116 protein-coding genes, 1 riboswitch and 2 other annotated features are annotated in these 115343 nt (G+C 36.5%); of the genes, 15 read left to right on the top strand and 101 right to left on the bottom strand.

Going from position 1 to position 115343, the window contains the following annotated elements; genetic code table 11:
- Nucleotides 1-20: 20 nt before the first annotated feature.
- The 4 genes from frr to rpsB all read right to left on the bottom strand — a co-directional run bounded on the left by frr (nucleotide 21) and on the right by rpsB (nucleotide 3246).
- A complete protein-coding gene (gene frr / locus JZO76_RS13750) occupies nucleotides 21-578 on the bottom strand; it encodes a ribosome recycling factor (RefSeq protein WP_206905748.1) in 558 nt (185 codons plus the stop codon).
- A 1-nt stretch (nucleotide 579) separates the two neighbouring features.
- Nucleotides 580-1302 (bottom strand): UMP kinase, encoded by a 723-nt coding sequence (gene pyrH / locus JZO76_RS13745; RefSeq protein ID WP_206905747.1) that lies wholly within the window; start codon nucleotides 1300-1302, stop codon nucleotides 580-582.
- A gap of 147 nt (nucleotides 1303-1449) precedes the next feature.
- Nucleotides 1450-2331: a translation elongation factor Ts gene (tsf, locus tag JZO76_RS13740; protein WP_206905746.1), complete on the bottom strand. Its 882-nt coding sequence runs from the start codon at nucleotides 2329-2331 to the stop codon at nucleotides 1450-1452.
- Between the two features lie 129 nt (nucleotides 2332-2460).
- Complete coding sequence (rpsB, locus tag JZO76_RS13735; RefSeq protein WP_206905744.1) at nucleotides 2461-3246, bottom strand: 30S ribosomal protein S2; 786 nt, start codon at nucleotides 3244-3246, stop codon at nucleotides 2461-2463.
- A 456-nt stretch (nucleotides 3247-3702) separates the two neighbouring features.
- Between rpsB and JZO76_RS13730 the strand changes: the two genes are divergently transcribed.
- The 3 genes from JZO76_RS13730 (at nucleotide 3703) to JZO76_RS13720 (ending at nucleotide 6225) form a co-directional block, all read left to right on the top strand.
- Entirely contained in the window at nucleotides 3703-4173 is a 471-nt protein-coding gene (locus JZO76_RS13730; protein ID WP_206905742.1) for an arginine repressor, read from the top strand.
- A 202-nt stretch (nucleotides 4174-4375) separates the two neighbouring features.
- Complete coding sequence (gene lysS, locus JZO76_RS13725) at nucleotides 4376-5950, top strand: lysine--tRNA ligase (RefSeq protein WP_206905741.1); 1575 nt, start codon at nucleotides 4376-4378, stop codon at nucleotides 5948-5950.
- Nucleotides 5950-6225, top strand: coding sequence for a hypothetical protein (locus JZO76_RS13720; RefSeq protein WP_206905739.1), 276 nt, complete (start codon nucleotides 5950-5952; stop codon nucleotides 6223-6225). Before lysS ends, JZO76_RS13720 begins: the two co-directional genes overlap by 1 nt.
- A gap of 149 nt (nucleotides 6226-6374) precedes the next feature.
- On the opposite strand, the gene argS is transcribed toward JZO76_RS13720, so the two are convergent.
- The 4 genes from argS to arcA all read right to left on the bottom strand — a co-directional run bounded on the left by argS (nucleotide 6375) and on the right by arcA (nucleotide 11992).
- Nucleotides 6375-8066, bottom strand: coding sequence for an arginine--tRNA ligase (gene argS / locus JZO76_RS13715; protein ID WP_206905736.1), 1692 nt, complete (start codon nucleotides 8064-8066; stop codon nucleotides 6375-6377).
- A 135-nt stretch (nucleotides 8067-8201) separates the two neighbouring features.
- Nucleotides 8202-8397 (bottom strand) — a binding site (T-box leader).
- 195 nt (nucleotides 8398-8592) lie between these two features.
- Nucleotides 8593-9537 (bottom strand): carbamate kinase, encoded by a 945-nt coding sequence (gene arcC, locus JZO76_RS13710; RefSeq protein WP_206905734.1) that lies wholly within the window; start codon nucleotides 9535-9537, stop codon nucleotides 8593-8595.
- A 127-nt stretch (nucleotides 9538-9664) separates the two neighbouring features.
- Complete coding sequence (argF, locus tag JZO76_RS13705; protein ID WP_206905732.1) at nucleotides 9665-10684, bottom strand: ornithine carbamoyltransferase; 1020 nt, start codon at nucleotides 10682-10684, stop codon at nucleotides 9665-9667.
- Nucleotides 10685-10762: 78 nt separating this feature from the next.
- Nucleotides 10763-11992 carry an arginine deiminase gene (arcA, locus tag JZO76_RS13700; RefSeq protein ID WP_206905730.1) on the bottom strand — a complete coding sequence of 410 codons (1230 nt, stop codon included), beginning with the start codon at nucleotides 11990-11992 and terminating at the stop codon, nucleotides 10763-10765.
- 477 nt (nucleotides 11993-12469) lie between these two features.
- On the opposite strand from arcA, the gene JZO76_RS13695 reads away from it, so the two are divergent.
- Nucleotides 12470-13156 (top strand): Crp/Fnr family transcriptional regulator, encoded by a 687-nt coding sequence (locus tag JZO76_RS13695; protein WP_206905728.1) that lies wholly within the window; start codon nucleotides 12470-12472, stop codon nucleotides 13154-13156.
- A gap of 228 nt (nucleotides 13157-13384) precedes the next feature.
- On the opposite strand, the gene tsaD is transcribed toward JZO76_RS13695, so the two are convergent.
- The 8 genes from tsaD to JZO76_RS13655 all read right to left on the bottom strand — a co-directional run bounded on the left by tsaD (nucleotide 13385) and on the right by JZO76_RS13655 (nucleotide 20954).
- Nucleotides 13385-14398: a tRNA (adenosine(37)-N6)-threonylcarbamoyltransferase complex transferase subunit TsaD gene (gene tsaD, locus JZO76_RS13690; RefSeq protein WP_206905727.1), complete on the bottom strand. Its 1014-nt coding sequence runs from the start codon at nucleotides 14396-14398 to the stop codon at nucleotides 13385-13387.
- Entirely contained in the window at nucleotides 14388-14864 is a 477-nt protein-coding gene (rimI, locus tag JZO76_RS13685; RefSeq protein ID WP_206905716.1) for a ribosomal protein S18-alanine N-acetyltransferase, read from the bottom strand. Before rimI (JZO76_RS13685) ends, tsaD begins: the two co-directional genes overlap by 11 nt.
- A complete protein-coding gene (gene rimI, locus JZO76_RS13680; RefSeq protein WP_206905713.1) occupies nucleotides 14857-15387 on the bottom strand; it encodes a ribosomal protein S18-alanine N-acetyltransferase in 531 nt (176 codons plus the stop codon). The genes rimI (JZO76_RS13685) and rimI (JZO76_RS13680) overlap by 8 nt, the downstream gene beginning before the upstream one ends.
- A complete protein-coding gene (gene tsaB / locus JZO76_RS13675) occupies nucleotides 15371-16096 on the bottom strand; it encodes a tRNA (adenosine(37)-N6)-threonylcarbamoyltransferase complex dimerization subunit type 1 TsaB (RefSeq protein ID WP_206905710.1) in 726 nt (241 codons plus the stop codon). The genes rimI (JZO76_RS13680) and tsaB overlap by 17 nt, the downstream gene beginning before the upstream one ends.
- Nucleotides 16097-16221: 125 nt before the next feature.
- Entirely contained in the window at nucleotides 16222-17214 is a 993-nt protein-coding gene (locus JZO76_RS13670) for a LacI family DNA-binding transcriptional regulator (protein WP_206905706.1), read from the bottom strand.
- A 76-nt stretch (nucleotides 17215-17290) separates the two neighbouring features.
- Nucleotides 17291-18772, bottom strand: a complete 1482-nt coding sequence (gene galT / locus JZO76_RS13665; RefSeq protein ID WP_206905704.1) for a UDP-glucose--hexose-1-phosphate uridylyltransferase — start codon at nucleotides 18770-18772, stop codon at nucleotides 17291-17293.
- An 11-nt stretch (nucleotides 18773-18783) separates the two neighbouring features.
- Nucleotides 18784-19773 (bottom strand): UDP-glucose 4-epimerase GalE, encoded by a 990-nt coding sequence (gene galE, locus JZO76_RS13660; protein WP_206905703.1) that lies wholly within the window; start codon nucleotides 19771-19773, stop codon nucleotides 18784-18786.
- Between the two features lie 17 nt (nucleotides 19774-19790).
- Entirely contained in the window at nucleotides 19791-20954 is a 1164-nt protein-coding gene (locus JZO76_RS13655; protein WP_206905702.1) for a galactokinase, read from the bottom strand.
- Between the two features lie 176 nt (nucleotides 20955-21130).
- On the opposite strand from JZO76_RS13655, the gene JZO76_RS13650 reads away from it, so the two are divergent.
- On the top strand, nucleotides 21131-21298 hold the full coding sequence (locus JZO76_RS13650) for a DUF3042 family protein (RefSeq protein ID WP_206905701.1): 168 nt from the start codon (nucleotides 21131-21133) through the stop codon (nucleotides 21296-21298).
- Nucleotides 21299-21403: 105 nt separating this feature from the next.
- Here the strand turns inward: JZO76_RS13650 and JZO76_RS13645 are convergent, their stop codons facing one another.
- The 9 genes from JZO76_RS13645 to JZO76_RS13605 form a co-directional block, all read right to left on the bottom strand.
- Nucleotides 21404-21760, bottom strand: a complete 357-nt coding sequence (locus tag JZO76_RS13645) for a DUF488 domain-containing protein (RefSeq protein ID WP_206905700.1) — start codon at nucleotides 21758-21760, stop codon at nucleotides 21404-21406.
- 105 nt (nucleotides 21761-21865) lie between these two features.
- The gene (locus JZO76_RS13640) at nucleotides 21866-22264 is read right to left on the bottom strand and encodes a rhodanese-like domain-containing protein (RefSeq protein WP_206905699.1); all 399 of its coding nucleotides are present in this window, start codon (nucleotides 22262-22264) and stop codon (nucleotides 21866-21868) included.
- A gap of 15 nt (nucleotides 22265-22279) precedes the next feature.
- The gene (locus tag JZO76_RS13635; protein ID WP_206905698.1) at nucleotides 22280-23245 is read right to left on the bottom strand and encodes an ROK family glucokinase; all 966 of its coding nucleotides are present in this window, start codon (nucleotides 23243-23245) and stop codon (nucleotides 22280-22282) included.
- 6 nt (nucleotides 23246-23251) lie between these two features.
- Nucleotides 23252-23458 (bottom strand): YqgQ family protein, encoded by a 207-nt coding sequence (locus tag JZO76_RS13630; RefSeq protein WP_173102792.1) that lies wholly within the window; start codon nucleotides 23456-23458, stop codon nucleotides 23252-23254.
- Between the two features lie 20 nt (nucleotides 23459-23478).
- Nucleotides 23479-24174, bottom strand: coding sequence for a rhomboid family intramembrane serine protease (locus JZO76_RS13625; RefSeq protein WP_206905686.1), 696 nt, complete (start codon nucleotides 24172-24174; stop codon nucleotides 23479-23481).
- A complete protein-coding gene (locus JZO76_RS13620; RefSeq protein ID WP_206905684.1) occupies nucleotides 24167-24730 on the bottom strand; it encodes a 5-formyltetrahydrofolate cyclo-ligase in 564 nt (187 codons plus the stop codon). Before JZO76_RS13620 ends, JZO76_RS13625 begins: the two co-directional genes overlap by 8 nt.
- A 245-nt stretch (nucleotides 24731-24975) precedes the next feature.
- Entirely contained in the window at nucleotides 24976-25962 is a 987-nt protein-coding gene (locus tag JZO76_RS13615) for an iron chelate uptake ABC transporter family permease subunit (RefSeq protein ID WP_206905682.1), read from the bottom strand.
- Nucleotides 25959-26948, bottom strand: coding sequence for a FecCD family ABC transporter permease (locus JZO76_RS13610; RefSeq protein WP_206905679.1), 990 nt, complete (start codon nucleotides 26946-26948; stop codon nucleotides 25959-25961). Before JZO76_RS13610 ends, JZO76_RS13615 begins: the two co-directional genes overlap by 4 nt.
- Nucleotides 26938-27738: an ABC transporter ATP-binding protein gene (locus tag JZO76_RS13605; protein ID WP_206905677.1), complete on the bottom strand. Its 801-nt coding sequence runs from the start codon at nucleotides 27736-27738 to the stop codon at nucleotides 26938-26940. Before JZO76_RS13605 ends, JZO76_RS13610 begins: the two co-directional genes overlap by 11 nt.
- 205 nt (nucleotides 27739-27943) lie before the next feature.
- Here JZO76_RS13605 and JZO76_RS13600 point away from each other — a divergent pair, with 205 nt between their 5' ends.
- Nucleotides 27944-28873: an ABC transporter substrate-binding protein gene (locus tag JZO76_RS13600; protein ID WP_206905674.1), complete on the top strand. Its 930-nt coding sequence runs from the start codon at nucleotides 27944-27946 to the stop codon at nucleotides 28871-28873.
- Between the two features lie 95 nt (nucleotides 28874-28968).
- Here the strand turns inward: JZO76_RS13600 and JZO76_RS13595 are convergent, their stop codons facing one another.
- Nucleotides 28969-29973 (bottom strand): zinc-dependent alcohol dehydrogenase family protein, encoded by a 1005-nt coding sequence (locus JZO76_RS13595; protein ID WP_242595905.1) that lies wholly within the window; start codon nucleotides 29971-29973, stop codon nucleotides 28969-28971.
- A 326-nt stretch (nucleotides 29974-30299) separates the two neighbouring features.
- Here JZO76_RS13595 and JZO76_RS13590 point away from each other — a divergent pair, with 326 nt between their 5' ends.
- Nucleotides 30300-31319, top strand: coding sequence for an AI-2E family transporter (locus tag JZO76_RS13590; RefSeq protein ID WP_206905671.1), 1020 nt, complete (start codon nucleotides 30300-30302; stop codon nucleotides 31317-31319).
- Between the two features lie 514 nt (nucleotides 31320-31833).
- On the opposite strand, the gene rpmG is transcribed toward JZO76_RS13590, so the two are convergent.
- From rpmG to JZO76_RS13565, 5 genes are all read right to left on the bottom strand, one after another.
- Nucleotides 31834-31983 carry a 50S ribosomal protein L33 gene (rpmG, locus tag JZO76_RS13585; RefSeq protein WP_016172256.1) on the bottom strand — a complete coding sequence of 50 codons (150 nt, stop codon included), beginning with the start codon at nucleotides 31981-31983 and terminating at the stop codon, nucleotides 31834-31836.
- A 259-nt stretch (nucleotides 31984-32242) separates the two neighbouring features.
- Entirely contained in the window at nucleotides 32243-32698 is a 456-nt protein-coding gene (locus JZO76_RS13580) for a hypothetical protein (RefSeq protein WP_206905669.1), read from the bottom strand.
- 124 nt (nucleotides 32699-32822) lie between these two features.
- Nucleotides 32823-33176, bottom strand: a complete 354-nt coding sequence (locus JZO76_RS13575) for a thioesterase family protein (protein ID WP_206905667.1) — start codon at nucleotides 33174-33176, stop codon at nucleotides 32823-32825.
- Nucleotides 33176-34393 carry a CCA tRNA nucleotidyltransferase gene (locus JZO76_RS13570; protein WP_206905665.1) on the bottom strand — a complete coding sequence of 406 codons (1218 nt, stop codon included), beginning with the start codon at nucleotides 34391-34393 and terminating at the stop codon, nucleotides 33176-33178. The genes JZO76_RS13575 and JZO76_RS13570 overlap by 1 nt, the downstream gene beginning before the upstream one ends.
- Nucleotides 34380-34742: a nucleotide pyrophosphohydrolase gene (locus tag JZO76_RS13565; RefSeq protein WP_206905664.1), complete on the bottom strand. Its 363-nt coding sequence runs from the start codon at nucleotides 34740-34742 to the stop codon at nucleotides 34380-34382. Before JZO76_RS13565 ends, JZO76_RS13570 begins: the two co-directional genes overlap by 14 nt.
- Before the next feature lie 152 nt (nucleotides 34743-34894).
- Here JZO76_RS13565 and JZO76_RS13560 point away from each other — a divergent pair, with 152 nt between their 5' ends.
- Nucleotides 34895-35791, top strand: a complete 897-nt coding sequence (locus tag JZO76_RS13560; RefSeq protein ID WP_206905663.1) for a YitT family protein — start codon at nucleotides 34895-34897, stop codon at nucleotides 35789-35791.
- A gap of 65 nt (nucleotides 35792-35856) precedes the next feature.
- Here JZO76_RS13560 and JZO76_RS13555 read toward each other — a convergent pair whose 3' ends face one another.
- From JZO76_RS13555 to JZO76_RS13440, 24 genes are all read right to left on the bottom strand, one after another.
- Nucleotides 35857-36420 carry a ReoY family proteolytic degradation factor gene (locus JZO76_RS13555; protein ID WP_206905662.1) on the bottom strand — a complete coding sequence of 188 codons (564 nt, stop codon included), beginning with the start codon at nucleotides 36418-36420 and terminating at the stop codon, nucleotides 35857-35859.
- Nucleotides 36421-36439: 19 nt separating this feature from the next.
- Complete coding sequence (locus JZO76_RS13550) at nucleotides 36440-37696, bottom strand: tetratricopeptide repeat protein (protein ID WP_206905661.1); 1257 nt, start codon at nucleotides 37694-37696, stop codon at nucleotides 36440-36442.
- Nucleotides 37696-38745 (bottom strand): hypothetical protein, encoded by a 1050-nt coding sequence (locus tag JZO76_RS13545; protein WP_206905660.1) that lies wholly within the window; start codon nucleotides 38743-38745, stop codon nucleotides 37696-37698. Before JZO76_RS13545 ends, JZO76_RS13550 begins: the two co-directional genes overlap by 1 nt.
- Nucleotides 38746-38872: 127 nt before the next feature.
- The gene (gene rpsN / locus JZO76_RS13540) at nucleotides 38873-39142 is read right to left on the bottom strand and encodes a 30S ribosomal protein S14 (RefSeq protein ID WP_206905659.1); all 270 of its coding nucleotides are present in this window, start codon (nucleotides 39140-39142) and stop codon (nucleotides 38873-38875) included.
- A gap of 285 nt (nucleotides 39143-39427) precedes the next feature.
- Complete coding sequence (ilvA, locus tag JZO76_RS13535) at nucleotides 39428-40684, bottom strand: threonine ammonia-lyase IlvA (RefSeq protein WP_206905651.1); 1257 nt, start codon at nucleotides 40682-40684, stop codon at nucleotides 39428-39430.
- A 17-nt stretch (nucleotides 40685-40701) separates the two neighbouring features.
- Nucleotides 40702-41697: a ketol-acid reductoisomerase gene (ilvC, locus tag JZO76_RS13530; protein ID WP_206905649.1), complete on the bottom strand. Its 996-nt coding sequence runs from the start codon at nucleotides 41695-41697 to the stop codon at nucleotides 40702-40704.
- Nucleotides 41698-41748: 51 nt separating this feature from the next.
- Entirely contained in the window at nucleotides 41749-42225 is a 477-nt protein-coding gene (ilvN, locus tag JZO76_RS13525) for an acetolactate synthase small subunit (RefSeq protein WP_206905647.1), read from the bottom strand.
- A gap of 1 nt (nucleotide 42226) precedes the next feature.
- The gene (gene ilvB, locus JZO76_RS13520; RefSeq protein ID WP_206905642.1) at nucleotides 42227-43936 is read right to left on the bottom strand and encodes a biosynthetic-type acetolactate synthase large subunit; all 1710 of its coding nucleotides are present in this window, start codon (nucleotides 43934-43936) and stop codon (nucleotides 42227-42229) included.
- A 5-nt stretch (nucleotides 43937-43941) separates the two neighbouring features.
- On the bottom strand, nucleotides 43942-45630 hold the full coding sequence (gene ilvD / locus JZO76_RS13515; protein ID WP_206905639.1) for a dihydroxy-acid dehydratase: 1689 nt from the start codon (nucleotides 45628-45630) through the stop codon (nucleotides 43942-43944).
- Between the two features lie 428 nt (nucleotides 45631-46058).
- Nucleotides 46059-46823 carry a tryptophan synthase subunit alpha gene (gene trpA, locus JZO76_RS13510; RefSeq protein WP_206905637.1) on the bottom strand — a complete coding sequence of 255 codons (765 nt, stop codon included), beginning with the start codon at nucleotides 46821-46823 and terminating at the stop codon, nucleotides 46059-46061.
- Between the two features lies 1 nt (nucleotide 46824).
- Nucleotides 46825-48012: a tryptophan synthase subunit beta gene (gene trpB, locus JZO76_RS13505; protein WP_206905635.1), complete on the bottom strand. Its 1188-nt coding sequence runs from the start codon at nucleotides 48010-48012 to the stop codon at nucleotides 46825-46827.
- A gap of 20 nt (nucleotides 48013-48032) precedes the next feature.
- Nucleotides 48033-48617 (bottom strand): phosphoribosylanthranilate isomerase, encoded by a 585-nt coding sequence (locus JZO76_RS13500; protein ID WP_206905633.1) that lies wholly within the window; start codon nucleotides 48615-48617, stop codon nucleotides 48033-48035.
- Nucleotides 48614-49369 carry an indole-3-glycerol phosphate synthase TrpC gene (gene trpC / locus JZO76_RS13495; RefSeq protein ID WP_206905631.1) on the bottom strand — a complete coding sequence of 252 codons (756 nt, stop codon included), beginning with the start codon at nucleotides 49367-49369 and terminating at the stop codon, nucleotides 48614-48616. The genes JZO76_RS13500 and trpC overlap by 4 nt, the downstream gene beginning before the upstream one ends.
- Entirely contained in the window at nucleotides 49369-50379 is a 1011-nt protein-coding gene (gene trpD / locus JZO76_RS13490) for an anthranilate phosphoribosyltransferase (RefSeq protein WP_206905628.1), read from the bottom strand. Before trpD ends, trpC begins: the two co-directional genes overlap by 1 nt.
- Nucleotides 50376-50936 (bottom strand): anthranilate synthase component II, encoded by a 561-nt coding sequence (locus tag JZO76_RS13485; protein ID WP_206905624.1) that lies wholly within the window; start codon nucleotides 50934-50936, stop codon nucleotides 50376-50378. The genes trpD and JZO76_RS13485 overlap by 4 nt, the downstream gene beginning before the upstream one ends.
- The gene (gene trpE / locus JZO76_RS13480) at nucleotides 50933-52297 is read right to left on the bottom strand and encodes an anthranilate synthase component I (RefSeq protein ID WP_206905621.1); all 1365 of its coding nucleotides are present in this window, start codon (nucleotides 52295-52297) and stop codon (nucleotides 50933-50935) included. The genes JZO76_RS13485 and trpE overlap by 4 nt, the downstream gene beginning before the upstream one ends.
- Before the next feature lie 51 nt (nucleotides 52298-52348).
- Nucleotides 52349-52601: a binding site (T-box leader), on the bottom strand.
- Between the two features lie 87 nt (nucleotides 52602-52688).
- Nucleotides 52689-53438: a C39 family peptidase gene (locus JZO76_RS13475; protein ID WP_206905619.1), complete on the bottom strand. Its 750-nt coding sequence runs from the start codon at nucleotides 53436-53438 to the stop codon at nucleotides 52689-52691.
- A gap of 233 nt (nucleotides 53439-53671) precedes the next feature.
- A complete protein-coding gene (locus JZO76_RS13470) occupies nucleotides 53672-53947 on the bottom strand; it encodes an HU family DNA-binding protein (RefSeq protein ID WP_016172327.1) in 276 nt (91 codons plus the stop codon).
- 238 nt (nucleotides 53948-54185) lie between these two features.
- A complete protein-coding gene (der, locus tag JZO76_RS13465) occupies nucleotides 54186-55496 on the bottom strand; it encodes a ribosome biogenesis GTPase Der (protein WP_206905617.1) in 1311 nt (436 codons plus the stop codon).
- Between the two features lie 213 nt (nucleotides 55497-55709).
- Nucleotides 55710-56972 carry a 30S ribosomal protein S1 gene (gene rpsA / locus JZO76_RS13460; RefSeq protein WP_206905616.1) on the bottom strand — a complete coding sequence of 421 codons (1263 nt, stop codon included), beginning with the start codon at nucleotides 56970-56972 and terminating at the stop codon, nucleotides 55710-55712.
- Between the two features lie 280 nt (nucleotides 56973-57252).
- A complete protein-coding gene (gene cmk, locus JZO76_RS13455; protein ID WP_206905613.1) occupies nucleotides 57253-57927 on the bottom strand; it encodes a (d)CMP kinase in 675 nt (224 codons plus the stop codon).
- A 173-nt stretch (nucleotides 57928-58100) separates the two neighbouring features.
- Nucleotides 58101-58718, bottom strand: a complete 618-nt coding sequence (locus tag JZO76_RS13450) for an SAG1386/EF1546 family surface-associated protein (RefSeq protein WP_206905612.1) — start codon at nucleotides 58716-58718, stop codon at nucleotides 58101-58103.
- A gap of 74 nt (nucleotides 58719-58792) precedes the next feature.
- Nucleotides 58793-60178 carry a RecQ family ATP-dependent DNA helicase gene (locus JZO76_RS13445; RefSeq protein ID WP_206905611.1) on the bottom strand — a complete coding sequence of 462 codons (1386 nt, stop codon included), beginning with the start codon at nucleotides 60176-60178 and terminating at the stop codon, nucleotides 58793-58795.
- Nucleotides 60162-61190: a helix-turn-helix domain-containing protein gene (locus JZO76_RS13440; protein WP_206905610.1), complete on the bottom strand. Its 1029-nt coding sequence runs from the start codon at nucleotides 61188-61190 to the stop codon at nucleotides 60162-60164. The genes JZO76_RS13445 and JZO76_RS13440 overlap by 17 nt, the downstream gene beginning before the upstream one ends.
- A 30-nt stretch (nucleotides 61191-61220) precedes the next feature.
- On the opposite strand from JZO76_RS13440, the gene JZO76_RS13435 reads away from it, so the two are divergent.
- Nucleotides 61221-61448: a ferredoxin gene (locus JZO76_RS13435; protein WP_206905609.1), complete on the top strand. Its 228-nt coding sequence runs from the start codon at nucleotides 61221-61223 to the stop codon at nucleotides 61446-61448.
- Nucleotides 61449-61641: 193 nt separating this feature from the next.
- On the opposite strand, the gene JZO76_RS13430 is transcribed toward JZO76_RS13435, so the two are convergent.
- From JZO76_RS13430 to JZO76_RS13355, 16 genes are all read right to left on the bottom strand, one after another.
- Nucleotides 61642-62982, bottom strand: coding sequence for a M20 family metallopeptidase (locus tag JZO76_RS13430; RefSeq protein WP_206905608.1), 1341 nt, complete (start codon nucleotides 62980-62982; stop codon nucleotides 61642-61644).
- A gap of 180 nt (nucleotides 62983-63162) precedes the next feature.
- Complete coding sequence (locus JZO76_RS13425; protein ID WP_206905607.1) at nucleotides 63163-64665, bottom strand: YfcC family protein; 1503 nt, start codon at nucleotides 64663-64665, stop codon at nucleotides 63163-63165.
- Nucleotides 64666-65291: 626 nt separating this feature from the next.
- Nucleotides 65292-65897: an ECF transporter S component gene (locus JZO76_RS13420; RefSeq protein ID WP_206905606.1), complete on the bottom strand. Its 606-nt coding sequence runs from the start codon at nucleotides 65895-65897 to the stop codon at nucleotides 65292-65294.
- A 129-nt stretch (nucleotides 65898-66026) separates the two neighbouring features.
- Nucleotides 66027-66149: riboswitch (FMN riboswitch) on the bottom strand.
- Between the two features lie 52 nt (nucleotides 66150-66201).
- Nucleotides 66202-66921 (bottom strand): pseudouridine synthase, encoded by a 720-nt coding sequence (locus JZO76_RS13415; protein WP_206905779.1) that lies wholly within the window; start codon nucleotides 66919-66921, stop codon nucleotides 66202-66204.
- Between the two features lie 5 nt (nucleotides 66922-66926).
- Entirely contained in the window at nucleotides 66927-67505 is a 579-nt protein-coding gene (gene scpB / locus JZO76_RS13410; protein WP_206905601.1) for an SMC-Scp complex subunit ScpB, read from the bottom strand.
- On the bottom strand, nucleotides 67492-68247 hold the full coding sequence (locus tag JZO76_RS13405; RefSeq protein WP_206905595.1) for a segregation/condensation protein A: 756 nt from the start codon (nucleotides 68245-68247) through the stop codon (nucleotides 67492-67494). The genes scpB and JZO76_RS13405 overlap by 14 nt, the downstream gene beginning before the upstream one ends.
- Before the next feature lie 13 nt (nucleotides 68248-68260).
- A complete protein-coding gene (gene xerD, locus JZO76_RS13400) occupies nucleotides 68261-69151 on the bottom strand; it encodes a site-specific tyrosine recombinase XerD (RefSeq protein ID WP_206905592.1) in 891 nt (296 codons plus the stop codon).
- Between the two features lie 113 nt (nucleotides 69152-69264).
- On the bottom strand, nucleotides 69265-69711 hold the full coding sequence (locus tag JZO76_RS13395; protein WP_206905589.1) for a Fur family transcriptional regulator: 447 nt from the start codon (nucleotides 69709-69711) through the stop codon (nucleotides 69265-69267).
- Between the two features lie 89 nt (nucleotides 69712-69800).
- Nucleotides 69801-70670 carry a CvfB family protein gene (locus JZO76_RS13390; protein WP_206905586.1) on the bottom strand — a complete coding sequence of 290 codons (870 nt, stop codon included), beginning with the start codon at nucleotides 70668-70670 and terminating at the stop codon, nucleotides 69801-69803.
- Between the two features lie 33 nt (nucleotides 70671-70703).
- Nucleotides 70704-71027 carry an AzlD domain-containing protein gene (locus JZO76_RS13385; RefSeq protein WP_206905777.1) on the bottom strand — a complete coding sequence of 108 codons (324 nt, stop codon included), beginning with the start codon at nucleotides 71025-71027 and terminating at the stop codon, nucleotides 70704-70706.
- On the bottom strand, nucleotides 71020-71763 hold the full coding sequence (locus tag JZO76_RS13380) for an AzlC family ABC transporter permease (RefSeq protein WP_268990956.1): 744 nt from the start codon (nucleotides 71761-71763) through the stop codon (nucleotides 71020-71022). Before JZO76_RS13380 ends, JZO76_RS13385 begins: the two co-directional genes overlap by 8 nt.
- 60 nt (nucleotides 71764-71823) lie before the next feature.
- Nucleotides 71824-73740 (bottom strand): cell division site-positioning protein MapZ family protein, encoded by a 1917-nt coding sequence (locus tag JZO76_RS13375; protein ID WP_242595904.1) that lies wholly within the window; start codon nucleotides 73738-73740, stop codon nucleotides 71824-71826.
- A 252-nt stretch (nucleotides 73741-73992) separates the two neighbouring features.
- A complete protein-coding gene (gene rpoD / locus JZO76_RS13370; RefSeq protein ID WP_206905576.1) occupies nucleotides 73993-75099 on the bottom strand; it encodes an RNA polymerase sigma factor RpoD in 1107 nt (368 codons plus the stop codon).
- A gap of 24 nt (nucleotides 75100-75123) precedes the next feature.
- On the bottom strand, nucleotides 75124-76995 hold the full coding sequence (dnaG, locus tag JZO76_RS13365) for a DNA primase (RefSeq protein WP_206905573.1): 1872 nt from the start codon (nucleotides 76993-76995) through the stop codon (nucleotides 75124-75126).
- 233 nt (nucleotides 76996-77228) lie between these two features.
- Nucleotides 77229-78071 carry a DUF368 domain-containing protein gene (locus JZO76_RS13360; protein WP_206905570.1) on the bottom strand — a complete coding sequence of 281 codons (843 nt, stop codon included), beginning with the start codon at nucleotides 78069-78071 and terminating at the stop codon, nucleotides 77229-77231.
- A 95-nt stretch (nucleotides 78072-78166) separates the two neighbouring features.
- The gene (locus JZO76_RS13355) at nucleotides 78167-78787 is read right to left on the bottom strand and encodes a lysozyme family protein (protein ID WP_206905568.1); all 621 of its coding nucleotides are present in this window, start codon (nucleotides 78785-78787) and stop codon (nucleotides 78167-78169) included.
- A gap of 162 nt (nucleotides 78788-78949) precedes the next feature.
- Here JZO76_RS13355 and JZO76_RS13350 point away from each other — a divergent pair, with 162 nt between their 5' ends.
- Nucleotides 78950-79702 (top strand): alpha/beta fold hydrolase, encoded by a 753-nt coding sequence (locus tag JZO76_RS13350; RefSeq protein WP_230708737.1) that lies wholly within the window; start codon nucleotides 78950-78952, stop codon nucleotides 79700-79702.
- Nucleotides 79703-79710: 8 nt separating this feature from the next.
- Nucleotides 79711-82287: a bifunctional lysylphosphatidylglycerol flippase/synthetase MprF gene (mprF, locus tag JZO76_RS13345; protein ID WP_206905567.1), complete on the top strand. Its 2577-nt coding sequence runs from the start codon at nucleotides 79711-79713 to the stop codon at nucleotides 82285-82287.
- Between the two features lie 74 nt (nucleotides 82288-82361).
- On the opposite strand, the gene lepB is transcribed toward mprF, so the two are convergent.
- The 7 genes from lepB to JZO76_RS13310 form a co-directional block, all read right to left on the bottom strand.
- Entirely contained in the window at nucleotides 82362-82901 is a 540-nt protein-coding gene (gene lepB, locus JZO76_RS13340; RefSeq protein ID WP_206905566.1) for a signal peptidase I, read from the bottom strand.
- A gap of 15 nt (nucleotides 82902-82916) precedes the next feature.
- Nucleotides 82917-84347, bottom strand: coding sequence for a S41 family peptidase (locus JZO76_RS13335; protein ID WP_206905565.1), 1431 nt, complete (start codon nucleotides 84345-84347; stop codon nucleotides 82917-82919).
- Nucleotides 84348-84362: 15 nt separating this feature from the next.
- The gene (locus tag JZO76_RS13330; RefSeq protein ID WP_206905564.1) at nucleotides 84363-84584 is read right to left on the bottom strand and encodes a YozE family protein; all 222 of its coding nucleotides are present in this window, start codon (nucleotides 84582-84584) and stop codon (nucleotides 84363-84365) included.
- Nucleotides 84577-85098, bottom strand: coding sequence for a peptide-methionine (S)-S-oxide reductase MsrA (gene msrA / locus JZO76_RS13325; protein WP_206905559.1), 522 nt, complete (start codon nucleotides 85096-85098; stop codon nucleotides 84577-84579). The genes JZO76_RS13330 and msrA overlap by 8 nt, the downstream gene beginning before the upstream one ends.
- Nucleotides 85099-85102: 4 nt before the next feature.
- Nucleotides 85103-85756 carry a YpmS family protein gene (locus tag JZO76_RS13320; protein ID WP_206905556.1) on the bottom strand — a complete coding sequence of 218 codons (654 nt, stop codon included), beginning with the start codon at nucleotides 85754-85756 and terminating at the stop codon, nucleotides 85103-85105.
- 31 nt (nucleotides 85757-85787) lie between these two features.
- Nucleotides 85788-86687 (bottom strand): SGNH/GDSL hydrolase family protein, encoded by a 900-nt coding sequence (locus tag JZO76_RS13315; protein ID WP_206905553.1) that lies wholly within the window; start codon nucleotides 86685-86687, stop codon nucleotides 85788-85790.
- 448 nt (nucleotides 86688-87135) lie between these two features.
- Nucleotides 87136-87981, bottom strand: coding sequence for a DegV family protein (locus tag JZO76_RS13310; RefSeq protein ID WP_206905550.1), 846 nt, complete (start codon nucleotides 87979-87981; stop codon nucleotides 87136-87138).
- Between the two features lie 137 nt (nucleotides 87982-88118).
- Between JZO76_RS13310 and trhA the strand changes: the two genes are divergently transcribed.
- On the top strand, nucleotides 88119-88772 hold the full coding sequence (gene trhA / locus JZO76_RS13305; protein ID WP_206905546.1) for a PAQR family membrane homeostasis protein TrhA: 654 nt from the start codon (nucleotides 88119-88121) through the stop codon (nucleotides 88770-88772).
- Between the two features lie 77 nt (nucleotides 88773-88849).
- On the opposite strand, the gene JZO76_RS13300 is transcribed toward trhA, so the two are convergent.
- The 14 genes from JZO76_RS13300 to JZO76_RS13235 all read right to left on the bottom strand — a co-directional run bounded on the left by JZO76_RS13300 (nucleotide 88850) and on the right by JZO76_RS13235 (nucleotide 103082).
- A complete protein-coding gene (locus JZO76_RS13300) occupies nucleotides 88850-89350 on the bottom strand; it encodes a dihydrofolate reductase (RefSeq protein ID WP_206905534.1) in 501 nt (166 codons plus the stop codon).
- A 32-nt stretch (nucleotides 89351-89382) separates the two neighbouring features.
- Nucleotides 89383-90330, bottom strand: a complete 948-nt coding sequence (locus JZO76_RS13295) for a thymidylate synthase (RefSeq protein ID WP_206905532.1) — start codon at nucleotides 90328-90330, stop codon at nucleotides 89383-89385.
- A 33-nt stretch (nucleotides 90331-90363) separates the two neighbouring features.
- Nucleotides 90364-92259 carry an ABC-F family ATP-binding cassette domain-containing protein gene (locus JZO76_RS13290; RefSeq protein WP_206905531.1) on the bottom strand — a complete coding sequence of 632 codons (1896 nt, stop codon included), beginning with the start codon at nucleotides 92257-92259 and terminating at the stop codon, nucleotides 90364-90366.
- Nucleotides 92260-92344: 85 nt separating this feature from the next.
- Entirely contained in the window at nucleotides 92345-94384 is a 2040-nt protein-coding gene (locus JZO76_RS13285; RefSeq protein WP_206905530.1) for a cation:proton antiporter, read from the bottom strand.
- 3 nt (nucleotides 94385-94387) lie between these two features.
- Nucleotides 94388-94669 carry an AAA family ATPase gene (locus tag JZO76_RS13280; RefSeq protein WP_206905529.1) on the bottom strand — a complete coding sequence of 94 codons (282 nt, stop codon included), beginning with the start codon at nucleotides 94667-94669 and terminating at the stop codon, nucleotides 94388-94390.
- Nucleotides 94670-94795: 126 nt separating this feature from the next.
- Entirely contained in the window at nucleotides 94796-96931 is a 2136-nt protein-coding gene (locus JZO76_RS13275; protein ID WP_206905527.1) for a penicillin-binding transpeptidase domain-containing protein, read from the bottom strand.
- A gap of 372 nt (nucleotides 96932-97303) precedes the next feature.
- On the bottom strand, nucleotides 97304-98419 hold the full coding sequence (locus JZO76_RS13270; protein ID WP_206905524.1) for an LCP family protein: 1116 nt from the start codon (nucleotides 98417-98419) through the stop codon (nucleotides 97304-97306).
- A gap of 156 nt (nucleotides 98420-98575) precedes the next feature.
- Nucleotides 98576-99385: an ABC transporter permease gene (locus tag JZO76_RS13265; RefSeq protein ID WP_206905521.1), complete on the bottom strand. Its 810-nt coding sequence runs from the start codon at nucleotides 99383-99385 to the stop codon at nucleotides 98576-98578.
- Between the two features lie 42 nt (nucleotides 99386-99427).
- Nucleotides 99428-100483: an ABC transporter ATP-binding protein gene (locus tag JZO76_RS13260; RefSeq protein WP_206905518.1), complete on the bottom strand. Its 1056-nt coding sequence runs from the start codon at nucleotides 100481-100483 to the stop codon at nucleotides 99428-99430.
- A 128-nt stretch (nucleotides 100484-100611) separates the two neighbouring features.
- The gene (gene tagD, locus JZO76_RS13255) at nucleotides 100612-101010 is read right to left on the bottom strand and encodes a glycerol-3-phosphate cytidylyltransferase (protein ID WP_206905516.1); all 399 of its coding nucleotides are present in this window, start codon (nucleotides 101008-101010) and stop codon (nucleotides 100612-100614) included.
- Nucleotides 101011-101110: 100 nt separating this feature from the next.
- On the bottom strand, nucleotides 101111-101311 hold the full coding sequence (locus JZO76_RS13250) for a cold-shock protein (RefSeq protein ID WP_206905513.1): 201 nt from the start codon (nucleotides 101309-101311) through the stop codon (nucleotides 101111-101113).
- An 81-nt stretch (nucleotides 101312-101392) separates the two neighbouring features.
- On the bottom strand, nucleotides 101393-101872 hold the full coding sequence (locus JZO76_RS13245) for a GNAT family N-acetyltransferase (protein ID WP_206905510.1): 480 nt from the start codon (nucleotides 101870-101872) through the stop codon (nucleotides 101393-101395).
- 64 nt (nucleotides 101873-101936) lie between these two features.
- Entirely contained in the window at nucleotides 101937-102542 is a 606-nt protein-coding gene (locus JZO76_RS13240) for a superoxide dismutase (RefSeq protein WP_206905499.1), read from the bottom strand.
- Nucleotides 102543-102641: 99 nt separating this feature from the next.
- Nucleotides 102642-103082, bottom strand: a complete 441-nt coding sequence (locus JZO76_RS13235; protein WP_206905498.1) for a GtrA family protein — start codon at nucleotides 103080-103082, stop codon at nucleotides 102642-102644.
- A gap of 155 nt (nucleotides 103083-103237) precedes the next feature.
- Here JZO76_RS13235 and JZO76_RS13230 point away from each other — a divergent pair, with 155 nt between their 5' ends.
- The 3 genes from JZO76_RS13230 to JZO76_RS13220 all read left to right on the top strand — a co-directional run bounded on the left by JZO76_RS13230 (nucleotide 103238) and on the right by JZO76_RS13220 (nucleotide 106404).
- On the top strand, nucleotides 103238-104047 hold the full coding sequence (locus JZO76_RS13230; RefSeq protein ID WP_206905496.1) for a DUF1189 domain-containing protein: 810 nt from the start codon (nucleotides 103238-103240) through the stop codon (nucleotides 104045-104047).
- 137 nt (nucleotides 104048-104184) lie between these two features.
- Nucleotides 104185-105129 carry a phosphoglycerate dehydrogenase gene (locus JZO76_RS13225; protein ID WP_206905494.1) on the top strand — a complete coding sequence of 315 codons (945 nt, stop codon included), beginning with the start codon at nucleotides 104185-104187 and terminating at the stop codon, nucleotides 105127-105129.
- A 150-nt stretch (nucleotides 105130-105279) separates the two neighbouring features.
- Nucleotides 105280-106404, top strand: coding sequence for a hypothetical protein (locus JZO76_RS13220; RefSeq protein ID WP_206905491.1), 1125 nt, complete (start codon nucleotides 105280-105282; stop codon nucleotides 106402-106404).
- Between the two features lie 139 nt (nucleotides 106405-106543).
- On the opposite strand, the gene JZO76_RS13215 is transcribed toward JZO76_RS13220, so the two are convergent.
- From JZO76_RS13215 to JZO76_RS13175, 9 genes are all read right to left on the bottom strand, one after another.
- Nucleotides 106544-107479: a glycosyltransferase family 2 protein gene (locus JZO76_RS13215; protein ID WP_206905488.1), complete on the bottom strand. Its 936-nt coding sequence runs from the start codon at nucleotides 107477-107479 to the stop codon at nucleotides 106544-106546.
- A gap of 22 nt (nucleotides 107480-107501) precedes the next feature.
- A complete protein-coding gene (locus JZO76_RS13210; protein ID WP_206905484.1) occupies nucleotides 107502-107795 on the bottom strand; it encodes a HesB/YadR/YfhF family protein in 294 nt (97 codons plus the stop codon).
- 12 nt (nucleotides 107796-107807) lie between these two features.
- Nucleotides 107808-108473, bottom strand: coding sequence for a potassium channel family protein (locus JZO76_RS13205; RefSeq protein WP_206905481.1), 666 nt, complete (start codon nucleotides 108471-108473; stop codon nucleotides 107808-107810).
- A 102-nt stretch (nucleotides 108474-108575) separates the two neighbouring features.
- Nucleotides 108576-109205 carry a response regulator transcription factor gene (locus JZO76_RS13200; protein WP_206905479.1) on the bottom strand — a complete coding sequence of 210 codons (630 nt, stop codon included), beginning with the start codon at nucleotides 109203-109205 and terminating at the stop codon, nucleotides 108576-108578.
- A gap of 40 nt (nucleotides 109206-109245) precedes the next feature.
- Nucleotides 109246-110304 (bottom strand): sensor histidine kinase, encoded by a 1059-nt coding sequence (locus JZO76_RS13195; protein ID WP_206905477.1) that lies wholly within the window; start codon nucleotides 110302-110304, stop codon nucleotides 109246-109248.
- Nucleotides 110301-111032: a cell wall-active antibiotics response protein LiaF gene (liaF, locus tag JZO76_RS13190; RefSeq protein WP_206905475.1), complete on the bottom strand. Its 732-nt coding sequence runs from the start codon at nucleotides 111030-111032 to the stop codon at nucleotides 110301-110303. The genes JZO76_RS13195 and liaF overlap by 4 nt, the downstream gene beginning before the upstream one ends.
- Before the next feature lie 176 nt (nucleotides 111033-111208).
- Nucleotides 111209-111688, bottom strand: coding sequence for a transcription elongation factor GreA (greA, locus tag JZO76_RS13185; RefSeq protein WP_206905472.1), 480 nt, complete (start codon nucleotides 111686-111688; stop codon nucleotides 111209-111211).
- A 106-nt stretch (nucleotides 111689-111794) separates the two neighbouring features.
- Nucleotides 111795-113234, bottom strand: a complete 1440-nt coding sequence (gene mltG, locus JZO76_RS13180; protein WP_206905470.1) for an endolytic transglycosylase MltG — start codon at nucleotides 113232-113234, stop codon at nucleotides 111795-111797.
- Nucleotides 113235-113333: 99 nt separating this feature from the next.
- Nucleotides 113334-115304, bottom strand: a complete 1971-nt coding sequence (locus JZO76_RS13175) for a GH25 family lysozyme (RefSeq protein WP_206905458.1) — start codon at nucleotides 115302-115304, stop codon at nucleotides 113334-113336.
- Between the last annotated feature and the right edge of the window lie 39 nt (nucleotides 115305-115343).

Here is a 115343-nt window from a genome sequence, read left to right as displayed (position 1 = left end):
GTGCGGCTTTCATCAAAGGTTTAAACTTCTAAAAGTTCTTTTTCTTTATCAGCAGCGATTTGATCTAACTGCTTAATACTATCGTCGGTTAACTGTTGCACATCTTTTTCTAAGTTGCGCAAGTCGTCTTCAGTGATATCGCTACTTTTTTCTTGTTTTTTATAAGCATCCATCGCATCACGGCGCACATTACGAACAGCAACTTTAGCGTTTTCTGCTTCTTTTTTTACTTCTTTAGCTAATTCTTTCCGACGTTCTTCGGTTAATTGCGGAAAGACAAGACGAATTACTGTACCATCACTTTGTGGTGTAATTCCAATATCACTTGTCAATAGTGATTTTTCCACTTCTTTAATCATTGATTTATCAAAAGGCGTAATTAAAAGCACCCGTGCTTCTGGAGTTTGAATTGAAGCCATTTGATTAAGTGGTGTTGGTGCGCCGTAATACGGTACTAAGATACGGTCAAGTAAGCCTGCGTTGGCACGACCAGCTCGAATTTGTCCCAATGTACGTCGTAAATTATCAGCAACCTTTTGCATTTTTTCTTTTGCTTCTGTCATTGTTGCATCTGCCATTTTATTTCCCCCTCACTGTAGTTCCAATATGCTCACCTAAAATAACGCGGCGAATGTTTCCTGGTTCATTTAAATTGAAGACAACTAAAGGAATATCATTGTCCATACTTAGTGAGCTTGCGGTTGAATCCATTACTTGAAGACCTTTTGCAATCACATCTAAATGTGTTAATTCTTCATATTTAACAGCAGTATCATCTAATTTTGGATCTGCAGAGTAAACACCATCAACATTATTTTTTGCCATTAAAATTACGTCAGCATTAATTTCTGCTGCGCGCAATGCAGCTGTAGTATCCGTTGAAAAGTAAGGATTGCCTGTTCCACCAGCAAAAATGACAATCCGGCCTTTTTCAAGGTGACGTTCTGCTCGTCTGCGAATATATGGTTCTGCAATTTGACGCATTTCAATTGAAGTTTGCACACGGGTTGGTACCCCTTCGTTTTCCAAGGTATCTTGGAGTGCTAGAGCATTCATGACGGTTGCTAACATTCCCATGTAATCCGCTTGTGCTCTTTCCATTCCCATTTGGGCACCAATTTGTCCCCGCCAAATATTGCCGCCACCGACAACAATCGCCATTTCGACACCAAGTTCATGGACATCTCTAATTTCTTTGACAATTTCTTTAATAGTTGGTGGTTTAATGCCGAAGCCTTCATCGCCTGCTAATGCTTCCCCACTTAATTTTAGGACTACTCGTTGATATTTTGGTTTAACCATTTTGCTTCCTCCGTATCTTCTACTGACTATTGTAGCATAGATCAGAATAATCTTTGCACCTTTGTCAGTCTTTGCCGTTATTTTTATAACTGGCTTTAAAAAAAGGGAGCGCATAAAATGCGTTCCCTACTATTCAATTGAATAGAATTATTTTTTAACTTGGCTCATAACTTCTTCAACAAAGTTATCTTCGCGTTTTTCGATACCTTCGCCAACTTCAAAGCGAACAAATGATTTCACTGTCGCGCCTTTTGAAGCAACGTATTTGGAAACAGTCATATCTGGATCTTTAACAAATGGTTGGTCAACTAAAGAAATTTCAGCTTTGAATTTCTTCAAGCGGCCTTCAACCATTTTTTCAACGATATTAGCTGGTTTGCCTTCGTTTAAAGCTTGTTCAGTTAAAACATTTTTTTCATGTTCTAACTCTTCAGCTGGAATTTGTGATTCGTCAACGTAACGTGGGTTGATAGCTGCAACGTGCATTGCAACATCTTTTGCAACTGCTTCGTCAGTTGTACCATCTAAAACAGTTAATACAGCGATACGTCCACCCATGTGTAAGTAGCCGCCAAATGCTGCATTATCATCTTTTTCAACAACTTCAAAACGACGGAAGCTGATTTTTTCGCCGATAACTTGAGTTGCTTCGATTAATGAAGATTCAACTGTACCTTTAGCAGTTTCTAATTTCATAGCAGCTTCCATGTCAGATGGTTTGTTTGCTGCTACTAATTCAGCGATTTCTTTAACTAGATCTTGGAACATTTCGTTTTTAGAAACAAAGTCAGTCTCTGAGTTTACTTCTACAACTGCTGCAACGTTACCGTTTACAGCAACAGAAGCCAATCCTTCCGCTGCGATACGGTCATTTTTCTTAGCAGCTTTGGCCATACCTTTTTCTCTTAATAAATCTACGGCTTTTTCAATGTCGCCTTCAACTTCTACTAATGCACGTTTTGCATCCATCATACCGACACCTGTCATGTCGCGTAATTCTTTAACCATTTTAGCTGTAACGTCTGCCATTTTGTGGTTCCTCCTCGAAATTTGTTGCAGATAGTCTGCATTTTCTTTAAAAAAAGCTGTTTCAAAGGAGAGTGAGGCTTGCCGCCTAGCCTTTGAAACAGCTCCGTGTCAAAAATTATTTAACTAAAATTATTCAGCTTGGTTGTCGCCTTCAACAACGTCAACGATTTCTTCGATTGAAGTTGTGCCTTCAGCATCTTCTGATACGAAAGTTTCTTCAACAACTTGGTCTTCACCTTGGTTGCCTTCGATTAAAGCGTCAGCCATTTTAGCTGTGATTAATTTAACGGCGCGAATCGCATCATCATTTGATGGGATTACAACATCGATTTCATCTGGATCACAGTTTGTATCAACCATCGCTACGATTGGAATATTCAATTTACGAGCTTCTTGAACAGCAATACGTTCTTTACGAGGATCAACGATGTACATTACATCTGGAATACGTGGCATATCTGCGATACCACCTAAGAATTTTTCAAGACGTTCGCGTTCTTTGTTTAAGCCCACAACTTCTTTTTTAGGTAGTACTTCAAAAGTACCGTCTTCTTCCATTTTGTTGATTTGTTTCAAACGAGCTACACGTTTTTGGATTGTTTCCCAGTTAGTCAACGTACCACCTAACCAACGATGGTTAACGTAGAATTGACCAGCACGCGTTGCTTCTTCTTTGATAGCTTCTTGTGCTTGTTTTTTAGTACCAACAAACAATGCAACGCCGCCTTCTTCAGCAACGTTTTTCATGTAGTCGTATGCTACATCTACTAACTTAACTGTTTTTTGTAAGTCGATAATGTAGATACCATTACGTTCTGTGAAGATATATTTCTTCATTTTTGGGTTCCAGCGACGAGTTTGGTGACCAAAGTGTACGCCGGCTTCTAGCAATTGTTTCATTGAGATTACTGCCATGTTTTTGTTTCCTCCAATTTGGTTTTTCCCTTTCAAAAACGTCAAGCTCTTTGGCAGACTTTACTATTTGTAAAGCACCCTGTCTCAGATCCGTTTTTGATGTGGATTTTTTAGCTGTAGAGTCTTCACCCCACAACATTTGCTATTATACCGATAAAGGTCTTTAGTTTCAAGCATGAAATCACCATTTTTAAATTTTATCTTGATAAAGGTGAAAAAGTGTAACGTATTCGCAGCTAGAATAAGATATATTTCTCTTTTTAAATGTTATTATTTTCGTTAATTTAGTATTTTGAAAAAGACAGATAATTCAAACATATCTTAATAAATCGCATTAATTCGCATAAAGTTAAATTAACAATTCCTTTGATGTATAAAAAATCATTAATACTACTATCTTAAAAGTACTTATTTTGTTATGATGAGATTGCAAATTTTTATTAAAGGAGCAAACCGATGCGTAAAGCTGATCGTCATTTATTAATTAAACAAATTGTTAGCAATCAAACCGTTCGTACACAAGAAGAGCTTTTAAATATTTTGGAAAGTCATGGTGTGACAGCTACACAAGCAACAATTTCGCGAGATATCCGCGATTTAAAAATTATCAAGGTACCTGATGAAAATGGTGTCGCCCGTTTTGAAATTTTTCAAGGAGACCGCTTTGAAGGAGATGGCCGTGAAGAAGAACGCCGCCTCATTCATATGGTCGAAGATGTCGTTGTTAAAGTGGAACGCGTTCAATTTTTAACGATTATCGTCACTATCCCGGATAACGCCCAAGTCTTATGTGCTTTAATTGACGATATCGATGTACCTGAAAAAGTCACCACTATTGCTGGTTTTGACACTGTCATTGTTATCTCGCGAACAGAAGAAGACGCACTCAAAATTGAAGAATATTTTAAATCTCATATTATCGCTTAAAACTAACTAAAAAATCCCAATAGCATAAATAAAGATATACTCCTGAAATTTAGCTTATACTAAATTTGCCACTGTATTTCTTTATTAACTATTGGGATTTTTTTATTAACTTAGAACCTTTTGCAAGCTAACTTTGTACATTTCAATGCTACAATTAATCTATAATAAAAATTTAAATACAAGAATAAAGGAGGAATTTTTTATGCACTGGGCTTTTCAAATTGCACAAGCACTAATAAGAAAATACCCTGACAAAAAGACACCCATTACTTGTGCTTCTGGGGTTAGTCCTTCTGGCTACATTCATGTCGGTAATTTTCGCGAAATTGTCACCACCTATTTTGTCACGCAGGCACTACACTTTTTAGGTGCTACTCCCCGTTATATTTTATCATGGGATGATTATGATCGTTTACGAAAGATTCCTAAAAATGTTACCGGGGTCACAGCAGAAAAAATTGGAATGCCCTACACTAAAATAGCCCCTCCTAGTCAGGCATCTGAATCCGTTTATTCCTATGGTGATTATTTTGAAAATTTGTTTATCCATGATTTAAAACAAATGCATATCACACCAGAATTTATCTTTGAAACAACGGCTTATGAAAGCGGCGCTTATGATGCAGATATCGCCTTAGCCTTAAGCAAACGTAAAGAAATATATGATATTTTAAGCCGTTTCCGTACCGAAAAAGCCGACAATTTAGAAAGAGAAAGCTATTATCCAATCTCTTTATACTGCGACAACTGCTATCACGACACGACAACAATTACCCACTATGATGAAAAAACACAACGTATTTCTTATACTTGTCACAATTGCGGTCACGTTGCCAAACAACAAATTGGACAAAAACAACGGATTAAACTTCACTGGAAAATCGACTGGCCAATGCGATGGCGTTATGAAAAAGTTGCTTTTGAACCCGGAGGTAAAGATCATTCTTCAAAAAATGGGAGTTTTGATGTTGCTAAAGCAATTGCTGCTGAAATTTTTGAATGGCACGCCCCCATGTACCAGCCTTATGATTTTGTAAACATTAAAGGTCAAACCAAAAAGATGTCTAGCTCTGCTGGCAATATTTTGACATTACCAGACTTATTATCTATTTATACACCAGAGCTGGTTTTCTATTTATACGGAAAATATCAGCCAAAAGCGCAATTTGATCTAGGTCTTGATGATGATGTTTTGCGCAACTACAAAGAATTTGAACAACTGGTTACAAAAGCTAAAAATAATCAACTAGATGAAACCCGCCACCAATTATTACAATTAACTGGTGTGAATTTAAAAGAAAATTATCCTGAATTTGGCCATGTAGTTAGCATCTTAGCCCTTACCGCCAATAACGATTCATTAGCTAAGGAATTATTGCAAAAAGAAGCTGCTTATTCAGAAGCCGCAATTGATTACATCTTGCCTCGTGCACAGTATTGGATTGAAAATGATGCCCAAAACCGTCTGATTACAATCAATGACACCAAAAATTTTGCAGCCTATCAAAAACTTTCGGATGAAGTAAAAGAAGAAATAGAAAAATTTCGTCAAATACTTCCGCAAGCAAATGATTTAGCAGCTGCAGATTTCATGCAAAAAATTTACGATTTATCCGATACCAGCGATAAAAAAACGAAACGCAGCAAACAAAAAGAACTCTTTACCGCCCTTTATCAATTGACTTTAAATCAAGATCACGGACCGCGAATACCATTATTGATAAAAGTAATTGGGATTAAAAAAATGCAACAATTGCTTCAATTTGAGCAATCGTGATGAATAATACACTAACCGGACTTGATCATTTGACAGTACTTTTGTTTGTGGGTTTAGCCATCACTGGCTTTTTACTTTTGCTGGCCATTTTATTACAAATTACCAGCGGCCTTTTTTGGGCCCGATCACCCCAAAAATTCAAAGAAGACGTAACAAAGTCTGCCTATAAAAAAGAAAGGGAAATTGGCCTGAGAATTAGCCACCTAATCTTTGTTGTGGTTCCGCCGTTTTTTGTCGCTTTTTTGCTAATATTATGCTGGCTACTACTTAAATAGTCACAACAATTTTTATTAAAATCCACGCTTATAAGTAAATGACATCTTTACGTATAAGCTAGCTTTTTATTATATTGAAACCTACGGGAAATAAAACAGCGGGAAAAGTCATTAGAAACGACTTTTCCCGCTGTTTTTACGGTAATTTATTACATTTTCTCAGGCGCATGTAATCCTAATAGACGTAAATCTTCTTTTAGTAAAACGGTAACTGCATAAACTAAAGCTAAACGAGCATCCTTTTGATCATCGTCTGCTAAAATCTTCACATTCGCATAGTATTTGTTAAACGCTTGTGCCAATTTAATTGCATGTTTGGCAATGACAGATGGTTCATAATTAGCAGCTGCTTTTAAGATTGTTTCTGGGTATTGTTGAATTAATTTTACAACTTCCCAAGATGCTTCATCATTTAGTTTGTAATCAGCTGCTTCATTTGGTGTAAAGCCAGCTTTAGCCAAAATGCTCATTGCACGAGCGTGTGTGTATTGTACGTATGGTCCTGTTTCACCTTCAAAACGAACAACTTCTTCTAACGTGAAGTCAAAGGTATTTAAACGATCATTTTTAAGATCGTGGAAAATAACTGCCCCCACACCAACTTGTTTTGCTACTTCATCTTTATTTTCCAAGTCAGGATTTTTTTCAGAGATTTGTTCTTTGGCTGAATCAATCGCTTGATTTAACACTTCTTCTAGTAAGACAATTTTACCTTTACGGGTAGACAATTTCTTACCACCTTGAGTAATTAAACCAAAGGCAATGTGATGCATATCATCAGACCAGTCAAAGCCCATTTCTTTTAAGACTGCTTTTAATTGTTTAAAGTGATAACTTTGTTCATTTCCGACAACATAAATGGATTGCGCAAAGTCATACGTGCGCTTGCGGTATAACGCTGCCGCTAAGTCACGGGTAATATAAAGTGTAGCGCCATCTGACTTACGAATTAACGCTGGATTTAAATCATAAGCAGATAAGTCAACGATTTCAGCCCCACGGTCTTCTTTTAACAAATGTTTTTCTTCTAATAATTCAATGATTTCATCCATCTTGTCATTGTAGAAAGCTTCACCGTTTAATGAGTCAAACTTCACTTCCAACATGTCATAAATCTTATTGAATTCTTTCATTGACTCATCACGGAACCATTGCCATAAAGAAACCGCTTCTTTATCGCCGTCTTCTAATTTTTTGAACCATGCCCGCGCTTCATCGTCTAATTCAGGTTGTGTTTCTACTTCTTCGTGGAATTGCACGTATAAACGTAATAACTCGTTGATTGGTTCAGATTTTACAGCTTCTTCAGAACCCCATTTTTTATAAGCAACAATTAATTTACCAAATTGCGTACCCCAGTCACCTAAGTGGTTAATACGAATTGGGTTGTAGCCGATTTTTTCCATAATAAAACCAATTGAATTTCCGATAACCGTTGAACGTAAATGTCCCATTGAAATCGGCTTGGCAATGTTGGGTGAAGACAAATCGATTGGTACATTACGATTTTCACCTATATTGGCATCCCCATAATGTTCTTTTTCTTTGACAACAGTCGCTAAAACTTTTTCAGAAATAGCACCTTTATTCATAAAGAAGTTTAAGTATGGACCTACTACTTCGATTTTTTCAAAGTTTTTGCCATCAATTTTTTCCGCTAATTCTGGTGCAATTTGTTGTGGCGCTTTTTTATACGCTTTAGCTAAAGCAAAGGCTGGAAAAGCAACATCCCCATGATCAGCTGATTTTGGATTTTCCAATAATTTTTCGATTTGCTCCATGGTTAAATCATCTTTTAATACATTATAAAGCGCTTTTGCTACGACATCTTTGTTGTTCATCTGATATCCTCCTTAGATTAAAATGAGTTAAAAACTCATCAGTTACCCTTATTTTACAATTTAATGATCACCAAAGCCACTTAGAGCTTTAGTTATTCTTGATTTTGTCAATAAAAAAAGCCCCTAACGATAATCGTTAGAGACGAGACTTCCCGCGGTACCACTCTTGTTGTTTGAATACTCAAACCAGCTTCTTCTATAACGGTAGATCGCCGTCTGCTACATGCAGATTTTCCCAAGTGCGTTTCTTATTTGTCTTCTTGCTTGGCTCACACCCGCCCAAACTCGCTAAATTTCCAACAAACAATACTCTCTTGTTCACAAAATCAATTATTAAACTGACACTGATTATAACAAATACTTTTTTTTCTGGCTAGTCTTTTTATCATTATTTTAAATGAAAAAGTATTTTCTTTCATTTCTTTGTTTAAAATTGTATTTTTACTAATTAGATTTCAAAAAATATCCCCACTGTACCCTAAAGGAGAAAAATGTACAGCAGAGATATTTTTTAGCAAATTAACTATTAGTCGGCAACTACAATCGTGCCATCTTCATTAGCCAATAAGTTTTCAATATTTTCCAATGAAGTGATGATTGCTTTACCTTCAGGACGAGCTTCAACAAATTCAATACATGCTTGTACTTTAGGCAACATACTGCCTGGAGCAAATTGATTTTCTTGAATGTATTGTTTCATTTCTGAAACTGTCACGCGTTCTAATTTCTTTTGATCTGGTTTTTGATAATTTACATACACATTGTCAACACCAGTCAAGACGATTAGAAGGTCTGCTTTAATGATTTCAGCTAATTTTTCAGAAGCGAAATCTTTGTCAATTACAGCTTCGCGACCTTCCAAACCTTTTGCAGTTTCCACAACAGGAATACCGCCACCACCAACAGAAATTGTCACCACACCTTGATCTACTAAGCTTTCGATCACGCGTGCTTCTTTAATTGAAAGTGGTTTTGGTGATGCAACAACTTTACGCCAGCCTCGCCCTGCATCTTCTTTAAAAGTAGCATTGCCCGCTTGCATTTGTTGTTTGGCTTCTTCTTCAGTGAAGAATGGACCAACTGGTTTACTTGGATTATTAAAAGATGGATCGTCTTCTGCCACAATAACTTGGGTCACTAAAGAAACAACATCTTTATCAATACCTTTTTCTTTTAAGATAGCGCCCATTTCATTTTGCAACCAGTAACCAATTGAACCTTCTGTCATAGCAACACAAGTATCTAAAGGCATAGCTGGTGTTTTTTCAGAGTCCGCTGCCGCTTGTTGGATTAATAAGTTCCCAACTTGGGGACCATTACCATGGGAGATGATTAATTCATCCCCTTGTTCGATAAATTGAACTAAATATTTTGCAGTTTCTTTTAATGCATTTTGTTGTGCTTGTGCAGTTGCGTCATCAGATAAGATTGCATTACCACCTAAAGCTACAACGACTTTACGTTTTGCCATAATTATCGCTCCTCGTAAGAAATTTTGACAGTTTTTAGAAACACCAAAACAAGCCAGCTCTTTTGACAGGCAAAAGGCTCAAAGAACTGACTCGTCTTAGTTAAAGTAGGTTTTAATTTAGTAGCGATTAAGCACGTGGAATAAACAGATTACCTAATGTCGCAGCCATAATAGCTTTGATTGAGTGCATGCGGTTTTCCGCTTGATCAAATTGACGCGCATATTTAGAACGGAAGACTTCATCTGTAACTTCCATTTCAGTAATGCCAAATCTTTCTTTCATTTGTTCGCCATATACAGTGTTTGTATCATGGAATGCTGGTAAGCAGTGTAAGAAGATTAAGCGATCTGTATTATGTGTTTTTTCAACTAATTCCATGTTGATTTGGTAAGGACGCAATAATTTGATACGTTCTTCAAATTTGTCTTCTTCACCCATTGATACCCAAACATCGGCATACAATACATCAGCGCCATCAACGCCTTTATCAACATCGTCTGTTACCATTAATTTAGCACCAGATTTTTCAGCAAACTCTTGTGCCATTTTTTGAATTTCTTCTTCCGGTTGTAATTCTTTTGGTGCTACGATACGTACGTTTGTACCTAAAATCGCACCTGTTACTAACAATGAGTTTGCCATGTTATTACGGCCATCTCCACAGTAAGCTAATGTAATATCTTCAACTGTGCCAAAGTTTTCTTGGATTGTTAAGAAGTCGGCAATCATTTGTGTTGGATGCCATTCGTCTGTCAAACCATTCCAAACTGGAACGCCTGAAAACTCAGCCAACTCTTCAACCATTTTTTGGCTGAATCCGCGGAATTCAATTCCGTCAAACATACGACCCAATACTTTTGCAGTATCTTCTGTAGATTCTTTTTTACCTAATTGAATATCATTTGCACCAAGGTATTCCGGATGTGCACCTAAATCAATTGAAGCTGTAGTAAAAGCAGCCCGTGTCCGTGTAGAAGTTTTTTCAAATAAAAGTGCAATATTTTTACCTTCTAAGTAGCGATGTGGAATCCCACGTTTTTTAAGATCTTTCAAATGTTCAGAAAAATCGATTAGATATTGTAATTCTTCTTTTGTAAAATCTTTTTCTGCTAACAAGCTTCTTCCTTGGAATACTGATTCTTTCATAAGTTGAGCTCTCCTTTAGTTAGTTTTCATTTGGTCCGCAAGACGGCTTACAGCCGCCCGCAGAACCAATTCATACCTTTATTTTTTTAGATCTTCACGTACTAATGGTTGACTCATGCAACGAGGGCCACCACGACCGCGTGATAATTCTCCTGAATGGATTTCTAACACTTTAATACCATAGCTACGTAGAATTTCGTTTGATACATAGTTACGATTATACGTTACTACTACAGCTGGTGCAATTGCTAAGGTATTTGAACCGTCATTCCATTGTTCACGAGGTGCAACGATTGCATCGCCATCACCGGTTGGAATTAATACCAAATCATCTAAATGTAATAAATCTTTTAATGTACCGTGTAAGTCATTTGTTTGTGTGATTGTGATATCGTCGCCATTTGGTTCTAAAATGAAGCAATCGATTTTACCATCAGCATCTTGAATAGCTGGATGAATCGTAAATTTATCGTAATCTACCATTGTAAATACAGTATCCAAATGCATCATTGCACGGTTGTTTGGAATTTTAATTGCTAGAACTTTTTCAAAGCCAGCATGTTTAGCAAACATATTGCGCGCTAATTTTTCCAAAGTTTTCGCATTTGTCCGTTGTGAAATACCAACTGCTAATACTTCATGGCTAAGAACTAATTCGTCCCCACCTTCAATATGGCCTTCAGCTTCACGGTCTAACCAAACATCAACTTTGCCTGCAAAACGTGGATGATGATTTAAAATATATTCTGTAAATAATGATTCACGACGACGTGCTTCAAAAGTCATCTTGTTAACAGTCATGCCGTTACCAATTGATGCAGAAGGGTCGCGAGTGAAGTATAGGTTAGGCATTGGATCCATGTAAAATGGATATTCATCGTCAGCAGATAAATCTAGTAATGAACGAGATTTAACATCGATTTCTTTTGTACGTACCCCAGCCATGATTTTATCAACCATGTCTTGTGTTTCCATACTAAGCAGATATTCGAACAATCCTTGACGGACAGCTGCTGAATCAATATGAGATTCATCTAAGATGCGGTTTAAGAATTCTTCTTTCACATTACCAGCATCAATAGCTTCTGTTGATAATTTTTCTAAATACAGAGTTTCTGCACCATTGTCTTGTAAAACTTTGGCGAACTCGTCATGCTCTGCTTGGGCATTTGGCAAATATGGAATATCGTCAAATAATAAACGATCCATAATGTCTGGAGTTAAGTTTTCAACTTCTGCGCCAGGTCTTTTCAATAGAACAGTGTTTAGTTTTCCGATTTCGGAAAACACGTGAATTGGTTTGTCCATTTTTTATTGCCTCCTCGTTATTGATTACATTAATAGATTAACTCTTAAAAGAAAGGGCTTTCAAATTTATCTAACATTATAAAGGAGAAATATTTCACATTATATTAGATGTTATTTATATTTACCCGATTAATGAATGAAACAATCATAACAGAAGATATATTTATTCATTTTGAACGAAAAAAAAATATTTATTCATTTGGATTTTTTTTTTGCATATAGAATATTTTCTTTATTTTAAAGGTCTAGATAATTTGAAAACGCATACTTTTCAGCGGTTTTTGTATATTTTCGGTATGCAAAACCTTGTTTTATTCATTTTTGCCATTTTCACTCAATAAAAATCCGACTTACATTCTCATATTATTTTTTTGCTGAAATCTGCCCTTTGCACCTTATTTTTCCCTTTACAAACCAAAGGAAAAAGGCAACAATATAAACTAGAGAAAAAAAGTGTAAAAAAGGAGTTAGCCAGTTATGTATGCCGATAAGGTAGACTATCAATTTTCCCGTTTAAGATACCAAGCAGATTTTGAACACCTTACTGATGACGAATTCCAACTTTTAAAGGCCAATGTTTTATTACGTTCTTATAAAAAAGGACAAGTACTCTTTGACGAAGGGGATGCAAGAGACCGACTGTATTATGTCGTTGCTGGTTTGGTACGAATTGAACGCTATGATGAAAGTGCAACTTACTACTATTATGATTACGTAACCAATTACAGTGTTTTTCCTTTGGGAGGCGTTTTTGAAGCAGAAGTTTACACCCATAGTGCTCAAGCCATGACTGACATTGAAACCTTCTATTTTCCTACCCAAATTTATGAACAAATTTGCCAAAAGAACAACCAGCAGTTACTTTACCTTATAAAAAAGCAAAATAAAATTATCGAAAGCCATCAATTACGCCTACAAACGGGCTTAACTTCAAATGCTCACGATCGTGTAACCCAAAATCTCTACATATTAAAACGAGAGTTAGGACAACCAGAATCCAAAACCAAAGTCACGATTCCATTTCCAATTACTTTAAAAGAATTAGCTGTTAATAGTGGTACTACCCGTGAAACAGCAGGTCAAGTCATTAAAAAGCTAAAAGAAAAAGGTTTAATTGATTATGAAAAAAAAATATTCACTTTTTATGAAGATGTAATCAAATAGCCTAGTCAAATTATAAAAACGGATGATTTAGCCTATGCCAAATCATCCGTTTTTATATTTGTAAATGTAAGCCAGAAAAAAGCCACTTAAAAAGTTTGACTTCATTTCCCCCAAAAATCCATCAAGAATCTTAAATGTTTTAGTTCTAGCTTACATCAATAAGTGTACCGTAATTGTAATTTTCTTTTTTTCAAATTAATTGCGGATTAAAAACTCCTTTTGAAAAAATCAGGCTAATTCCAAACCCGGTTTAGCATTTAGAAAATAGTTGCCAAAATGTTGTTTTGCTAATTCTACATGAGCGGCAGCACCAATCATTGCAGCATTATCTCCACATAAACGCAATGGCGGTACAATTAATTCAACGCCTGGAGCTTCTTTGGGCAATACTTCACCTAAACGTTCTCGCAGCCCCTGATTGGCTGCAACGCCACCAGCAACAACTAATTGTTTAACTGGCCAATTTTGACAAGCACGGATTGTTTTTGCAGTTAAAACATCCACGACGCTGGCTTGAAAACTTGCAGCTAGATCTTCTTTTGCTAACACTTCACCTTTTTGATCTGCATTGTGCACTAAATTAATAAAGGCACTTTTTAAACCGCTAAAACTAAAATCATAATTATCCTCATGGATCATTGCGCGAGGAAAATGAAACGTATCTTTCCCCAGATGAGCAAGCTGATCTAGTTCTTTACCGCTAGGGTAACTTAAACCTAAGACGCGTCCTACTTTATCGTAGGCTTCACCACAAGCGTCATCTCGGGTTTCACCAATAATTTCATAAGAGCCGTCTTCAGCCATGTAAACTAACTCCGTATGCCCACCACTAACAAGTAAAGCCATTAAAGGAAATTCTAATGGTTTTACTAACCGTGCTGCATAAATATGTCCTGCCATATGATTTACAGGAATTAACGGTAATTGGTGCGCCCAGGCAAACGCCTTGGCCGCTGCGATTCCAATTAAAAGCGAGCCGACTAAACCAGGACCATACGTTACCGCCACAGCAGTTAAATCTTTTGGTGTAACTTGTGCTTCACTTAACGCATCTTGTAAACAAAGCGTAATTTGCTCCACATGATGACGACTTGCAACTTCTGGCACAACGCCACCAAAACGTTGGTGACTTTTAATTTGGGAAGCAACAATATTACTTAATATTTCATGACCGTCTTTAATCACTGCAACACTTGTTTCATCACAGCTACTTTCAACGGCTAAAATTAATTCAGAACTCATTTGTTTGAATTGGCCCCACTTTCTTTAGCATAATTAAGGCATCTTCCCGTGGATTTTGATAATAATCTGCCCGTCGACTAATAACCTTATAACCATGCGCTAAATAGAGATTTTTGGCAGAAAAATTTCTTACCCGTACCTCTAAAAAAAATTGATTTACTGACGGAATTTTATCCACTAACTTCATTAAAAAACCGCCGTAACCTTTATTTTGTGTTGCAGGATGAACGGCCACATTGGCAATTTCAACTTCATCAATAATTTTTTGATAAGCCAAAAAAGCTACTATTTGTCCTTTTTCTTCTATAATAAAATAATTGGTTGCAGCATTTTTTAAATCAGCGAGATATTGCTCTTTTTTCCAAGGACTTCCTGTTTGATAGGCAGCCTCTGCAATGTTATACAATGAATCTGCCAGTTCCGTCAAGTTGTAGTCCTTTTTTTCTTTAATCTTAAAATCAGTCAATGTATTTCACCATATCCAATGCATCTTCATTTGTTTGATCATAATAGGCGGTTTTAATTGCGCGTGAAACATACCCTAATTTGCGGTATAGGCGTTGCGCATCGCGATTACTTAACCGAACTTCCAAAGACATGGTCAAACAACCATTTTTTTTAGCAAAATGTTCCAACTCTTGTAATAAAAATGTGCCAATGCCACTTCCTTGAAAATCTGGATCAACGGCAATATTGGTGATATGGGCATCATTGCCAATAATACGGCATCCGCCAAAAGCTAAAATAGCTTCAGCTTCCACACATAAATACAAATGTGGTAGCGGTGAAATTAATTCTGACAAAAATGCTGATTTAGTCCAAGGTAACTTGCCATGGTAAACATTCCTTTCCACTGCTAAAAGCGCTTTGATGTCGTCATTTGTCACTTCGCGAACAAACCAGGCTGCATGTCCTGGATAAATCCTTTTTGGATAGCCTGCACTTTTAAAAGGTGGTTTTGGAAAAAGAGCTTTAAATTTTTTCAACATAATTTTCGTCACCTGACCAATCTTTGTGGGCAGCCAGCCATTTTTCTTCTGCTTCGACACGTTTTAAATATAGCGGTGAAAAAGTGTCAATATTGGTCACTGGTGCTTTTTTGGCACCCAATTCTGCTAAAACTGCCCCACTGGGAAGTTGCCAATGGGAAATTTTATTTATTTTTGCAGTGGGTAAACTTTCACTTATCTCCGCTGCAAACTTTGCCACATCTTCTCCGACAAATAAAATGTCATGTTCATTTTTCAACTGTACTAGTAAATCTGCTAGTGCCATATGGCGATCTGCTTGAATCATTTGCAATTCATCTGCAACCCATTGATAAAGGCCAGTGTATACATTGTTTCTTCTTGCATCAAATAATGGGACAATAACGCCTGCATAATTACGGCAACTGGCGGCAATTAAAGCCAAACTAGAAACACCAACCAACTCACAATGTAGTGTATCTGCTAGTGTTTTTGCTGTTGTGACACCAATTCTAAGCCCCGTGTAAGATCCAGGTCCCTGGGCAACTACGATGCGCTCAATTTCTTGTGGGGTTAATGCAACTTTTTCCATTAGCTCAGCAATAGCGGGCATTAACGTCACACTATGATTTTTATTAACATTTGTTGTAATTTCGCCTAAGACGATGTTTTCAGCCATCACGCTGACTGTTAAGGTTTTATTTGATGTATCAAAAGCCAATATCTTCACGGTGCTATCCTCTCCTTTAACTCTAGTGTATTTTACCACAAATTTAAAAAAGTTAAATAAACCTGCGTAGAGCCAATAAAAAATGCTACCGTCAGATATAAAACAACTGCGGTAACATCTTTCAACTAGTTTGTTTGTAATGTTGACTCTCTTAAAATCAGTTTCGTGCCAATTGTAATCTTGCGTGGCACGGGTGCTTCATCTTTTTCAATTTGTACCATCGTTTCTAAAGCTAATTCTCCCATCCACTCTGTCGGTACTTGAATGGTAGACAAAGCAGGCGTTACATATTTGGCCACGCTAACATCATTAAAACCAATAACTGAAATATCTGCCGGTACTTTTAAGCCTGCCTCGTGAATGGCTTTTAATGCCCCAACTGCCATTGCATCACTTGCGGCAAATAGTGCGCTGGGAATTTCTTTTTCAGACTGTAAAAATTTTTTAACGGCTTGATAGCCACCTTCAACTGTAAAATCCCCTGTGATTTCATACTGTGAATTTAAAAGCTTCAATTGCCGCAACCGTTCAGTAAACAAACGCAAACGAGGGTCAGCAATTTCATTATGATAATCTTTCGTAAACTCTACACCAGCTAAAATAGCGATCTTTTCATGCCCTTCTTTGATGAAATGATCAATGACTAAATCTACTGCCTGATGAAAGTCAACAACTAAAGAATCAAACCCAGCTGACATTCCATCATAATCCACAAATAAAAGTGGTTGCTTCATTTTCTTTAGCGTTTTAATATGTTTGGCATCAAATTTTCCCAATGCGATGATCCCATCGGTTTTTGTATCAGAAAGTTCAGATAAAGATTCTTTTACCAATTGTATGTTTAATTCTTCTGCTTTTCGTTCAATGCCTAAACGAATCGCCAAATAATACAAATCTTCCAATTCCTCTTCGTCGTTATACCACTGAACTAAGCGTAAGACTTGGTCTGCTTTTTTTTGCTTGTTTTTATATTTCGTATAATTGAGAGCTTCTGCTGCTTCAAAAATTTTCCGTTTGGTATCTTGTCCCACTGAAAGTCCAGCATCATAATTTAAGACTCGCGAAACAGTGGCCGGGGAGACGTTGGCTTTTTGGGCTATATCTTTAATTGTTGCCATGCTACACCTCCTTTAGTTTTATTTTCCGAGTTGTAAGTTAAAGATAAACAAATTTGTGCAGCTGATTTTTTAACGCTTAAAGTGTATCAGTAAAACGCAAAAAGGCTTGTTGCCCCACTTTATCCCGTTTAAAAACACCAGCATCTTCCAAAACACGGGCAAAAATTTGTCCAACTTCACCATGTATGATATCCATGGCATTTGCTGGCGTAAATTCATGGGTTTGCATCATCGCTTGTGCCCAAGTTTTATGGTAGTCGGCAATATTATTAGGTTTACCTAATACATATTTTTCAACTTCTTCTAATTCAGGTAATAATCTTGGTGGTAAGACAGCTAGTCCCATTACCTCAATCAGACCAATATTTTCTTTTTTAATATGTTGCACATCTGGATGGGGATGAAAAATACCATCGGGGAATTTTTTTGAAACATTATTATCCCGCAATACTAAATCAACCTCATATAACTTTCCATTTCTTCTGGCAATGGGCGTTATCGTATGATGTGGCGTGCCATCTTCACTAAATGCTTTGACACAAACACTTTCATCTGAATAGTGTTTCCAGGCTTGTAAGATATACTCGCAAGCATTTATCATTTCAGTTTTGTCTGCTCCTTGCAACCGAAGAACTGACATCGGCCATTTTACAATTCCCGCTTTAATATTTGGAAAAACACTTAAATTAATTTCTTTTTCAAAGGGAGCTTTTGCCATTGCAAAGGTGTGCTTTCCACCTTGATAATGGTCATGGGATAAAATTGATCCTCCTACAATCGGTAAATCCGCATTTGAGCCCACAAAATAATGGGGTAAAACTTCAATGATGGTCAATAAACGTTCAAAAGTTGCCCGGCTAATTTGCATCGGGCGATGCTCTTCTGATAAGACAATGCAATGTTCATTATAATAGGCATATGGGGAATATTGAAATCCCCAACTCTCACCATTCAAGTTCATGCGAATAATGCGGTGATTGGTCCGCGCTGGATAATTCAGGCGCCCTTTATAGCCTTCATTTTCCATACAAAGCATACATTTGGGATAATCGCCCGCTGTCACATTTTTCATTGTTGCAATTTCTTTAGGATCTTTTTCTGGTTTAGAAAGATTAATTGTAATCTCTAATTTTCCATATTTCGTTTCAGCTGGAAAAACAATGTTTTTAGCAATAGCACGCGTTTTAATATAGTCATTTTCTTGACATAATTTAAAAAAGTATTCGGTTGCGGCTTCTGGTGTTTTAGCATAATGTTGGGCAAAAAAAGCATTAACAACTGAAGGCGGCGGCGTCAAAAAATCCATTAACTGCGCTTCCAAAATTTCTTTTTGGGCTAGACTATCTCCGATTACACCATTTTCTTTTGCTTTTTTTACTAATGCATCTAATAACTCTAAAGAATTTTGGGTCGCACTTTGTGGCTTAACCTCATCCAGACTATCCTCCCCAATTAAAGCAATAATCCGATTTTGTAAGTATAAGCGGTCTAATTCCATATAACCACCGGCATGAATGGCTAATGTCGCAAAATCCACCACTGTCTGGCTGATACTCATTATTTTACCTCCTAGTCTTCATAACCATGAGGATGACTAACGTGCCAATCCCAAGCTGTTTTAATAATATCTTTAATGTCGGTATACGCAGGTTGCCAGCCTAAAATTTCTTTTGCCTTGTCACTTGCAGCCACAAGTGTTGCAGGGTCCCCTTTTCTTCGGGGGGCAATTTTGGCAGGAATTTTTCTACCCGTAACTGCTCTAGCGGCTTCTAGCATTTCCTTAACGGAATAACCATTATTACTGCCAAGGTTAAAGACATTGCTTTTGTTACCTGCTTTTAAATATTCTAAAGCTAAAATGTGCGCGGCAATTAAATCTTCTACTTGAACATAATCACGAATACAAGTGCCATCTGGTGTTTTGTAATCATCACCGAAAATCTGCAACGCCTCTCTTTGCCCTAAAGCAACTTGTAAAATAATCGGTACTAAATGGGTTTCCGGATCGTGATCTTCCCCAATTGAAGCATCTGCTTTAGCTCCGGCAACATTGAAATAACGCAAGGCAACGTATTTCATCCCGTATGCGTTGTCACACCATTTCATCATTTTTTCCATCATCAGTTTACTTTCCCCGTATGGATTTTTGGGTGCAGTTTCAGCCGTTTCTTTAATTGGTACAACTTTTGGTTCGCCATAAGTTGCCGCAGTAGAAGAAAAGACAATATTTTTTACATCATTTGCTTGCATCACTTCTAATAAAATTTGCATTCCGTAAACATTATTATTAAAATATTTCAATGGCTTTTCTACTGATTCGCCAACTAAAGAACTAGCCGCAAAGTGAATGACACCTTCAATTTTCTCTTTTTGAAAAACACTTTCTAAAAAGTCTTTATCCCGCACATCCCCTTCATAAAAACGCGCATCTTTATGAATTGCTTGTTTGTGCCCAGTTAATAAATTGTCCACAACCACCACGTCGTATCCTTTGGTAATTAATTGATCCACTGCGTGAGAGCCGATATAACCAGCTCCGCCTAATACTAAAATTGACATTTTAAAGCCTCCATTTTTTATTTTAATTTGCGGGCACCATCATCAATACTCGCTTTGTAAATATCTGTAGCATACCCAATCTTCTCTTTGTAGGCAGCTTTTACATTTTCAGTAAAATGCTCAAATTCACTTTCTTTAACAAGTGCAATCGCACAGCCACCAAAACCTGCTCCAGTCATGCGCGCCCCTAATACACCTGATTGCGCTTGGGCTGTAGCTACTAAAGTATCCAACTCAATACCTGTCACTTCATAATCATACTGCAAAGACGCATGAGATGCATTTAATAATTTACCAAAAGTTGCTAAATCACCGTTCACTAATGCCATCTTGGCTTTTTTAGTCCGTTCATTTTCAGTAACTGCATGTTTTGCTCGTTTAATGAGAACCTCATCCCCAATTAAATCCGTATTATTGAAAAATTCTGCTTCTGATAATTCACCTAATGATCTAATCGGTAATTTTGTTTGGAGGCGACTCAATGCTTCTTCACATTCACTTCGGCGTTCATTGTATTTCGAGTCAGCTAATTCACGGCGTTTATTCGTATTCATAATCGCCACAACGTATTCGCCAAATTCTGCTGGAACCAATTCATATTCAAGTGTATTTGTATCCAGCAAAATGGCATGATCCATTTTTCCCATACCAATTGCAAATTGATCCATGATACCTGAATTGACACCAATAAATTTATTTTCTACGCGTTTACCTGTTTGGACTAATTCAATCATTTTGACATCAAGGTCAAATAAATCTTGTAAGATTACCCCTGTCAAAAGCTCAATCGATGCTGAAGATGAAAGACCTGCTCCATTTGGAATAGTACCATAAAAAAGAATTTCCATGCCACTTTCAATTTGAAAGCCATCACTTTTTAAAAAGCGCATCATCCCTTTTGGATAGTTAGTCCAATCGTGTTCTTTACGAAAATCCAAATCATCAATTGAAAATTCAATAATTCCTTTTTCCGGGAAGTTTTCCGAATAAAGACGGACTTTTTTATCCTCACGTTTTCGTGCTAACCCATAAGTACCGATTGTAATTGAAGCTGGAAAAACATAACCGCCATTGTAATCTGTATGTTCGCCAATTAAATTAATTCGGCCTGGAGCAAAATATTCACCGGTTGGTTTATTACCAAATTTCGCATTAAAAAGTTCTTGTAAGTCTTTTGTCATCAAAAAACACCCCATCATTTTTGTTTAGTAAATTTATTATAATTTATTTACTAAATATTTTCAATGATTATTTATTTACGAACTTAATGCCAGTCACTAACTAAAAAAAGCGTTTAGCTTTTATTTTTAGTGGACTTGTTACATAATATAATAAAAGTATGAACGGAGTGATTGGGATGAAAAAATTTGTATCAGGTGTCTTAGTCGGTACTTTGGCTACCGTTGCAGCAGCAGGTGCTTTTGTAGCAACTGTCAAAAAACAAGTAATCGATCCTATCGATGAAAAAGAAGCGATGATTGAAGAAAACCGAAAAAAAGCAATGCGTAAACGCGTTGCCCGCTAATAAAAAAATCACACCATCAACTGGTGTGATTTTTTTAATGTATCTCTAAGGACTGCTTATCTTAGTAGTCTTTTTTCTTTTAATCTATTTACTGATAAATAAAAATTATGTTTTGCGGTTTAAATATTCTGCTAACACGACCGCTTGATTATGCACTTCATCTTTAGCGCCATATAACAACGTTACTTTTTCTTTTCGCTGAACAATTGTCGTAAGTTGGGCAAGTGCAGACTTAGCCGGCTCAGTTTGCAACTCCGCGATATACTTTTCTTTAAAGACCGGAAAGTTTTCTGGCTTGTGGCCAAACCATTTTCGCAATTCTGTTGAAGGAGCAATTTCTTTTAACCATTCATCCAAGTGTGCATCCACTTTTTTAATGCCCCGCGGCCAGACTCGGTCAACTAAAACGCGAAAGCCATCTTTTTTTTCGTAGTCGGCATAAATTCTTTTTGTCGTAATCATGATTAATCCCTCCTTTCTTTAGTTTAGCACTTCTTGGTAAAACCACCCAATAAAAAAAATACTGGACTAAAAGCCAGAAGTGACCTTTGTTCCAGTATTAAAAATTTAACTGTTTTTCTTTTTAACTTTACCTTCCCAGCTTTGGTATCCACCTTTTAATAAGTAAATATCTGTATAGCCGGCTTTACGCAATTTGTTGGCAGCTCGTACTGCAATTGCTCGTTTTTGATCATAAATGTAAACTGGTTGATCTTTACGAATACTACCAATTGAATTTTTCAAAACAGAGTAGGGAATATTGCGGGCACCTAATACATGTCCGGCATCAAACTCATCTTTTTCCCGAACATCAATGACTTGTGCTTTACGCATACCTTCTCGAAAAGTCTCTTGATCAATTGTTGTAGCAGATTTTTTAGCCATAATTCGAAGATACAATTCATTAATTCCGATTCCTAATAAAATTGCAATTAAAACAATATCAATAATAATAATTGGAGACATCTTTTGCTTTCCTTCCTATTTCACGAAATCTAATGCTAATGAAGCTGCGCCAATAACGCCTGCTTCGTTGCCTAGTTGTGCTAATTTAATACTGGTACTTTCAGTTACTTGTGGGAAAGTAAATTCAGCAAAGTACTTTTCAACGCGACTACGTAAAAATTCCCCTGCTGCTGAAACTCCACCACCTAAAACAATTGCAGATGGATTTAAGGTGTTGCCTAAATTACCACATGCTAAGCCTAAATAAAAGCAGACCTTGTCAACGACCATTAAAGCAAAGGCGTCACCTGTCTGGGCATAATCAAAAACATCTTTAGATGAAATATCATACCCTTCATCTAGTTGCGCTTTTAATTTCGAATCCCCTGCGTACTCTTCAGCTAAATGACGAGCTACCCGTACAACACCAGTAGCAGAAGAAACAGTTTCTAAACAACCCTTTTTACCACAAGTACATTGGAAACCTGCTGGATCAACTGTGACATGGCCGATTTCACCGGCACAACCTGCAACACCGTGTAATAAATGACCTTCAGCGATAATACCACCACCAACACCGGTACCAAGGGTGATAAAGATAACGTCTGGGTTATTCTCCCCAGCACCTAACCAACGTTCGCCCAAAGCTGCAACATTGGCATCATTGTCAATGGCAAAAGGAATTTTAGTTCCTGCTTCAATTTGTTCTTTAACAGGTTGCAAGGTCGTCCAATTTAAATTGTAAGCCCCAATTACTGTTCCTGCATTACGATCAACACTACCTGGTGTTCCCATTCCAATTCCAACAAAATCTGCTGGTTTCATGTTGTATAAGGCTAAATGATGGTTAATGGATTCCACGATTTCTGGTACGATATGACTACCTTCATCCAATATGTTGGTTTCAATACTCCATTTTTGTTGAATTTCTCCTGCGGTAGTTAAAATTGCGAATTTTACTGTAGTCCCGCCTAAATCAATTCCGATAATTTTTTTGTCCATGTACAATTATCCTTTCTGCCGACTTTCTTCAATGCGATGCTCTCGTTTTAATATGCGCCAGCAAGTTAGATACGTATCGTGATCGATTAAACGACCATCGTATAAATTTTTTAATTCAATTAACATTAATTCGATATCATAAATGCGCTTGCCTACATAAATATAAATACCAAAACGTTTAAATAATTGCTGAACATCGTAAAGAGTTTCCATTTTACACACTTCCTCGCATATTATACAGGCAATCCATATTTTTTTAAACCATATAAAAGACAAATCACGAAAAGAAATACAAAAACAACACCGCAAATAACTCTTGTATGAATTGAAAAACGACCGTGATTTTGTGGTAGCGCTACGACATTACCTAACAATAGCCCACCGATAACACCGCCGATATGTCCCCAGATATCAATCGATTGATCAAAAATACCAAATAATAAACTAAGACCAACAAAAAGGGCAAATTGTCTGACCATGCCTTGCACAGCCGGATTATTGCGGAAATAATATCCTAATAACAAAAAGGCCCCGAAGACACCAAAAATTGAAGTGCTACTACCAGCTGAACGGATGCCTGCGTTATTAAATGCAAAACTGACTGCATTTCCCATCACGCCACTTAATAAATACAAGACAAAAAAACGCCAATGACCATAGATGGCTTCAACTTGCTGCCCAATAAAATATAATACAATTGAATTAACAGCAAAATGGGTCAGTGAAAAGTGGATAAATATCGGTGTTATAAAGCGCCAGTATTGGTGAAGATAGGCGACAAAAGGTCCAAACATCACACCACGAGCTTCAATTTGTAGACTGGGAATAAACATAAGCAAATAAACGACTGTTTGAATTGCTAAAAAGCTGTACGTAACAACCGGCCGATTAAGCCAGCGTTTTAATGTCATTTTCCATTCGTTATTCATAAACAACCTCACTTCTATAATCCGTAATTATTTTTTTTACCGGAAGATCAAATTTCTCAGGCTGCCAATCCTCAACAATCTGCTCATTAAAAACCAAACTAACCGTCTGTCCTTTATAATCCATTAAAAAGCGATCGTAATACCCACCACCAAAACCAATGCGATAACCGCGACTTGAAAAAACGATGCCAGGAACTATTAATAAATCAATTTCATCTTTTGCTACTGTATCAGTTACTAGTGGTTCTTGTACACCAAAATTAGAAACGTGATAGCTTGTATCTTCAACAACCGGATGAAAAGTCAATAAACGATTTTGTAAAGCTTTTGGGGCAACCATTTGTTTACCTTCTTGAAAAGCTCGTTGAAAAATTGGCTGCGTATCTAATTCTATGTCCGTTGCACGGATAGCGGCAATACAATTTGCCTCTTGCCATAGACGACTGGCAAATAACAATTGCAAAATAATGGTTTCTTTTTCTTGTTTTTTACCTTTATGAAGAGCTAATTCTTGCAACTTAGCAATTCCTTTTTGGCGTAACTCTTTTTTATCCAAATCCATCGCTCCTTATTCAGGATATTTTCCAAGTGAGATCTCGCGATACGTCATCTTAACAGACTAATTAAGACTCTAATTGCATGGTATCGAAAAAATAAAAAAATAGCAAACGGCTGGAAAATACCAAAATGCCTGCATTTTCATTTTAAGTAAAAACAAGACAAGTAGTAAGTAAAAACAAACCTTACTCCTTGTCTAATTCTAGTAATCCTAAAGAGAGTAGCAATTCATTACCGATAGTCTTATACCTTGGGATTTTGCACCAATAAAATCAAGAAATAAGGTGCACCACAAATGGCAATCATTACGCCTGCAGGTAATTCACCACCAGTTAAAAGTAATCTGCCTAAGGTATCAGCGGCTAAAACAATTACAGAACCAATCAATAAGGTTAATGGAAAACGTTGTTGCGCTCGCCCTTTTACTAAAGTCTTCGCAATATGAGGTGCCAAAAGTCCAACAAAAGCTAAGTTTCCGCAAAATGCCACGCAACTGGCTGCTATCGCCGCCCCTAAAAATAAAAAACGAAGGCGAACGCTGCGAACTTTTACACCTATGCTGAAAGCCTGCTCATCGTTTAACTGCAATAAGTCTAAATAAGGCAACTGTCTGAATGTGACCCCAAGTAAAAGGATAAGCCAGCTGAGTAAAATAAAAACATAACTCCAGTTTGCCCCCCATAACGAGCCCGCAAGCCAATTTGTTACAAAACGATAGCGATCTGGTGCCACTTTAATCGTGCCCAATAAAGTCAAAGCGCCAAAACCAGCGTTCACAGCAATCCCTGCTAATAATAATTTATCCAAAGTTAAAAAAGGACCTTTTTGATAGGCAATCCCATATACTGCAAAGACCGCAATCAAACCACCTGCTAATGCTAATAGCGGCAGCAAAAAGCCACTCCCTTGAGCAAAAAAGCCAAGATAAATCAGTACAAAAAAACCCGCACCACTATTAATTCCCAGTAAAGATGCATCTGCTAAATCGTTACGGGTCACACCTTGCAATAAATATCCCGCTACGCCCAGACCAGCACCACCTAAAACAGCTAAAATAGTTCGCGGTAGCCGCAACTCAAAAACTGTCAATTGCAATGCATTACTAGCCTTTCCTCTGATCAATAGTAAAATATCATTCAAAGTTAAAATTTGACGTCCAAGTATAACGCTCAGCCAAAGTAAAATAAGGAGTAAACCAAGGACAATGCCATACACATATTTTTTTTTCACGCTCGACTCCTCCAAATCTTTAGGAGTAAAAATGGAACCCCAACAATTGTAATCAAAAGTCCCAAAGGTGTTTCAAATGGCGGATTTAAAAGGCGGGCTAATAAATCCGCTAGCACTACAAACAGCCCCCCGCCAACCAAAACTAATGGCAATAAACGGCGATAATTATCTCCTGTAAAATAGCGCAAGACATGAGGGACCATCAGTCCGATAAAACTGATGGGTCCAACAAGTGCCACCGCAATTCCAGCCAAAATAACGACAAATAGTAAAGTAAAAAAACGAATACGCCCCGGTTTTTTTCCTAAAGCTAATGCATTGTCATCCCCTAAAAGTAATAAATTAATGCCCCCGGCAAGAAACAAAATGCCTGTTACTGCAATTAAGTAAAGCAGCCAAACTTGTTTTAATTGCTCCCAAGTAATATTGGCGACTCCACCAACAAACCAAAAGGCAATATCTTGTTGCAAATCAAACAAAAGCGACAATGCCTGACTAAGTGCGGTAAAAAGACTGCTAATCGCCACCCCGGCCAACACAAGACGCGTTGGTGTCAAGGTGGTAACAGAACGGCGGCTGACCAAAAAAATTAAAAAGGCGGCTAAAAAAGCACCCGCAAAAGAAAACCAAATTGTTTGATTAATTGAAGCCTTGGGCCACAAAATAAAAACAAGCGCCAAGCCTAACGAAGCACCGCTGTTAATTCCTAATAAACCAGCATCAGCTAGTGGATTTCTAGTCACCCCTTGCATAACTGCTCCACTTAAAGCAAATGCACTTCCCACAAAAAAAGCACCGATAATGCGAGGTAAACGTAAATTCACGATTATTTGTTGGGCTTGATTGTTTTTATCAAAGTGAAAAAAAGCACTTATAATTTCACGAATAGAAATATCAGCAGCTCCATTTGTTAATGATAAAAATAGAACTAAAAAAGCCGCGATTATTAAAAATCCCCAGACCAAAACAAAACGACTAATCTTCATCTTCTGTCTCCTGCAATTCATAATTCATTAAAAGCGGTTTTTCCGTTTTGATATCTACTGATAATTCCGCCTTAATGGCAAATAATTGCGCCAAAATTTCAGTGGTCATGACGTTTTGTGGTGTCCCATTAGCTATAATTTGACCTTGTTTTAAACCAATTAGGATATCAGAAAAACGGGAAGCCAAATTTAAATCATGGATAGACATGACAATCGTTTTTTGATACTTTTGATTGATTTTTTGAAGTAGTTGTAAAATTTCCAACTGATGAGCTGGATCTAAAAAAGTTGTTGGTTCATCCAAAATCAAAATATCTGTATCTTGTGCTAACGCCATTGCCAACCAAACACGTTGCCGCTGTCCACCCGAGAGAGCTTGTAATGAACGTTGGGCTAGATTTTCAAGACCGGTTGCAGAAAGTGCCCAATTAATTGCCTCTTGATCTTTTTGATCCAATTGTCGCAGTCCCTTTTGATAGGGGAAACGTCCGTAAGAAACTAATTCTCTAACTGTCAACTCAAGATTTTGTTCCGTGTTTTGTGCAAGTAAAGCGATCTGCTGTGCCACTTCTTTTGTCGGTAACGTTTTGATACTGACACCATTTAGATTTACTACCCCTTTTTGTGGCTGCATAATTCGCGCCAATGTTTTTAATAGTGTCGACTTGCCACTGCCATTTGGTCCAATTAACCCAATTATTTTTCCTACTGGTAATTGGAGCGACAACGATTCAATAATAATTTGTTTTTGATAACCAACAGTTATCTCTTTTGCTTCCAAGGTAGTCATTGTAATTCTCTACTTTCATTGATAATGATTATCAATTATCGCTTTAATTTTTCAATTCGTCAATAGTAGGAAAATTGATTTCATCGCATTTGTCTTAAAAATAAAATTGACAAAAAAGAGAAATATGCTAGTATCTTTAATTGATAATCATTCTCATTTAAAGAAATAAATACCTGAATTTGCTTTACAAGAAAGGAAGTCATTCATGAAGAAGTATCAAAAAATTACCACCGGTTTAGTATTATTAGCTAGTCTTTTATTATTTGCAGGTTGTGGGACGGAAAATAAAGAGTCCACTCAAAAAGAAAGTCGGACACTGACCGATCAATTGGATCATAAAGTTGAAATTCCCAATAATCCCAAGCGAATTATTGGCAGTTATTTAGAAGATTACCTAGTAGCATTAGGAGAAAAACCAGTTGCCCAATGGACTGTTGGGGGTGGATCTCGTCAAGATTATTTGCGTAAGGATCTAAAAGATGTTCCTTTAATTAATTATGACTTACCTTATGAAGATGTTTTATCCTATGAGCCTGATTTATTATTAATTGAATCAAACGGTTTAGTTGAAGGGGGAAAATACGATAAATACACCAAAATTGCTCCAACCTATGTTGTTAAAAATGGCGAAAAAGTTACCTGGCAAGCTAAATTAACTGACGTTGCCAATGTCTTGAACAAACAAAAAGAAGGCAAAAAAATCATTACGGACTATGAAAAATTAGTAGCTGAAACTAAAAAAGATTATGCCAAAAAAATAGAAGGTAAATCTGTCGCTGTTTTGTGGGTAACCAATAACTCTGCTTTTATGGTTGCTGACACACGTTCCAGCGGTGATCTGTTGTATCAACAATTAGGCTTTAAGATTCCGAATCTAACCAAAGAAATCAGCGAAAAGGCAACTTCAGATTGGTCGGCGGTTTCACTAGAAAAATTAGCCCAAATTGATTGTGACTATTTAATTCTTGTTAATAGTGACAAAAAAGCGGCAATGTTCAAAGATCCTTTATGGCAAAATATTCCCGCAGTAAAAAATGGGAATTTATGGGAATTCGGCCCTGAAAAAAGCTGGTTGTATAATGGCCCCATCGCGTATCAAAAGATGATTGAAGATGTCAAAGCAAAACTAAAATAAATAAAAATGGCACCTGCTATAGCTGTTGTATCGCCTAAAAAATTAGCTTTTTACGCTAATTTTGGGGAAATTACTACAGTAGCAGATGCCATTTTTTATGCTTTTATGTTATCACAAAAATCAAAAAGCACTTTTCCGTTTTTGCCTGATTGCTCAAAGTCTGCAATTGCTTGTTTGAATTGTATCAATGAATAAAATGCTGAAGGTCGTGGTAAATGCCAAAGTCCACTTTTCAAGTAGTAAAAAATTTCTGTAAAAGTCTGCTGCCATTTGGCATTTGTGATACGGTCTAGCCAATGACGCAAATGAAAAATTTCTACCGAAATATCCAACTGGGTAGTCAAAAACTGCCAATCAACCTGCTCTCCTGACAACAATCCTATTGTACGAAACTTTCCTCCTGCTGTTACACACTCAGCCAAAATATTGCCTTGTTGACCACCAATAGAGTCCACTGCAGCCTGAACCCCTTTTTTATTGGTTATTTTTGTGACGGTATCTTTTATATCCTCTTTAGCTGAATTCACAACAAAAAACAAGCCAAGTTTTTCTAGCTCTTTTCGCGCCTTCTCATTTCGTACTACGCCAATCAATTTAAATCCTAGTATTTTTGCAAGTTGGATAAACGATTTACCAATCGAAGAATTTGCAGCGTTGATGATTAAGAAATCATCTTTTTTTAACTTAAATTCCTCCACACACAACACCCAGGCCGTAACCGGATTGATATAAGCCTGACTGGCAGTAATGGAATCAATTTCTTCAGGAACCATGACCGCATAATCCGCCTGTGTCACTACAAATTTCTGCCAAGTTCCCTCTCCTCGTAAAGGTAAGACTCGTTTATTTAACAAGTGCTTATCTGACTCATTGTGCACACGTCGGACAAGTCCCACACCTTCATAGCCAATAAGGCTGGGTAAAGGGGTTCGGTGGGCATAGGCACCAGTTATTGGGATTAGATCAGATGGATTGATTGGTGCATACAACATCTCAACTAAAATTTCCCCTTCATTCAAACTTGTAAGCTGCTTATCTTTCATTTGAATAACTCTAGCTGGTTGACCAAATGAATCAAAATAAAGTTGTTGATTATTCATAAATCCTTTTTTCCGCCTTTGTCTGTAATTTTACTAGTTCTAACGAAGTGAAGCCTCTTTTTTATTTCAGATAGGTGCGAAGACATTCATCTATTCTAAACTCCTGTTTACGGCTAAAAGGTAATCGAGAAGTAGCTTTTGTCTCAAATTTTCACCTATAAAAAGACAGTTTAAAAAGCTGTCATTTTACTTCATTAAAAAATAGACTCCCTTAAGAATAACATGTTGCTGCCTAACATTTTTGTTCGTTGAACTGAATTTAATAGGTTTGCTCATCAAAAACGACTATACTAAAGAAAACATTTATAAAAACGAGGTGTGTCTAATTGAAACTTTATCATAATTTTGTTGCCAATCTTAAATTAAGACGCTATGTTGTGTTGTTGAGCATCATTTTTTTACTTTATTTTGCCCGTAGTCTTATGACACCAATCTTATTAACCTTTATTTTCACCTATTTGGCTATTCATTTTGTACAATTGGTCCAACGCTTGATCAAAATTAAACCCATTTTTATCGTGGTTGCCTTATATGGTGGAACACTATTACTTTTGTATATTGCCTTAACCAACTATATCCCAATCTTATTTCACCAAACTTGGCACATGGTCGATACGGTCATAGACTTCTACGACAACCAACCGACTAATTCCAATCAAGTCCTCGACTGGATTTTACAATACGTCCAACGGAGTGAGTTTCTTGACCAATTAAAAGGCGGCGCCAGCTTTATCATTGGGTACCTCCACGATTTTGGCAAACTCGCTGTTTCGCTAGCTTTATCTTTTTTACTGAGCTTCTTTTTTACCGTTGAATTAAAGAAAGTAAAAGATTTCTCAAAATTATTTTTTACTAGTGATTTTGGCTGGTTTTTTCAAGATATATTTTACTTTGCCCAAAAATTTATTAACACTTTTGGCGTCGTTTTAGAAGCACAATTTTTTATTGCTATCGTAAACACCGTCATTACGGTTATCGGCTTAGCCATTATGGGATTTCATCAACTACCAAGTTTGGGCTTAATGGTCTTCTTATTTAGTCTCATCCCTGTTGCTGGAGCCATTATTTCAAGTATTCCGCTGTCATTTATTGCCTATTCACAAGGGGGAATGTGGGACTTAATTTTTATCTTATTCATGATTCTTGGCATCCATATTCTAGAAGCCTATGTCTTAAATCCCAAATTCATGTCAAGCCGTACAGAATTACCCATCTTTTACACCTTTGTGATTCTCTTAGTGGCAGAGCGCCTTTTTGGAATTTGGGGCTTAATTGTTGGCATCCCAATTTTTACTTTCTTCTTAGATGTTATGAAAGTCAAAAAAATTCCGCATTCAGAAACTTGAGTAAAATAATTAAACTCTAAGAAACATTTCCCCTCTTATAGCGCAATAGTACAACTTTTAACACGTTAGAAAACACTTTGGTGCATTATTTTTCAACAACACACCTTCAGCCCTTTTCTAACCTGTACTTTTATGAAATCTGATAGATTTTAACAAAAATCGGAAGAAAAAATAACTAAGAGTAGATTTCAACTGTTACTTAACTGTTGGTCTTAAAAAAATTAAGTTGGTTAATACAAGTCTTTCACTAATATTTAGTCTAAAGAAAGTCTTTTATTAAAACGATTGGCTTTTGACTAAGATATAATATGAAAAAGGAGCTGACAAGCCTATGCGTGATATCATTGTTATAGTAGGCACTTTTGCAATAATTGGTTTTGCTGCTTGGGGAAGTGTTATGGAAGGTAAATGGTTGAAAGAAAAAATAAACAAGAAAAATCATAAGCAATAGCTTTGATTTCCGCTAAAAAAAGAAACCCTCTAAAACACTGGTCTTAAAGGGTTTCTGAAACGATTATTTAGTTTCGCGGTGTAAAGTAACTTTTCTTTCGCGTGGGCAATATTTATTTTTTTCCAAGCGGTCAGGGTTGTTACGTTTGTTTTTGCTTGTCAAATAGTTGCGTTCTTTGCAAGAAGTGCATTCTAATGTGATGTTTACGCGCATGTTTTTCCCTCCCATATCCTCATTCGTACTCTAAGATTTCTCTCAGACTTGAATATGATAGCATGTTTTTTCTCTGAATGCTAGTCTTTTAAGTGATTTTTGTTAAGTAGTTTTACTTGACGATAAAGAGTGGTAGATGATGACAATAGAATCACTTGTATTTTTCAATATGGAGATCTTACGATTGAAAAATACAGACGGTTATGATAAAAGTCTCCCACAAAATTAAAATTTTTGTGGGAGACCTTGTATTCTTTTTTTATTCGAAAAATTCACCGTAGACATCATCTACTGTTTGTTCTGGGTTAATTACGATATAAAGGCTCTTTGTTTCTTCACTTACTTTAGTTGTTTGGTAAACATTATCCAAACCTTCTGTATCTTTGTCTTTATATGGGAAGTAGACCATATCTGGTTTGCCGGCTTTAAATAAAATTTCCATCCGTTCGATATCTTGATATTTCAAAGCACGGGCAAACATCCCCAATTCTAAACCACCCAGGTTAATATCATGGGTTGCAACATGATCACCTTCTGGATAAATTTCAATTTTAAAGCCCGCACATGGATGAATTTCAACAAATTCACTGCCATTAATTCGACCAAAACTTGTGGTAATTTGTTTAATCCACAAATCGCCAATAAAGCGACGGTTAATCGTCCAAGTTTCTCCATTACGGAAATAAAATTTCAAAGCTGTCATTTCTCTAGCCATTTGACTTCCTCCTCAGATTGTCAACAACCTTTGTGATTGATAACACAACAATTGTGACTTTAACAATTTGTTTCACTCCACTCATTAGTTTAGCACAACTTTAAAATGCAGGATAAGAAAATGCTTACAGCTGATTCAAAAAGTCAGCGGTTTTCACTTCGACGCGTTGATGTTTCCCTTTTGCAATCACAACATTTCCTTCATAACACTGAAACAAAAAGAGCGTTTTGCCTGACTGACTTAATTCAATATCCACTTCAACTGTTATTGTTGCACCAATTTTAGAAGGCTTTAGATGCACCAGCTCAAACTTTACACCAACCGTTGTCTTAGTGCTGTCTAGTTTTTCTTGCAAGTATTCAAAACAAGTATTTTCTACCATTTGTACAACAGCTGGCGTAGCTAACACCGCCAAGCCACCTGAACCCATTTTTTCTGCTGTTAAATCTTTGGTGACTGTGAATTGTTTTTGTCTCATTACTTCTCACCTGCTTGTAGTATTTCTTGTGCTGTTTTTAACAAAATTTTAGCATCATTTTCCAAGACTTGTGTTACTACTTGATATTCCAATTGACTTAAGATTTCTTTTAACCATTTACCAGGCTTTCGATCAAAAGTTTGTAATAAGTCGTTACCGTTAACTGCTAAGTCCCGTAATTGTTTAATCGGCAATTTTTCATATTGCATTTCTATTTTTTTTAAATCAGCAGTCAAGTTGTAAAATGGTGCCAAAGCTTCTACTGTCAAACTATTTTCTAAACCTAATTGATAAATTTCCCAATTTGTTAATGGTTTTTCCTGCCGTATTTTCAATCCCCAATGAAGTGCTTGGACATTTTGAATTAACTCATTTGACGCCTTCCATTGTTTTAAAAATGGACGAATTAATGTTTGCCCCATCCCCATTTGCTCAATGAGCACTGTCCACGCTTGTTCTTTTGAGGAGAAAGTCAAAGGTTTCATGTCGGCAAAGCGCAATAAAGCCTCACCGTAATGCCGCAACCCTGGACAATACAAATAACATTCTGTTTCCACGAGAAATGAAATTGCTTGATTGCGAAATTCACCTAACAAAAGTTTACTAAACTCAACATAAATGCGTTCAACTGAAATCTTGTCGAGTAGTGCATGGTTTTCCAAAATTGCATCAAAAGTTTCAACCTCAAAAGCAAAACCTAGTTGGCTGACAAAACGTAAGCCTCTCATCATGCGCAGCGCATCTTCATGAAAGCGTTCATGAGGATCTCCTACTGCCTTTAAGACGTGTTCTTCTAAATCCATTAAACCATCAAATAAATCAATGATTTCGCCATCATCTTTTAACGCAAAGGCATTAATCGTGAAATCCCGACGTTTTAAATCCTCTGTTAAAGACCGGACGAACTCCACTTGATCAGGACGTCTAAAATCCTGATACGTCGACTCTGTCCGAAAAGTGGTCACTTCATATTGTTCCTCTTGCTGCAAAACTAAAACCGTGCCATGCTCGATGCCGATATCAATTGTGCGGGGGAAGATCTCTTTAATCTCTGCCGGAAATGCACTAGTAGCGATGTCAACATCATGAATTTTATGTCCCAACAAAATATCTCTCACACTACCGCCTACAAAGTAAGCTTCAAAACCAGCTGCCTCAATTTGATTGGTTACCGGTAAAGCACGTTGGAATTCTTCAGGTAATTTAGCTAATCGCATTTTCATCCTCCGGGGCACGCTTGCCGTCTTTTCTTTCAAAGCGGTAATAATCCCGCTGATTAAATTTCGCCATATTTTGATCAAAAACTTCTGTTAAATCAATTTCTAAAGAATTCGCCATTAATAATAAGACAAAAAATACATCCCCTAGTTCTTCAGCAACTGTATTTGGGGCTTCTTCTGCCTTTTTTTGTTTTTCACCGTAGTAATGGTTTACCTCTCTTGCTAATTCCCCCACTTCTTCTGTCATACGCGCAAGTTGCGCTAGCGGAGAAAAATATCCTACTTTAAATTGGTCGATATAATCATCTACTTCATGTTGCATCTGTTGCAATGTTTTTTTACTCATGTGATCACTCCTGTCATTATCTTATCAAAATAATTATGCAATTCAAAGTATGCGCCAATTGTCAGTGTCATTTTTTCGTGCTACATTTGAGAAGGCAGAAAACAGGCGTTATCTTCCTTAGTTTCTAATTGATAAAAAAAGAAGGTGAGACCATGAATACAAACAAATATACTCCTTTATTAAAAGATCTAATTTTAATTCTGATTGGCACCTGTATTTATGCATTTGGTTTAATTTATATCAACATCCCAAACAGCCTCGCTGAAGGGGGCGTAACTGGGATTACCTTGATTTTACGGGCATTATTTGGCATTAACCCAGCCTATAGTACCTTTGTTTTAAATATCCCAATTATTATTTTAGGCGGTAAAATCTTAGGAAAACGTTCTTTTTACTACACTATTTTTGGCACCACCAGCTTGTCTGTATGGCTTTTTATTTGGCAGAAAGTTCCTTTGGCGATTAACTTGGAACATGATTTGCTTATTTCAGCTTTACTAGCCGGTATTATCGCCGGTTTTGGTAGCGGGATCGTTTACCGTGTCGGTGGTACCACCGGTGGTAGTGATGTTATCGCCCGCATTTTAGAAAAAAAACAGGGGATTTCAGTCGGTCGCTCTTTATTTTTCTTTGATATTTTAATTTTATTGGCTTCCTTAACTTATATTGATTTAAAAAGAATGATGTATACGTTAATTTTCTCTTATGTCTTTGCCAACATCGTAGATACCATTTTAGACGGCGGCTATTCAGCCAAAGGCATTCTCGTTATTTCCAATGAGACAAAACAAATGGCACCTGTCTTAATGGAAATAACCGGACGGGGTACGAGCTTTTTAAAAGGCGAGGGCGCCTATTCTGGTACAGATAAAAATATTTTGTACATGGTGGTTACTTCCAGAGAAGTTATGGAAGTAAAACGCATTATTGCTGAATTTGATGAACAAGCTTTTATTTCCGTTATCAATGTCCATGAAGTGGCAGGTGAAGGCTTCACTTACAAACGCCCCAAAAATAACTTTTTTAAAAAGGTCAAAAATCATAGTTAACCTCTCATAAAAAAGGCGGTAAAATCTTATCCTAAAATACTTAGGAATAAAATTTTACCGCCATTTTAATCAACTGTTTTTTGTCCTTTATATTGCTCTAACTCTTTGTTCACAGCTTCTGATAAACGTAAAAATGTCTCTTCATCACCTTTTTCTAACGCTGCATCAATTTCTTGGTACAATTGCTTAATCCGTGCCGTTTGCTCTTCTTCAAAGAGGAATTGATCAATACTGTCAATTACATCAGGATCGATGTTTTCATTCCACTTCATGAAAGGATTATCCTCTAAAATCGACAAATAGCCAGGATTATCCCACGCATTGTCAAAGAGGCATTCAATATATAACGCATCTTTCCAATTCAAACGAATTTCATGAAAAATTTGGTCGCTGTCGTCAAAAACTTTTCCTGAAATAAACAATTTGATAGGATCACCTTGGACTGTTAAATCACGAATCTGTAACCCCCGACTGGTTGTATCTGCATTTTCAACAAAATGAACATTGTTTAAAATTGCTTCATGATTTGCTAAGTAATTTAAAATCCAACAAACTTCCCGACGGCTAAAAGAGGCATGGGTAACAAACCAATTGAGAAAATTTTTCTTTTCTTTGACGTCGATAAACATCGTCCTCACCTTCTTTTCTTTATGATAAAGCCTCCAAAATCGACTGTACTTCTAAATCACCAGGCTCATGAGCCAGATAGTGTTCCAATAATTCTTTTGCAGCTTGAATCTGACCTTCTTCTCGTAAGAAAATCCCATATTCTTTCATAAATTCTGGTTCGTGATGCAATTCAATATTAGCTTTTTCGTAATGAATCGCTGCTTGGCTAAAGTCTTCTAATTGATTATAGGCCTGAGCCAAATTCCACTGGGCATAGGCGTCATCGGGATTTTCCATTTGGTCAATCGTCGTAATAACCGCTTCGTATTCTTCTTGTTTTAAGTATAGATTACTCAACATAAATAGTGTTTGGTCTAATTTATCACCGGTTTCCAATGCTTTTTGCAAATATTCTTCAGCTTTTTTATCATCGTGAAGTCGGTAAACATTCTCAGAGGCAAATTGATAAAAATCAACATTAAAAGGATTTTCTTTAATCCCCGCTTCAATTACTTCTTGGGCTTCTTCTAACTGCTCTTCATCTTGCATTGCTTCTGCTAAATACAAATACAAGGATTGATATTTGGGGTTTAAACTGCGTAATTGCTCAAGATATTGAATAACTTGTTCATTTTCTTTTAATTGACGGTACACAAAAGCAATTTGAAAAAGGCGATCATCGGTTACTTGCGTTTCGAGTGCGCGACGCAAATGAAGTACAGCCTCTTCAAATTGGCCCTCCATGCTTAACGCCGTGCCTAGGCGTTCTTCTAATAAGATATCTGCCATTTCTGTTATATTGGAATTTAATAAAATTTGGTAAATCGTCGCAGCCTCACCAAAACGCTCGGTTGTGAAAAATAACTCCGCTAAAGCAAATTGAATTAAAGGTTCGTCTGGCAAAATTTTTGCAGCTTCAGTCAATTTTGCTTCACTAACTTCTGGAATACCAATCATTTGATAAAGATCCGCAGCTAATAGTAGTGCTTGTACATAATAATCACTATTTTTGGGAACTTTTTCAATAAAATTCAACGCTTGGTCACTATTATCATTTTCAATGGCCACTTCAGCTAAGCCTAAATATAATTCTTCATTATTAGGATATTTCTCCAATAGATGTAAAAAAGTCTGTTCCGATTCTTCTAAAAAACCAATCTGTAACAAATATTGTGCCAATTCATGTAATTGACTATCATCATCTTTAGCTAACGCTTGATTAAATGCTAAATTAGCACTCACCAAATCTTCATTTTCTAAGGCTTCTAGCATTTGTTCACTATATGATTTTTCCATTAACTTTCACGAATCTCCTTTATGATAGCTTGATATTTTTCAATTGCTTGTTGCAATGATTGAACGGTAACCTTTGTTTTCTTACCAACTTTGCCAATTTTTGCTAACACGAAAATTGGTGCCTCTTTTTGTGCTTGAGCTAAAACTTGCAACTGGTAATCGGTTAAAGAAATCTGTTTTGGTAAATAAATAGGATAGCCTAGTCGTTGAAACCAAATTAAAAAATTTTTCAAATTAAAGTGCAGTTTGTCATTGGCATCGCTCCAGAATAAATGGAATAAAATTCCAAATAAACGTTTCATATTAGAAGATAGCAAATGCCCATTTTCGGTCTGGTAAAAAGCCGCTTCAAATAACTGCCCGAAGGTTTCAATTTCAGCTGATTCAGCATAATAATCAATCAACTCTGTTATTAAAGCAGCAAAAGAACGGCGATATACTAGTTGTTGATTAGGAAAATTTTGATATAAATTTTGCAAGAAATCGTAGTCACAAACTAGACCTATTCGTATGAAAACTAGTAGATCAACTAATTTTCCCTCTGTTTGTGCTTCTGTCAAAGTTTGATCAAAATATACTGCCTGTGGCAAATTTTTAACCTGCAGTAACACTTGGCTGTTTTGTTTCATTACGGCTTGTTCTGTGATTAAGGCTTTGGCTAAAGAACGAACCGAAACCGGGAGACACCAGTAATGCCCGGGCAAAACCGTGGTCTGTGCTAAAAAGCCAGTTAACTGCATAACACCTTCATTTCCATAACCACAAAATAGATACTTGCGATTTGACGGAAATCGTTCTAAAAAGTGGAGTAAATTCATTAGTTCTTCTAAATTATTACAATATGTTTGATTGCGACAAACATACCAGTCAATGTCATAGGCATTTTTGAAAAGCTGACTGACTTTTTCAAAAGAACGATCATAATATTTCTGATTTGTTAAAATAATCACGTGTAAATTATCGCTAGCAGCAGGATTGATACTTTTATTTAATGTTTCGCCATAAAATATCTGTGTGGTTAATTGGTCTTTTTGATAGCTCTTCTCCATAAGCTCCTCCTAGTATAAGTTTATCATTAAAAGGCAGAGAACCAAAAGATTTCGCCATCATTTTCTCCTTCAAAAAAAAGAAAAAAACTTCCCACTTTTAATGAGAAGTTTCCTACGACCAATCAAATTACCAACTTGCTTTTTTTACACCAGGAATTTTTCCTTCATGGGCCAATTCTCTGAATTTCACCCGTGACATGCCAAACTTGCGCATATAGCCTCTTGGACGTCCGTCAATCCGGTCACGATTTTTCAAGCGGTTAGGATTAGAATCTTTGGGTAATTTCGCCAACGCTTCATAATCGTGGGCTTGTTTTAATTCATAGCGAATCGCCGCATAACGCGCAATCATCGCTTCTTGTTTTTTTGATTTTGCAATTTTTGATTTTTTTGCCATTTTGCTGTCCTTTCTTTTTTAGCCAGCAGACAATTATTTGAGCATTTAAAACGTAATATTTACGCTTTGTTAATATAGCACGTTTTTCCTTTTGCCGCAAATAACTTAGCTTAGAAGGATCAAATACATTCTACATGTCAAAAAAAGCTTCAACTAACCCTACTCTACCATTTGCTTTTAGTAGTTTTAGCTGAAGCTATTTTTTATAGTCATAAAATAATAGATATATTTCTATTTAATTAAATGTAACGATTACCTGCTATTTCCTTTATTTTTAAAACTTAATTAAACTAATAATGAGTAAAGCGAAGGTGCTGCTTGTAAGTTAATATATGTTGGATCAAATTGCTCCAAGCGCGTTAATAACGCCGTTAAATCAGCGGTTTCTTTAAGCAGGACACCTAACACGACTGGACCTGTCCCCCGATTAATTTTTTTTGTATATTCAAAACGCGTAATATCATCCTTTGGACCTAAAACTTCACTCACAAATTCCTTTAAAGCACCAGGACGTTGTGGAAAATTCACCACAAAATAATGCTGTAAGCCTTCATAAACAAGAGAACGTTCCTCAATTTCTGCCATGCGACTAATATCATTATTCCCACCACTGATAACGCAAATGATGGTTTTTCCTTTAATTTCATCTTTTAAAACTTCTAATGCTGCCACACTCACAGCACCAGCCGGCTCGGCCACAATCGCTTGCTTGGTATATAATTCTAAAATAGTCGAACAAACTAAACCTTCATCTACCACTGCTAACGCGTCTAGGTAAGCTTTGGCATGAAAATACGTTAATAACCCCACTTCTTTAACCGCAGCGCCGTCAACAAACTTGTCAATTTCATTTAATGAAACTGGACCACCATGATCAAAAGCCGCCTGCATAGAAGGTGCTCCTTTTGGCTCAACTCCAATAATTTTTGTTGCTGGACTCGTATTTTTTACATAAGAGGCAATCCCGCTGATTAACCCGCCGCCACCAATGGCAGCTAAAATATAATCAGGTTTAAATCCTTCTTTTTGGGCATCGGTCATCATTTCAAGCGCTAGTGTACCTTGTCCAGCAATAATATCTGGATCATTAAAAGGATCAATAAATGCCATTTTGTGTTTTACTGCGAATTCTTTTGCCGCTTTTGCTGAAGCATCAAAAGTATCACCAACTAATCTGATTGAAACTTTCTTGCCACCAAAAAATTCTACCTGTGCAATTTTTTGGTGCGGTGTCGTTGTGGGCATAAAGATAACAGCAGAAATATTCATTTCGTGACTAGTATAAGCAACTCCTTGGGCATGATTACCAGCACTAGCACAAACTACCCCATTAACTAATTGTTCATGGGGTAGTTTTTTTATGGCATAATAAGCACCTCTTAACTTGAAGGACCGAACTTTTTGCAAATCTTCCCGCTTTAATAAAATCGTTGCCTCATACTTTTCAGATAAGTAGCGATCGTATTGTAATGGCGTATGGCTAACTGCCTCTTTTAATACTTTGTATGCCCTTTTGATTTGTACATCCGTCGTCAAATCCAAGGTGCTCACCTCCAAAACTAATCTTTTTTCGTTACAAAAGGCATCATTTTTCGTAGTTCATTACCAACTTGTTCAATTTGATGTCCGGCGTTTTCTTTTCGCATTTGCTTAAACTCAGGGAAACCAGCTTTATTATCATCAATAAAACCTTTGGCAAAGTTACCGTTTTGAATATCAGTTAAAACTTCTTTCATATGTTTTTTTGTTTCGGCTGTGATCACACGTGGCCCAGAAACATAGTCCCCATATTCAGCTGTATTTGAAATAGAATGACGCATCTTAGAAAAACCACCTTCATAAATCAAATCGATGATTAATTTCATTTCATGACATACTTCAAAATAGGCAAGTTCTGGTTGGTATCCAGCTTCGACTAAGGTTTCAAAACCTGCTTCGATCATTGAAGTTAGACCGCCACATAAAACAGCCTGTTCACCAAATAGATCTGTTTCAGTTTCTTCTTTGAAAGTTGTTTCCAATACACCAACGCGGGTGGCTCCGATTCCTTTTGCATAAGATAGCGCAATATCTTGTGCTTTGCCACTAGCGTCTTGATACACTGCAAACAACGCCGGGACAGCAAATCCTTCTGTGAAAGTACGGCGAACCAAGTGTCCTGGTCCTTTTGGCGCAACTAAGAAAACATCAACATCTGCTAGAGGTGTGATAACATCAAAATGGATATTAAATCCATGGGCAAAAGCTAATGCATTACCAGCAGTAAGGTTCGGGGCGATTTCATTGTCGTAAAGTTCACCTTGAATTTCATCTGGTGCCAAAATCATTACAACGTCACTTTCTTTTGTTGCTTGGGCTACTGACTTAACGGTAAAACCGTCTTCACGGGCTGCGTCAGCTGATTTGCCTTCACGAATACCAATAATAACGTTGTGTCCTGTATCTCGCAGATTTTGCGCATGAGCATGTCCTTGTGAACCATAACCTACAATTGTAATCGTTTTGTCTTGCAATGCATCTTGTTCTACACTATTTTCGTAATAAACTTTTACCATATTAAAGTCCCTCCAAATATTCAAAATTATATTAACAGCAATTTTTTGCGATTAACCTCTAGTAAAGCCAGTAATGCCTGTACGTGCCATTTCTTTAATTCCGTATGGTCTTAAAATATCAATACACGCATCAACTTTTTCAGATGAGCCGGCAATTTGAACGGCAATAGTTTTGATACCCACGTCGACAATGTCTGCTCGAAAGGGTTCGATCATTGTTTTAATCTCTGTTCTCGTAGCAGCTGGCGCATTCACCTTGACCAGTGCCAATTCCCGCTCAAGGTGTGGCTCATCGGTAATATCAGAAACTTTTACGACCGCAATTTGTTTATTGAGCTGTTTGGTGACTTGTTCAACTTCAGCTAAGGTCGCAACATTAATAACAAAGGTCATGCGAGAAATTTCTTTATCTTCAGTTTCTCCAACGGAAATACTTTCAATATTCACTTGTCGGCGATACAAAACACTACTAATCCGACTTAAAACGCCAACGTGATTGTAGACCATCGCAGTAATCATCCGTTTCATTTTAGTCCACCCCTATCATTTGATCATTGGCTTTTCCCGGAGGAATCATCGGTAAAACATGTTCGGTGGGGGAAATAACAACTTCAATTAAGCCTGGTCCTGGCTTGTTAAATGCCTTAGTAAAATCAGCTTCCATCGTTGCTGAATTTTCAATTTTGACGCCATTTATGCCGTAAGCTTTTGCTAACATGACAAAGTCTGGTGAGCTTGCAAAAACTGATTGGGAACGACGATTCTCATAGAAAACTTCCTGCCATTGTCGCACCATTCCCAAAGAATTATTATTTAGCAAAATAAATTTAATATCTAATTGGTGTTCATTTAAAATAGCGAACTCTTGATTGGTCATTTGGAAACCGCCATCCCCCACAAAAACGACAATTTGACTATCGGGATTTCCAAATTTAGCACCGATACCAGCGGGAATACCATAACCCATAGTCCCTAATCCACCGCTTGTAACCAATTGATTGGCAAATTTGAAAGGATAATACTGCGCAACCCACATTTGATGTTGGCCAACATCAGTTACCACGTAAGCATTACCTTTCGTCAATTTTCCCACAAGTTCAATTACTTTTTGTGGTTTAATTTCTGTAGTGCTATCACGATCGTAAGTAAATGGTTTTTCTTGATGACGCTGCAGGCATAAAGATTGCCATTTTCTAGTATCTTGGACTTTAATTTCTTTATTCAACATACTCAAAAGAGCTTTTTTTACGTCTGCTACGATGGGAATCGCAGTTGGAATGATTTTCCCAATTTCTGCAGGATCAATATCAACGTGAGCTACTGTTGCGTTTTGGGCAAAATCTTTTGGAGAAGTTGCCAAACGGTCTGAAAAACGACAACCAAAGTTAATCAATAAATCACAGTCCACTAACGCCATATTAGCTGCATAAGATCCGTGCATACCTGCCATGCCTAAGAATAATTCATGATCGCTTTTAAGAACGCCCAAACCCAGCAAACTTGAAATTGTGGGAATCTGATATTTTTCAACAAAACGCGTAAGTTCCATTGCTGCATTTGCGGCCACAACTCCTCCACCAGCTAAAACTACAGGTCGTTTTGCTTCTGCTAATTTTTCCATCAACCGATTTATCTGCAGTGCAGAAGGCTGCGTATTGGGATGATAGCTTTCTAGGTGAACTTCATTTGCTGGTTGCGCATCAGTTTGACAAACTGTCATATCTTTAGGCAAATCAACTACTACTGGACCTTTACGACCTGTAGTGGCAATATGAAACGCTTCGTTTAAAATTTGGGGTAAATCATTGATATTACGGACTTGATAATTATTTTTTGTAATCGGTAGCGTGATACCTAAAATATCAGCTTCTTGAAAAGCATCTTTACCAATTCCTTGCGTCACCACTTGCCCGGTAATAACAACTAAGGGGACTGAATCACTCATCGCATCAGCAATCCCTGTTACAACATTTGTTGCTCCCGGACCGCTCGTAACAACAACAACCCCCGGTTTTCCGGTTGACTTAGCATATCCTTGTGCGGCATGAACAGCTCCTTGTTCGTGTCTGGTTAAAATATTGGGAATATCTTCGTGGTAAAGCGCGTCATATAATGGCAAGACCGAGCCGCCGGGATACCCAAAAATAATTTCAACGTCTTGTTTTGCTAGACAGTCTAATAATAATTTTGCACCTGAAAATTGTTCTGCGACGCTTGCATTTTTTTGCGTACTTGCCATTTATATCACTCCATTTCTTCTGGTAATTTCATGATCCCACCGGTATGAGCCGAGGTAACTAAAGCTGAATAGCGGGCTAACCAACCCTTTTTGACTTTACGTTTAAATTGCGGTAACCCTTCTGCACGAAAAGTCATTTCTTCTTGGGATAAAGCTACGTTAATGGTTCGTTTTACTAAGTCAATTGTGATTTCATCACCATCACAAATGAGCGCTATGGGCCCACCACTAGCAGCTTCAGGGGAAATATGACCAACTGCAATTCCTCTTGTTGCCCCAGAAAAACGTCCATCTGTAATTAACGCCACGTCTTTGCCTAAACCACGTCCAACAATGCTAGATGTTGGGGCCAGCATTTCAGGCATTCCTGGTCCGCCTTTTGGCCCTTCATAACGAATTACGACCACATGACCTTTTTGAACAATATGATTGTCAATCGCATTAACTGCTTCATCGTGAGAATTAAAACAAATTGCTTTTCCTGTGAAGACTTTAACACTAGGATCTACCCCACCAACTTTAATGACACTACCTTCTGGTGCGATATTGCCATATAAAATTGATAGTCCACCCACTGGACTATAAGGATTTTCTTTTGGATGAATAACCGCTTCATTTTGAATTGTAGCATGGCCCACATTTTCTCGAATTGTTTTACCCGTCACTGTAATCCGATCGGAATGAATCGCTCCTTCAATGTGAACTAATTCATTAATGATGGCAGAAACACCACCTGCTTTGTGGATATCATGCATTGAATAAGCAGAGGATGGGGCAATTTTAGCTAAATAAGGAACACGTTTAGCAATTGCATTAACTTCTTCCAAATTGTAATTAATTTGTGCTTCATTGGCGATCGCTAAGGTATGTAACACCGTATTGGTTGAACCGCCCATCGCCATATCCAAAGCAAAAGCATCATCGATTGCTTCTTTTGTTACAATTTCACGAGGCTTTATTTGTTTTTTCACAAGATCCATTAAATGATGAGCCGATTTTCGGACTAATTCTTTTCGTTCTTTGGAAACGGCTAAAATCGTCCCATTACCTGGTAATGCTAATCCTAAAATCTCTAACAAACAGTTCATAGAATTGGCGGTAAACATTCCAGCACAAGAACCACAAGTCGGGCAGGCATTTTGTTCTAAAAAATTAAAATCAGCTTCTGACATCTGACCTTCCTTGTAAGCACCAACAGCTTCAAACATTGAAGATAACGTCGCTTTGTGTCCTTTGGGATCAATTCCTGCTTTCATGGGACCGCCAGAACAAAAAATTGAAGGGACATCAGTTCTAACTGAAGCCATGATCATTCCCGGTGTAATCTTGTCGCAATTCGGCATATAAAAAACACCGTCAAACCAGTGCGCGTTTATCACCGTTTCAGCTGCATCAGCAATTAGTTCACGACTAGGCAATGAATAGCGCATCCCAATATGTCCCATCGCAATCCCATCATCAACACCAATTGTATTAAACTCAAAAGGAATGCCACCAGCTTCGCGAATCGCTTCTTTAGCTACTTCAGCAAGCTCTCTTAAATGAACGTGACCGGGAACAATATCGATATAAGAATTGCAGATGGCAATAAAAGGTTTATTCATATCTTGAATATTTTTAACTTGTCCAGTTGCATACAATAAACTGCGAGCTGGCGCCGCATCGATTCCTTTTTTTATTTGATCACTTCTCATTTCATCAGCTCCCATTTTTATCGATTTAAGAAAAAAAGCATCCCAATGTTTTGGGATGCTTTAGTAAGAATCCCTCTCGCTAGCGCAAATAGGACTCAAACAACCGGATTTTTACTCATCTTCCGTGTTCTAAGTCCAGGACTTGATAATTAAAATGACGATTTCATGATTCAAGTCGAATTTGCACATACAGGATTCTCCTATTCTTAAAAAGGCTTATTTTCAATTAATTTTGTTAAATATATCGTGTTCACTAAGTAAAGTCAATGAATTTTCAGAATTTTTTTTATTTTCTTTCTTTATTGTTCAGAAAATTGTTTGCTGTTTTTCCCAAAAAATTTGCGATAAACTGATTATTCTAACACTACTTATTAATTATGCTATCTCAACTCTAATATTTTGTCATTCATAACGAATGTTAGGGTTCATTATTGCATAATTTGAGAAATCATTTTCCTGGTTGCTGCTATTCCTTCATTTTCCAAAGTCGAAACGATTTTACTGCCAATGACAACGCCATCGCAATTGGCTTTAAAACGTGTCACATGTTCTTTTTGACTAATACCAAAACCAGCCAAAACCGGGATACTGCTTTGCTTTGTGATATAGGCCAAGTGGTCGTCTAATTTTTTTTCATAATCATTCTTACTTCCTGTGATGCCGTTAAGTGTTACAGCATAGACAAAGCCTTCTGCTACACTTAAAAGTTCGGTGATACGTTTTTTTGAACTAGTCAAAGAAATCAATTGTAATAATGCAATATCATTTTCATCCAATACTGGTTTGACTAAATCACGATGGTCAAAGGGTAAATCGGGAATGATCATTCCTTTTACATCCGTTTGCGCGATATCTTCAACGAACTTTTCAAGACCATAACGAAAAAAAGAATTTGTATAGCCCATCATGATTAAAGGCACTGGTGCGTGTATCTCTTTTAAGGCAGCGATAATTTTTGCCAATGTTACTTTTTTTTGTAATGCTTTTAGGCCCGCTTTTTGAATTGTTGGACCATCTGCAACTGGGTCAGAAAAAGGAATACCAATTTCAATTGCATCTGCACCACACTCGGCTAACATATGAATTTCTTGGGCTAAATTTTCTAATCCGTTAGCACCGGCCATGAGATAGGGAACAAATAATGTTTTTCCGGTTTCTCTTTTCTTTTGTAAAAAATATGTTAGTGATTTCATCTTATTTTCCCTCTCTTTCTTTGATTTGGGCTACATCTTTATCGCCACGACCAGATAAACAAATTACCATTCCTTCATCTTTAGCTAAATTTGGAGCAAGTTTTAAAGCATACGCAATAGCATGGGAACTTTCCAAAGCAGGAATAATCCCTTCTAACTTGGAAAGCAAGTGAAAAGCAGCTACTGCCTCCTCATCTGTTACACTTACATATTCAGCTCTCTTTATTTCATGTAGATAAGAATGTTCTGGTCCAATCCCCGGATAATCTAGTCCAGCAGAAATAGAAAAAGCTTCTTCGACTTGACCATCCGCATCTTGTAATAAGAACATTTTGCTACCATGTAAAACACCAACTGCCCCTTTAGTTATTGAAGCTGCATGCTGTGAGGTATCAAGTCCTTTACCCGAAGCTTCTACCCCAATTAATTTTACCGATTCATCATTTATAAATGGATAAAACAGCCCCATAGCATTGCTGCCACCACCAACACAGGCAAGGGCAATTTCTGGTAGCTTTTTTTCTTTTGCAAAATATTGTTCCCGGGCTTCTTGACCAATAACACTTTGATAGTCCCGTACAATTTCAGGAAACGGATGGGGACCTAAAACTGATCCCATCACGTAATGCGTATCTTCCACCTGCGCAACCCAATAACGTAATGCCTCATTCACCGCATCTTTTAAGGTTTTACTTCCAGAAGTTACACTAAAAACTTTTGCCCCCAAAAGCTCCATCCGAAAAACATTCAATTCTTGGCGGCTAACATCTACTTCTCCCATAAAAATAATGCATTCCATTCCAAATAGCGCTGCTGCTGTCGCCGTTGCTACCCCATGTTGACCAGCACCCGTTTCAGCAACTATTTTAGTTTTGCCCATTTTTTTCGCTAGCAAAACTTGGCCTAAAGCGTTATTGATCTTATGAGCACCCGTATGATTTAAATCTTCTCTTTTTAAATAAATTTTGCCACCGCCACAATAATTTGTTAAACGTTCGGCAAAAAACAAAGGCGTTTTACGTCCAACATAATCTTTTAAATAATAGCTTAGCTCTGCTTGAAAGGCTTCGTCTTTTTTTGATGCTTCATAGGTTTTAGTCAGTTCTTTAACAGCATACATCAATGTTTCCGGGACAAACTGTCCCCCGAAAGAACCATAAAAACCCTTTTCATTTGGCATTTTATACATCTAATTCCTCCTAAAAAATTTTAATTAGTTTTAACTTTTTGAATAAATGCAGTAATTTTTGCTAAATCTTTTTTTCCTCCAGTTTCAACGCCACTTGAAACATCGACAGCAAATGGTGAAAAATATGCAATGGCCGCTGTTACATTCTGACTGTTTAAACCACCTGCTATAAATAAGTTTGTTTTGTCGATTTTTGCTATCTCAATTTTTTTCCAATCAAAAATAGCACCATTACCACCGGCATATTTTCCAGCTGGAGCATCCAAAAGTAAGTAATCAGCACAACAATTAAAATCTTTTTTGTCAGGGCTTTGGGCAATAATGACAGGTAGTGGTAATGAACCTTTCGGCACTTTGCCGTGAATTTGAATAACATCTAATTTTGCGGTAGTAGCAATTTGTATTACCTCAGCTATTGTTGGTGAAACAAATACACCGACTTTCTTTATTGTTTTAGGTACCACTTCGCTTATTACGGCTGCTTTTTCTGGCGTTATTTGGCGGGGACTTTTGGCAAAAACAAAACCAACATAGTCTACTTTTAATTGACATATTTTTAGCAACGTTTCTTTATCGGTAATGCCGCAAATTTTCACCTTCGTCATTGACAGCTCACCTGCAATTCTTGTATTTTCTCACTAGGATTACTACTGCGCATTAATGTCTCGCCAACTAAAACACCATGAAATTTATCCTTGATTAAATTGACATCTGCTTGCGTTTTAAAACCTGATTCGCTAATATAAATACCTTCATCTGCTATATCACAAGCAATGCTAACATCTATACTAACTTCAAATGTCGTTAAATTACGATTGTTGACACCAATTAAGTCAGCACCTAGGGCTTTTGCTCGTGTGATTTCACCAGCATTGTGACATTCTACCAGTACTTCTAATTGGAGTGATTTAGCATAGTCAAATAATTCTTTTAGATTAGCTTGTGATAATGCTGCTACGATTAGTAAGACCAAGCTAGCCCCCGCATTATAAGCACGATTGATTTGTTTTTTGGAAATGATGAAGTCTTTACAAAGAATCGGTACTTGAACTTTTTTTGCTATTTTTTTTAGATCAGTGATACTACCTTTAAAAAAAATTGGATCTGTTAAAACAGAAATGGCGCTAACTTTCGCTGACTCATAAGTTTTTGCTTGTACTAAGATATCAGCTGTTAAATTAATATCACCTTTTGATGGCGATGCTCGCTTAATCTCACCAATCACATGCATTCTCTGGGGATTTTCTTTCACAATTTTTATAAAGCTGACTAAGTCTTGGCGTAAGATGATCGGTTCTAGCTGCATTTTTGCAACTTCAATTTCTTTTTGTGCTAAAATATTGGCTAAAAAATCCATCAGGCTACCTCCTGTAATTTAATTAACTGTTGCAATTTGTCATAAGCGGCTCCTGATGCAATAATACTTCGTGCATATTCAATGCCTTTTGTGAGACTTAAAACTTTACCATTAGCATAAAAACCAAAAGCAGCATTTAAAATTACTGTATCTAGATAGGGGGAAGTTTTGTTTTGCAAGACGCTTAAAAGAATTTCGCTATTTTCTTTGGCATCTCCTCCTGAAATTGCTGCTATTTCATAAGTTGGTAATCCCAATTCTTTTGAACTAACAACGTGTTGCGTTACATTCTCACCATCAAAAAGCGCATATTGGGTATCCCCGCTTAAATTTGCTTCATCCATCCCGCCAAAACCATGAAGGACAATCGCTCTTTTACGACCTAAGTGCATTAATGTTTCACAAGTTTCTTTGATTAAATCACCCGCACATGTCCCCATTAATTGGGTTTGTAATGTAACGGGATTTGTAAGCGGACCAATTAAATTTAATATCGTCGGTGTCGCCAATTCTTGCCGTATTTTACTGACATAACACATATTTTTATGCATCGCTGGTGCAAAAAGAAAGGCAATACCAATTTCATTTAACAAATAACTTAGCGCTTGTTTTGACAAAGCAAGCTTCACTCCTAACGCTTCTAAAACATCGGCACTACCAGAGCGACTCGAAATACTACGGTTACCGTGCTTTGCCATGGGAATACCGCCTGCTGCCAAAACAAAGGCTGCCGTTGTACTAATATTAAAAGTCTGTAAGTTATCACCTCCTGTACCGCAATTATCCATTGCCGTCACAGGAGTATTGTCAATTTTTAACGCTGCTTGTTGCAACACTTGAGCCAATGCGGCCATCTCATAAGAGGTTACACCTTTTAGTTTTAGCGCAATTAAAAAGGCACTGATTTGACTTTCCCTTAGCTGACCACTAAACATGGCTTGTGCTACTTGTTTCATCTCACCTTCAGCTAAATTTTTTTGTTGATATAATTTTTCAAAAAGCTGCTTCATTTTACTTCCTCCAAAACTGTAATAAAGTTTTTTATCAATTCTTGCCCATATTGGCTGCCGATAGATTCCGGATGAAACTGCAAGCCAAAAATTGGATAGTCTCGATGTTTAATCGCCATAATTAAGCCATCACTACAAGCGTGAACCTCAAGTTTTAAAGGCAAACTGTTTAAAAGTAATGAATGGTAGCGCATAACTTCAAATCTTTCAGGCAATCCTGCAAAAAGACCACATCCCTTGTGATAAAGCTCGGAAACTTTCCCGTGTAAAACCCCAGGGGCTTGAATGATCTGCCCACCAAAAACTTCTCCGATTGCCTGATGTCCCAAACAAATTCCCAGCATTGGCTTTGTCTGATAAAAATTTCGAATCAAGTTTTCCATCTCACCAGCTTCACTGGGGACACCTGGTCCTGGTGAGAATACAATCGCCTCTGCAACATTTGCAACCTCGTACAAATCTGGATCATCATTTCTTAAAATTGTTAATTTTCTACCAGGAAAAAGCTGCGCTAAATTATAAGTAAAAGAGTCATAATTATCTACCAACAAAATCATAATCCCACCTCCAAAAGCCCTTGAGCTTTATGTAGTGTCTCGAAATATTCTTTTGTAGGGTTCGAGTCGTAGACAACACCGGCACCGGCTTGTAAATAAATGATTTGATTTTTGACAACTGCTGTTCGAATTGCAATTGCAAAATCCGCTTCATTATTCAAGGAGTAATAGCCAACCGCGCCAGCATAGACACCTCTTTTCACTTTTTCAAATTGATAGATTCGCTGCATTGTGCGAATCTTTGGCGCACCAGAAACTGTTCCCACTGGTAATATGGCTTTTAAGGCGTCCATAGGCGTTAGCTCTTTTTTTATTTTTCCTTCCACAACAGAACAGATGTGCATCACAAAGCGATATTTTTCAATTGTCATCAGCTGCGTTACAGCAACTGATCCTAATTTTGATACCTTATTCAAATCATTTCGGGCTAAATCAATTAACATCATGTGTTCTGCTCGTTCTTTTTCATCAGCCAGTAACTCTTTAGCAAAAAGCTTATCTTCTAATTCACTTTTCCCCCGCGGTCTCGTACCTGCAATTGGATTCGTTACTATTTTTTGATCTTTTACACTGACTAAAATTTCTGGTGATGCACCGATAATTTGGTAATCTTTAAAATCCAAATAATACATATATGGCGATGGATTTGATTTTCTTAACTGACGATAATAGGCAAATGGCGTAACTGTTAATTCAGCTGTTAATCTTTGGGATAAAACAACTTGAAACATATCTCCGGCGGCAATTAATTTCTTGGCATTTTTAACAATTGTTTCAAACTTTTTTTGACAAACAGAGGGCTCAGCTTTTAGCTTTAATGCCCTCATAGGTGTCATTTCATCTTCTGCCATTACTTTTATTTCTTCTACTAACTGCTGACAACGCCTTTGCAATGTTGTTTTATCACAATTGCTGTAGGCGTTGCTACAGATGATAGTGACCTGCTTTTTAACGTGCTCATAGATCACATATGTTTCAAAAAGATAAAGATGTAAATCTGGCAATTCCATTTCATCAGGAGGTATGCTACCGATATTTTCATAGCAAGCCGCGATATCATAGCCAACATAACCAATTGCCCCTCCTTGAAAGGGCAATTGGGGTAAAATATCACAATTTTTCACGACATATTTTTCTAATTCTTTTAAAGGATCTGTCACTGGGTAACAGTTATTTTGCGTTTGGAAGATTCCATTTTGATAGGACAACTTATCGATTGGATCAAGTGCAATCATCGAATAGCACTCCTGTTGATGATTTTGAAGCAAACTTTCCAATAAAAATTTTTCTTTGGATTTTAAGCGTAAATATAATGAAACTGGTGTTAAAAAGTCACCATTCATCCTTTGTATAATTTTCATACCATCCCTCCATTTAAAAAACAAAAAAGCCCCCAAGCCTGCTAATGCAGACTTGAGGGCGAATAGCTCACGGTGCCACCTCATTTTGTTTATTCCAAGCAATTTAAGTAACCTAAATAAACCTCTTATTCAGTCGTCAAACAACAACCTTCCTTTAGATAACGGGAGTTTTCCGGATAACCCTACTGATGTTCAAGTTATCAGCGCAAAAGTCCATTCACAAATTTTGACTTACTGACTCGCACCTGCCGCCAGTTCTCTGAAAAGCCTGAAAATTTGTTACTCCTCTTTTGTTCGCTTAATATTTAAAGCCAATCATACAGAAACAAGTAAAATAAGTCAAGAATTTTCAGAATATTCTTTTGAGTTTTTATTTAAAATAGCACTTTATTTATCTTTTTTTAGCTAAATAAAGTGATTGTGAACCCATTTTTTCATAAATACTTTTTAAAACATCCGAATTAACTACTTCTTTTTGGCCGTAAGGATCGTTAACGTAAATATCGCTATCTTTAACACCAGTAATTACCACTGCATGACATAGTGCTGTTACTGAAACACTGCCATTATTTGTTTGCCACAGCATAAAATCACCTTCTGTTGGGATAACAAAATCGACGGTAGTTATAATCCAAACAGGTACACCATTCATTACTTGTTGCAACAAAGAATAAAAATCAGTATTGCTTGAACTGACAACACGATAGTCACTTTGCACAACTGATTTTGCTAATTTGGCAATTGGCTCTACAAAAGCCCCCATTGCTAGGTAACCTTCATAAATGTTACCGACAAAACCACTACGGGGATCACCGTGAATATCATTTTCTTCATCTTCATAAACTGGCACATAAGCTAACTTTTCTGCCAATTCATTTTTATTTGTCTTATAACCATAAAATTGGAGCAACATCGAAAGTGCCGTTATTTCACAACCATTTTCAAGGGGAACATCTCCTGCAAACTGATTTTCAAGCGGCACATCGAGTAAAGTGTTAGAAACTTTACCCTGCTCTTCATTTAGTGTATTAACTGTTTTTTCAAAGGATTGGTTTTCCTTTTCATTTATCTTAAATGTCTTTGTTTGGAGCAAAATAGTTCCCGTGAGGACTAGTAATATTATAAAAGTCTTTTTTAACATCGCCTTTTTTGCCCCTTTCTTTTCTACTTACAGTATAAATACAAAAGCTTAAAGTAAGCTAAAGAAAAGCTTTAAATGTAGAAAATGGGTTAAATTTAGCAATTAGAAAGACTGGTCGTTGCAATAAATTTATTAGTAAGTCACCTTATCTTGAAATTTTTTACTAGCTGTCAATTTCTGACAAAACAAAAAACCGTCAGAGCCCTAGGGCCCTGGCGGTCTTTTCACTGCAATTATTTCACAGCATCTTTCAATGCTTTACCTGGTTTGAAAGCAGGTACTTTGCTTGCAGGGATTTCAATTTCATCACCAGTTTGTGGGTTACGTCCTTTACGAGCCGCGCGAGAGCGAACTTCAAAGTTACCAAAACCGATTAATTGAACTTTTTCACCTTTAGCTAAAGCATCTTGGATTGTTGAGAAAACAGCATCTACAGCTGCAGTAGCGTCTTTCTTAGTTAAGTCAGTAGCTTGTGCAACTTTTTCGATCAATTCAGCTTTATTTGCCATGGATGATTTCACCTCCTAAAAAGAGTCTTGATGTAAACATCAATTCACAAAAATTTGAGTGGTCCAACTTTCTGTGAAAAATATTGATCAGTATCAATATTCTGATACTACGTTATCATAAGAACCTTGTAATATCAAGGATTTTGGGCATTTTAAGCAGCTTTTTTCACCTGCATGATTCTTTTTATCAAAAGGGAGCGTTATCTTTTGATAAAGCGATAAAAATATGATAAAATCGCTATTTTCGCCGTCTTGGAATAACTCGAATTGGCGTTCCTTCAAAGGTGAAGGCTTTCCGAATTTGGTTTTCTAAAAAGCGTGCATATGAAAAGTGCATCAATTCTTCTTCATTCACAAAAATAATAAAGGTTGGTGGTTTTACTGCCACTTGCGTTGCGTAAAAAATCTTCAAACGTTTGCCTTTATCTGTAGGTGTTGGATTAATTGCCACCGCATCCATTATAATATCATTTAAGACTGCTGATGGAACTCGAAGATTTTGATTCATGCTGACTTCTTCAATTAATTCTGGTAATTTTCCTAGGCGTTGTTTGGTTACAGCAGAAACGAAAATAATCGGTGCGTAATCCAGATATTGAAACTCATCTCTAATTTCAGCTTCAAAATCGCGCATGGTATTGGTTTCTTTTTCAACTAAATCCCACTTGTTGACAACTATAATCATTCCTTTACCAGCCTCATGAGCATAGCCTGCTACCCGTTTGTCTTGTTCCCGGATGCCTTCTTCACCATTTAAGACCATTAAAACAACGTCGGAACGTTCAATTGCCCGCATTGCTCGCATGACCGAATATTTTTCGGTACTTTCATACACTTTGCCACGCTTACGCATACCAGCTGTATCGATCATTAAAAATTCTTGCCCGTTTTCAGAAGTAAAATGCGTATCAATTGCGTCTCTAGTTGTTCCTTCAATATCTGAAACGATTACGCGATCTTCACCTAAAATTGCATTGATTAAAGAAGATTTTCCAACATTAGGACGACCGATCAAACTAAATTTAATAACACCTTCGTCTTCTTCTTCCATTTCATCACTAAAATGTTTAACAGCTTCGTCTAATACATCCCCTAGACCTAAACCATGGCTACCAGAAATTGGATACGGATCGCCTAGTCCTAAAGAATAAAACTCATAAATTTCAGAACGCATTTCGGGATTGTCGACTTTATTGACAGCTAAAATTACTGGTTTATTACTGCGATATAAAATCCGTGCGACCATTTCGTCAGCATCAGTCACGCCTTCTTTAGCGCTCGTGACAAAAATAATCACATCAGCTTCATCAATTGCAATTTCTGCTTGATGTTTAATTTGTTCCATAAAAGGTTCATCACCTAAGTCAATCCCACCAGTATCAATAATACTGAAATCGCGACCTAGCCATTCACCACTTGCATAAATACGGTCTCGCGTAACACCTGGAGTATCTTCCACAATTGAAATACGCTCACCGGCAATGCGGTTAAAAATTGTCGATTTTCCCACATTGGGACGGCCGACAATCGCAAGAGTTGGATTTGCCATAACTCTACCTCCTCGTTTCTTCACAACAATTTCTTTTAATAAAAAATTTTATCTTTATCGTAACAAAATTTATCTGATAATACAGTCCACTTGCACAATCTTTCTTAGTTTACCTAAAGCACAGACAACATGCAAGTAAAAAAAAGAAAAGAGACACTGCATCTCATAGAGAAATTATGCAGTATCTCTTCATTTTTTACAACTTATACGAAATTATTCTTCGTCTTCTTTAACGACGTCATTTGCATCTTCAGAAACAGTTGCTTCTTCATTTGCGTCATCATTATCAGCTAAAGCTTGACCTAAAATATCACCCATTGTAAAACCAGTACTTTCTTCTGGTAATTCATAGCTGTCTTCTTCCACAACTTTTTCTTCAGCTGGTTTTTCTTCTAATGCTTTAATTGAAAGCGCAATGCGATGTTCATCAGGATTTACTTCCAAAACTTTCACTTTCACTTCGTCACCTTCATGCAATACTTCATGAGGTGTGGCAATGTGTTTGTGAGAAATTTGGGAAATGTGAACCAATCCTTCTACTCCTGGAAATACTTCTACAAAAGCACCAAAACTTGTTAGACGTTTTACAGTACCATCTAAAACTGTTCCCACTGCTGCCTTTTCTTCAATGTCAGACCACGGTCCAGGCAAAGTATCTTTAATAGATAATGAAATACGTTCTTTTTCAGGATCAATCGATAATACTTTTACTTGTACTTTATCGCCAACTTTTAGAGCATCGCTTGGTTTGTCGACATGACTATGAGAGATTTCAGAGACGTGAACTAAACCATCAATTCCCCCCAGGTCAACAAAGGCACCAAAATCAGTTAAACGTGCAACTGTCCCTTCAATCACATCACCATCGTGAATAGAACTTAACAATTCTTCTTTACGAACAGCTTTTTGTGCTTCCACAACTGCTTTATGTGATAAGATCAAACGATTTTCTGATGGTTCAATTTCGATAATTTTGAAAGTCAAAGTTTGACCTTTATATTCTTCAAAATCAGCTACAAAATGATCTTCAACCATTGAAGCTGGCACAAAACCGCGCACGCCAACATCAACAACTAAGCCACCTTTAACCACATTGGTAACAGGTGCTTCGATAATTTTGCCATCTTTAAAGTCTTGTTCAATATCTTCCCAGACTTTTTTTGCATCTAAACGGCGTTTTGATAATAAGTAACTACCGTTTTCTTTATCTTTACCAATCGAAGAGATGACAACTAACTCTAAGACATCCCCTACTTTTACAGCTTCGTTGATATCTTCAACTGGAAGAGTTGATAATTCTTTAACTGGAACTACCCCTTCAACACCAGCGCCTTCAATACCGACGATGGCTTGTTTGTCTTCAACGGCTAAAACTTCGCCTTTGACAATATCCCCCACCTTGACTTCTTGGAAGCTTTCCAAAGCATCCGCCATAGATTCGCCGTTTTCTACTTGATTGTTTTCAAATTCTGTCATGACATATGTCCTCCTAACCAACAATTAATCGATCGCTGTGCACTACACACTACAATTTTAAGTTTAAATTATTCTACCCCAAAAATAAAGCGATTTCCATTATTTCTTGAAAATTGCTCCATTTTAGCGTTTTTTCCCTTTAAAATTGGTGTTACCAGTAAATTTCATCCGAAGATAGGGTTACTTTAGATAAAATTTAGCCTCTTAGTCTATTATAACGACACAAAAAACATTTCACCAAATAAAAAGACTTACACCTAAACTGTGTAAGTCTCAAAAATTACAAATAACCTTTTTCGTTAACAACTGCTTTAATCATTGCCACTACTTCTACGATTGTTTTTCCGGTCGTATCAATTAAAATTGCATCTTGCGCTTGTTTTAAAGGAGAGACTTCACGATGGGAGTCAATGTAATCCCGTTTTTCAATTTCTGCTTTTAACGTTTCAAAATCTGTTGGGATTCCTTTTGCCTGATTTTCTTTGTAGCGGCGTTCTGCTCTTTCTTTGACACTTGCAACTAGAAAAATTTTCACTTCAGCATCTGGTAACACAGCTGTGCCAATATCCCGTCCATCCATCACCACACCACCGTCTTTTGCGATGATTTGTTGTTGCTTAACGAGCTCTTTGCGAACTAACTCATGGGCAGAAACTTCAGAGACGTTATTGGTGACATCTGATTTTCTGATAGCTAAGGTGACATCCTCACCATTAATAAAAACCAATTGTCCTGCTTCACTTTGTTTAAACGTAATCGGATAACGATGGATTAGCGCAACTAGCCCTGCTTCATCTGAAAATAAGACGTGATGTTTAATCGCCATGAAAGTCACACTACGGTACATAGCCCCTGTATCCGTATAGATGAAGCCGTAATCTTTTGCTAAAATTTTCGCTACTGTACTTTTACCAGAAGAAGCTGGTCCATCAATTGCAATATTAATTTTTTCCATTTGTTTGCCACCTATCTTTAGACATTAGAAAAGTTTTTTAAATACTTTTTTAAACAAACGCTTAAAGTAACCTTCGCTTTTAAGTGGGAACTTAGCATGTACAAAGTAAATTAAAAAACTAGACATTAAGAAAGCCGAACCAAAAATACCGTGATTTTTGGAGCGGCTATTTTTTACTTAATTCGTAATTGTTGGCCTGGATATAACAAGAAGTTATTTGGATCAATGCCATTTAGTTGATATAGTTGATCAACTGAAATCCCAGCTCGCGCTGCAACTTGATTTGGACCTTCACCATTTTGAACAGTGATGTATTGTTCACCAGCTTGTGCATTTTGATCTTGTTGATTTTGATTTTGTTGTTGATTTTGGTTTGCTTGATTTTGTTGCTCTTGATTTTGATTTTCTTGTTGATTATTTTCCGTTGAGCTTGGTACTGATTCTTCACTTGAACTTGAACTTGATTCACTTTCAGAAGATTCAGTCGTTGAACTTTCGGCTGTTGAAGATTCTTCAGTCGATGATTCTTTGGTTGAAGAAACTAATGACGAAGAAGCCGTTGATGGTGTAGAATCGGCATTCTTCTTATCATGTGTTAACCACATAACAAAGCCTGCTGGTACTAAGATACAAAGTGATAATAAGATGACCAAAATAACTAAGAACTTTGATGTTCCACGCTTTTGACGGCGCTGTTGTGCTCGTGATGAAGTTTCATCATCGGTATCATAAATTGGTTGTTCCCATGGTTCTTGTGTTTCGTTGTCAAAATCATTTTTCTTTTTACTCAATGTTCCTACCTCCTGAAAAGCTTTCGCAGTGTATTATACCATAGGCATTTTATTGTTGTCGCTAAAATATAACTTCAATCGTTTTCTTTAAATAATTTTAGGAAAATCTCCTGCCAATGTTTTGTTTCAGTCCTTCTCTTTTGTGCACTTTGGCTATATTTTATGACCGCATTGTCATTATCACAACACTCAGGCGGCTTTTGTTGCAAACTTTCAGCAAAATTATCTAAGATAAAAGCGCGGCGACAAGTAGTCGTTTGAATATAAGCTAGCATTTGAGCTAATTTATCACTTTTCACCTGCTCATTTACTTTTAGCGCTTGTAACACTTCGTTAGAACCTATACTCTGACTCAAATCAAGCCACTTTCTTTGTAGTTCGCTATTTATTTCCGAGCGTTCATTTAACAATTGTTGGAAACCACTACGTTCATCTTGGCGCATTTGTTTGAAGTAATGATGAATTTTTTCATCATTTTTTTGATAAAGTAATATTGCCTGGCTTATCTTGCCATCCCGTCCTGCGCGGCCGATTTCTTGTACATAGTTTTCAATACTGTCAGGTAGATCAAAATGGATAACAAAACGAATATCCCCTTTGTCAATCCCCATTCCAAATGCATTAGTCGCAATTAAGATATCAAGTTGGTTACTTTGAAATTGCAACTGTAAGCGACTTCTTTCACTCCCATTTAAACCACCGTGGTAAAAGCCGACATTAAATTTGTCTTTTAAGTTTTGATAAAGAAATTCTACTGTTTTTTTGGTAGCGCAATAAATAATTCCCGGACCGAGCATATTTTCTAATAAGTTTTCTAAGTCGGGCAATTTTTCTTGCGTGTGCTGTACAAAAAGACGAATGTTTTTTCGATCTACTGATTTTTTTACCAACTGATAATCGTTATCCAGTAAAAGTTGGGCAATATCGGTTTGAACAAAAGATGTCGCCGTTGCCGTTAACGCTAGTGTAACGGGATTATCTAAAAATTCTTTGACCTTATTTAATTGCCGATACTCCGGTCTAAAATCAATGCCCCATTGCGATACACAATGAGCCTCATCTATGACAAACAAGCCAATTTTTTGACGTTTTAATACTTGTAAAACCTTTTTTTGCCATAGCATTTCAGGGCTAATAAATAAAAACTTGTAATCTGCTATATGAAGCAAGACAAATTCTTTTTCTGCGGCTGTCAACTGACTATTTAAAGCCACCGCTGATCCTAATTTAGGCTGTATTTGATTTACTTGATCTTCCATTAGTGCAATTAGCGGCGACACGACAATTGTCATCCCTGAGGTTAAATAACTGGCTAACTGATAACACAAACTTTTACCAGTTGCTGTTGGTAAAATGCCAAGAACATCTTTTTTTGCTAATAGTGCTGTAATTACTTCTTTTTGACCAGGCCGAAAAGTTGTAAAGCCAAAATAGTATTTTAGACTATCCTCTAATATCATAATTTTCGTCCCTCTTTTGTTTAATTTGATACAAACGAAACTCGATAAAATCCAACGGAAATTTTTCATTTACAGCACTATAGCGCATGGCATATACATCTTCTTTTGCAGCGAGTAAATCTAAGTTTTCCCGGCTGGCTTTTGAAATAAAGCGCTCAAAGGGAAAACTTTCTTCGTATAATGACCATTCAACAATATGGTCAGAAATTGTCCCGACTTTTAAATCACGAATCTGTGCAACTTCGCCAATTGATTTTTCTTCTAATAAGAGTTGTCTTGTATAAAGCATGCTCTTGTTATAATTCTGTTGTAAAAGACCTTTTAAAAGTTGATAACACAACGTCTTTTTCTGAGCTTTTTTTATTTCCTTTAATAAAGGGTGCAGACAACTAGCCTGATAAAGTTGACTCCAAGGCTCCTTTTGATATTCGTCTGGCAGTATTTGATAAGCTGTTTTAGCCAAAACAGTAGCCCCGCTAAATTGTTGTGCTAAAAAATCGCCTGCAACTTGTGTTAGTTTATTAAAAAGTTGCGCTAATTCTTCATATAAAATATCCGGACTTGCTTTTTGCTGTGTGATGAGTTGGGCAACTGGACGTGTAAATAACGGACTTGTCTCTAAAGGGCGCAAATTTTCTTGCCCCTTTGAAACCTGTTGAATAAAGTAAGCCAGTAGTCGAAAACAATTTTCATCACTGCGACCAAAATTAAAATAATCCACTTCAAGTAAACTTTCTCTTAACTGAAGGTTCAATTGGCTTTGTCCCTTGGCTGTAATCCGATAAGTTGCAGCCTCACTTTTAACCAACAATCCTTCTTTTTCTAACGTGGCAATAGCATTTTCAAATACTTTTAAAGAAAGATCTACTTGGCAACCTAAAAAAGGTAATAAATTCGTAAAAAAAGCATAACTCATAATTGCTGATGTTCGCTTGCCTTTTAGCAAATGAAAAAGCGTGCTGGTCTTTAACTTGTCAGTCATTGAAAATAAGGCTAAAATAAATTGATTCATAAAAAATCCTCCTGAAAGTTGGTGGAAAAAATGACGACGACTTGCCGTCTTGTCCCAGAACGCTGTATCGCCTGTGGTCTTTGTGCAATTTATGCACCCGATATTTTTGATTACGATGAAGAAGGTATCGTTTTGTTTAAAGAAGAACCAGAAGCTAGCCAACAGTTTGTACGTACCAAAGAACTCACTGCAGTAAAAAAAGCCGCTGCTAAATGTCCTGTCAGAGCAATTTTACTTGAAAAAGAAAAAGCGCGCTAGTTGAAATTACTTTAAAAATACTACTTTTAAATAGCATACGAAATAACAGAAAAAAAAACAAAATAATAGAAAAAACGAAATAAAATACCCAAACGCTCAAGATTGTCCTTATCTCACAGTTATAAAACTGTCAGTAAGAAGATCATTGCGTTTGGGTATTTGTGTTAATTTTTTCGTTTAGAGCTGTGTGAAACTATTTTGCACATAAACGATAAATAGATTCAGCGTAAATGTCCATTGCTTTGTACATTTGGTCTAATTCCCATTGTTCATTGGCTTGGTGCATAAAGTCTGGTGTGTCTTCAAACATTGCACCATAAGCTACACAATTTTTCATTGTGCGGGCAAAAGTTGCACCACCAGAAATTTCAGGTTCTGTCATATCCCCTGTCATTTCCCGGTAAGTTGCTAATAATGTTTTGACTAAAGTAGAATCTTGAGGGACATATAAAGAATCTAACCAATCAAATTCTTGATAAGTCAAATCGTATTCCTTCACTTTTGCTGCAATTTTTTCTTCTAATTCTTCTTTTTTAACTGTTACTGGTAAGCGCATATCTACACCAATTTTAGTTTCTTTTGGCGAAATAACTAAACTGGCAAAGTTCATTGTCAACTCACCTGATTGCGCATCTTGTGTTTTACCAACAACATTTTCGCCTGTTGCATTTTCCTTAACTAGTTTGCCTAAGAAATTCAAAGGAGCAAAGTCGACCACTTCACTTAATGCCATAGCTAAACGCGTAATTGCGTTAATTCCTTCTGGTGCGTCTTTTGCGTGAACGCTCTTACCTTGAACAACAACTGTCTCCCCTTCCATTTCATAAGGGAAGCCTAATTTGTCTAAAGCAGCTTTGACTGCATTTACGTGTTCACCTTCATAAGAAGCTGTATCTGGCACAACGTTTAGCGCACCACCAGCATTAACAGCAATTTTATCCGTTCCTGGGCCAACAAGATAAGCTTGTAGCAAACCTTTTTCAGCAAATGTTAACGGGAAGCTGTGGTCTGGCGCGATTCCAGCTGTTGCACTTTCTTCTTTTTCGTTATATTTTTCCATACAACGCCATAAGTTTTCTTCATCAGAACCAAAGATAAAACGAATGCGTTGGTTAAATTCAACACCATCATCCATTAATGCTTTAACAGCATATAACGCAGCCATTGAAGGACCTTTATCATCTTGGGAACCGCGACCGTAGATAATACCATCTTTAATGACTGGATCAAACGGATCAGTATTCCAACCTTTTTGTTCGGCGGCTGGCACTACATCCATGTGACATAAAATCGCAAATAAATCGTCTCCTTGACCGACTTCAGCATAGGCATAGTAACCTTCTGGATCTTTAAACGTCCGAAAACCAATGCTATCACAAATTTCTAAAACTTGATCTAAAGCTTTCACTACGTTTTTCCCGAATGGATGGCCTTCACCACTGTCAGATTCATCTAAAACTGAAGGAACCTGGATTAATTTTTTTAATGCTTCGACTGCTTCTTCGTGATGCTTTTGGGTAACGAATTGTTTCATTGTACTACCTCCTAAATTTTAAAAGTAAAAAAGTAAAGTTGCATAACTTTTTTACAAATTACCAAAAATAAGAAAAAGAGAGCTTCAAGAATAACCGAAACTCTCTTTTTAAAACTGAGAAACTCAGTTATAGATATAAAGTTAACTTCATCTTAGCCAAATTATGAAAATTTGTCTATCTTATAGTATTGTCCCAATTGCAAGCAAGATACAAATTGCCACAAATAAAATGGCAATTAATTTGGTGATGTATTTCCACCATTTACCAATATCAATGCGGGCAATCGCAACAGCACCCATAACAATAGCAGAAGTTGGTGTAATTAAGTTTACCAAACCTGAAGCTGATTGATAAGCTGTGATAACTAAATCTTTACCAACACCAGCAAATTCGCCCATTGGTCCAATAATACCCATTGTTGCTGCGGCAAGACCAGATGTTGATGGAATTAAAAATGACATTGGAATGTAGAAAATAAATGTCAAAATGATAAAGACGATAGATGAAAGACCTGAAAGTCCTTTTTCACCCCAGTTTAAGATGGTATCGGTGATCATCCCGTTGTTCATCACAACTTGAATACCACGGGCAACAGCTACGACGATGGCAACCCCGATTAAATCAGAAGCACCCGTTAAAAATTCAGAAATAAAGTCTGATTCTTTAAAGCCGTAAACAATTGCAACAATAATTGACATCAATAAGAATAACATTGTAATTTCTGGGAAGTACCATTGACCAAATGGTAGCATATCTTTTCCTAACACCATGCCTAAACCTGGAAGACCGGATAGCCATTTAGTAAAGTTGGCAAAAATATTAATCCCAAATTCTTCCCAAGGAATTAAACTCAAAATCATCAAGAAGAATGTCACGATAAACAAGATATTTACGTTACGTTGTTTTTTCGTTACGCCTTCTTGACGGTTAATTGCTTCAATATCGAAATGTTTTGCGTCTTCTTCTCTTTGGCTGTAAACGATTGATTGCGTTGGATCTTTTTCAATTTTTGCTGCATAACGATAAACGTAAGCAATTGAAATACCCACCAAGACAACCCACATGATAATACGTAATAACATACCGTCTGCCATTGAAATACCAACTGCATCAGAAGCAACCCCTGTGGCAAATGGGTTAACTGTTGATGCTAAACAGCCAACTTGAGAACCAATTAGCACGATTGATACAGCAACGATAGAGTCAAAACCAACCGCCATCATAACTGGAATCAGTAATGAATAAAACGGAATTGTTTCTTCGGCCATCCCATAAGTTGAACCGCCCAAAGCAAAAATTGGTAATAAGATAAAGATTAAGTTCTTTTCACGGCCTTTAAAGCGTTTTACAATTGAGCCGATACCTGCATCTAATGCGCCGGTTTTGTTAACGATTCCAAGAAATCCCCCAACGATTAAGATGAAAAATGAAATCGAGATAGCTGGATCTGTTGTATCAGAACCTAACATCCCTAAAACTGGTGCCATCATAACATCGTAGAACCCTTGTGGATTTTGAGCAACCCGTTCATAGGTTCCTGCTAAAATGTTACCAGCATCGTCCACTTTATAATGACCGGCTGGAATGAACCAAGTCAAAATGGCGATGAATGCAATGATAATGAATAATACCGTGTACGCTGAAGGCATCTGGAATTTTTTCTTCGTTTGCGTATTTTCCATTTTTTCTCTTCCTCTCTTTTCTATATTGTAACTATAAAATAGATTACATAGTTATTTTATCAAAGATAAGACGATCTGGGAAATAATTACACAAGTTTTTTTATCGTCTTTTTCTTTTTGTTATTATGCATATTCATTTTATAGTGTACGAATTTGTAAGTAGAACGGATTGCCACGGTCTTTGTTCCACTCCTACAATAATTGTAACGCTAGATTTTTTTACTAATATGAAAAATACCCACTTAAAAACGTGATGGATTTCTCTTTATACAATACCTTTTTGATTATTATACAATTCATTGCATATAAAAACCCAACAAGATGAAAACGCTTTATCATTTTGCTTCTTTTTGTATTTTATTTCATTAAAAAAAAGCAATGTTTTTTTGAATTAAAGATTTCGTATTTTAATAATCCTAGTTAGCTAGAAAATTTGGGCACAAAACACACAAATTTCCGCAATAAGTTAAATTTGTGGGAAGTTTTTTAGCCACTGTTAATTTTTTAAAAGTTTTTTTATTTTTGAAGGATACGTTTTGAGATAGTGATTGACCGATTGCTAAAAAATTCTTATCAAAAAAAGATGGCACAAATGTCTGCTCAACATTTGTGCCATCTTTTTAATTTTAACCAATGTGTTGCTGTTTACGTCGTTTTTGCTCTAAAAATGGAAGCAATTTGGTGTAAATGACTAAGAATGCTGCACTGACAATCGCACCTTTTAATAAATTAAAGGGTACAACACCAATTGCAACGTATTGAGCCAGTGACATGCCTAACATTTTATCAGTTGTCAGACCTAATACATTTAAATAGACAGGTGTGATAACAAAATAGTTAGCAATACTCATGAAAATCGTCATAGCTAAAACGCCACTTGTTACTCCTAAAACTTTTCTGGCAATTTTTTTATTACCATTTTTATTCCCGTTAAAGAAATAATACATTGGTAAAGTAAAGAGTACACTAGCAAAAAAGCTTGCAGCATCGCCAATTAAATTACTCAACTCTAAGCCGGTTGTAAGTAGGTGTAATAAGGAACGGATAAAAGCTGTCGCAATCCCTGCCATCGGCCCGAATAAAAACATGCTCAACATTACGGGTATGTCGCTAAAGTCAACTTTCATAAAAGAAAAAGCCGGTAAAAGTGGAAACGCAACATACTGTAAAATAACTCCCATTGCTGCAAATAATGCAACAGCCACCATTTTTTGTACCTTTGTGTTCTTCATTGAAATCCTCCTAGGTAAGGACCCATCTTCAATCGAACCTTTTGAAATAACTTTTCCAATAAAAAAACTCTATTTTCCATGCAGGGAAAATAGAGTTAGAGTTATCTGAAATAAGCTACTTCAAATAAGCCCTATCTTCTTTATCCAGACTATACTGTCGGTATCGGAATTACACCGATTCAACCGCAACTTAATGCAGTTCGTGGACTATTACCACCGGTCGGGAATCACACCCTGCCCCTGAAGACGAACCTTGTATTTAATTACACTTACATTATATAAGAAAAGAGAAAAATTACAAGTATTAATTCTTGGCTAAATTTAAAAGTTGGCTAACCTCTTTTTTGTGCAAAGGACGATACTCCCCGGGGCGTAAGTTTTCTAAGGTTAAATTGCCATATTTTTCCCGCTTCAACTTTTGCACAGGTAGACCTACTGCTTGCAACATTTTTTTAACTTGATGATTGCGACCCTCGTGGATCGTTAGTTGAATAATTGAGGTTTGTGCCTTTGTATCAGCAGATAAAACATCATAGCGTGCTGGCGCATATTTGACACCTTCAAAATACAAGTCGCGACTTAATGGCCGTAATTGTTGTTTTTCTGGCACGCCTTTTACTTTAGCCACATAAACTTTATCGACTTCGTGTTTGGGGTGAGTTAGTTTTTGGGCAAACGCACCATCATTTGTTAATAATAATAATCCTGACGTATCATAATCCAGACGACCGACCGGATAAATTCGTTCAGAAATTCCCATAAAGTAATCCGTTACCACTTTGCGTCCTTTATCATCACTAACCGCAGATATGACTCCACGAGGTTTATAAAACATAAAATAAACAGGTTCTTCTTGATTAATTGGAACGTTATCTACTTCAATTTGATCTTTGGGACTGACTTTAATTCCTAGTTCTGTTACCGTTGTGCCATTAACTTTGACTCTTTTTTGCGTGATTAATTCCTCTGCTTTACGGCGTGATGCAATGCCTGCATGGGCAATTACTTTTTGTAGTCTCTCCATCATTCTTATCCTCCATTTTCTGTTTCCTTGAAACGATCAAAAAATAAATCCATCGGGACATCTTCTGTTAATTCGTCTTCCATCGCTTCTATATCCGGCAATTCACCTAATGTTTTAAGACCAAAGTAGTCCATGAAATAATCGGTTGTTCCATATAAAATTGCCCGTCCTGGTCCATTAACTCGGCCTTTTTCTTCAATCAATTGTCGGGCGACTAATTTTTGAACAGAGCCGCTAGATTGAACGCCGCGAATCTCATCGACTTCCATTCTAGTGAGGGGCTGTTTATAAGCAATAATTGCAAGCGTTTCAAGCGCAGCTTGCGATAAGGTATTTGACAGAGGCGATTGCGCATATTTTTTTAGCAGCGGAGCAAATTTCTTTTTTGTCGTTAAAACAAAATGATTCCCTACTTCTAAAATATGCAATGCGGAGTTTTCATCTTCGTCATAGCGCCCTTGCAATAATTGAATCATTTCATAAGTTTCTGCTGTTTTGGTATTTAATAAGTAGCTTAATTCTTCTAAGCCAATTCCTTCGTCTCCAACTACGAATAAAATCGCTTCTAAATCACTGATCTTCATCTTTTTCTCCTGTTGCATATAAGGTAATTTCACCATAGTTTTCTGATTGAACAATTGCCACACTTCCATTTTTCATCAGTTCCAATAACGCTAAAAAGGTAGTGACAACTTCACTTTTTGTATAGTTTTGTAAAAAATCAGCCAAATTTTTCCCCTCGTGAGGTTTTAAATTTGCCAATCCAATTTTTATAGCAGACATCTTGTCTTCAATGGTGGTTTCATCAGAAGTAATAGTCGTTTCGATTACCTGACGCTTTTTCTTTTTTTCCAGCATATTATGAAAAGCCAAAAACAAGTCGATGGTATTTAATTGATTCGCAGGTAAAAGTGGGCTATCCTCTTTATACTCGTCCACATCCATAGGTTCTTTGGTAAAGTAATCGCTGCGTTCTTTGGCTTTATCTGACAAGATTTCAGCTGCATATTTAAATTTGCGGTATTCCAGTAGCTGGCTGACCAAAACTTCTCTTGGATCTTCTTCATAAGCATCTTCTTCTGCCACAAATTCCTGTTTAGGCAAAAGCATTTTGGACTTAATTGCCATAAGGGTTGCTGCCATAACCAGATAATCCCCCGCAACTTCTAACTCTAAAGTCTGCATGGCATGAATGTATTGCATATATTGCTCTGTAATTGCTGCAATGGGAATATCGTAAATATCAATTTCCAATTTTTGAATCAAATGCAGCAATAAATCCAATGGACCTTCAAAAACATCCAGTTTAACATTAATCTCACTCATAATTCACCAACTTTTATGCACGCGGGAAATATTGCTTATAGACATCCGTCATGCGTTTTTTTGTAATATGGGTATAAATTTGGGTTGTGGAAATATCGGCATGACCTAATAGTTCTTGCACCGTTCTTAAATCAGCACCATTTTCTAGCAGATGAGTAGCAAAACTGTGGCGTAATGTATGAGGCGTTACCGTTTTATAAATACCGGCTTTTTGTACAATCGCCTTTAAATTTTTCCAAATTCCCTGCCGACTAAGTCCACTACCGTGATTATTCACAAATAGATAGGATTCTGCTGGATTTTTACGAGTCAAATAAGGTCTGGCATCAGCGAGATAACGACGCACCCATTTTATAGCGATATCACCCAAAGGTACAATCCGCTCCTTATCGCCTTTGCCCAAAGTTTGCAACAATCCCATTTCTAAGTGGACATCGTTTAATTTTAAATTAATCAATTCACTGACCCGTAAGCCCGTTGCATACATCACTTCTAAAATTGCTCGATCTCTTAAGCCCAATGTTTCTTTGGTATCAGGTGTGCCAAGCAATTGTTCAACTTCGCCTAAACTTAATGTATCTGGCAATTTTTGCTGTTTTTTAGGAGAATCAATATGTTGCATGGGATCATGATCTGTAATGCGTTCTTGCCGTAAAAACTGGTGAAATCGTCGTAAACTCGTAATCATTCGAGCAATCGTTGCACTAGATTTTCTGCCTTCTTTTAGTTCCTGTAAAAAACTAACAACTGTAAAACGATCGACTTCTTGCCAGTCAGTTATCTTTTGTTTTTCTAAAAAAGAGAGGTATTGTAAAAGATCTCGTTGATAACTTTTCTTTGTATTTTCAGACAGACCTCTTTCAATTGTCAAATAATGTAAATAATCTGTAATTTGTTCTTGCATAATTCTCCCTTGCCTTCTTCAATTGCACCTTTATCATCATACCAAATGAAACCCATTTATAACAGATAAAAAAATAAGCTACGCCAAAGCCTTCAATTGACTCTGGCATAACTTTATTTTTTTTGACAATTTTGACATAATCCATGAAAAGTTAAACGATGATCTTTGACAACAAAATGATATTTATTTTCGACTATTTCTTCCACGTCACCTAATAAATCTTCTTCAATTTCCTCAATATTGCCACATTCAATACACAACAAGTGATGATGAAAATGTTGTGCTCCTTCTTTTCTTAAATCATAGCGTGAAACACCATCATTAAAGCTAACCTTATCCACCACGTGTAATTCTGTTAAAATTTCTAAAGTGCGATAAACAGTAGCTAAGCCAATTTCAGGACTTTTTCGTTTTACAAAAAAGAACACTTCTTCAGCAGAGAGATGATCTTTTTCATTTTCTAATAAAACTAACAACGTTGCTTCCCGCTGCGGAGTTAATTTGAATCCGGCTTCGTGAAGTTGTTGTTTCACTTTTTTCATTGTAGTTGTTGTATCCATATATCCTCCGCAACCTTCTTTATAATAATTCTAAACTAGCCTTTAATTACAAACCCTAGATTATACTTATTATAAGGAAAAAGCAAGAATTATACAAGGCCTGTTTTCTCAATTAGATAGGTAAATCCATCTTTTTGCATCACTAATTTTGCTTTTAGCAAATGTCCCATCGCCCGTTTAAATTGTCCTTTACTAATCCCAAACATCTCTTGAATGCTTTGGGGATCAGATTTGTCGGTATACGGCATTTTATTTTCTTTAGCACGACGCAAATACGCCAATAACATTTCTGCATCATCACTAATTGCCTCATAGGCCCGTGGTTTAAGAGAAACATTCAATACGCCATCTGGTCTCACTCCAATGACGCGTCCTGAGACGATTTCTCCTAAGCGTGGTTCTTGGTATCGCTCGCTAGGATGAATAAAGCCAAGATAAAAATCTTCTGTTAAAAGATACGTTCCAGCAATTTTCAAGCGAAAAACGGTTCCGGTAATATTTTGATTTTTTTGTTCTTCCTTGCCCTTTTTACTCATAGAGCGAAAAACTTTTTCTTCTGCCAGCGTACCCCAAATACGGTCTTTTTGATCGACGCGTAAAGCGATAAGCAAACGATCACCTTTTTTAGGCCATAATTCCGTTAGTGTTGGTAATTCATCTAAAGAAACCGCAACTTCTTTGTCTGGTAAACCAATATCTACAAAGACACCTAAGTCTCGTCTGGTGGCAATAACCGTTGCAAAGGCATAGTGTCCTTTACGACTTTTCGGAATATTGGTTGTTAAAGCATTTTCATGCCGTTGATTTTGATAAGCAAAACCAGTGACGCTTTCGCCTAATTGGTGCTCCCCTTCACTTTTTGGTAAACGAAACGTCACACCGTTTTTTTGGACAAAATAGGCCGTTTCGTTTTCATCTGTTACCATTCCACTAATAATAGTAGCTAATAATTCATTCATAATTTTTTCTCCTTGTTGCGCACATGCGCCTAACTAGATGACTAGTCGGATTAAAGCAATCGCTACAATGCCGACAATCACAATTTTCATTAAGTCCTTCGTATAGTAACCTACCATTAAAGCAGGGATGCTGGCAAGTACTTCTGGTCCTTTAATAGTAGGCCAATTTCCTGATCTAAAGTTCAGCAAACTCTGTATTAAAAGGGCAAATAAAATGCAAAGGGGTAAATACGATAAAAATATTTCCGCTCTAGGAGGAAATTTCAATTTTTGCGCAAAGGCAAAAGGTAGAATTCGTGGAATCCAAGTGACGATACTACAGCCTAAAATTAAAATCAAGATATTCAAATTAAGCATCATGAGTCACCGTCCCTACTAAACAACCAATCAAAGTTGCCGCAATTACTGCAATTTCAGCCGAAGTAAACCGCATAAATAAAACTAAGGCGATAACGACACTAGCAAGCACTTGTAGTGTTTGTTTCGTTCTTTTTTTTAATGGTAACTCAATTTGAAATAAACATAAGCCTAAAAACATCGCGGTTAATGCAAAATCCAAGCCAAATCGATTTGGATCAGGAATAAATTGACCTAAAAGGCCTCCGCACACATTGGCTAAAGTCCAAGTCAAATAGGCAGCAACATTTAGTCCGTGCATCCATTTTGCAGTCAACGGTCGTTTTTCTTGCAGCGCTGTTGTTAAAACACCATAAGATTCGTCAGTTAAAAGTGTACCAATGCCGATATTATTTAAAATTGAGTAGGGTTTAAAATAGCTAGTTACTGATAAACTCATCAAAAAATGCCGCGAATTAACTAAAAAGACCGTTAAAATAATAGTCGAAATCGGCGCTTGAATTGCTAATAAACCACAAATAATAAATTGACCGCTACCTGCATAAACAAATAACGATAACAATAAAATTTCTAAAAGGGAAAGTCCCACACCTTTTTCCACAACACCTGCAGCAAAACCAATTCCAATATAGCCTAACATTGTGGGCACACAAGCTTTCACACCATCTGAAAAGCTTTCATAACGCTGTACTTCTTCCACAAAAATGCCCCCTTCTTTTCGTTTGCTTTTAATCATAACGAAAAAAAGAGGGCAAGACAAGCAATTATCAGAAAATAAATAATATTCGTTTTTTTACTATCGAATGGTATGGTCATTGCCGTTACCACGGAAATAACCTGTTTTACAATTAATTGTGACAATGTAATATGGTAAAGCTTTTGCCGAAATTCCTTTTAGTAAAGAAGACTGCGTATTAGTAGCATACAAGTTATAATACCCTTCGCCATTTTCAATCGTAACAGGTTCTAAATAATAACCACCAGCAACAATATAACCCCGATCAATACAGGTTTGAATAACTTTTTCTTGGATACCAGAATTCCAGACCCAGGCAGGATTTGCACTATCTGCTACAGCACTTGGATTTGTGGCCATAATTGGTGCATTGTCTGTATTGGGGCGCATATTTGGTGATGCTTCTGCCGGTAAACTACCTGCTTGTGAATTTTGACTGCTAGTAGTACTCTGCGCTTTTTTGGCGGCATTGGCAGCAGCTTCTGCTTGCTCTTGCTTTTTCTTAGCCGCAGCTGCTTCTTCCTTGCCTAATTCAGCATCAACTTTTTTTAAATTAGCCACTAAAGTTTGTTTTTGATTGCCGTTGACCAGTTTTGCTACTGCTTTTTGGGCAGCTTGATATTGTGTGCGCGTCGCTTTATCTTTAACCTTATTGTCTGCATATACAACAGTCACGGCTTTTTGGGCGCTTGTTAAATCATTAAACTGAGACTTGGCTTCACTAATCACGCCGTTGATTGTTTTTGCAAATTCATCTTCTGCAGTTAACACTTCAACATTTATTGCGTCACCTTTGATTGCGATATCTTTTTTCACTTGGTCACCACTTATAATCGGACTTTCAAACAGATTATTTACACGTGTAACAGTGGCAATTTTTTCTTTGATACGGCCAATTTCATTGGTTAAATGGTGAGCGCGATCTTTCGTTTCAGTATTGCTAGCTTTTTGTGTTAACTCTTTAACTTGCGCGGTTAAATCCGTTAGTTCATCACTTGTTTTATCCGCTTTAACAAATTGTTGCTGCTTATCAGTATAAAAGTCAGCCAGTTGGTTTTGGATAACTGTTTCTTGTTTTTCAATTTGTTGTTGCTCTTTTTGCGCCGTAGCTTTTACACTTTGATCATAACCATAATAGCCAACTCCTCCACCTAAGACAAGTACTGCGGCTAAAAGAACATATGGCCATTTCTTTTTCGGTGCTTTAGACGTTGTTGGCTTGTTATTATCATTAAGTGCCGCAGGATCAATTTCATTTTTTTCAGTTTCCTTAGGTATTTTGCTTGCTTCAGATGGTAAAACGGCGTCTTCTTTTTTATCCTGGTCTACATCTGTTTGCTCTTTTGTTGGTAAAGTTGATTTTGGCAGCATATGGTCAGCTTCAGTTTCTTCGCCTTTGCTTGTGGCAACTTTTATTTCATCTGTAGCTGTAGTTGTCTTCTTTGTGACTGAAGCCGCTTTTGACACCGTCGTTTCACTTATTGTTTTTGCTTCTTTTTGCGATTTTTCACTTGGCTCTTCGTTTAGCGCTTCACTTGGTGCTTCACTTTGTTCCTCATTTAGCTCTTCACTGGCGGCAGTGTCTTTTTCGTACGTTCTGGAATCCTTTTTACTTTCGTCAATTTCTTCATTCTTTGACTGAAAGTTAGATAACTCTTCTTTAGCCTCTTCGTTGCCCGCTATAATTTTCTCGTCCTTATCTTCAGCTTTGATTTGTTTAACTGCTGGTGTCGACTCGTCTTCTTCATAGTCATCTTTATGCTTTTTAATATAATCAGCTAAAATTGGATTCACATCAGCCAAATCATCTTCTTTTGTCGCTTCATTTAAAGACTCTTCCATCACTGAACCAATTGAAACATCTTTAAAATCCGACCATTTAACGGAATCATTATTTTCGCGATTGTTTTCTTTAATCGTTGCAAGTTTCCCGGCAATATTTTCTTTTATTTCTTCACCACAACGCGGACAAACCATTTTACCCTCAAGAGGTTCAAACCCACAGTGGGGACATTTGTTAATCACTGTTTTTCTTGCTTCCTTTCTGCATAAAACTTTGATTTCACATTAGCCAGCTAAAAAACTGCCAGACTATCTAGTCTATTATAAACGTTTCGGCTTAGGATAGGAAGTTAGGATTTTATTAAGAAAATTACGGGTGCAAAACGTTTACTAAAAATTAGCCGTATAAAAAAACTGTTGCGCCATTTTTATAGCGCAACAGTTTTTTTATTCTAAGAAATCTTTTAATTGTTTAGAACGAGATGGATGGCGCAATTTTCGTAGTGCTTTTGCCTCGATTTGGCGAATCCGTTCTCTGGTAACACCAAAGACTTTTCCGACTTCCTCAAGGGTTCTAGTACGTCCATCATCAAGACCAAACCGGAGACGTAAGACATTTTCTTCTCGGTCTGTTAAAGTATCCAAAACATCTTCAAGTTGTTCTTTTAATAATTCATAAGCTGCATGTTCAGCAGGACTTGTTGCTTCTTGGTCTTCAATAAAATCACCCAAATGTGAATCATCTTCTTCACCAATTGGCGTTTCCAATGAAACAGGTTCTTGTGCAATTTTTAAAATTTCGCGAACTTTTTCAGTTGGCAAATCCATTTCAGCTCCGATTTCTTCAGGCGTTGGTTCCCGACCTAAATCTTGTAGCAATTGTCGCTGAATTCGAATTAATTTATTGATAGTTTCAACCATGTGCACAGGAATACGAATCGTCCGGGCTTGGTCAGCGATAGCCCGTGTAATTGCTTGGCGAATCCACCACGTCGCATATGTTGAAAATTTGAAGCCTTTACGATAATCAAATTTTTCAACGGCTTTCATCAAGCCCATATTGCCTTCTTGAATTAAATCCAAAAATTGCATTCCGCGCCCAACATATCGTTTTGCAATCGAAACAACTAAACGCAAATTAGCCTCTGCCAAGCGTTGTTTTGCTTCTTGATCGCCTTCTTCAATTTTTAAAGCTAGTTCAACTTCTTCTTCAGCTGTTAAAAGCGGAACCCGGCCAATTTCTTTTAGATACATCCGCACAGGATCGTTGATTTTAACGCCTGTCGGGGCAGATAAATCTTCTTGTTTAGCTGCTTCTGCTTTTTTTTCATTGCTCTTTAAGCTGTGAACAGACGGTTCACCATTTTCATCAACAACACTGATACCAGCATCTTCGACTTTTTGGATTAATTTGTCCATTGCATCAGCATCTAATGAAAAAGGTGTGGCCAATTTATTGGACAACTCGTCGTATACGACTTGGCCATTGGGTTTATTTTCTTTGATAAAAGCATTTACCGCTTTATCATATTCTGTGTTTTGTTCTTTTGCCATGAAAAGAAGGCCCCCTTTGTGTAGTTAAGCTTGCTGCAATTTTTTTGTTAAATCTATTATTTCAACTGCCAACTCCAATGCCTGTTGCATATTGCCCAATTGACTTGCTTCTTGCTGCAGAAATTTCTTTTGATTAATTTTTTCAGCAATGCGCGCCTTTTGGAATAAACGCAAAATGCTTTTTATTTCTTCTTCTGAAGAATCTTGTGGCACAGTGAGATAAGCAATTTCAATCACTTTATTTTTTATTGACGTCTCCGTCAAATAATCGAGAAAATCCGGTAGCGAAAAACTACCAAAACTCTCAATAAAGTTTTCATACATAAAATAAATTGTTTGGTACTCGTCGTGAATAAAAACTAATTGCGCTTGCTGTAGGCGTGCCAGTAATGAACTGTCGTTGAAAAGTCGATATAAAACCAACTGCTCACCACGTTCCACCTGTGTTAACGCCCGTTTTGGTGTCTGAGGCAATACAGTGCTTGATGAGTCGCCACTCACATCATGACTTGGACTTGCTTGTTCATAGTCAGCCTTTGGTTGGGTTGGCTTTTTTTCTGCTTGCCGACGCACTTGTTTAAATTCACTTAGTTGTTGTTGCAATGTTTCACGACTTAAATGAAACTCCGTTGCAATTTGGGTTAAATAACGATCTTGTGCTAACAAAGAATCGACTTTTGCCAATTCTTGCAACAGCTCCGTAACATAATCCAATTGTTCCTTTTCATTACCTAAATTACGATTTTGGCGCAAGTAGGCCATTTTAAAACCAAAAACCGTCTCACGCCCGTGATACGCCAAATCATAAAACGCCGCACTACCATATTTTCTTACATATTCATCTGGATCGAGTTTTTCTGGTAATTGTAAAATTGCCAAATCCAAATTACTGTGTTCAGCCAATAAGCCAATCGCACGATCAGTAGCAGCTAATCCTGCTTTATCTCCATCATAGCTAATGACAATTTCACCAGCAACGCGTTCAATTGCAGTGATTTGCTGACTAGTTAAACTCGTTCCCATGCTGGCAATTCCGTTTTTCACACCAGACTGCCATGCCGCGATAACATCCATAAATCCTTCAAATAAAAACACCGTATTTTCTTTACGAATAGTTGGTCTGGCTTTATCAAAGTTAAAGAGTACTTGCCGTTTGTTGAATAATTCAGTTTCCGGCGAGTTCAAATATTTCGGTTGATTTTCTCCTTTGAATTCTTCTGTTGTTAAAATTCTGCCGGAAAAACCAATTGTCTTTCCCTTTGCATCATGGATTGGGAACATAATCCGCTGGTAAAAACGATCAGCCAATTCTCCATTTTCCCGCTCAACAAAAAGTCCTGTCTGTGCTAGAAGTGCAGTCTCAACTTTCTCGTTTGCAAAAACTTGCCGTAAAAACTGTCTTTCATTTGGAGCAAAGCCAATCTCAAATTCTGCAATCAGCTCTTCTGTTAAGCCGCGGTTTAACAAATAATCTAGCGCAGCTTGTCCAGCAGCAGTGTTTACCAACATATGATGATATACTTCTTTTGCTTTTTCGTGGAGCTTAATTAGCCCTTGCTGCGGCGAGTTTAGCGTGTGTGCTTGCGTATCAATTTTGTACTCAGGGGCAAAAGGAATTTGTTCAATCTCAGCCACCTTAGCCACTGCTTCTGGAAAAGTTAACCCTTCCAATTCTTCCACAAAACCAAAAACATTGCCGCCACGACCACAACCAAAACAATGGAAAATCTGCTTATCTTCAGCAACAGAAAAAGAAGGTGTTTTTTCTTCGTGAAAAGGACATAAGCCTACATAGTTTTTGCCGGCTTTTTTAAGCTGAACGTATTGGCCGATGACTTCGACGATATTGCTTTTTTCACGAATCTCATCAATTACATTCTGAGGTATTCTTGCCACTTCACTCACCTCCAGCCTGCAAATTATTAAATAATTGTTATCGGTAAAAAATCGCACTAATTAAAAATCAGCGCGACTTCAAAAAAGACCCAATAATACAAACTATATTCTAACATATTCTTATTGTTTTTCAAGTGTTACGCCCCAAAGTGTCGTAATTGAAAAAAGCAAAAAAATAGTGGTTGCAAAAAGATAATTTGTTAATCTTTCATATTTGAATGTTCAAATACTTTTTATTTGTATTGATCTTCTAGTTTACTCATCCAAGCTCCTAATAATATACCTAACACACACAAGACAAAGCAGCCTGCATAACTACCGAGATTAAAACCACTGTAATTTGTTGGGACAATCATCACGGTTGAAGCAAAAACAATTCCTAAAATAAAATGGAATAATTGCGGATACGCTTTACTAAAAATATAATCCATTACTTTTGATAAGCCTAAAACGGTCACAATCCCACCAATGCCAATTGGAATAATCACACTGAAATTCAAATCTTTAATGCCGTCAGACATAGCCTTATACATTCCCATATAAACTAAAAAGTTAGAAGGACTAAGCCCAGGCACGATCATTCCCAGACCAATTAAGCCACCAGCAATAACCCAGGTGAAAAAGTTTTGATCCACATGTGAGAATAAGCCAGAACCTTTCCATAAGAACAAAAAGCCCAAAACAAAGCTGACTGCTAAGATGATAATTTCTCGCGTACTCCGCCCTTTTTTTCCTGCTTCTTGCCATAAAGCCGGTACAGTTCCAATGATACAGCCTACAAAAAACCATAAAATAATTGTTTCATAAGTTCCCAGTAAAAAACTAACGACAAAAGATAACAAGAATACTCCCGTAACACCGCCTAGTCCAACTGGGATAAAAAACAAAACATTTTCTTTAAAGTTGCGGGTAATATGAGCTAAAAAAGAAATAATCCGTTCATAAATACCAAAAATTGCTGCTAACGCTCCGCCAGAAACCCCAGGTAAAATAAAGCCAGAGCCAATAAACACCCCTTTGACAAAACGCAATAGCCAATCTTTGGTTTTCGCCTCTTTTGACATTGATTTTTCCATTACAACTAAACACTCCTCATCATAAATTCAAATTAAACAACATAGCTAATGAAAATTCCCTTTTAAAGTTTAGCATACTTGCCTTGGCTTGCAAGTTAAAATAGAAAGTTTGTCCAATTGATTTTCTTTTCATTCATCTTTACCACGTCAGCATAAAATAAATTGCCGCCATTGTGATATAAAAATCCTCCATTGTAAAAAATAGACTGCAGTCCCCAATAGCGATATTTTGTTTGCTCTTCATTCCCTAAAATTGGTGACAAAACATTTTTAGAATAGCTTTCCGCCAACTTTAATGTATTTTTACCACCATTTTTTGCAACGTAATCAACATAGTCGAGGCCAAAGTTATAAGCCTGAACCGCCGTCCAAATGTCACAATCGGCATCTTTTGCCTTTTTAATAGCTTGTGCCAGAAAATTTACTCCTGCGTCAATGCTTTCATCAGAAGTGGCAATTTTATTCTGCTGGCCATAACTGCTTTCAGAGCTTTGCATAATATCAGAGCCCCGACCTTTTGACTCTGTAAAAATAATTGCTTGTGCCAATTGTTTTTGATCTTGAATTTGATATTTTTTTACTGTTTGTGCCACGATAGCATCATATTGATGCACCCGTTTTAGTATTTGATAATTGCGATATCCTGTCACCATGACACCGATTAAAACGATCAAAACGATAATTTTCAATAAGAACTTGCTAATCTTTTTAAACATATAAACCATCCAAATCTTCTGAGTATTTTTCTATACTACTATTTCTAAATTCCTGTGACTATGTCTAACTAGATTCTTTGGAATAATTTTAGAAAAACAAAAGATTTCGTGCCGCTAACTTACAGTATTGTTTGTTCATTGTTACCCGTATCATTGTTCAGAATGTTAAACAATCGTTATAATGAAATTGAGGGGATGTCCATGACAAACGGCTATATTTTTTTAAACGATCAAACAAAGCTTTATTATGAGCGCTACGGTGCAGGGAAGCCTTTAATTTTTTTACATGGTAATAACAGCAGTGGTCGCTACTTCAAAGAGCAAATTCCTTTTTTTGCTGCTTATTTTGACTGCATCGTACTTGACACCCGCGGTCACGGCCGTTCTGATAACAAAGCCAATGAACTTAATTTTCGACTTTTAGCTGGTGACTTAGCCGAAGTCATGGAGCAACTAAAGCTCAGTAAAGCAAGTATATTAGGTTTCAGCGACGGTGCTAATCTCGCCATGGTTTTTGCCCATATTTTTCCTGATAAAATAGAAAAGCTAATTTTAAATTCCGGCAATTATCGCTTAAGCGGAGAAAAATGGCCACCAAAAATCGCCACCCAATTCGGTTATTTTGCCTCTGCCTTTTTAGGTCTTTTCAGTCACTATTTTTATCGCCAAAAAAATATGCTCGGCTTAATGATAGATGACTTACCCCTAACCGAAGCCGATTTAAAGCAAATTGTCGCGCCTACTTTAGTAATCGCAGGCACACAAGATGTCATTAAGACTAGTCACACCAAAAAAATTGCCGCTCTTTTAGCGAATAGTACGTTAATTTTGATAAAAAGAGCTGGTCACACAGCTGCACAACGTCACCCAGAATATTTCAACCATGTTGTTTACAAATTTTTACAAGAAAAGTAGGTGTTGGTATGCAAAAAATTATTACCAAAGTAAAAAGCTATGAAAGTATTTTAAAAACAATTTTTCTATTTGCTGTTATCATAATTGTCGCCGGTGAATTAATCTCCATCAGTAAAACCATTAATATTGATCAATTAAAGATGACATTAGTTGATGTACCTATCTATAAAGTCTTTTTAATGCTTGTAATTGGTCTTGTAGCGGTCTTGCCGATGGTAGGTTATGACTTCACCTTAAATAAAATGTTAAATTTAGACCATAAAAAAAGTTATATTTTTGAAACGAGTTGGTTAATCAACACGATTAATAATATCGCAGGCTTTGGCGGATTTGTTAGTATCGGTTTACGCTCTGAATTTTTTGGCAAAGGACAAAAAGGCAAAGATGTCGCAAGTGCCTTATCCAAGATTTTAATTTTTTTAATGTCTGGTCTTTCTATTTATAGTCTTATTTCGTTTTTTTTAGTGATGTTCACAGATATCAATCCTTATTTAAAACAATATTGGATTTGGTTAATCGGTGGTGGCTTATATTTTCCCGTTGTTTTACTTATCACCCACTTCAAAAAAACCGGCTTGTTAGGCGGCTTAAAGCCACAGTATCGCTTGGAATTAATTGCCAGTTCTTTTCTTGAGTGGACAGGTGTCGCCGGTTCATTTTTAGCAATTGGCTATCTAATGGAAGTTCCGTTTCCATTATGGCAAGTTTTACCCCTTTACATTGCTGCTTCTGTCATTGGGATTGTTTCCATGATTCCAGGTGCACTAGGCAGTTTTGATATTATGATGATCTTAGGATTATCCAATCTGGGAATTAATCGTGAAACAGTTATTGCATGGCTGCTATTGTACCGTATTTTTTATTACTTGATTCCTTTTGCAATTGGATTAGTGCTGTTTTTCAAAAATTTATGGACTAAAGTGGATACCCGCTACTCTGGTATTCCTAAACAGTTGACATTAGAGGTTTTCCATAAAATTGAAGTAGCTATGTTATATTTTTCTGGCATTATGATGGTCTTAATGGCGACTGTTCCCCAAGCTTTTTCAGAATTCAAATGGCTGCAACATGTCAATCCATTTCGTTTTCATATTATCGTTCAGTTTCCTAGTATCATTTTAGGATTTAGCTTATTGATTATGGGGCGCGCGATTGCCTCAAGGGTAAAACGAGCTTACTTTCCTACGATCATGTTGCTTGTAGCTGCCATTATTTACACCTTTTTAATTGATTTTAGTCTTGTTGCAGTTATCTTTTTAAGCCTGATTCTACTCATTACACTTTTATCAAAAACAGAATTATTCCGCGAACAATTGGTTTATTCTTTTGAGCAGTTGACCATTGATGGCATAATTATTGGTGGATTAACTTTATTGTATTTAATTATTGGGATTTACAATTTACCAACATTTCCCCATCACCACAAAAAAATCATTAGCTTTTTCTTGTTTCCATCTGAAAAATTATGGTTTTCAGGCTTTATTGCTATTTTAGTAATCGCGTTGTTTATTTTACTTTTTGTCCGCTACTTGCAAGGAAAGAAAAAGCAGCCTGGCGAAACGTTCAACGAAGCCAAAGTCAGTCATATATTAAACACTTACGGTGGAAATTCAGATTCTCAATTAGTTTATTTAAAAGACAAAAATATTTATGTTTATAACGATGGTACTGATGACACTGTCTTTTTACAATTTGCTACCTATAATAATAAAAATATCGTGATGGGTAGTCCTAATGGTAAAAAATCAGATTTTGAAGCAGCTATTGCGCAATTTATCCGCGATGCCGATGTGTTAGGTTACTTGCCTGTCTTTTATGAAACAGACGAAGACACCGTTATGATTTTGCATGAATTAGGATACGACTTTATCAAAATGGGTGAAGAAGCTTTAGTTGAGTTGGATACTTTTACAACTTCAGGTAAGAAAATGAAGGGGACACGAGCGGTCTTAAACAAAATTGAGAAAAATGGTTTTACCTTTGAAGTTATCCAACCGCCTTATTCGACTGAAACCATGGCTACTTTTAAAGAAATTTCCGATAGTTGGTTAGATGGCCGCAAGGAAAAAGGCTTCTCACTTGGCTTTTTTGATGAAGATTATTTACAACGCGGACCAATGGCTGTAGTGAAAAATAACGCAGGAGAAATCGTCTCTTTTGCGAACATTATTCCAACTTATACAAAAGAAATTGGAACGATTGATCTAATGCGACACCATGCTGACAAAGCCCCATCTGGTAGTATGGATTTTCTATTTGTTAATTTATTTGCTTATATGCAAAACGAAGGTATTCAATATTTTGATTTAGGCATGGCCCCACTTTCAAATGTTGGACAATCCCGCAAAAGTTTTATTCAAGAACGAATTGCCTATTTAGTTTATGAGTTTGGTTCCCGATTTTATTCTTTCCAAGGTTTACGAGACTATAAAGAAAAATATGCCAGTCAATGGCGTTCTCGCTACACCTTGTATTCCAGAGACAGCTGGATAGCTTACGTTATGTTAGCCATTTTATTTATTGACAATCGCGCCGTTGGCAAAAATACGCCCCTTCACGGTGTTAAGCGTTTCTTGAAACGTTAAACAGCTTTCAGACTTAAATTAAGCGTAAAATCACTACGCAAAAAAACCGGAGCAATTAAATTGCTCCGGTTTTTTTAAATAATACGCCAATGTTTCAAAGGATAATAAACAAAACGAGCTTTGCCTAAAATATCTTGGGACTTAATGGCACCAAAAGAGCGACTGTCCTTTGAAATACGCCGGTTATCTCCCATAACAAAATAACTGTCTCGTGCCAGTTTTTTAGTCCCCGTCAACTCCTCTAAAGAAAAGTCATTGGTAAATGAACCTTCATCTGCCAAGTGCCGCTTATTTGCAACTAAAAATTTTTCTGGGACTTTTTTACCGTTAATATAAAGATTGTCATTATCATAACGCAACTCATCTCCAGGTAACGCGATGACACGTTTAATATACGTTGTACCACTTGCAAGTTGAAAAACAACCACATCAAAACGTTTAATTTTAGAAATCTTTTCCATGACAACCATATCCCCTTGCTTCAAAGTTGTCTCCATCGAATTTCCCTCAACCGGTACTGGAATTAACAAAAAACCACGAACTAAAATAGCAAGTGAAAGTGCAATAATGGCATATTTTATTGTCATCCAAAAATAATCTTTAAATTTTTTCATACCATTTCTCCTGCATCACTTCTTTGCTGTCATTTCTTTTTTTAATTCAGTAATTCCCCTGTTGTAAGCTGCATCATGGGCCCTGATTTGTAGTGCCAGTTCATTTTCAATTGCATCAGCTGTTTCTTTATTTAAAATGCCGGTTACAGACAATTTATGTTTACTTTGAAAATCTTTTAAAGCATTTGTCGTTTCCGCGGTAAAAACATCTTCTTTTGTATCATACCCCAGCGCCGCTAAAAAGCGATTCAAGCGTTTAACCTCTGTTGATGTTTGTCCTTCTTTTAATTCTTTATCCCGCGGTAAAGGCGCAAGATAAGCGTAATCGGGAAAATCAGCTTTTATGGTTGGCGTTAATCCTTTTTCGTGAATCCAATGGCCTTTTGGCGTTAGCCATTTACTTACGGTTAGTTTTAAACTACTCTTGTCATCAATTGGGCTAATCGTTTGAACCGTTCCTTTACCAAAAGTTGTCGTCCCAATAATTGGTATATTAGCAGACTCGTTTAAAGCCGCTGCAAAGATTTCTGCCGCCGAAGCAGAACCACCGTCAACTAATACGACACTTGGTTCACTGACTTTAAAACCTTGATCAAACTTTTCGCCCGCCACCGCTTTTGACACGGTTCGATGATTGTCTTTAAATTCAACAATTGTTTGACCATCTTTTAAAAACATGCTCGCCATTTCCTCAACTTGATCTAATAAGCCACCAGGATTTTGTCGTACATCTAAAATAAATGACTTTGCGCCTTGTTTGCGCAATGAAACAATGGCATCCTTTAATTCTTTGGCAGTATTTTCACCAAAGCTAGCAATTTGAATTACACCAATTTGTTTGTCATCCGCGCTGATTTTATCTGTTACGGTGTGTATGGAAATCTTTGCTCTTTTTAGACTCGTGGTAAACGTTTCATGCCCCCGCCTAATTTCTAAAGTTACCTCAGTTCCTTTTTTACCTCGAATTTTACTAACGACCTCATCTAATTTTTTACCTTTAGTTGCCATATCATCTACTTTTAAAATGATATCTTTTGCCCTCAAACCTTTTTTAGCAGCCGGTGTATCTTTAATTGGTGCTTGCGCTATTTCAGGATAATCATTTTTTATTTGCAAAGTAGCACCAATTCCTTCAAAACTATCGGATAGTGATTGATTGAGCTGACTAGAACCTTCTTCATCTAAAAAGGTTGTATACGGGTCACCTAAAGCCTCTGTCATACCTTTAAGAGCACCATTTACTAAAGTTTTAGAATCAACATCTCGATAATAGCTGCTTTTTATTTCGTCGTATAATTGATGTACTTTAGCCAGCTCATCTGTCTGAGGGCTACGGGATTCTTTTTGCAACTCGTGCAGCGTACCGTATAAATAACCGCCACCACCAAATAAAAGTGCCGCTGCAAGTAAAGAGATGAGGTATAATTTTATGGATATTTTTTTCATCCCTGGCCTACTTTCTTAACGATTGTTTTCCACGTATTGTTCATAAATACGGTCAAAAATATCCATGCTAGATAAATAATCAACATTCATTTCTAAATAACTCGATAATTCATCATAATCACTAGTATGTTTTGGAAATTGAATATCACAACTAACATGATTGGCAAAAACTTGCTCTTCACTTAAGTGATTGGGACCTTTTAAGGTAAGAACATAGTGATAAAAACTTCTACGCATCAAAATCCTCCCAATGCTCTTTGATAAATTCTGCTCTTCTTTGATGATTTAAAGCAAAGTTTTGGGGATTTTTTTTATAATAATCTTGATGATACCCCTCTGCTTCATAAAAAGGTTGCGCAGGCTCAATTTGCGTGACAATTGGTTCTTTAAAAATACCGCTGTCAGCTAAAGCTTGACGACTTTTTAAAGCTGCAACTTTTTGTTCTTCGTTCAAATAAAAAATTACCGGCCGATAATTATCACCACGATCTTGAAATTGACCAAAGGCGTCCGTTGGATCAGTTTGTTGCCAATAAATTTGCAATAAATCGGTATAACGGATCACTGCTGGATCAAAAATAATTTCAACAGCTTCGGTATGACCTGTTGTGTGGGTCAAAACTTGTTCATAAGTTGGATTTTTAACATGCCCCCCAGTATAACCAGAGGTTACTGTATAAATACCAGGTTGCTCATCAAAAGGTTGCACCATGCACCAAAAGCATCCACCAGCAAAAATTGCTCGTTCCATCAAATCAGTCCTTTCTTTCCGGTAAATATAAGCCTACCTGAATCTCATCGTCAATTAAATTGATTTTTTTTGCTTTGACGAAAAGTCCCGTAGGTAATTGAAATTGATCCAAGCGCAACGTGATCGATTTATCTTTTGGTTTTACCTCAATCCATTCTGGAAAATCATAACCACGTTTTACCAATTTCATTACTTCTTCAATCGGTAAACCAAGTGTGCCAATCGACATGCTTTTCGCCCGTAATTGGATATTGCCATTTTCCATCACAAAAGGATCAAAATACAAATAAAAATGTACAGGAAAATTTAATACTTTGGTTTCCCCCGAAAGCATTGCTTCATTTTCCAAAGCAAATTGATACTTCACACTACTATCTTTTTGAAAATCGGTTAAATAGTAATCAATCAAAGCATTCAATTGACTTTTATTCATGGAGATCGTCGTTACTTCTTGTCCTTTTTTGTCTAATACTTTTGTTGTTTTACTATAATCGGGTTCGCGAATGGAAAAAATTCGTGTCCCCAAAAACACACCTGTTCCTAAAACAAAAGCAATTAAACACAAAAAGGCAATCTTCCAGCCGTTCATTTTTTTTAGGTCAAATTTTTTTGATGCTTGTTTTTCTTCGCGAGTTTGCGTTGATTTATTCTCTGTCATATGTGACTGCTCCTCGTCTTTATTTTCTGGTCTACTTTTTAATTAGCCATTGTGCTTGTGTTTTGATTAATTCATCCCGCAATGCATTTGCCATTAACTGATAGCCTAAATTATTGGGGTGAAATTTATCTTGATCATACAAAGCGTTGTTGTCTACAATATTTAAATCACTACTATCAGAACTTTTTATCTCATCTTCGGTTGAAGAATCCAGGGTACTATCAATACCTACCTCATTATCTAAACCCCGATATAACAGGTCATTAATTGGAATAAAGTAGACATTTTTGAATGTTTTCGTGGTTTCTTCAGTCGCTAAATTCCAGTTATCAACAATTTTTTGCATATCGGTAATTTCAGGAAAGTTTAAATAAAAAGGATTATAAATACCAAAGACATAGATTGGAGCATTTTTATTTTGTTTTTGCATTAGCGCAATAATTTCAGCCACTCTTTTTTGATACTTTTCTTGTGGTCTTTTAAAAGTCTTAATCGATAAACCAAAGAAGTTATCTTGGATGACCTTCATTAAATCGTTGCCCCCCACCGTTAACGTTAGAATATCGGCAGTAGCAACATTTGCTAAAATTGACTCCTCTTTTTTCAAGCGCGTTAAAATCTGATCGCTGCGTTCACCAGCAACACCATAGTTTTCCACTTCCACACTCGTTAAACGATAACGTTCTGTAATATCACTGGTTACTATCGGTACAAAACCACCCCGTTTTGTTTCATCGCCGATGCCTTCAGTTAGGGAATCCCCAATGGCGACAAAGTGAAGTTTTTCCTTTTGATTTTTTACCACTTCACTAACTTGGGCAGGCTTTAAAATTGGTTTTGCCTGCGGAATCGTCTGATTTAATACGATATAAATAAGCAATGCTCCAATTCCTACGCTTAAAAGCGTAATCAGGGGTTTAAAAAATTTCAAAAGCTAAACCTCCTTTTAATTAAATAAACTATTATTGATGATTAAAAAACATCCTGTTACAAATTTGGGTAAAATAATTTCTATTCCTTAACAAAAAGATTAAACCATGCGCTTTTTTTGACAACGAAACTTCCAGCCTTGTCACACATTTACTGGACTAGTAGCAAAAGCTATAGCACCGCTTATTTTAGCAAAAAAAACATGAAATGGGTAGTTTGTCCACCGCTTTCCTATAAAGCTTTACTTTTCTACAATTTTTATTGCAGTCTTTTTTATTATTGCTGAAAAAATAAAAAAGTTGAAACAAAAACCACAAGTTGACGCTAACTGCCAAAATCGTCTAGTGAAATGCTAAGCTCTTAAAAACTACTAACCTTAAGAGCTTTAAAGCACTTTTCTATCTTATTTTGGCACTTTGCCAACTTATCTTTGTCTCAACTTCAAATTATTAGTCTTCGGTATAATAGGTGATGGCAAAAGCGCCTTTACCTGTATGGGTCGCAATAATTGGCGTGGTGTGCAACAAAGGAATATGCATTTCTGGAAATAGTTCTTGCAGTTCCTTTTTAAATTCTTCACATAATGCTAACCCATCAGCATGGGAAATCCCAATACTTTTAACATTTGTTTTTTGTTGCAATTCTTTTTTCAAACCGTCAAACCACTTGGTAAATGTTTTAGTGCCGCGCCCTTTAACCACAGGAATTAACTCTGAATGATCAAAGTCCATTACAACGCGCATATTTAATAAATTCGATAAAATGCCAGTAGCACGACTAATTCGGCCACCTTTCACCAAATTATCCAAAGTGGAAACACCAATATAAAGCTTCGTATTTTCCCGTACTTTTTCAACCGCTACCAAAACTTCTGCTAAAGAATTCCCAGCTTGTGCCATTTCAGCGGCTTTGATGACTTGGAAAGATAATCCTTGGTCAGTTGTATCACTGTCGATGACAGTCACATCACTTTTTGACAAGTTGCTGGCTTGTCGGGCAGCTTCAACAGTCCCACTTAAGCCTTTTGTCATATGAATTGATAAAATCTGACTGCCATCTGCTCCGAGTTCATCAAAAAGTTCGACAAACTCCCCAATCGGCGGCTGACTCGTTTTAGGCAGTTCTTTAGCACTGGCCATCATACTCATGAACTTTTCCCCAGGTAACGTTTCATCATCTTTATATAAAACGCCATCAATCATAACCGATAAGGGAACGATTTGAATATCTAATTTTTCTTGTAACGCTTTTTCCATCGTACACGATGAATCGGTAACTATTTTAAGTTTTGCCATGGTTCCTTCACTCTTCCTTTAACATTGCTCATCTTCATGTTAAAATACAGCTAAACATGCTCTGTCACTAAGTATAACAGAGACATTTTGTTTTTTCATTAATTTTGGAACATTCCCTAAAAGGAGGCTGTAAATACGTGGACAAACCGCAATTTTCCCGTAAATATTTAATCGTCAACGAAGTCTTAAACGCTGTGACCCACGGTATCGGTTTTGGTTTAGCAGTAGCTGGTTTAGTTATCTTATTAGTTAAAGGAGCCCGTTTAGACTCAGCTCTTCACGTCGTCTCGTATGCAATTTATGGTTCAATGATGATTTTATTATTTTTATCTTCCACCTTATTTCATAGTTTAATTTTTACCAAAGCAAAAAAAGTCTTCCAAGTTTTCGATCACGATTCAATTTTTCTTTTAATTGCCGGTAGTTATACACCGTTTTGCCTACTAAGTGTTAAAGGCTGGCTTGGTTGGACATTATTTGCGTTAATTTGGCTTTTAGCTATCAGCGGCATTGTCTATAAATCCTTGACGCTGCATAAAAAAGACACCGTCTCGAAAGTCTCAACTTTCATATATTTATTTATGGGATGGCTTTGCTTAATTGCAGCTAAAGATTTATGGCTTTCTTTAGGCAATGTCGGCACTACCCTTTTAGTTTCAGGCGGTGTTGCGTATTCTGTTGGCGCGCTTTTTTACAGTCTTAAAAATATTCGCTTCATGCATGTTGTCTGGCATTTGTTTGTCATGTTAGGGGCTGGTCTCATGTATTTTTCCATCTTACTTTACACATAATAAATTATCTAAAAATTTATACTTTCCATATAGTTAAAAAGTGCAATCAAAAGTTAACTTTTGATTGCACTTTTTGTTTAGTCTAAATGGATGCGTTCATATTCTTCAAAAGAGTGGGGGAATTTATTTTTTTCATCAACTTTTCCCGCAACTTTTTTGACTAAGCGCCAGCTTTCCCACTTAACTTCAGGAAAATACGTATCCCCTTCAAAGGAATCTTCAATCACCGTTCGAAAAATATAGTCACAAGCCGGCAATAACGTCGCATAAATTGCCCCACCACCAGCGATAAAAACCGTGTGATCACTTGCTTTTGCATAGGCGATAACTTGCTTAATATCATTCATAGCAAGTACGCCCACTGGTGCTTGGTAATTTTCATTACGGGTTAAAATGATTGTCCTTCGTCCAGGCAAAGGGCGCCCCCCCATACCTTCAAAAGTTTTTCTCCCCATGACGAGGGTTTTACCCAATGTCATCTCTTTAAAAAATTTTAGATCATCTGGTAAATACCAAGGTAGAACTTCATTTTTGCCAATTAAACCATTTTGATCTTGTGCCCAAATTGCTGCTAGCATGGCTACCTCCTTTTAAAATTTTTGACTAAAACTTAAACCGCGATTGGCGCTTTAATTGTTGGATGAGGATTATAATTTTCTACTTTAATATCTTCCATCTCAAAATCAAAAACAGAGGCTTTTTCTTGGTTTAAAACTAATGTTGGTGCGCTTCTCACCTCGCGCGATAGTTGTTCTTTCATTTGTTCAATATGATTTTGATACAAATGCGCATCCCCTAAAGTATGCACAAATTCTCCCACGCCAAGACCTGTTTCATGGGCAATTAAATGTGTTAATAATGCATAACTGGCAATATTAAAGGGAACACCTAAAAATACATCAGCACTTCTTTGATAGAGCTGGCAACTTAATTTGCCATCATAGACATAAAATTGAAACATCGTATGACATGGTGGTAAAGCCATTGAAGGTACATCTTCTGGATTCCAGGCAGTCACGATTAAGCGACGTGAATCGGGATTTTTTTTGATCATTTCAATGACATCTTTAATTTGATCGATAAACGTCCCATCTTGTTTTTCCCAATGACGCCATTGATATCCATAAATGTGACCTAAGTCTCCATGTTTTGCGGCAAATTTTTCATCGGCAACAATTTTTTCACAAAAATCTTTTAACTGTTTTTGATATTCTTCATTAAATTTTTCATCAACCAGTGAGCGCCGACCAAAATCAGTCATATCCGGCCCCTTATAATCTGTACTTTTAATGTAGCGTTCAAAAGCCCATTCATCCCAAATATGGTTATTGTGTTGCAATAAGTAACGGATATTGGTATCCCCTTTTAAAAACCACAATAGTTCGCTTTTGATTAAGCCAAATGGTACCCGCTTGGTCGTTAACAGTGGAAAGCCTTCATTTAAATCAAAACGCATCTGATAGCCAAATAAACTTTTAGTTCCGGTCCCTGTGCGGTCCCCTTTATCGTGGCCTTCTTCTAATAGTTTTTTCCCTAAATCTAAATATGCTTGTTCCATGAATATCCCCCTCAAATTTCACTGATAAATTCTTTAATCCACTACAAATTCGCTTAAATATTCCCAACGTTGCATTTTGTCTTCTAAATTTTTTTCAGATGAACTAATTTGTTTTTGTAATTCTTGTAATTTCGTAAAGTCTGCTCCTTGATGATTCATTTCTTCAGTTAATGCTGCAATTTTTTCTTCCAAGGCAGTAATGTCTTCTTCAATTGTTTCCCACTCTTTTTGTTCCATATAGGTTAGTTTTTTCTTAATCGCAGCCTCTTTTGTATGCGTAGTTTCCACACTTACCTTCTTTGTTGCATTTGGTAGCATGTCTTCTTCTAAGCTGTTGGCTAAATAATCGGTGATACTGCCAAAATAAGAAGTAATATTTCCATTGCCATTAAAAATTAGTAATTTTTCTGCTACTTTGTCTAAGAAATATCGATCATGGGAAACTGTTAAAACAGCACCGGCAAATGTATCTAAATAATCTTCTAAAACCGTTAAAGTCGCAATATCCAAATCATTGGTTGGTTCATCTAACAACAAGACATTTGGTTGACTCATCAATAATTTCAATAAAAACAAGCGCCGTTTTTCACCCCCAGATAGTTTTCCAATGGGTGTCCCATGGGTATGACGCGGAAATAAAAAGCGCTCCAGCATTTCAGTTACACTAACTGTGGTACCATCATTTTTTTTGACCATTTCGGCTACTTCTTGTAAATAACTAATCATTCGCTGATTCGGGTCCATGGCATCGTTTTGTTGGGTGTAGTAGGCCATTCTTACGGTCTCACCAATTGCTAAAATTCCGCTTTGCAAAGGGATTTTACCCGCAATAATGTTTAGCAGCGTCGACTTACCTGCACCATTTTCACCTGTAATACCAATTCGTTCTCGCGCTTGAATTAATAAATCAAAATCTTTTACAATCACTTTATTTTCAAAAGCATAATTTGCTTTTTTTAATTCAACGACCTTTTTACCAAGACGCTTTGTCGCAATTTCAATACTTACTTGGTCATCACCTTTATTTTGCCCCATACTCTCTTTTAAATCTTCAAAACGATTTATACGAGCTTGTTGCTTAGTCGTTCTTGCCTTTGCACCAGCACGCATCCAAGCCAATTCTTGTTTATAAAGCTGCTTTTTCTTTTGCTCTGCTTCAGCGTTTACCCGTTCTCTTTCCGCTTTTGCGGCTAAATAGTTTTCATAATTACCATTAAATTCTTGTAATGCACCGTCTGCTAGTTCAAAAATCCGGTTAGTCACACGGTCCAAGAAATACCTGTCGTGGGTGACCATCAAAAGCGATCCTTGGTAATTTTTCAAATAATTTTCCAGCCAAGTAATCGCGTCATAATCTAAGTGGTTTGTCGGTTCATCTAATAAAAGCAAATCAGGTTCATCAATTAAAACTTGTGCCAATCCGACCCGTTTTTGTTGGCCCCCAGATAAATTTTTAATCGGTTCATTTAGTTGTTGGATACCCAATTTTTGTAAAATAATCTTGGCATTGGTATCTGTTTGCCAGGCATCTTGCTCATTCATAGCCGCTTCGGCTTTTACAAAACGTTTTTGAGCTTGTTCATTCGTACCATCTTCTGTCAGTTGCTGCAGGGCCTGTTCGTATTCTTTAACGACTTGAACTTTTAAACTATCACTTTCAAAAACTGCTTGTAAAACCGTCTGATCACCCGCAAAATCACTTTCTTGGGCTAAATAGGCAATGCGATAATCTTTGGCATATTCTAGAGGATTCAAATCACCGTCGCCACTTTCAATGCCGGCAATAATTTTTAACAAACTACTTTTACCAGTCCCGTTAATTCCGATTAAACCAATTCGATCTTTTTCATGGATCATAAAGTTTAAATCACAAAACAAGGTCTTTTCGCCGTAAGTTTTATTTAAGCCTACTACTTTTAATTCTTTCATTTGTTCCCCTCCAATATCTCACACATTGTACCATTATTTGTAAAAAAAAGCAGGTAGGCAAAATACCTATCTGCTTAATTTAAATTCATCTAAAAAAAGGAATTTTGGGTAAATTCCCCGTCTGGCCCATCGCATAGGATTCTAATAAATTTACTTTACGTCGGTATTCATTTGCCGCAAAAGTGGTAATTGTGCCTGCCGTTTCAAATGTATCAATTACTTTTCGCTCTAAATAATAGCCCCGTAGCATTTCTTTAATATAAGCTGGATCTTGGCGAATCATGACCGCAGCCATAAAATCATTTAATTCTAGCCGTCCCATCATATTTTGCCGTTGTTCCAAGAAATGAGCAATAATTTTTTCATCATAAACACCATCTAAACTGGTCAAGCTTTGCTTAATTAATTTAGTATTACGCAAATAAACTTTTTTTATCTGACTTAAATCATTTGGCTGCATTTGTTTTGGTGTAGTTTGTCTTCGTTCAAAAAATAATTTGGGATGTAAAATTACGCGAATAACTCGGCGTACAACCAATAGCCAAAACGCTAGAAAAGATAAAATTTGTTGCCCTACTGAATGTTGGAAATTTGCAATAAACCGCGAATAAAAGCGATAGGTGTTCACGTCAATTTCATGGCGGCGAAAACTTTCATCTAATCCATCTCGCTCAATCCCAATAATCAAAGCTTGAATTTCTTGCACTTCTTGACGTTCACTTTCAGTCATTGCGGCAGTATACGTATCCCACATGCGATTTTCATAACTTTGGATAACCGCTTTTAAGGCAATTTGTTCACTTTCAGTTAAAGTTGTCTCTTTTTGGTCTATCCGTAATTCTTTTTTGACTTCAGCTAAAATAGCTAATCCTTTTTCATCCACGGGAACCTCCGCTTCACCATCAGCTAATTGCGGTAAAATAGCTAAACTAATGACGAGGCTTAATAAAATGACACCAGCTGTCAAAAATAGCAAAACACTACGTTCAGGAAAGATTTCACCATGAAGACATGTGGGCAAAATAAAAATTGTAGCTAAACTGACGGTTCCTTTCACACCACCAAATGTTAAAAGTAAGATTTCCTGCCACGTTTTGGCTTTTCCTTTTTTGGTACTAAAAAGATTTAAAAGAAGTAAAAAAATGAAACGGATAAAAAACAAAATCGCCGTAACTGCCACAATAACTAAAAGGAGTAGCCAGTTTGCATAGACATCACTTTCCCAGATCGGTGAGAAAACTTGCGAAATCTCAATTCCTAAAAAGATAAAGACTAACCCATTTAAGGTAAATACGATGGTATTCCATGTTGCAGTAGAGACATTAGCAAGTTCTGCTTGAAACAATGTCACTTTTTGACGCCCAGTAGCTTGCATAACACCTGCGACAACTGCCGCAATAATTCCCGACACACCGATAATTTCAGAAAAAACATAGGCCACAAAAGGAAGCAATAGCTCAATGAGTAGATAAGCCGTAACGTCTTGTGCGGATAGTTGTTCAATTAAGCGAATTAATTTTCTTTTTCCCCAGACTACTATCATCCCGACTAAAGCCCCACCGACACTGGCAAATAATAAACGCCAAGAACCTTGCCACAATGAAAAACTACCCGTAATAAGAGCAACTGTTGCAAATTGAAAAGCCGTAACACCAGAAGCATCATTTAAAAGACCTTCGCCTTCTAATATCCGCATAACGCGATCAGGAATTTTCAGCGATTTGGTAATCGAAGTGACTGCTACTGCATCTGTAGGTCCTAATGCAGCACCAAAAGCCATACAAGCAGCTAAAGGGATCGTCGGCATCAATGTATGCAATGTCAAACCTACTGCCACAAGTGTTACCAACACACCACCAAAAGCCAAAGACAAGATGGTACCAAAGTTTTTAAAAATTACCGGTAAATCTGCGTGCTCCCCTTCGCGAAATAGCAACGGAGCAATAATTAAAACCAGAAAGATTTCCGGCCTAAAATTTAACGTCCGACCGTAACTCGATAAACCAACGAGAATTCCAAAAAATATTTGAATGAAAAAAATAGGAATGGTGGGAATAATTTTGGCAAAAATATTTGAAAAAGTAATTGCAACAGCAATTAAAATAATTAATTCAACTAATTCCATGCCTTACTCCTTTTGTTTAAATTCACATAATAATTTTAAAAAGATTTCTTTGCGCGCCACAATTTTTTGTTCAAGCTCCGTTAACTCAGCTGGTTCTTCTTCAAGCTCCAATTGTGCTCTTTTTGCTTCTAAGCGTAGGAGTTCGTGCTTTAAGCGTTCCAATTTTCGATAGCTGAAAAGATTTTTACGTCGCACTTTTTCCAAAATACGCCGTCTTTCTGCCATTGTTAAACTACCATATTTTGTCCGTAATAAATTCAGCTGCGTTTCAAAGTCTTTACTCATGATTTTTACTCCCTTTAAAAATGTCTCCCTAACAGTAGCGCAAACATCTGTACTTGACAAGTAACAACAACAAATAAGGCAACAAAAAATAAGAGGCCTGACAAAAATTGTCACACCCCTTACTTTTTAGTTGTTCATGTAAAGATCATAGTAAGCATCCATAATTTCTTTAGCGGTTGTTACATTGACATGGTCATCGTCATTTTTTAAATTTGGTAGCATGACACTGATTGCTACTTTTGCATCATCAGACGGACCATAGGCCACAATATTGCTATTAATGGTATCGGTAATTTTTTTGCCATCTTTATAAACAGCCGTTTCGGCAGTACCTGTTTTAGCAGAGGCCGTCATTTTTGCTCCAGCTAAGGCAGTAGCCGTAGTAAAAGGATCGTTGCCATGAACGGCATCATAAAAACCACCTTGAATAATATCCATTTGGTTTTTCGAAAGATTAACTGTATTTAAAACTTTCGGTTGAATGGCTTTTTTCAAGTTACCTAGTCCACCATTTGTATCATTGCCATAAATACCACTCACGAGATGAGGTTGAATTCTTTTACCGCCATTTGCAACAGTTGCTGCATATTGGGCCAGTTGCATTGGCGTATACGTATCAAACTGTCCAAAAGATAAATCTAGCACACTACCACCATTGTTTTGTGAATCCAAATAACGAATTGGTGTAGAAATACCATCTTCTTCATTGGGAATATCAATTCCTGTTTTTACGCCCATCCCATATTCTGAGAATGCTTTGCGTAACGCATCATAAGCTTTCACCTGTTTATCAATTAAAGGCATTGAAACATTATACTGATAATTCATATTCAGTAATTTAAAGGTCACTTTCATCATATAAGCATTAGAGGAAATTTCCAATGCTTTACGGGCAGACAAATTACGACTGCCACTGCCGTCTTTATTGTAAATAGAAGCCTTTATTTCGGTACCGTTAACTTTGATCGGTTCATCATACAAAACTTCATTGCCATCTAAGACACCATTTTGCCAACCTGCCGTTAGCGTTCCCGCTTTAACAACAGACCCTGGTACAAAAGCTGACTGCACAGTTCCTAGGGCATGTTCTTCTAAATCATCACTTTTTTCTTTGTGTAAGAAACCCGCCATCGCCAACACACCACCGGTATTGGGATCCATCGCCACAGCATAGGCTCCCGGTGAATAGTCAGCTTTTCCAGCATCGATTAATCCTTGGTAATTCTTTTTCAAAATATTCTCAACCCGTTTTTGAAATTCTGCATTTAGCGACAACACTAAGTTATCCCCTTTTGCTCCCGGTGAGACTTCTTTTTGACTAGAAATATTACCTTGTCGATCTAATATCACTTCATATTGAGATTTTGTTCCTTGTAAAACATCCTCGTATTGCTTTTCTAAAAAGCTTGTCCCAACCCGGTCATTTCTAGCATAGCCCTTTGCTAGATATTTCTCTAAATCTTCTGCTGGTAACCCCGTTGTCTCAGTTGATACATTGCCTAAAATACTGCGCAGCGAGCCTTTTTGAGCATAGTCTCTGCTCCAATCCGTACCTGTAGAAACTCCAGATAACTCACTTGCCCGTTCTGCTACAATAGCAAGTTCTTCATCAGTAACATCGCGATTTTTAATATAAACAGTATTTAGTGCCGATGCACTGTTCATTTTTTTGAAAATCATCGCAGCTTTCTTTTGTTTTGTATCAAATTGAATTTCTTTATCCGAAACTTTATCAACTAACAAGGCGTAACGTTTACTTTGATCGGTGATCAACTTTTGACTTGCACTCAAACGACTATTGGCTTTTTTTAGATTTTCAGGATTCGCCAGCCAATAATCTTTTAAATCGCGCTCTTGCAATGTTTTTTCAATTGGAACGTCGATTAATTCATTTAAGCGATTGGCGATTTTTAGTAAATCTTCAGCTGACATAGTATTACCCCGGGTAAAGGTAATCGCAGGATTTGCTTCGTTTGATACCAATGGTTTTCCCGTTGCATCATAAATCATGCCCCGTGGTGTACTTCCTTTAATCTTAATTGTCGACGAGGCTTTTAGTTGCGTTGCAATATTATCGCCATTTACAATTTGCAAATAACCTAATTGCGCAATTAAAGCAATAAACAATGCGAAAATAATAAAGAAAAGGAAATTCAAGCGAAACGGAACATGAGAACGAGGCGCCGTTTTTGAAGGTGCTCGTCCATCTTTTAATTTTTTTTCAATATGGGCTCGTGTTAATTTATTTTTAAGATCTTTCATGTGTCAAATCCTTCCAAAACATCAGTACCGTCTTATTTTACCAAAAAAACATTGATAATACAGTTTTATTCACTAAATAAATAAAACCTTAAGCTTGTTTTCTAAGTATTTTTAAAATGTTCCACAAGAATAATTATATTTTTAATTTTATCTAAACAAAATGCATGAATTTCAGACTTTAGTATCAAATCATTTCTCATAAATCGTGAAACATTACTTTTAGTAAGCTTTTATTTTTATAAAATTGTGGGTAAGTAAAAATAATTATATTTTCAAAGCAGCCCTATCACTGCTGCTCCCCACTAATTGCTCTACACATAAAAAAGACAATCCTATTTCAAAGGATTGCCTTCACATTATCTTTAAGTTTAATTAATAGGCCGCTTGCTCATCGTAATTTTGATCATAACCAGTATTACTTCCATCTTGGCTACCATCACCATAATTTTCTGTTCCGGTCACATTTTGAACAGAACCATCAGCTTCTGCAGTTTGGTTTGTATCATCGTAAAATTGACCTTGAGCATAGCCGCTTGTATATTCATCACCAGTTGGCAAAGTTTCACTTGTCGGTAAATTCAATTCCGTTTTTAATTTATTTTGCATTTCCAGGACTTGATTAAGACCCAGCATTTGATAATAAATGCCATTGATCATTTGTCCTTCACCTTCGAGTTGATCTTGTTTGATTGTTTTAAAGGCTGGAATATAGTTATTGGCGATATCTAACATATCTTCCCAAGAAAGATCTGTTTTTGTATTTTTTTCTACCGCTTTTAAAATCTTTTGATAGTTTGCGACACTATCAAGACTCATTACTTTATTGACAATTTTAGTAATAACTTCACGTTGTCGCTTTTGTCGTCCGATATCCCCTTGAGGATCTTGTTTCCGCATTCTGGCATAAGCTAAACCCGTTTTACCATTGAGTTTAATTTTCCCCTTGGGAACATGGACTCCTTCTAACGTAAAATCAATTTTATTATCAACTGTTATACCACCAACAGCATCAATTAAATCTCTTAACCCCTGCATGTTGATAGATACGTAATGATCTAATGGAACATCTAACAAATTCTCAACAGAATCCATTGCCATCTCTACACCACCAAAAGCATAGGCGTGATTCAATTTATCCATCGTACCATAGCCAACAATTTGCGTATAGATATCACGGTCTAGACTAACAATCGTTGATTGTTTTTTTGCAGGATTCACCGTTACTACCATCATAGAATCAGAACGCCCTTGTTCTGTTCGTCCTAGAGCTCCCGTATCAATTCCCATTAATAAAATTGAAAACGGCTCCGTATTATCGATATTAGCTTTTGAAACGTGGCGACTATTTTTTCGATCAATTTTTTCAACAATCGCATTAAACGAACTATTCGCATCGTGATACATTTTAATGCCATAAGCAGTAGCGCCTAAAACTGCAACCGTAATTAGACCTACAATTCCCAAAATAATTTTTTGATATAAACGCATTGGACACCTCTTAGTTAACTTTTTCATTTGTTGAATATCGTATAAATTTTGCCACACTTCTTTTATTTCGGCAATCTAAGTTTACGTTTATTACTCAAACTTAATATTTTTGCAACATAAATGAAAAGAAGCGACCAAAAAAGATCGCTTCTTTTACTAAATATAATCGACAAAACGTGCTCTGAATTTCATATGCAGATGACTACCAAGAATTAATAAAATTAAAATTATTCCCCAAAAAATCAGCGTATAATTTGCTTTTTCCCAAAACCAAGCGCGACTTAAGAAAGAATCCCGAATACCATCGTTAATATAATAAATCGGATTTAATTTCAAAATTTTAACTAACCAGACTGGTAAATTACGATTATTAATATCCCAAATAGTACCAGAAACATAAAACAACAATCTTAAAACGGATTGTAAAAAAATGTGGTAGTCTCGAATTAACACCGTAATTGTTGAGTTCAAAATACCAAAGGCAAATAAGAATACTACCATACAAATAAAATAGTATATATACTGAAGCCAGTAAATGGTCGGCGCAACGCCAGATAACAAAAGCGCACCGATTACAATCGCAAGCATTGGAAAATAGGAGGATAGATTACTAATAATATTGATTGTAGGTAATACACTCACCGGAAATTTCATTTTGGCAACCATGCCTACTTGGCGATGAATGGAATTAGACGCTCCTAAAATTGAAGTATTCGTATAAAACCACGCTGTAATCCCCATAATCATCCAGACAAAAAATGAAACTCCGTCAATTTTACGATTCCCATTCATACCAATCCCAAATACCAAATAATAAATTCCCACTTGAATCGCAGGATTTAAAATCTGCCAAGCAAGACCCAAATAATGGCTTTGATAAGTGGCTTTATCTTCATAGCGAGACATCCGAAAAATCATGCCCAGATGTTGAAATTGTTCTTTAATTATCAACCAAATTTCTTTCACTAAAATCTTCCTTTACATGACAACGACTAAAATTAGCCATCCTTATTTAAAAACTTGTACAATCGTATCAACGGGATGCTTAATAGCATGGGTCAATGAACGGCCACTAAAAGATACTAATGAAAAAAAAGTGGTTACGGTAATTGCACCAATTAGAATAGCTTTCGTTATTCCAGTCATTTTATCACCTAATGGCGTTCGTTTTAAATTCTTATTGACCTGAACTTCTGACAAGTGCTGGGCAGCCAAATGTTGATCACTTTTAGCATTATCTGCAAGTTTATCCAGATTAAACGATTTTTGTTCTTCTTTGCACTTGTCTTGATATGCCTTTTGTTCTTTTTTCGATAGTTTCTTAAACCAATTAATAAATTCCCGATAATCCGCCATTACTTCATCTGTTGGTCCTATCGCGCGCATATCACCGTAATGCATCCAAATTGTCTTATCACAGAGTTTTTCCACTTGAGGAAGTGAGTGGCTGACAAAGAAGATAGTCTTGCCTTGTTCTTTAAATTCCATAATTTTATCGACACATTTTTGATAAAAAGTTTCATCACCCACTGATAAAGCCTCATCAATAATAAGAATATCAGGGTCATTATGAACGGCAATCGCAAAACCTAGCCGGGATTTCATCCCACTAGAATAACTTTTTACCGGTTGATTTACAAAATCACCTAAGTCGGCAAAAGCAACAATTTCTCCCATTCTCGCATCGATTTCCTTATTAGTCAGACCGGTCATTAATGCTTTTAAGCGAATATTTTCAATACCCGTTAATTGTGGCTTTAAACCGGCGCCAATAGCAATAATAGAAGTATCACCATTTACCTCCATCGTGCCTGATGTTGGTGGAATAATTCCACTAATGATATTGGATAAAGTTGACTTACCCGAACCATTTATCCCGATTATCCCTACTGACTCGCCGGCTTTCACTTCAAAACTGACGCCTTTTAGTGCCCAAAAGCGTGGGACATTTCGGTGATAAAATTTGAACAACGCTTTTACTTTATCGGATTTCTTTTTGTACAAATCGTACTCTTTGGTGACAAGAGTGCTTCTTACTTTAATATTATTTTCCAAAATCTTCATCCTTTACCAGATATTGACTTGAAATAGTTCACGCTACATCATACCATATTTTAGTTGTTGGGCAAAACTGCCTCTAATAAAATAGAACAAAAATATGAAAAAGTCGAGAAAAATCTCGACTTTTTTGTTTATTTTAGTTTTAAATCATTTTTTATCTGTGTCGTAGAAACTTCTGGCGTACGTGGTAAGTAAATAACTTCTGCATCTGTTTCTTCTTGTAGAAAATCAAATTTACCAGCCCAATCGTCTCCCATCACAAATTTATCAATGTGATAAAGTTCGATATCACTTGATTTTTGATCCCAACCTTCTTCTGGGATAACCAAGTCCACATAACGAATTGCTTCTAGTAATTGTTTGCGTTTTTCATAACTGAAATAACATTTTTTTTGCTTTTCATCCCAATTAAATTCGTCTGTTGACAAAGCAACTACTAAATAGTCCCCTTGCTCTTTCGCACGGCGCAATAAATTAATATGCCCATAATGTAATAAGTCAAAAGTTCCATAAGTAATAACACGTTTCATGTCTTTCCCTCGTTTCTTTTTCTTATAACGAAGATAGCAAAAAAGCTTTAAAAAGGCAACCAAATAAAAAAACCGGATCAAAATCCGGTTAAAAACTAAATTATAATTTAGTTACTTCCGCTGCTTGTGGGCCGCGAGCGCCTTCAACGATGGTAAATTCAACATCTTGGCCTTCTTCTAATGCTTTAAAGCCATCCCCTTGAATTGCTGAAAAGTGTACGAATACATCATCGCCACCTTCAGTTGTAATAAAGCCAAACCCTTTTTCGTTGTTAAACCATTTCACTTTTCCTTGTTCCATGTTTCGTGTAGCCTCCAAAAATTATAATTAACGGATATTCCGTCACTTAATTATAACGAAATTTGAAAGCGGTAGCAAACTTTATTTTTCCAAAATATAATCATTCATAATAAAGCCTTGACCAATTTCATCGTCTTTGGTGGCAACAATATTAAAGCCGCGATGCTTATAAATTGCCACAGACTGTGCATTATCCCGATTCACTCGCAATTGCTGTTTCAAGCCTAGTTTTTCACTGATACTATCATACCAATCAAAGACTTGACGCATTAAGCCTTGCCCACGAAATTGCTTTTTAATATAAAGTTTGCTGATATAAATAACTTCCTTTTTTATTTCATAGGCAGTGTAGCCAATTATTTCATTTTCTCGTATTAAGGCAAAATAATGCACATCGTTTTTAATTTCATCCGCAATATTTTTTTCTGACTGATAGTTATGCAACATAAAATCAACCTGTTCTGCGCCAATTATCGGCGTAAACCATTCTTGCCAAATTTCGACCACGACAGGATACAAAGCCTGGATATCTTTTTGTGTTTCAACCTTCTTTTTCTCCACCTCAACGCCTCCAAAATAAAAAAATGTGATGAAAGTTTCCCTTCATCACATTTTAGACTACTTACTATGCTTTTTCAAAGTGTTCGTTTGCTTTATCCCAATTTACAACTTCCCAGAAAGCTGCAATGTAATCTGGTCGTACATTTTTATATTTTAAATAATAAGCATGTTCCCATACATCTAAACCGATAATTGGTGTCTTACCTTCCATTAAAGGAGAGTCTTGATTAGCTGTTGATATAATCGCCAATTTACCATTATCTACTACTAACCAAGCCCAACCAGAACCAAAACGCCCTGTAGCGGCTGTTTTAAATTCATTTTTAAAGTTTTCAAAAGAACCAAAAGTTTCATCAATGGCATCCTTTAAAGAGCCTGTTGGCGCTCCGCCAGCATTTGGTGCCATAATTTCCCAAAAGAAAGTATGGTTAGCATGACCACCACCATTATTTTGAACAGCGGTACGAATATCAGCCGGAATTTCATCCATATAAGCAATCAATTCTTCCACACTTTTTTCTGCTAATTCTGGATATTTTTCTAAAGCCGCATTTAAATTTGTCACATAAGTATTATGATGTTTGTCATGATGCAAGTGCATTGTTTCCACGTCAATATAAGGTTCCAATGCGTCATATGCGTAAGGTAATTCTGGTAAAGTATAAGCCATTTTCGAAATCCTCCTAAATGTTATTTACAATGTAAACACTATCAGAGAAAAGTCAATTATTCAAAAAATATGCCTCAATTTAATTAATTTGAGCAACATTTAAACCACTTTATCTTTTGATTTAAAAATAAACAATTTGCTAAAAAGATAGTTAGCAATGACAACTACAACTTGCGTTATTAGTTTTGCCCAAAAATCGGCGATTTCCAGGCTATCAACGAAAAGAAACATCATTCCCATGTCAAGTCCATAGGATACAATGCGATAAAAAATGAACTTACCAAACTCGATTATTAATTCAAAAAAGTTTTCTGATTCTGACTTAAAAACCCATAACTTATTTGTTACAAAAGCAAATAGTACAGCAGCTAACCATGAAATTGAATTAGAATTAAATAAATTTAAGTTAAAAGCATCACGCGCAAAAAAATAGATAACAAAATTTACAACAGTAGCTAGTCCGCCAAAAAATAAATAGATAAAAACTTCCCATAAATGACGTCGCTTCATTTTCGTTTTAAATTGCAAATAATATTTCATTTAAGTACCTCTTTATTTTTCTACTAAATATAAGAATAAACAAAAACTAAAATAGAAACTACTAATTTCAAAGATATTTAATCAATTCTCCTTGTAAAAGCCCCAGACCTTCGATAGAATGGATTGAATACTTATAAAAAGGAGTCCTGCTCTGAATGTTACACTTAATGAAAAGTTCTTTTTTCCAGTTTCGGGAGTTACTTGCAGCAAAAAAATTAGCCTTTGGTAAAGTGATTGGCTATATTTTTATCTTAGGCGCTATTCTTACATTACCTCTGGCCTATAAGGTTAGCAGTGTTTTTCACGATATTCAACATGATGGCCAAAAAATTGCCGCTAAGCTACCTGATTTTACAATTGAAAAGAACCAGTTACAACCAGCGGATGCAAAAGAAAAAGGATTTATCTACCAAACTGATTCGATTATTTTCACCTTTGATCCGCAAGGCAAACGAACTGCCAAAGATATTACAACAGATATGGTAGGAAACTTTCTTAGTATCGGTCTTTTAAAAGATGATTTAGTTGTAGCAATGCCAAGTACCGGCGCAAGTTCTGCACTACTTGGTGACAATCAAATAGTTATACCTTATTCTGAAGCATCCCTTGCTTCTTTATCTGGTAGTCATATCCGAGATTATTTACAAGACACTAAGATTCCTTGGTGGATGTATCTGATTGCTTTTTTAGTTTCACTTTACCCTAGCGTTGTGAATTTACTTGTCACCTTATTGTTTGCAACACTCGGTGCAACACTGCAAACAAAAATGCGACGGCTAAAACTAAGTAGCTTTGAGAATTTTAAAATTGTAGTTTTCGCTGCAACTTTACCTGTGATCTTAACTGCAATTATCCATTTTGTGACAATGAATTTCGATGCTACCATGTTCATTTTGATTGCAACTTTATTTATCTTTAATCAAGTCATTAAAAAAATCCCGCAAGAAGAACAAAAATCAAATTAAATAAAAGACGCCTTTCAATGTAGTGACTCTAAAAGTTAGCTTAAAAATCTAACTTTTAGAGTCCTACAAAACTTGAAAAGCGTCTTTTTTAATTTCCTTTGCTACAATAAATGTATGTACATAAAGGAGGAAGTTTTATGACGAAATATATCTTATCCAGTCGCCCTTTTAAACCAGAATTGATTAATGAAATAAAAAAAATTGCGCCAGAATATGATTTTATTACCGAAATCGCTACAACTGAAGCTTGGCAACAAGTGGAAATTACCATCGGTTGGCAAAAAAAATGGGATAAATTACTAGCACCTAATTCCAACTTAAAGTGGGTACAAAGTATTTCCGCGGGAGTTGATTATCTTCCACTTCAAGATTTTAAAAAGCAAAATATTTTGTTGACGAATGCAAAAGGTATTCACAAAGAAGCGATTAGTGAACACGTTTTAACGACAATTTTGATGCGCCTTAGAGGCTTTAATGAAGCAGCTGTTGGCCAACGTCATAAAAAATGGCAACAAACTATTTTTTATGGCAAATTAGAAGAACAAAAAATTTTGATTGTTGGTACTGGTCAAATTGGCCAAGAACTCGCTGGAACTTTGAATATACTTGGTAATCATCCCACCGGAATTAATACTTCTGGCCACAGTGCCCAAAATTTCACGAATACACATGCAATTTCAGAACTAAAAACAATAGCTCAACAATTTGATTTCATTGTCAACATTCTTCCCCTCACCGCTGAAACGTATCATCTGTATGACACAGAATTTTTTAATCTACTCCGTAAAACGGCTACTTTTATTAACGTCGGAAGAGGTGCCAGCGTGGATACACCTGCCCTAGTTAAAGCCCTACAAGAACAAACAATTGCCTATGCCGCATTAGATGTCTTTGAAGAAGAGCCACTTGCTTCTAATAGTCCCCTATGGGAGCTAGATAACATTTTGATTACCCCCCATATTGCTGGCATGGTACCACATTTCCAGCAAAAATTCATGAGGATCTTTTTGAAAAATCTTGACTCCTTTGTTAAAACGCAAGCTGTCAGCCAAAATCAAGTTGATCTTACAAAAGGTTACTAAATATGAACCTATGAATTATACTCATCCTTTTTTATATAAAGATTAATATAGTCAACATGTACTATTATTGTGCAGTTTAATGCTCTCGCATTTACTTTTTAATAGTGCTAGAATTATTGAAAACGAATTCAAAAAAAAGGAGCAATAATAATGAAAAAGAATGTTGTTAATTTTATTATCTTATCAATGTTAGGTATTTGGGGCACATGGGGCGAAATCAAAGCAGATGCAATGATACATACTGACCAATCAAATTACCCTAGCAGTTCAGAGACAACTGCTGTAAGCCAAAATCTGGAAACAAAGCAAAGCCTGGAAAGCTATGGGAATGTAACTAAAGATTCTAGCCTATGGCAAGACACTAGTTTTAAAAAACAGATCGGAAAATCAGGAAAATTTTTAAATATAACTTTAAAGATAACAGAAAAAATTGATAAAAAAAATGGAGAAAGTTATTTTCGACTTGAAAATAACCAAAAAAAATTCATCGGATACATTAATGTAAATGCTATCTCTATAGCCAATGGTCAGGAAGGAAACTATTTTAACGAAAATAGATATATTACTGTAAATAAAGCTTGGCCCTCATATCGTACTCTTGGATGGGATCCTGATAATGTTTTCAACACTCATTACTATCCTAGCAGTCAATGGCCTCAAAAAAACATCGGCGCAAAACTCGTTAATAAAACATATAAGGTAACCTCTAGTTACAATCACTTTAACGGGGCTACTTATTATGTTATTATAGATAACACAAACAATTTTATGGGCTACATCGATAGCAGAGCTACCAAAATTGCTGCTGGTGCTCAAGGCACTTGGCAACCAGAAAATAGATATATAACTGTTATGAAAAACTATAACAGTTACAAAAATTTTAATAAGTGGACCGTAGCTAGTAAATATACTTCATTAAAATACCACACTTACAAAGTTACAGGAAAATATACCCATTTCAATGGCAATACGTATTATTCTATTGTAAACAATAAAAACAAATGGGTAGGTTATATTAACTCCCAAGGAACTTATAAAGGCAAAGGACAACAAGGTTCTTACATTTCTACGAATAAAAAAGTAAGAATTATTAGTAAAAATTACAATATATATTCAAACTTCAACTGGAAAATTAAAAGTAGCACAAAAAATCGTCTAAATAAAACTTATATTGCCAAAACCATGTATCGACATTTTAACGGCTCTTTGTATTATTCTATCTACACTCCAGGCGGAACTTGGATAGGTTATATTAATGCAACTGGTACAAAGTAATTTAATATCCACTAGAATAACTTTCTAAGGATAGCAACTTTATCTTAAATCAACTCTTTTTTTCGTCATTTATTGATATCGAAAGAATCTAAAAAACCTTGTTGAAAAGCTAACGAACTGTCAGTTTTTCAACAAGGTTTTACGGTCTATTTTTATCTGACTCCTTTACTAAGTAATGGGGTCGCTTTTTTGTTTCCAAAAATATTTTGCCAATATATTTCCCGATAATCCCTAAGCAAAGTAACTGTAAGCCCCCCACAAATAGAAAAATGGAAACCATAGAAGGCCAGCCACTGGTAGGGTCGCCAAACAATAAGGCCCGTACAACAATAAAAATCAAGGCAATACCAGAGCCAAAACACGACAAAGCACCTACAAAAGAAGCGATGTTTAGTGGTAAGTCAGAAAAATTCACGATCCCATCCATCGAGTATTTTAAAAGTTGCCAAAAAGACCAAGAAGTTTTACCCGCAACACGTGCGACATTTTCATAAGCAATGTACTCTGTTTTAAAACCAACCCAACTAAAAATTCCTTTAGAAAAACGGTTATATTCAGTTATTTGCAAAACAGCATCTACCATTTGCCTTGTCATAAGTCGGAAATCACGGACACCAGACACGAGTTCAGTCTCGCCAATTTTATTCATCAAATAATAAAATAAGCGCGCAAATAAACTCCTAAGCTTAGGTTCACCAGCGCGGTTTTTTCTTCTGGTAGCGACACTATCTAAATCATGGGCCACTAATAAATCATACATCTCCACTAATAATTGCGGTGGATCTTGCAAATCAGCATCCATTAATGTCACATAGTCTCCTTTGGCATTTTGTAACCCCGCATATATTGCAGCCTCCTTGCCAAAATTACGAGAAAATGAAAAATAATGAACCTTTCCACCACTCTTTACTGACAATTCTTTCATCAGCTTCAAAGTCTTATCAGTAGATCCGTCATCGATTAGAATGTATTCCACATCTAATGGCAGCACTTCTTCAATTTTTGCCATTTCAGCAAAGAAGTAAGGCAAACTTTTTTCTTCATTAAAACACGGTACAATAACCGACAAAAGCATTTGCTTAAACTCCTATAATAGTTTAGTCTTCTGTAAATAAATACTTAGGTTCATTTAACTTTTCATCCAAGTCGACGGTTAAATCATAGCCTTTGAAAAACCATTCATCTGCTTCATCGGCATAAAATAAAATCCCATCAGCGGTTGCTTTTGCAATTGGATTTTCTGGTGTATCAACAGACATCCCAACTGAAAAACCTTCGTGAACTTGCGTTTTACCGTAAACTTTACCGTAAAAACGAACGCCCATCCCCTCATCAACTGTTAATTCTGTTTTAAACCATTTTGCCGCTGCTGGTGTTATTGTTATTTTCATTAATATCCCTCACTAATCATTCATTTTTTCATCTAAAATATCCACGTCGTCTGTTTCACCAATCACCAAAAGATTATCATTTTTTAAAACGATTTCATCGGCGGTAGGAGAAACAACAACTTTGCCGTTAACCCGGCGAATACCGACTACCGTTAAACCAAAATTTTGGCGGAAATTCAAGTTTGCCAATGTCTTATCATAAAATTTGGGATTGGTCACACGTATTTCTGCCAATGAATAGTCATCTGATAATTCAACATAATCTAAAATATTTTTAGAAACGAGATTATGGGCTATTCTTACCCCCATATCCCTTTCAGGATGCACAACACGATCGGCGCCGATTTTTTCTAATACCCGGGCGTGATATTCGTTTTGCGCTTTAGCCAAAACATTTGGCACGCCCATTTCTTTTACCATTAACGTAACTAAAATGCTTGCTTGAATATCTTCTCCAATTGCGACAATCACATGATCAAAATTACGAATGCCCAATGAGCGTAAAGTCATTTCGTCTTGCGCATTTCCCACGACAGCATGGGTTGCGATATTCATATATTCATTTACACGATCTTCACTACTATCAATCGCTAAAACCTCTTGACCAGATTCAATCAAAGTTCGACAAATACTGCCTCCAAAACGCCCTAAACCAATAATGGCATAATTTTGTTTCATTCTATTCTCCTTCATTCGTACACTTTATTTAAAACAGCTATCGTAACTTATGTAGCTAGTATAACAAAGACCCCTTCGTTGTGCTATCGAAGAGGTTTTGTTTTATTTGGCTAGTCCATGTTTAAAGGCATAAATAGCCGCTTGCGTTCGGTCTTCAACTTCCAATTTTGATAAAATATTCGAGACATGTGTTTTCACAGTCTTTAAGGTGATGAATAATTCATCAGCGATCTCTTGATTACTTTTTCCTTGTGCAATTAATAATAAAATTTCTCTTTCCCGATTTGTTAAATCTTCGTGTAAAATTGGCGTTTTATTCGTTAAACGATTCATCATTTTGCTTGTAACTTCTGGCTCTAAAATTCGTTCGCCCCGGTAAGTCGCTCGAATTGCATCGGCTATTTCATGGGCCGTAGATGTTTTCAGTAAATAACCAGACGCACCTGCTTCAATAGCAGGATAAACTTTTTCATCGTCAATAAAACTGGTAACAATTAAAATTTTGGCTTCTGGCCATGTTTTTAAAATAGCTTTAGTTGACGCAATACCATCCATGACATCCATCACTAAATCCATCAAAATTACATCTGGTTTTAAAGATAACGCCTTTTCATAACCAATTTGGCCATTTTCAGCTTCACCTACAACTTCTATATCATCTTGAATGGATAAATAAGAAGATACACCTAAACGCACCATCTCGTGGTCATCCACAAGTAAAACTTTAATCACACCAACATCCTCCTTTAAAGAAACCCGTAACGATAAAAAATTAGACAATTGGAATTTTTATTTCCACACTGGTTCCCTGTCCTTTAAAACTGATAATTTTACATGTTCCACCAACACTGGCGACACGCTCTTTAATATTCATTAAACCATAACTTCCAGCATTTTGCTCGCTTGTATCAAATCCCACACCATCATCAACTACCCGCAATAAAACATTTTGACCAACTTTGTGCAAATAAACTTCTAACTCATCTGCTTTGGCATGACGTAATGTATTCGATAATAATTCTTGAACAATCCGAAAAAGCTGATCTTCAATAGTCGGCGCCAAAGTTATCTCTTCTGCCTCCCATTTTAGCTTGATTTTTATTTTGGATTGTAATTCTTTTAATAATTGTTCAATACCTTGTTTCAAACTTTTCCCTTCAAGATTAACCGGGCGCAAGTGTAGCAGTAAGGCCCGCATTTCCGACTGGGAAGCGTTGATAATATCAGATACCATTTGTAGCTGCTTTTGTTGTAGCGTTGGTAGCTCCATTTTTTTTGCCTGCTCATTCAAAGCAGATAACATCATCATTGCTGCAAAAAGTTGCTGTGAAACAGAATCATGCAACTCCCGGGCTAAGCGGTGACGTTCAATTTCCAAAATTTCTTCTTTTGTTTGGCCATCCATTAATTGTGGTCGGCTATTTAGCACCTGTAATTCCGTTGAAAGCTCATTCATTTTTTTGCCAATTTGTGTAATATCTTGATCAATCGCTGTTAAATAATGATTTTCTTTAGAATGTGATAATGGTTCACCTAGCAAGTCAGAATCATAATTTCCGGCCACTAACAACCTTAATTTTTCTTCGATGCCGCCGTAAGAACTCTTGCGAAATAAAGAAATCAAAATGTAGGTGACAATCCCAAAACCGACTGAAATCGCTAAAATATAAAATATTAAAGGTAAAAAGAAAATACGTGTCTGTAAGGAAACCAACCACCAATTCTTTACATTATTGGCATGAAGATAAGAAAACAAAACTAAAATCAGCGTAATAAAAATTGCAATACCGGTATATAATGCAATCATCCCTTTGGAAATTTTTGCCATCATACCCGAATCACCTCAATATCCCCAACCAACGTACTGGATAAAATCTTAATTCGGCGCTCACTCGTATCATAATCTTCACTATATACCGTAATTCTCTCGCTGCGAAGCGGAGTTTGTTCTCCCACAAAAGTCACATTACCAATAAAGCCACCATGTTCTAACGCAATACCAATACCTAAAGGCACTAAAATTCGCGTTCTGCCAAAACCTTTTCGCAACATAATAATATTGTCTCTTTTTGGTAAAATCGTATTTCCTAAATCGATGATAGTATCTCCAGAAATCATATTAATATTTATATCATCCCACTCGAAAACTTGATTACCAATTCTTTCATTCCCAAACAAATTTTGTCGTTGGCGCTTATCAGGATGTAACCCTGGAGCTTCTGTTTCCACCATTACCATCTGCTTTTTCTTCCAAAAAGCATTTTTAGTCGGATCTATTCCTGTTAACTCTACACCTTTTAAACCAATAAATAACACACCAAACACCAACATCAACCAGACTGCTGGATTATTTAACAAGCTAATAAAAACAGCTAAACAGCCCACAACCAAGCGAAAATTCGTTCTTCGACCTTGTTTTTTTCCGCGACTGGCAAAATACAAACAAAGGATACCAAAAAGTAGCAACATAAAAAGTGGTGGACTATTGAAAACTTGCCAAAGAGCATAAAGAAGCAATAGTGCCTCTACTATAAGAAAAAAACGCCACGGATTTTTCAACTTCTCCACCTCCTATAAATCATTTTATTCATAAAGAAACTCTCCTACAATTTTCATTAACTTTCATTACAACATTTCTATTTTATCATAACGAAAATCAGAATAAATAAAATCGGTCTAGAGAATGAAAAAAACTTCTGAAACAAAAAGTTTCAGAAGTTTTTTAATTAGTTTAATTAGGCCTGTGCAACTTTTGTAATTTTTACTAACATGTCACCACCAGGAGTTTGAATTGTTACTTCATCACCAACTTTTTTGCCAATTAAAGCTTGTGCAATTGGTGAATCGTTAGAAATTTTGCCAGAAAACGGATCTGACTCAGCACTACCAACGATTGTATATTCTTCTTCGTCACCATCAGGTTGTTCTACAAACGTTACTTTTTTTCCAAGGGAGACCTCATCGTTATCGACCCCATCGTTGTCAATAATTTGGGCAAAACGAATCATATTTTCTAATGTGGTAATTCTACCTTCCACAAATGCTTGTTCATCTTTAGCAGACTCATATTCAGAGTTCTCTGATAAGTCACCGAATCCACGTGCGATTTTAATTCGCTCAATAATTTCGCCTCGTTTTACAGTCTTTAATTCTTCTAATTCTTGTTCTAATTTTTCTTTACCTTCAACTGTCATTGGATAAACTTTTTCTACCATGGTAATTTCTCCTTCATTTTCAACTCTAAAATCGCAAATAGTAACCTTTTCGCAATTAATATCGAAAAGGTTACCATGCTTTTTTTAAAATGTAAACGTCATTTATTTAATTATTTACATATTTTTCAACTAAGGCCAAATGTTCTTCATATGTTTCAGCATAATAAACTTTACCAGTTTTAATATCTGCAACAAAGTAATAGTAATTATTTGGTGTTGGATCTAAGACTGCTTTAATTGATTGTTCGCTTGGACTATCAAACGGTCCTGGACCATACCCAGTATTAGTATATAAATTATAAGGTGAGTCTACTTGTAAATCTTTGTTGTAAACTTTTTCTTTATGCTCGCCTAAAGCGTATAAAATGGAAATATCTGATTGTAGTGGCATCCCCGCGGCAATCCGGTTAAAGAATACTTGCGCAATTTTTTTACGGTCCGTCTCTGTTACCCCTTCTTTTTCAACTAAAGAAGCAAGGGTTAGAACCTCTTGTACATCCATATTTTTCTGCTTAATTGTATCGTAGTATGCTGACATTACAGTATTAGTTTTGTCAATCATTTGGGTTACGATATCTTCTAATGACGAAGTCTTATAATAATCATACGTCGCAGGGAATAAGTAGCCTTCTAGGCGATAACGAACTCCCTTAGCTTTCGCCGCACTCGCTAATAAATCAGGATACTTCGCTTGTGTTTTCTTAAAGAAATCTTCATTCCTCATCAAATCGATAAATTCGGATTTCTTAATTTTCGTATCTTTGGCAATAATATCACCAATCTTATCAATATCAACGCCTTCTGGAATAGTTAACTTCGCATCTGCACCTGCAGTTCCGGCGCCCCCACCTTGTAGATTTTTACTAATTTCTTCTAATGTCATAGATGGAGAAAAATGATAACTGCCCGCTTGAAACCCAGTCAAGTTATTAAATTTTGTATAGTAATTAAATACCATACCGCTTTTAATCACTTTGTCTTCTTGCAAAATCTCACCAATCTGTTTATTCGATGAACCACTTGGAATTTCTACTGCAATAGTTTTTTTACTATCAGTGTCTAAAGGTTGTAAGCTACTTGAAACATAACGATAAACAGAAAAGCCTAAAATACCACCAATAACTAATAAGGCAACCACAACAACCGTCACAATTTTACTAACGATGCGGTCTTCTTTTTGACGCATTTTTCTGCGCTGCATCTCATCTGAAGACGTGCTAAGTGGTACTTTTGTATTCGTGTCCGCTTTTTCTTTTTTAGGCTGCTTTTTAGCAGACACTTTTTTTACTTCTTTTGCATCCTTTTTTGATGGCGTATTTTTTTTAGTACTTGGTGAATTGCTTTTTGCTCCACCACTTCTTCTTGCGCCAACTGATTCTTTGGAAACATTCAAACGATCTCGTTGACCATTTGACGAACTATTTCTATTTTGTTGACCTTGACGAGTTGAACTTCTTTCATTCTTTGAAGTTTCCTCATCTGAGTTATTTAACGAATTTAAAATCTTGTCTTTAAAAGATTCTTCTTCCGGATGTTGTTTAGACAAAACAACTCCTCCTTACTTTCATGATACTAGCTTGTATCATTATACACGAAAGTAAGAAGGAGTGAAATGCTTTTTATTATTTTAAAAATTTATCAATAATTATTTTGTAGCATCTGCATTGATATAACCTAGCCAGACACCATTGTTGTTATACAGTGAATAGTAAGTTGCACCATTAAGATGTCTATACTGATACTTAGCAATCACGTTTTGATTCAAATAATTATTACTTTTGTTTTTTTCTTTCCAAGAAAAGTTTTGCCAGATGCTATAATTTTTCCGCTTAATTTTTACTGTCTTATTATAAGCAAATGCCACCCCTTGTTTTCCTGTTGTTCTTGTTGCGTTTTTATTAATGTAGCCAATCCACCTATTATTCTTATCATAAAGCGAAAGATAGCCACTGCCATTTGTATGTTCATAAATATATTTTGCATTTACAGTTTGTTGGTAATAATTTGAAGACGCATCTCTTTTTTTCCAAGAGAAGTTGTGCCAAATATCATAATTTTTACTACTAATTGAAACGTATTGATGAAATGATCGCGTTGGCCCCTGATTTCCCTGTTTGTCTAAAAGGATATTTTCAACATAGCCTAGCCAAGTCCCGCTTATATCATAAACTGAATCATAACGTTTTCCGTTAAACCCTACATAGTAATATTTTGATGAATAAACTTCATTTTTCATTGTATCAGAAATATTTTTTTGTTTACTTAATGTTTTGTTAGTATATAGTTTTGCATCGGCATTTAATTTCACATAATTATTTGTTGAAAATATCTTACCAAATTGTCCCCCTGCTCCAGTGGTTGTTGCACTTTTATTCAGATAGCCAACCCAACTGCCGTTATTATCATAAAGTGAATAATAACTTGAACCGTTAAGATGATCGTACCGATACCGAACCTCGAGAGTTTTATTTAAATAGTTATCTGAAGTTGAACGTTTTTTCCATGAAAAATTTTGCCAAATAGAATAATTACCTTTCGAAATCGTTACATAACGCTGATCTCTAATCGCGTCTCCTTGTAGATTACCGGTAAATTTTCCTTTGTAGTCCGCCGACATGTCAAAGACGCCATTTACGCCGGGAAACACTACTTGAGAAGTCCACTGCCACGCACTGAAATCTGTGTTCCAATGATTGGTAGGATTATATGGGTACTGCGCTACCCAACAGTTTTCCATACCGAGTTTTTGTGCGCTAATTTTCCCTGTATCAACCCAACTGCGTCCTACATAATGCATAGTATTTTTAAAGCCTAGCTCGCTCAATCGCTGTGCAAAAGCCTGCGAGTTTGTTGTATGATCGCCACTATTTATAATTTTGGGTTCTTCAATATCATTTACCATGATAGTACTACTCGATAACTGTAATTTTTTTGCTAGGGCGGCAAAATATTCCGCCTCCCGTCTTGCAGCTGCTACACTGGTAAACCAACTATAGTGATATACATGAACTTTGAGACCTGCCGCATGTGCATTTTTTATTTGATCAGCCGCGTAAGGATTTTGGTAAGAAGTGGCTTCAGTTAATTTAACAATTACGCTCTTAATACCATAATTTTTAATTTTTACATAGTCTGAAACTTTCAAGTTATTATTCCAAGACGATACATCAATAAAGTCAAATCTAGGCCGACCAGCTTCTCCTGCGTTAATTATTGGAATCGAAAACGAGCTTCTCCCTAAAGAACGTAAATTTCTTTTCCCTGCTGATCCATTTAAATCCGAGCGACTTTCTTGTAAAGGAAATAAATCATCAGTTCGCTGTAGATAATTTTCAAGATCTTTATCTGTTTCTGAAGCTGTTGTTGAAGTATACACATCATTTTGAACAACCGAGTTATCGGTTTGATTATTCCCGCTTGAATCCAATACAATCTCATTATCATTTTGTTCATTTATATTTTCTAAAGAATCACGTTCCATTTCTTCTGATACTATTGTTGCAGTTAATTCCTCTTTGCTGCCATTGGATAATTTATCATCTGCATATACTGTTGTTGCAGTTAATAATGACCCACATGCCAATATACCAATTATCCATTTTTTTATTCGTTGCACTTTATCCTCCCCCTATATATTGGATTTGAGTCAATATCT

Source organism: Candidatus Enterococcus myersii, assembly GCF_017316025.1.
In the GTDB taxonomy this organism is placed as follows: Bacteria; Bacillota; Bacilli; order Lactobacillales; family Enterococcaceae; genus Enterococcus_C; species Enterococcus_C montenegrensis.
Note: the sequence above shows the minus strand (reverse complement) of the source record. Positions and strands in the feature narration are given on the sequence as shown.

Excerpts from the sequence above, each read along its gene's own strand:
- der (WP_206905617.1), bottom strand. The coding sequence starts at position 55,496 with ATGGCAAATCCAACTCTTGCGATTGTCGGCCGTCCCAATGTGGGAAAA.
- JZO76_RS13555 (WP_206905662.1), bottom strand. The coding sequence starts at position 36,420 with ATGTTTATCGACGTCAAAGAAAAGAAAAATTTTCTCAATTGGTTTGTT.
- JZO76_RS13475 (WP_206905619.1), bottom strand. The coding sequence starts at position 53,438 with ATGTTAAAAAAGACTTTTATAATATTACTAGTCCTCACGGGAACTATT.
- JZO76_RS13645 (WP_206905700.1), bottom strand. The coding sequence starts at position 21,760 with ATGATTACGACAAAAAGAATTTATGCCGACTACGAAAAAAAAGATGGC.
- scpB (WP_206905601.1), bottom strand. The coding sequence starts at position 67,505 with ATGAAGATCAGTGATTTAGAAGCGATTTTATTCGTAGTTGGAGACGAA.
- argS (WP_206905736.1), bottom strand. The coding sequence starts at position 8,066 with ATGAACAACAAAGATGTCGTAGCAAAAGCGCTTTATAATGTATTAAAA.
- JZO76_RS13595 (WP_242595905.1), bottom strand. The coding sequence starts at position 29,973 with ATGAATAATCAACAACTTTATTTTGATTCATTTGGTCAACCAGCTAGA.
- trpD (WP_206905628.1), bottom strand. The coding sequence starts at position 50,379 with ATGAAGCAGCTTTTTGAAAAATTATATCAACAAAAAAATTTAGCTGAA.
- rpsN (WP_206905659.1), bottom strand. The coding sequence starts at position 39,142 with ATGGCAAAAAAATCAAAAATTGCAAAATCAAAAAAACAAGAAGCGATG.
- lysS (WP_206905741.1), top strand. The coding sequence starts at position 4,376 with ATGCACTGGGCTTTTCAAATTGCACAAGCACTAATAAGAAAATACCCT.
- JZO76_RS13240 (WP_206905499.1), bottom strand. The coding sequence starts at position 102,542 with ATGGCTTATACTTTACCAGAATTACCTTACGCATATGACGCATTGGAA.
- JZO76_RS13425 (WP_206905607.1), bottom strand. The coding sequence starts at position 64,665 with ATGGAAAATACGCAAACGAAGAAAAAATTCCAGATGCCTTCAGCGTAC.
- JZO76_RS13500 (WP_206905633.1), bottom strand. The coding sequence starts at position 48,617 with ATGACGAAGGTGAAAATTTGCGGCATTACCGATAAAGAAACGTTGCTA.
- JZO76_RS13320 (WP_206905556.1), bottom strand. The coding sequence starts at position 85,756 with ATGACAGAGAATAAATCAACGCAAACTCGCGAAGAAAAACAAGCATCA.
- tagD (WP_206905516.1), bottom strand. The coding sequence starts at position 101,010 with ATGAAACGTGTTATTACTTATGGAACTTTTGACTTATTACATTATGGG.
- JZO76_RS13485 (WP_206905624.1), bottom strand. The coding sequence starts at position 50,936 with ATGATTTTGTTGGTAGATAATTATGACTCTTTTACTTATAATTTAGCG.
- tsaD (WP_206905727.1), bottom strand. The coding sequence starts at position 14,398 with ATGAGTTCTGAATTAATTTTAGCCGTTGAAAGTAGCTGTGATGAAACA.
- JZO76_RS13285 (WP_206905530.1), bottom strand. The coding sequence starts at position 94,384 with ATGGAATTAGTTGAATTAATTATTTTAATTGCTGTTGCAATTACTTTT.
- rimI (WP_206905713.1), bottom strand. The coding sequence starts at position 15,387 with ATGTTGAAAAAATTTAAAGCTCTTTTTCCAAAACCACCTTTTAAAAGT.
- JZO76_RS13225 (WP_206905494.1), top strand. The coding sequence starts at position 104,185 with ATGACGAAATATATCTTATCCAGTCGCCCTTTTAAACCAGAATTGATT.
- JZO76_RS13350 (WP_230708737.1), top strand. The coding sequence starts at position 78,950 with ATGTTAAACAATCGTTATAATGAAATTGAGGGGATGTCCATGACAAAC.
- ilvC (WP_206905649.1), bottom strand. The coding sequence starts at position 41,697 with ATGGTAAAAGTTTATTACGAAAATAGTGTAGAACAAGATGCATTGCAA.
- rpoD (WP_206905576.1), bottom strand. The coding sequence starts at position 75,099 with ATGGCAAAAGAACAAAACACAGAATATGATAAAGCGGTAAATGCTTTT.
- JZO76_RS13470 (WP_016172327.1), bottom strand. The coding sequence starts at position 53,947 with ATGGCAAATAAAGCTGAATTGATCGAAAAAGTTGCACAAGCTACTGAC.
- JZO76_RS13550 (WP_206905661.1), bottom strand. The coding sequence starts at position 37,696 with ATGGAAAAATCATATAGTGAACAAATGCTAGAAGCCTTAGAAAATGAA.
- galT (WP_206905704.1), bottom strand. The coding sequence starts at position 18,772 with ATGAGTATCAGCCAGACAGTGGTGGATTTTGCGACATTAGCCATTCAT.
- JZO76_RS13355 (WP_206905568.1), bottom strand. The coding sequence starts at position 78,787 with ATGTTTAAAAAGATTAGCAAGTTCTTATTGAAAATTATCGTTTTGATC.
- JZO76_RS13560 (WP_206905663.1), top strand. The coding sequence starts at position 34,895 with ATGAATACAAACAAATATACTCCTTTATTAAAAGATCTAATTTTAATT.
- JZO76_RS13360 (WP_206905570.1), bottom strand. The coding sequence starts at position 78,071 with ATGGAAAAATCAATGTCAAAAGAGGCGAAAACCAAAGATTGGCTATTG.
- JZO76_RS13420 (WP_206905606.1), bottom strand. The coding sequence starts at position 65,897 with ATGAAGAACACAAAGGTACAAAAAATGGTGGCTGTTGCATTATTTGCA.
- JZO76_RS13290 (WP_206905531.1), bottom strand. The coding sequence starts at position 92,259 with ATGAAAGAATTAAAAGTAGTAGGCTTAAATAAAACTTACGGCGAAAAG.
- frr (WP_206905748.1), bottom strand. The coding sequence starts at position 578 with ATGGCAGATGCAACAATGACAGAAGCAAAAGAAAAAATGCAAAAGGTT.
- cmk (WP_206905613.1), bottom strand. The coding sequence starts at position 57,927 with ATGGAAAAAATTAATATTGCAATTGATGGACCAGCTTCTTCTGGTAAA.
- JZO76_RS13300 (WP_206905534.1), bottom strand. The coding sequence starts at position 89,350 with ATGCTAGCAGCAATTTGGGCACAAGATCAAAATGGTTTAATTGGCAAA.
- tsf (WP_206905746.1), bottom strand. The coding sequence starts at position 2,331 with ATGGCAGACGTTACAGCTAAAATGGTTAAAGAATTACGCGACATGACA.
- JZO76_RS13235 (WP_206905498.1), bottom strand. The coding sequence starts at position 103,082 with ATGAAATATTATTTGCAATTTAAAACGAAAATGAAGCGACGTCATTTA.
- JZO76_RS13655 (WP_206905702.1), bottom strand. The coding sequence starts at position 20,954 with ATGACAAAAGACTTACAAGAACTTTTTAATGCGAAATTTGGTAATAAA.
- mprF (WP_206905567.1), top strand. The coding sequence starts at position 79,711 with ATGCAAAAAATTATTACCAAAGTAAAAAGCTATGAAAGTATTTTAAAA.
- JZO76_RS13575 (WP_206905667.1), bottom strand. The coding sequence starts at position 33,176 with ATGAGACAAAAACAATTCACAGTCACCAAAGATTTAACAGCAGAAAAA.
- JZO76_RS13275 (WP_206905527.1), bottom strand. The coding sequence starts at position 96,931 with ATGAAAGATCTTAAAAATAAATTAACACGAGCCCATATTGAAAAAAAA.
- JZO76_RS13670 (WP_206905706.1), bottom strand. The coding sequence starts at position 17,214 with ATGGCAACAATTAAAGATATAGCCCAAAAAGCCAACGTCTCCCCGGCC.
- JZO76_RS13605 (WP_206905677.1), bottom strand. The coding sequence starts at position 27,738 with ATGACTACCTTGGAAGCAAAAGAGATAACTGTTGGTTATCAAAAACAA.
- JZO76_RS13445 (WP_206905611.1), bottom strand. The coding sequence starts at position 60,178 with ATGATATTAGAGGATAGTCTAAAATACTATTTTGGCTTTACAACTTTT.
- JZO76_RS13565 (WP_206905664.1), bottom strand. The coding sequence starts at position 34,742 with ATGAGTAAAAAAACATTGCAACAGATGCAACATGAAGTAGATGATTAT.
- arcC (WP_206905734.1), bottom strand. The coding sequence starts at position 9,537 with ATGGCAAAACGTAAAGTCGTTGTAGCTTTAGGTGGTAATGCAATCTTA.
- JZO76_RS13610 (WP_206905679.1), bottom strand. The coding sequence starts at position 26,948 with ATGAAGATTAGTCGTTTTGTTTTGGTCTGGGGATTTTTAATAATCGCG.
- ilvD (WP_206905639.1), bottom strand. The coding sequence starts at position 45,630 with ATGAGAAGTGATCAAATAAAAAAAGGAATCGATGCGGCGCCAGCTCGC.
- JZO76_RS13210 (WP_206905484.1), bottom strand. The coding sequence starts at position 107,795 with ATGAAAATAACAATAACACCAGCAGCGGCAAAATGGTTTAAAACAGAA.
- trpE (WP_206905621.1), bottom strand. The coding sequence starts at position 52,297 with ATGAAAATTATACAAAGGATGAATGGTGACTTTTTAACACCAGTTTCA.
- JZO76_RS13215 (WP_206905488.1), bottom strand. The coding sequence starts at position 107,479 with ATGCTTTTGTCGGTTATTGTACCGTGTTTTAATGAAGAAAAAAGTTTG.
- pyrH (WP_206905747.1), bottom strand. The coding sequence starts at position 1,302 with ATGGTTAAACCAAAATATCAACGAGTAGTCCTAAAATTAAGTGGGGAA.
- JZO76_RS13625 (WP_206905686.1), bottom strand. The coding sequence starts at position 24,174 with ATGAATAACGAATGGAAAATGACATTAAAACGCTGGCTTAATCGGCCG.
- JZO76_RS13430 (WP_206905608.1), bottom strand. The coding sequence starts at position 62,982 with ATGAAACAATTCGTTACCCAAAAGCATCACGAAGAAGCAGTCGAAGCA.
- trpB (WP_206905635.1), bottom strand. The coding sequence starts at position 48,012 with ATGTATAAAATGCCAAATGAAAAGGGTTTTTATGGTTCTTTCGGGGGA.
- rpsA (WP_206905616.1), bottom strand. The coding sequence starts at position 56,972 with ATGACAGAATTTGAAAACAATCAAGTAGAAAACGGCGAATCTATGGCG.
- JZO76_RS13380 (WP_268990956.1), bottom strand. The coding sequence starts at position 71,763 with ATGATTAAAAGCAAACGAAAAGAAGGGGGCATTTTTGTGGAAGAAGTA.
- JZO76_RS13405 (WP_206905595.1), bottom strand. The coding sequence starts at position 68,247 with ATGAGTGAGATTAATGTTAAACTGGATGTTTTTGAAGGTCCATTGGAT.
- msrA (WP_206905559.1), bottom strand. The coding sequence starts at position 85,098 with ATGGAACGAGCAATTTTTGCTGGTGGATGCTTTTGGTGCATGGTGCAA.
- JZO76_RS13650 (WP_206905701.1), top strand. The coding sequence starts at position 21,131 with ATGAAAAAATTTGTATCAGGTGTCTTAGTCGGTACTTTGGCTACCGTT.
- argF (WP_206905732.1), bottom strand. The coding sequence starts at position 10,684 with ATGAAAGAATCAGTATTCCAAGGAAGAAGCTTGTTAGCAGAAAAAGAT.
- ilvN (WP_206905647.1), bottom strand. The coding sequence starts at position 42,225 with ATGAAACGGATGATTACTGCGATGGTCTACAATCACGTTGGCGTTTTA.
- JZO76_RS13640 (WP_206905699.1), bottom strand. The coding sequence starts at position 22,264 with ATGTCTCCAATTATTATTATTGATATTGTTTTAATTGCAATTTTATTA.
- JZO76_RS13385 (WP_206905777.1), bottom strand. The coding sequence starts at position 71,027 with ATGCTTAATTTGAATATCTTGATTTTAATTTTAGGCTGTAGTATCGTC.
- JZO76_RS13195 (WP_206905477.1), bottom strand. The coding sequence starts at position 110,304 with ATGATGGCAAAAATTTCCAAAGGGATGATTGCATTATATACCGGTATT.
- JZO76_RS13295 (WP_206905532.1), bottom strand. The coding sequence starts at position 90,330 with ATGGAACAAGCATATTTAGATTTAGGGAAAAAACTATTAGAAGAAGGC.
- JZO76_RS13390 (WP_206905586.1), bottom strand. The coding sequence starts at position 70,670 with ATGAATGAATTATTAGCTACTATTATTAGTGGAATGGTAACAGATGAA.
- JZO76_RS13695 (WP_206905728.1), top strand. The coding sequence starts at position 12,470 with ATGTATGCCGATAAGGTAGACTATCAATTTTCCCGTTTAAGATACCAA.
- JZO76_RS13545 (WP_206905660.1), bottom strand. The coding sequence starts at position 38,745 with ATGGAGAAGAGCTATCAAAAAGACCAATTAACCACACAGATATTTTAT.
- JZO76_RS13435 (WP_206905609.1), top strand. The coding sequence starts at position 61,221 with ATGACGACGACTTGCCGTCTTGTCCCAGAACGCTGTATCGCCTGTGGT.
- trpA (WP_206905637.1), bottom strand. The coding sequence starts at position 46,823 with ATGAAATCACTAACATATTTTTTACAAAAGAAAAGAGAAACCGGAAAA.
- xerD (WP_206905592.1), bottom strand. The coding sequence starts at position 69,151 with ATGCAAGAACAAATTACAGATTATTTACATTATTTGACAATTGAAAGA.
- JZO76_RS13270 (WP_206905524.1), bottom strand. The coding sequence starts at position 98,419 with ATGCGTTTATATCAAAAAATTATTTTGGGAATTGTAGGTCTAATTACG.
- arcA (WP_206905730.1), bottom strand. The coding sequence starts at position 11,992 with ATGGACAAACCAATTCACGTGTTTTCCGAAATCGGAAAACTAAACACT.
- galE (WP_206905703.1), bottom strand. The coding sequence starts at position 19,773 with ATGTCAATTTTAGTATTAGGCGGAGCTGGTTATATCGGCTCTCACGCA.
- JZO76_RS13260 (WP_206905518.1), bottom strand. The coding sequence starts at position 100,483 with ATGAAGATTTTGGAAAATAATATTAAAGTAAGAAGCACTCTTGTCACC.
- greA (WP_206905472.1), bottom strand. The coding sequence starts at position 111,688 with ATGGTAGAAAAAGTTTATCCAATGACAGTTGAAGGTAAAGAAAAATTA.
- JZO76_RS13395 (WP_206905589.1), bottom strand. The coding sequence starts at position 69,711 with ATGGATACAACAACTACAATGAAAAAAGTGAAACAACAACTTCACGAA.
- rpsB (WP_206905744.1), bottom strand. The coding sequence starts at position 3,246 with ATGGCAGTAATCTCAATGAAACAATTGCTAGAAGCCGGCGTACACTTT.
- JZO76_RS13230 (WP_206905496.1), top strand. The coding sequence starts at position 103,238 with ATGTTACACTTAATGAAAAGTTCTTTTTTCCAGTTTCGGGAGTTACTT.
- JZO76_RS13310 (WP_206905550.1), bottom strand. The coding sequence starts at position 87,981 with ATGGCAAAACTTAAAATAGTTACCGATTCATCGTGTACGATGGAAAAA.
- JZO76_RS13635 (WP_206905698.1), bottom strand. The coding sequence starts at position 23,245 with ATGGACAAAAAAATTATCGGAATTGATTTAGGCGGGACTACAGTAAAA.
- JZO76_RS13375 (WP_242595904.1), bottom strand. The coding sequence starts at position 73,740 with ATGGTTTGTCCGCGTTGTGGTGAAGAAATAAAAGAAAATATTGCCGGG.
- JZO76_RS13440 (WP_206905610.1), bottom strand. The coding sequence starts at position 61,190 with ATGAATCAATTTATTTTAGCCTTATTTTCAATGACTGACAAGTTAAAG.
- JZO76_RS13730 (WP_206905742.1), top strand. The coding sequence starts at position 3,703 with ATGCGTAAAGCTGATCGTCATTTATTAATTAAACAAATTGTTAGCAAT.
- JZO76_RS13280 (WP_206905529.1), bottom strand. The coding sequence starts at position 94,669 with ATGAGTAAAGACTTTGAAACGCAGCTGAATTTATTACGGACAAAATAT.
- JZO76_RS13570 (WP_206905665.1), bottom strand. The coding sequence starts at position 34,393 with ATGCGATTAGCTAAATTACCTGAAGAATTCCAACGTGCTTTACCGGTA.
- JZO76_RS13335 (WP_206905565.1), bottom strand. The coding sequence starts at position 84,347 with ATGAAAAAAATATCCATAAAATTATACCTCATCTCTTTACTTGCAGCG.
- trpC (WP_206905631.1), bottom strand. The coding sequence starts at position 49,369 with ATGGATTTTTTAGCCAATATTTTAGCACAAAAAGAAATTGAAGTTGCA.
- JZO76_RS13630 (WP_173102792.1), bottom strand. The coding sequence starts at position 23,458 with ATGGAAACTCTTTACGATGTTCAGCAATTATTTAAACGTTTTGGTATT.
- JZO76_RS13220 (WP_206905491.1), top strand. The coding sequence starts at position 105,280 with ATGAAAAAGAATGTTGTTAATTTTATTATCTTATCAATGTTAGGTATT.
- JZO76_RS13205 (WP_206905481.1), bottom strand. The coding sequence starts at position 108,473 with ATGAAACAAAATTATGCCATTATTGGTTTAGGGCGTTTTGGAGGCAGT.
- JZO76_RS13600 (WP_206905674.1), top strand. The coding sequence starts at position 27,944 with ATGAAGAAGTATCAAAAAATTACCACCGGTTTAGTATTATTAGCTAGT.
- JZO76_RS13415 (WP_206905779.1), bottom strand. The coding sequence starts at position 66,921 with ATGGAGAGACTACAAAAAGTAATTGCCCATGCAGGCATTGCATCACGC.
- JZO76_RS13580 (WP_206905669.1), bottom strand. The coding sequence starts at position 32,698 with ATGGCTAGAGAAATGACAGCTTTGAAATTTTATTTCCGTAATGGAGAA.
- JZO76_RS13250 (WP_206905513.1), bottom strand. The coding sequence starts at position 101,311 with ATGGAACAAGGAAAAGTGAAATGGTTTAACAACGAAAAAGGGTTTGGC.
- JZO76_RS13330 (WP_206905564.1), bottom strand. The coding sequence starts at position 84,584 with ATGCGTAGAAGTTTTTATCACTATGTTCTTACCTTAAAAGGTCCCAAT.
- ilvB (WP_206905642.1), bottom strand. The coding sequence starts at position 43,936 with ATGGCAAGTACGCAAAAAAATGCAAGCGTCGCAGAACAATTTTCAGGT.
- lepB (WP_206905566.1), bottom strand. The coding sequence starts at position 82,901 with ATGAAAAAATTTAAAGATTATTTTTGGATGACAATAAAATATGCCATT.
- rpmG (WP_016172256.1), bottom strand. The coding sequence starts at position 31,983 with ATGCGCGTAAACATCACATTAGAATGCACTTCTTGCAAAGAACGCAAC.
- JZO76_RS13720 (WP_206905739.1), top strand. The coding sequence starts at position 5,950 with ATGAATAATACACTAACCGGACTTGATCATTTGACAGTACTTTTGTTT.